The organism is Zobellella iuensis, assembly GCF_016746085.1.
GTDB classification, from domain to species: Bacteria; Pseudomonadota; Gammaproteobacteria; order Enterobacterales; family Aeromonadaceae; genus Oceanimonas; species Oceanimonas iuensis.
In genome coordinates this window covers 227,083-341,733 of the sequence record NZ_JAERTZ010000025.1, presented here as the reverse complement: position 1 = coordinate 341,733, position 114,651 = coordinate 227,083, and the positions used below count along the sequence as shown (strand labels likewise).

The window sequence follows — 114,651 nt, the reverse complement described above, 5'->3', positions numbered from 1 at the left end:
GTGGAACGCGCTCAAGGACGCCGGCGTGCGCCCCTGCGGCCTGGGTGCCCGGGATACCCTGCGCCTGGAAGCGGGCATGAACCTCTACGGCCAGGACATGGATGAAACCATTTCCCCCCTGGCCGCCAATATGGCCTGGACCCTCGCCTGGGAACCCGCCGAGCGCGATTTTATCGGCCGCCAGGCGCTGGAGGCCCAGCGCGCGGCCGGCGACCAGCCCAAGCTGGTGGGCCTGGTGATGAAGGAAAAAGGCGTGCTGCGCGCCGGTACCCCGGTGCGCTTTGTCGATGAGCAAGGTAATGAACAACAAGGCATTATCACTTCCGGCACCTTCTCGCCTACACTGGGTTTCAGCATTGCCCTGGCGCGGGTTCCGCGCTCCATAGGCGCCAATGCCGAAGTGGAACTGCGTAAAAAATGGATGCCGGTGTCCGTGGTGAAGCCGACTTTCGTACGTTTCGGCCAAGCGGTTGCCGAGTTTTAAGAATCAAGAGGAACAACTGATGAGCAATATCCCCAGTGAATTGAAGTATGCCCGCTCTCACGAATGGGTACGGCTGGAAGGAAACGGTGAAGCCGTGGTCGGTATTACCGAGCATGCGCAGGATCTGTTGGGTGATATGGTGTTTGTTGAGCTGCCCGAGGTGGGCCGCACCGTGGACGTGGGCGAAGACTGCGCCGTGGCCGAGTCGGTCAAGGCCGCGTCAGACATCTATGCCCCGGTCAGCGGTGAAATCATCGCCGTGAACGAGGATCTGGAAGACAGCCCCGAGCTGGTCAACTCCGACCCCTACGGCGATGGCTGGTTGTTCCGTATCAAGCTGGCCGACGAGTCCGATCTGGACGAGCTGCTGGATGCCGAAGGCTACGAGAACAGCATCGAGGAAGAGTGATCCCAAGCCCCCTTTTTGGGGGCTTATTGTATCGACAAAGTCTGAACTTTCGCTGCAGGTCGGCCAAAGGGCCAGCTCCGCCGACACGCTGTGAATACCTCCCTGTACGCTCGCACCTGCCATCCCTGGCAGGTGACGGTCGGCGGAGCCGTTCCCTTTGTCCTCCTCTGAACTGCCGCATTGCCGGTCCGGCAGCCCCTCTGCTGCCGGCCTATTAAGGAAGTGAAAGAAAATGACCCAGTCTTTGTTAGAACTTGAGCAGAAAAACGCATTCATCGGCCGCCATATCGGGCCTTCCGAGCAGGAAGTGGCCGAGATGCTGGCGGTGGTGGGCGCCGAGTCCCTGGACGATCTCATCCGCCAGACCGTACCCGCCAGCATACTGAACGACCAGCCGCTGGGCATCGGTGCAAGCCGGACCGAGGTGGAGGCCCTGGCCTACCTGAAGTCACTGGCCCAGCAGAACAAGGTATATAAGAGCTATATCGGCATGGGCTACCACGATACCCATGTGCCCCTGGTGATCCAGCGCAACGTGCTGGAAAACCCGGGCTGGTATACCGCCTATACCCCCTACCAGCCGGAGATCGCCCAGGGCCGGCTGGAGGCGCTGCTCAACTTCCAGCAAATGACCCAGGATCTCACCGGCCTGCCCCTGGCCAGCGCCTCGCTGCTGGACGAGGCCACCGCCGCCGCCGAGGCCATGGCCCTGGCCAAGCGGGTGAGCAAGAACAAGAAGGCCAACACCTTCTTTATCGCCGATGACGTCCATCCCCAGACCATAGACGTGGTGCGCGAGCGGGCCGAGCATTACGGCTTCGACATTGTCGTGGCCCCCGCCGAGGCGGTGGTGGAGCACGAGCTGTTCGGCGCCCTGTTCCAGTACCCGTCCACCACCGGCCAGATCCGCGATATCCAGGCGCTGATCGCCAAGGTGCAAAGCCAGAAGGGCATCGCCTGCGTCGCCGCCGACATCCTGTCGCTGGTGCTGCTCAAGGCGCCGGGCCAGCTGGGTGCCGACGTGGTGCTGGGCAACGCCCAGCGCTTCGGCGTGCCCATGGGCTACGGCGGCCCCCACGCCGCCTTCTTCGCCACCCGCGACGAGCACAAGCGCTCCCTGCCGGGCCGTATCATCGGCGTGTCCAGGGATAGCCGCGGCAAGCCGGCCCTGCGCATGGCGATGCAGACCCGCGAGCAGCACATCCGCCGGGAAAAGGCCAACTCCAACATCTGTACCGCCCAGGTGCTGCTGGCCAACATGTCCAGCTTCTTCGCCGTCTACCACGGCCCGGAGGGCCTCAAGCGCATCGCCGAGCGGACCCACCGCCTGACCGACATCCTGGCCCTGGGCCTCAAGTCCAAGGGCGTGCAATTGAAGCATGACAGCTGGTTCGACACCCTGACCATAGTCACCGCTGACAAGGACGCCATCGTCGCCCGCGCCCTGGCCGCCGGCGTCAACCTGCGCACCGATCTGGACGGCGCCCTGGGCGTGTCCCTGTCCGAAACCACCACCCGCGCCGATGTGGCCCAGCTGTTCGACCTCTTCCTGGGGGCAGGCCACGGCCTGGAGGTGGAGGCGCTGGACGCCGTCGCCGCCAAGGGTACCGGCTCCATTCCCGCCGCCCTGCTGCGCGACGAGCCCATCCTCAGCCACGAGGTGTTCAACCAGTACCACTCCGAAAGCGAGATGCTGCGCTACATCCACAAGCTGGAAATGAAGGATCTGGCGCTCAACTACGGCATGATCTCGCTCGGTTCCTGCACCATGAAGCTCAACGCCACCGCCGAAATGGTGCCGGTGAGCTGGCCCGAGTTCGCCCAGATCCACCCCTTCGCGCCCCTGGATCAGACCCAAGGCTACCAGCAGATGATCGGCGAGCTGGAAGACTGGCTGGTGAAGGTCACCGGTTACGACGCCATCTGCATCCAGCCCAACTCCGGCGCCCAGGGCGAATACGCCGGCCTGCTGGCCATCAAGAAGTATCACGAGTCCCGCAATGAGGGGCACCGCGACATCTGCCTGATCCCGAGCTCGGCCCACGGCACCAACCCGGCGTCGGCCCAGATGGTCAACATGAAGGTCATAGTGGTGGCCTGCGACAAGAAGGGCAACGTGGACATGGCCGACCTCAAGGCCAAGGCCGCCGAGGCGGGCGAGAACCTGGCCTGCATCATGGCCACCTATCCCTCCACCCACGGGGTGTACGAGGAAAGCATCCGCGAGATCTGTGACATCATCCACAGCTACGGCGGCCAGGTGTACATGGACGGCGCCAACATGAACGCCCAGGTGGGCATCACCTCGCCCGGCTTTATCGGCTCCGACGTGTCGCACCTCAACCTGCACAAGACCTTCGCCATTCCCCACGGCGGCGGCGGCCCCGGCATGGGCCCCATCGGCGTCAAGGCGCACCTGGCGCCCTTCGTGGCCGGCCATGCCGTGGTCAAGACCGGCAAGGACAGCCGCGACAACGGCGCCGTGTCTGCGGCGCCCTTCGGCTCCGCCAGCATACTGCCGATCAGCTGGATGTACGTCGCCATGCTGGGCGACGAAGGCCTCAAGCGCTCCACCCAGGTGGCCATCCTCAACGCCAACTACCTGATGAAGAGCCTGGCCGAGGACTTCCCCATCCTCTACAGCGGCCGCAACGACCGGGTGGCCCACGAGTGCATCGTGGATCTGCGCCCGCTGAAGGAAGAGTGCGGCATCAGCGAGATGGACGTGGCCAAGCGCCTGATGGACTACGGCTTCCATGCGCCGACCATGAGCTTCCCGGTGGCCGGCACCCTGATGATCGAGCCGACCGAGTCCGAGTCCAAGGTGGAAATCGATCGCTTTATCCATGCCATGAAGCAGATCCGCGAGGAGATGCGCCAGGTGCAGAGCGGCCAGTGGACCCTGGAGGACAACCCCCTGGTCAATGCCCCGCACACCCAGGACGACGTGATGGATGCCGAGTGGAACCGTGCTTACAGCCGCGAGCAGGCGGTATTCCCCTCGGTCGAGGTGCGCCGCTCCAAGTTCTGGCCGACCGTCAACCGCATCGACGACGTCTACGGCGACCGCAACCTGTTCTGCAGCTGCCTGCCCACCGAGGCCTACGGCGAGTAAGAGTACCAGGTTCTGGATAACGACAAGGGCGCCCGCGAGGCGCCCTTGTTGATCGACACAACATAGTCACAACAAAAAAGCGCCGGTTGGCGCTTTTTTGATTAAGGGCTGTGGTCCGTTCAGGCCAGGGTGGTCTTGCCCGAAGCCATCAGCCGGCGCACGACCTTTTTCAACAGCGGAGCGAACAGGGAGAGGGACGCCAGGATCAGCAGCCACATGGAAATGGGCTTGTCGACGAAGGTCATCCAGTCGCCACCGGAGATCTGCAGGGCGCGACGCATCGACTCTTCCATGATGGCGCCCAGGATCAGCGCCAGGATCAGCGGTGCGGTGGGGAAACCGAACAGCTTCATCGCCAGGCCGATCAGGCCGAAGGCGAGCAGCAGTAGCAGGTCGAACACGTTGAAGCTGAGGCCGTAGACGCCGATCATGCAGAAAATCAGGATCATCGCCAGCAGCAGGGGCTTGGGCATGTCCAGGATACGGGCGATATAGGGGATCAGCGGCAGGTTCAGCACCAGCAGGAAGATGTTGCCCACGTACATACTGGCTATCACACCCCAGAATACGTCCGGACGCTGTTCCAGCATCATGGGGCCCGGAGTGACACCCATCACCAGCAGGGCGCCGAGCAGCACGGCAGTGGAGCCGGAGCCGGGTACGCCCAGGGTCAGCAGGGGCACGAAGGAGCCGCCGCAGGCGGCGTTGTTGGCGGCTTCGGGGCCGGCCACGCCTTTGATGTTGCCCTTGCCGAAGGTGCTGCCGTCCTTGGCCAGGCGTTTTTCCAGGCTGTAGCCGAGGAAGGAGGCCACGGTGGCGCCGGCGCCGGGCAGCACCCCGATAAAGAAGCCGAGCACCGAGCTGCGGCTGACGGGGCCGGCAATTTCCTTCACTTCAGTCTTGCTGAGCTTGAGCGAGCCGATGTTATTGCGCGGCTGCTCCTTGCCGCCACCGCCCTTGAGCAGCATGTAGAAGACTTCCGCCAGGGCGAAGACGCCCAGTGCCACCACCAGGAAGTCGATACCGTCGAGCAGCTCCAGGCTGCCGAAGGTGTAGCGTTCGGTACCGCTTTGCAGGTCGATGCCGACGATGGAGATCATCATGCCCACCACGGCGGCGATCAGGCCCTTGACCAGGGACTTGTCCGACAGGCTGACCACCGCGGTCAGGCCCAGCAGCATGAGGGCGAAGTATTCGGCGGGGCCGAAGCTGACCGCCACCTTGGACAGCAGCGGGGCTATCAGCATCAGGCCGATCACCGACACGGTACCGCCGATAAAGGAAGCATAGGCGGCGATGGCCAGGGCCTTGCCGGCCATGCCCTTCTTGGCCATGGGGTAGCCGTCGAAGGAGGTGGCCACGGTGCCGGCCACGCCGGGTGCGTTCAGCAGAATGGAGGAGGTGGAGCCACCGAAGATGGCGCCATAATAGACCCCGGACATCAGGATCAGGCCCGAGGCGGGATCCATGCTGAAGGTAATGGGGATCATCAGTGCCAGGGCACTGATGGGGCCTAACCCGGGTAACATGCCGATAATGGTGCCGGCAAAGACGCCGACAAACACGTACATGATATTCATCGGGTCCAGGGCGATGCCGAAGCCGTACACCAGACTGTTGAATGCATCCATCATAATGGTAAACCTTTGATTTTTCCTGATTAAAGGTACGTCAACGCGACGGCACGCTTAGAAGGGCAATATCCCCGTGGGGAGATAGACATCCATCACGTAGCTCATCATGAAATACAGCGCCAGTACGACACCGCTCGATGCCAGCACATTGGCCTTGTGATTGCGATAGCCGTAGTAGCAGGCCAATCCGCAGCAGAGCAGGATGGAAGTCACGACAAAGCCTATCGGCTGCAGGGCGAAGGCGTAGGCGACAATGGCGGCGGAGGTGACCACCACCCGCATCCGGGGGCTGGTCCAGAAACCGCCGCTTTCCTCTATGATGTCGTCCTGCGCTTCGTCGTCCTGCACCTTATGCTTGGGCTTTTCAAAGAACAGCAGTATGGCCAGCAGCAGCAGGGCGCTGCCCAGTGCCTTGGGGAAGGCGTCCGAGTCGACGGGGCGGGGCAGCGAGAACTCGGGGATCTGGAACGCCATCCACAGATAGCCCAGGGCGAGCAGGGCCAGGATGATGCCCATTTTCTGGTTGATGTTGATTCTGTTCATAACAATACCTGTACATGACGCGGTGACGGGGAAACCCCGTCACCGCTATCCGTTAGCGCCGCAGCAGGCCCAGATCGCCCAGTATGGTACTAAACTGGTCGAGCTGGCCATCCAGGAAGACACCGAATTCCTCGCCGGTCTGGAAGGCATCGATCCAACCCAACTGCTCGCTGGCCTGCTTCCAGGCATCGGTTTTCACCATGCGGGCGAACAGGTCTTCGTAGTAGGCCCGGGCTTCGGGTGACATGTTCTTCGGCCCCATGACGCCACGCCAGATATCGAAGGTGTAGTCGAGGCCCTGCTCCTTGAAGGTGGGTACGCCGGCCAGGGCGCCGCCCAGGCGCTCGGGGGAAGACACCGCCAGGGCGCGCAGGTTGCCGCCTTCCAGCTGGCCCGCGGCCTCGCCGGCGCCGGTGATCACCGCTTCTACATGGTTGCCCATCAGGCTGATCATGGCTTCACCGCCGCCGGAGAAGGCGATGTAGTTGACACCGCGGGCCTCCAGACCGGCCTCGGCGGCGGCACCGGCGATGGCGATATGATCCATGGATCCGGCCGCCGAGCCGCCGCCCACGCTCAGGCTGGGGTTGGCCTTCATCGCCTCGAACAGATCGTTGATGGTCTCATAGGGGGAGTCATCGCGTACCAGCACGATGGAGTAATCGGTGTTCAGGCGGGCGACCGGGGTAAAGTCCTTGTGGCTGAAGCGCGAGGTGCCGGCCAGGGGCACCAGGATAATGGGCGGGCTGGTGGCGAACAGCTTGTGATCGTTCTTGGCGTCGCGCGCTATCTGGGCCCAGGCCACGGCACCGCCGCCGCCGGGGATGTTGATGGCGGCAAAGTTTTGCGGTGCCAGCTTTTCGCTTTGGATCACCAGGCCGGAAGTCCGTACCAGCGTATCCCAGCCGCCACCCGGGTTGGCCGGCGCGATGAATTCCACGGGGCGAGTCGGTTGCCAGCCCTGGGCCTGAGCGGCGGGCATCTGGGCACCGAGGGCCAGCAGCGGCAGCGCGGCCAGGCCTAAACGTTTGAAGGGTTTGCGTAGGGCGTTGAACATGCAGTTCTCCTTGGTTCGTCCTTGTTAACATCTGGTGTAAAAATAGATGCGTTAGTGTTAAGCAACAAGCTTTGGGGCATAAGTTGAAAAAACAGCATTAAGGCGATTTTGTTTATTTTGTTCACGGCGGGCCGAGAAGTGACGGCAGGGGCGGGGGCTGCTATTGCTTAAGGGTGTCGAAAGCGGCCGCCGGTGCGGCCATAGCCCTGAACATGGAGTGCTTATGTCCGATCATGTGTACAAGCTGATAGAAGTGGCCGGCTCTTCCACCACCGGTTACGACGATGCCATCAGGAAAGCGGTGGCCAAGGCGGCCGAGAGCCTGGATCATCTGGACTGGTTCGAGGTAAAGGAAATGCGCGGCCATATCACCGACGGCCGGATAGCGCATTTCCAGGTGGTGCTTAAAATCGGTTTCCGGCTGGATTGATCAGGGGTTGAGCCGGTAGCGCCGCTCCGGCCGGCCGACTTCGCCATAGGCCTGCTCGGCGCAGGCCTTGCCCTGGGCCACCAGGTATTCCAGGTAACGGCGGGCGGTGGAGCGGCTGGCGCCGATGGCCTTGGCCAGGTCCACCGCGGTTTGCGGCTCCCGGGCCTGGGCCATGGTGCCGAGCACCGTATCCAGGGTCAGCCGGTCTATGCCCTTAGGCAGGCTGCCACTGGCGGCGGGAGGTGGTTCCGCCACCGCCGGATGGCGGTTGAGCGCCCGATCCAGCTCTTCCTGGCTCATTTCCTGTTTCTGCTCGAGCAGCGCCCGCTCCTTGAGGAAGCGGTCCAGCATATGGGCCATGCGCTCGCTCTGGGTGGGTTTTATCAGGTAGTCGAACACGCCGCCGCGCAGGGCTTCCTGGATAGTGTCCACCTCCTTGGCGGCGGTGACCATGACGATGTCGATATGCCGGTAGTGCCTGCGGATCTCCCACAGCAGCTCCAGCCCGGTGGCGTCGGGAATATAGGCGTCCAGCAGCACCAGGTTGATCTGCCCGGCATGCTCCGCCAGAAAGGCCAGGGCCTCGGCCCGGGTTTTGGCTTCATGCAGTACCTTGAAGCCGGCGGTTTGCTCTACAAATTGGCGGTTGATTTCGGCGATGCGAAAGTCATCCTCGATAATCAGTACGCCGTGGGTCTTGTTCATCCCGCTTTTTCCTCTTGCCTTGCCACCCGATTCTTGGCCAGGGTGACGATAAAACAGGCCCCGCCCAGGTCGCCGTCCTCCAGGCTGACGTCCCCATCGTGTTCCAGGCAGAGCCGGCGCACCAGCGCCAGTCCTATCCCCCTGTGCTTGCCCTGCTTGGTGGTGAAGCCATCCTGAAAAATCTGGGCCAACAGGCCGGGATCCACTCCCGGGCCGTTGTCTTCCACCTCGAACAGCAGCTGCGCACCGAGATCGGTGAAGAACAACCGCACCCGGGGGACGGAATCCGTTCCCTGCAGGGCGGCGTCCACCGCGTTGTTGAGCAGGTTGCCGAGCACCGACAACAGCACCTCCTGACCGCTTGGGCTGAGTGGAGTATGCAGGGCGCTGTGTTCGACGATGTCGAGCTGCACGCCTTTTTCCGCCGCGTCCGCCAGCTTGCCGAGCAGGATGCCGCCCACCAGGGGATCGGCCACCTGCTCCAGCACCGTCGCCAACTGAGCCTGTTCGCGGGCGGTTTCCTGGTTGATCAGGGCCAGCGCCTGCTGGGGCTTGTCGAGCTGCAGCAGGCCGGAAATGGTATACAGCTTGTTGGAGAATTCGTGGGCCTGGACCCGCAGGGCATCCATGTCCCTGTTCACCGCGTTCAGCGCCAGGGACAGATCCCGGATTTCCTGGCGGCTGCGGAAGGTGGCCACGGCGCCTTCCACCCGGCCTTCGTGGATGATGGGCACCCGGTTGACCACCACCGGATGCTCGCCTATCCACATCTCCTGATCGAACTGGCGCTCGCCGCTGGACAGCACTTCCCGCAGCCGGGAATTGGGCACCAGCTCCTGCACCGGCAGCCCCAGGGCGTCGCCGTCCGGCGGCAGGTCGAGAAAGCGCCGGGCCGCCTGGTTGAGCAGGGTGATGCGTCCTTCCCGGTTGATGGCCACTATGCCCTCGTGGATGGACTGCAGTATGGCATCCTTTTCCATCACCAGGCGGGCGATCTCATGGGGTTCCAGCCCCAGGATCACCCGTTTCAGGTGCTGGGCCAGCCAGGCGGCGCCCGCCAGCCCCAGCAGTACCATGAGTCCGACCAGTATCCAGCCCAGGGCCAGGTAGTTGTCGATATCGTAGTCGACCTTCTCCAGCATAAACCCCACCGAGACGAGGCCGACGATGTCGCCGGCGGCGTTGAAGATGGGGGCCTTGCCGCGAATGGCTTCGCCCAGCGACCCTTCCGCCTCCGAAATGTAGGCTTCACCGCCGAGCAGCGCCCGCTCGTTGTCGCCGCCGACCATGGGCAGCCCCAGTCGCTCCGGCAGCGGGTGGGAGTAGCGGATGCCGGCGCTGTTGCCCACCACCACGTAGCGGGCGCCGGTTTCGATACGGATCTGCTCGGCCAGGGGCTGGATGATGGCGGCCGGCTCGGGTGTGTCGAAGGCCTCGACGATGGCGGGGATCTGGGCCACGGTCTGGGCCACGTTCATGGCGCGCAGGCCTATCTGTTCGGTGATGATCTGGCCCTGGCGGTGGTGCAGGTAGGTGCCCTGCACCAGCAGGGTGGCGGCCACCAGGGTGCCGACCAGCAGCAGTACCTGGGTGCGAAAGCGGAGCGGTGGGTAAGAGCGGTTAATGTTCACGAATACCTGAAATCCGACCGAAAAAAAGGGGCCTGTCCCAGTTTACCCGCATCCGGTGGCGAACCAAGCCCTGGGCCGCAATTATGTGGCCTGCGTCCGGTGGACATCGTCGGCGCCGGCCTGGCTCCGGCGTCAACTGCGGTAATCACCGATATCGGGCCGGCGGCTGGGACCGAGCAGGGCCAGGTCGACCGGATGGAAGGCCTTGATGGCCTCGAAGCAGAAATCGCCCACCGCCCGGTGCAGGGCCTGGGGATCGTGATTGGTGATGATGATCACGCTCTTGGACAGGTTGCGCCGGCGGCGCAGCAAATGGCCGAGAAAGCTGGACTGGCTTTCCGCCAGGCGGCTGCGGTTGGCGGCGACCTCGTCCAGCACCAGCAGGTCCACTTCTTCCAGGGCCCGGCGATACTGGTTGCGGCTTTCCTGATCTTCGATCACGCCGAAAAACAGCCGATCCACCACCGAGGCCCACTGCTGGAAGATCACCGACTTCTGGTGCTGGCGGATCAGCTCATGGGCGATGGCGCCGGCCAGGGTGGACTTGCCGGTGCCGAAGTCACCGTAGATCAGGATGGCGGCCCCGCCTTTTTGCTCCCAGTGGTCGAAGGCATTGATAAAATGATGGGCGGTATCGATATGATGACCGAGCACAGGATCGTTGCTGTCCATATTGGCGAAGGTCCAGTCCGGATTGAGATCCGCCTGGGCCAGCAGGCGCTCGGTGCGCTTCTGGCGGGCCTCCTGCTGGGCCAGACGCACCTCGGCGTTGGCCTGCTGCTCGTACTGTCGCTTGAGGCTGGCATAGTCGTACTGGGGCAGGTTGCCACTGGCACGCAGTCGTTTGATGCGGCTCAGCAGCCCCTGCACCTGGCCGGTGCCCGCGTCGGCGGACAGGTTCTTGTCCGGTCGCTGGCGTCGCCGCCGGGCAATGTCGGCCAGGTCGGCGGCAATCTCTTCAGGTGTCTTTTTCATTGCGATCTCCCTGGACATGGGGGCCGAGGCGGCGGGCTTCTTCCATCATTTCACGGGCGCGCTTGCTGGGGCCGGTGTCGACTTTGGCCGGGGCCTGCTGGTAGCCGTTGCTGTCCTGCGGTGCCGGTGTGCGCCTGACGCTGCGCTGGTTCTTGAGCTTGCGCACGAACTTCAGCATCCATTGATGCTGGTTTTCAAATACTTCGGGGCGGCCCAGCCAGTAGGCGATAAACTCGCCCAGCTCGGTCTCATCGAAATGGCTGTCCAGCAGGCCGCACAGCCTGGCCAGGCCGTCAAACTGGTCGTCCGGGCGCCACTCGGGGTGCATGGCAAACTGGCGGGAGGGCAAGGGTGCCAGCCCCTGCAGCCGCTTCAGCGGCAGTAAAAACACGGCGCCATGGTAGTGTTGCGGATTGGGCTTTGCCAGCGGGCCCAGCAGGCCGGCCTCCAGCAGTTCGTCCACCAGCGCGGTCAGCTCCACCGGGGTGACCCGATAACGATATTCGCCCTCACCCTGTACCGCCAATGCCTTGCCCAGGCTCGGATAGTCGAGGGCCTGGGTATGATCGCCCCGGGCACTGTGCCGGAGGTAAAACTGGTATAAGCTGCGGGCCGGATGGGACAGTCGGGGAGAGGTCAGCGCCTGATATTCTGCCGGAGTCATAATGCCACTGTTGCTGCATGGGGCAGCCATTATCCAACAAAGTGCCGACAGAATACAGCCGGCAGGGTGATGTCGCTGTCACTGTGACTAAAATCGGCTAGGCTCAGTGTATACATTCTCATTACCCTGCCACATTGAACTATGTTTGATTTTTGCCCGTTGATTTTACTGATAGAAGACGACCCGGTATTCCGTCGACTGATGGTAGCCTACCTTGAGCTGTGGGGGGCCAGGGTGCTCGAAGCGGACAGCGGGGAAGAAGGGCTGTTGCTGGCCGAGCTGAACGGTCCCGACCTGGTGCTGAGCGATTTGCTGCTGCCGGCGCCGGCGGGGTTGGAGGTGATTGCCTGTCTGAAGCGACGGTATCCTGCCCTGCCGGTGATTGCCATTTCCGGCCAGCAGAAAATGGCGGACGTGGCGCGGGCCCTGCGCGCCGGTGCCGAAGACTATCTGATCAAGCCCATCCGCAGCTGGAACCTGGTGGCGGAAGTCATCGCCGGTATCCTCAGGCCCGATCCCGGCAAACTATTGGACGAACTGAACGAGCACCTGGCCTATTACCGCCGGGAAGACATCGCCGCCAGCCGGTTGCTGCAGAGCTGGCGGCAGCAGCCGGAACGGACCCTGGGAGACTGGCGGCTGAGTTGCCGGCAAAGCTCGCCCTGGGTGCTGACCGAATACATCAGGCTGGATCAGGATCTGCTGCTGCTGCTGGCGGAGTTCGATCCGCTCAATATGGATACGCCTGTGGTCATGACGCTGGTCACTTTCGTGCTCAATGAACCCCTGCGCCGCTACGGTAGCGAGCCCGGCAGCGTGCTGAACAGCCCGGCCCGTACCCTGGAATATATCAACCAGCTTATTCTGGATGTGGGGCTGGGTACCAGGGTCAATCTGGCTTTGTTTCGACTGTATGCGGATGCAGGCCGGGTAGAGGTGGCCAACGGCGGCATGGTCGGCAGCAATTGGCTGGAGCACTGCGATGCGGGTCCCCTGGGATTGAAGGAACTGACCGCCAACCAGTTCAGTTATCGCTGTTCCTTTCCCCTGGATCTGACCCTCAAGGGCAGTTTTGGCGGCGAGATCCGGCTCACCGCCAGCCGCGAACTCACCTGAGACTGAGCTGCTGCAGATAACGGGCGAAGTCGGCCCCCAGTTCCCGATGGCGGAGGCCATATTCAATATTGGCCATCAAAAAGCCGAGCTTGCTGCCGCAGTCGTGACTTTTCCCCTGGATATGATGGGCTTCTACCGGCTCCTTCTCCATCAGCATGGCGATGGTATCGGTCAGCTGTATTTCATCGCCCTTGCCGAGCGGCGTTTTTTCCAGTACCGGCCAGATATTGGCGGACAGGACATAGCGCCCCACCACCGCCAGGTTGGAGGGGGCATCGATCTGCCGGGGTTTTTCGACGATGGCACAGAGCGGTGAGGAGGTTCCCTGGCTCAGGGCATTGCCGTTGATATCGACGATACCGAACTGATCCACCAGCTCATGGGCGACCGGCTCCACCAGGATCTGACTGTGGCCGTTGTTTTCAAAGGCGCGGATCATGGCGGCCAGGTTGTCTTGCCGCAGATCGCAGGCGGCCTCGTCGATCAGCACATCGGGCAACAAGATGGCGAAGGGAGCGTCACCGACCAGCGGATGGGCGCAGAGGATGGCGTGGCCCAGTCCCTTGGCCTCGCCCTGGCGGACGTGCATGATGGTGACATCGGGCGGGCAGATATTCTGCACTTCGCTGAGCAACTGCCGCTTGACCCGTTTTTCCAGGGTGGCTTCCAGCTCGAAGCTGGTATCGAAGTGGTTTTCGATGGAGTTTTTGCTGGCATGGGTGACCAGCACGATTTCCTTGATCCCGGCCTGGACCGCTTCGTTGACCACGTACTGGATCAGGGGCTTGTCGACCACCGGTAGCATTTCTTTGGGAATGGCCTTGGTGGCGGGCAGCATGCGGGTGCCCAATCCTGCGACCGGAATCACTGCTTTGCGAATCAATGGCTGTGAAGGCATGGTTCTGACACCAAAAAAACAACGGGCTCGTATCATAACCAATAGCAGCCCTCCCGGCCATGCCCGGGAGGGCCGAAGGTCAGTTACTCAGCAGGTGCCGGTTTTTTTCTACCGTGGCGGGGCCAATACCGCTGACTTTGGCCAGATCGTCGATCGAGGCGAAGGGGCCGTTGTTTTGCCGGTATTCCACTATGGCTGCCGCCTTGGCCGGACCTATGCCGGTGAGCAGGGCGAGCTGATCCTGAGTGGCGGTATTGATGTCGATACTGGTGATCACGGTTTCCTGGGCCGGCTCGCTGGCCAGGGCCGGGGTGCCGAGAGCCAGTGTCGCTGCCAGCAGAGTGGATAACAGAGCCTTGTACATACCCGTCTCTCCTTGTTGTTGGGATGATGTTGTCCATTGGACCTATCAAGCCTTGGTCAGGGAGGGGCCTTTGGGCAATGCCGAAGAGTAAAATCCCCCAAATGGGTGAAGACGCTATCCGGGCAACCATAAAAAAACCGGCCTGGGCCGGTTTGGACGTTCAGGGCAGGACTTTCCTGAAGGGCTTGACGATGACGGAGGCGTAGACGCCGGCGGCCAGGTAGGGATCGGCGTCGGCCCAGGCCTGGGCGGCGTCCAGCGAGTCGAACTCGGCGATCACCGTGCTGCCGGTAAAGCCGGCCGCTCCCGGGTCTTCGGCGTCGATGGCCGGGTTGGGGCCGGCCACCAGCAGGCGGCCTTCCTCTGTCAGGGCCTGCAGCCGGGCCAGGTGGGCCGGGCGGGCGGCTAAGCGTTTTTCCAGACTATTGGGGGCGTCTTGGGCAAAGATGACGTACCACATGATTTATCCTTCCTGTTTGTTTTTTTCCTGGGCGGGTTGATGCCGGTACAGATAGAAAACGGTAGCGATGGTAAACAATAGCGTCAGGCCCAGCAGGCCGAATACCTTGAAGTTGACCCACAGCTCCTGTGACAGATAGAAGGCCACATAGATATTGAGCAGGCCGCAAAACAGAAAGAAACCAACCCAGCCCAGGTTGGCCTTATCCCATATTGCATCGGGCAGGGTCAGCTCTTTACCCAGCATTTGTTTGAGCAGGTTTTTGCCGAAGCCATAGCGGCCGACCAGCAGACCCAGTGCGAACAGGACGTTGACCGCGGTGACCTTCCATTTGATAAAGGCATCGTCCTGGAAGAACATGGTGAGACCGCCGAAGAACAGCACCAGCACCAGGGTGATAAGGTGCATCTTTTCCAGCTTTTTATGCCGGACCCACTGCACCAGCATCTGCACGCAGGTGGCGGCCATCAGGGCGCCGGTGGCGGCATAAATATCGACCGTTTTGTACACCACGAAGAAGATGATGAGCGGGATGAATTCGACAAATTGCTTCATTTAGGGTCAACCTGTACTGCGAATGAGCGCCCAGTTTACCCCCATGACCGGCCACAGGCAAAGTCGCCCGCCATTTATTCAATACCAAAGGGCCCCGGTTCGATGTGGAACCGGGGCCCTTTGTTTATGGGGAGACGTGAAGGGCGGAGGCTTAGCCCCGTACGCCCTCGGCGATAAAGTCCATGCTGGCCTGCACCGCCGGCAGCGGCTGGTCCAGTTCGCACACTTCCCTGGCGAAAGGCTCGAAGGAGAAGTAGCCCTGGTAGCCGGCCTGCAGCAGGGTGCGGATCTGGCCGATATTGTCCAGCCGGTCCGCGGGGCCGACCAGCACCCGGTGGGCGTCCAGCATCTGCTCGTAGCCGATGGCGGTATCTTCCACCCCGGAGATATGCACCAGGCCGGTGAACTCGGGGAAGAACTCGGTTTCGCCCGCCACCCTGTGGTGGAAGGTGTCATGCACCAGGGCGAAGCGGCCCTCGCCGCCCACCGCCTGGATGGCGGCCACGGCGTTTTTCTTCAGCCGCAGGGAGGAGACGGGGAAGCCCAGCGGCTCCACGAAACCCTTGAGGCCGTGTTGTTCCAGTATCGGCTGGAGGCCGCGCAGGGCCTGCTCCAGGCTGGCGGGGTCCGAGCCCTGGAAGCTGCCGTCGTTGAGCGGGCACAGCACCAGGCCGGTGGCGCCGCAGGCGGCGGCCAGTTCGGCCAGCCTTTCGGCCTGGGCGGCGCGCTCCGGGTTCCAGACGTTGAACGGATAGAGGGCGTTGATGCTCAGGATCTCGATGCCGAGCTCACGGGCCCGGGCGCCGATGGCGCGGGCGTGGTCCAGCTCGCTGATGCTGTTGTCGGCCACATCGTTGCGCAGCTCCACCGCCTGCAGGCCCAGGGCCTTGGCGGTGTCGAGCAGTTCGAAGGCGCTCAGCTTGGGCGCCGTCATATGGTTCAGGGAAAAGGTAGGGGTCAGTTGAGACATCTTGATTCGGCTCCGTACATCACTTGTTGTAGAAGGTGGGGCGCTCGGCCATCACCACGGGTTCAATCTGGCCACTTTCCTGGGCCAACACGCAGGCGTCGGCGGCCACGGCGGCGGCATAACCGTCCCAGGCGGTGGGGCCGGACAGCTGCTGCTGTTCAATGCCCTTGATAAAGTCCTGCAGCTCGATGTCGTAGGCTTCGATAAAGCGCTGTTTCCAGTCGGTGAGGATGTTGGTGGCCAGCTTGGCGTCGGTGCGCAGCAGCAGGCTCTGGGGCTCGGGCAGGTTGGCGACGCCGGTCTCGCCCACCACAGAGCACTGGATGTCGTAGCCGTACTGGCAGTTGACGAAGATTTCCAGATCGATGCGCACGCCCTTCTGGGTTTCGATCAGCACTATCTGCGGATCGGCCAGGTGCTCGAAGCGGTGGCGGGTACGCTTGGGATACACCACCTGCACCGTCTTGTAGTCGTCGTCCAGCAGCCAGCGCAGCACGTCCAGCTCGTGGATGGCGGTGTCGACGATGGCCATGCTGGTGACATAGCCGTCGGGCACGGTCGGGTTGCGGTGGGCGCAGTGCACCATCAGCGGCTCGCCGATCTGGCCGGCGTCGATGGCTTGTTTCAGCAGCTGGTAGCCCTTGTCGTAGGGGCGCATAAAGCCGACCTGCACCAGGCGCTTGCCGGCGGCCACTTCGGCCTCGACGATATTGAGGCAGCCCCGGGCGGTGGTGGCCAGGGGTTTCTCGCAGAACACGTACTTGCCGGCTGCGATGGCGGACAACACGAATTCTTCGTGGGTGGGACCCCAGGAGGTGACCAGCACGGCGTCCACATCCTCGGCCTTGATCAGGTCGTGGCCGTTGTCGTAGACCTTGGCGTCCAGCCCCAGTCGTGCCACCACCGCCTCGGCCTGGGCGCGGTTGACGTCGTTCACCGCCACCACCTGGCCGCCGGACAGGGTCTGGGTAATGCGGCGGGCGTGGTCTGCGCCGATGGCGCCGGTACCGATAACACCAATTCTGATTGTCATGTTTTTCCTCCAGATCAAGGTCGTCTCGTCGGCCTGGCGCCGACGCTCAGTGGTCTTCTTCCCGTAGGCCGGTATTTTTTGATGTTACCGGCTTGTTGGAACTTATGTTTCATAACCATCACTATAAGCAGTGGTGGGGCAAAAACGCCAAGGTCGCGATGATGGAAAGCCATCATTACGGCTATACTGGAACTCCTTTCCGGGAGTTGGAGTGAAAAACATGAAGAAGATCACGCTGACCGAAGTCGCCAAACGGGCGGGGGTGGGGGAAGCCACCGTCGATCGGGTGCTGAACGAACGGGGCAATGTATCGCCGGCCACCGCCGAGCGGGTGATCCGGGTGGCCCGGGAGCTGGGAATGAAACGGATGCTGCCGGACGAATGGCACCGGCTGCGCCATATAGAGGTGTTCCTGAGCGACAGCGATACCTATTTCTTCAAGCAACTGAGCCAGAGCTTTATGGAGGCGGCGGATACCCTGGGCAAACGGCGCCTGGTACTGCATCGCACCCTGGTGGGCGAGCGGGAGCCTTCGCTGCTGGCGAAGAAACTGAACCAGGCCGCCGCCGGGCGGGACGGCATCATACTGTTCGGCTCGGATCACCCGGCGGTGGTGGCGGCGGTGAACGCCGCCACCGACCAGGGGGTGCCGGTGATCAGCCTGGTCACCGAGTTGCCGGGCACGGCGCCCCTTGCCCATGTGGGCATAGATCAATATGCCGCCGGGCGCACCGCCGGCTGGTTGCTGGAACAATGGTGCCGGGAGCCCGGCGAAGTGCTGGTGGTATGCGGCCCGCAGGAGGTGCTGGTGCACCGGGAGCGGGTGCGCGGCTGCCGGGAGCGGCTGGCGGAGTCCGGCTCCCGGCTGCTGCCCCTGGTGCTGGAGGGCCGGGAGCAGAACGAACTTATCGAATCCCTGGTGCGGGAACGGCTGGCCGCGGGCCGGGTGGTGGCGGTGTACAACACCGGGCCCGGCAACGCCATTATTGCCCGCCTGCTGGAGCGGCAGGGCCTGGCCGGCCGCTGCATTTTTATCGGCCACGAGCGCCATGCCACCTCCGAAGCCCTGCTGCGCCAGGGAAAAATGCACCTGACCCTGGATCAGAACCCCAGGCTGCACGCCTTTCGCGCCCTGGAGCTGCTGCTCTGCCAACTGGAGCAGGGAACGCCGCCGGCCGCCGGGGGACATATCGACTTTTCCCTGATCACCCGGGAGAACCTGGGCCGCTGAGCGGTTGCGCACCGCTTTTGAAATTTACATTTCATCTCTTTCCTGCCTTTTCCGGGGCGTTCCGGAGCCGGGAAAGGTTTTTTCCGCAGCTGCCCTTTCGATTTTGTTGATGGTATTCAAGATTTTGATTTTAAAGGAATTTTGATTTTTACTCCGCCGCTGTCCCGTTACCGTCCGACACCATAACAAGATCCATGTCAAAGAATTGTTATTTTTTTGAGGATTGATGGTGATAGCGCCTTGCGAAAAATCATAAATTCCAACATTATTAATTTTGAAATAAACGTTCAATTGATGGTTCGCCATCACCGATAGCGATTTCATCGGGCTGTTGAGTGGTTGAATGGCCCGGTCAAGGAATGAAACACCCGGTTTCTCACAAGGAGTAAGACCATGAAATTCAAAAAGCTGATAGTTGCCTCCGCCCTGGCCGCCGCCCTGCCGTTCGGCGCTTATGCCGACGATATCAAGCTCGGCGTGTCCATGGCGTTGTTCGACGACAACTTCCTGACCCTGGTGCGTCAGGCCATGCAGGAGAAAGTCGCGGAGCTGGATGACGTCAGTGCCCAGTTCGAAGACGCCAAGAATGACGTGGGCCAGCAGTTGCAGCAGGTGGAAAGCTTTATCAACCAGAAGCTGGACGCCATCGTGATCAACCCGGTGGATACCCAGGCGGTCGCCCCCATCATCCGTCGCGCCGAGGCGGCCGGCATTCCGCTGATCTTCGTCAATCGTCGTCCCGAGGCGACCCTGCCCGAGGGCATGGCCTTCGTCGGCTCCGACTCCAAGGTGGCCGGCCGACTGCAGATGGAATATATCGCCGAGAAGCTGGGCGGCAAGGGCAATGTCGCCATCCTGATGGGTGAGCTGTCCAGCGAAGCCACCCGTGACCGTACCAGCGGGGTGGAGGAAATCGCTGCCCAGTATCCGGACATCAAGATCATCACCAAGGAAACCGCCAAGTTTTCCCGCAAGGAAGGTATCGACGTGACCAATAACTGGCTGCTGTCCGGTTACGAGATCGATGCCATCGCCTCCAATAACGATGAAATGGCCATCGGCGCCATCATGGCCCTGGGCCCCAACCGCCTGAAGGGCGTGATCGTGGGCGGCGTGGACGCGACCCCCGATGCCCTGGCTTTTCTGGACAAGGGCATGCTGGACGTGACCGTGTTCCAGGACGCCAAGGGCCAAGGCAAGGCGTCCATCGAAACGGCGGTGAAAATGGCGAAAGGGGAGGCCGTGGATAAAAACGTGATGATTCCCTACGAGCTGGTTTCTCCGGAAAACTACAAAGAGTTCATTGGACGTAACTAAGTCATCAACAGGGGCCCGCCGGTCGGGCCCCTTGATACGTCTTGGAGGTAATCAGATGTACCCATATGTGCTCGAAGCCGAAGGCATCAGCAAAGGCTTCCCCGGTGTCAAGGCGCTGGACAACGTAACCCTGAAGATACGGCCGGGAAGTGTACATGCCCTGATGGGGGAGAATGGCGCCGGCAAGTCCACCCTGATGAAGTGCCTGATCGGCATCTACACCCCCGATACCGGCACCATCAAGGTCAAGGGCAAGGAAATGAATTTCCGCGATACCATGGACGCCCTGCACTCCGGCATTTCCATGATCCACCAGGAACTGAACCTGGTGCCCTACATGACGGTGGCGGAGAATATCTGGCTGGGCCGCGAGCCCATGAAAGGGCCCTTCGTCGACCACGATACCCTCTACCGGGAAACCGACAAGCTGCTCAAGCAGCTCAGCATCAAGGTCAAACCCGATGAGCTGGTGGGCGATCTCAGCATCGGCACCCAGCAGATGATCGAAATCGCCAAGGCGGTATCCTACGACGCCGACGTGGTGATCATGGACGAGCCCACCTCGGCCCTGACCGAAGGTGAGGTGTTCCACCTGTTCCGCATCATCAACGACCTTAAGGAGCAGGGCAAGTCCATCGTCTACATCAGCCACAAGATGGACGAAATATTCGAAATCACCGATGAAATCAGCATCTTCCGGGACGGCACCTACGTCGGCTCGGACAAGACCGACCACTTCGACCGCCAGAGCCTGATCACCAAGATGGTGGGCCGCGAACTGACCCAGATGTTCCCCAAGTTCAACGACAATATCGGAGAAGAGGTGCTGGCGGTGAACAACCTCTGCCGCGCCGGCAAGTTCCACGATGTCAGCTTTTCGCTCAAGCGGGGCGAGATCCTGGGCGTGGCCGGCCTGGTCGGCGCCGGGCGCAGCGAGGTGATGGAAAGCCTGTTCGGGGTGCACCCGGCCGACAGCGGCAGCATAGTGCTGGAAGGGCAGGAAGTGCAGATAGGCTCCCCCGCCCAGGCCATCGATCTGGGGCTGGCGTTCCTCACCGAGGACCGCAAGAAGTCCGGCCTGTTCCTGGTGCTGTCGGTGCTGGAAAACATGAGCATCGTCAAGATGCCGAAATATATCGACGGCAAGGGCTTCGTCAAGCATTCGGACATGGTCAAGGACTGCATGGAGCAGATCCAGAAGCTCAATATCAAGACCCCCACCATGGATCAGATCATCAACAACCTGAGCGGCGGCAACCAGCAGAAGGTGCTGATTGCCCGCTGGCTGCTGGCCCAGCCCAAGCTGCTGATCCTGGACGAGCCCACCCGGGGCATCGACGTGGGCGCCAAGGCGGAAATCTACAAGCTGATCAGCGAACTGGCCAACCGGGGCGTGGCCATCATCATGGTGTCGTCGGAGCTGCCGGAAATCCTGGGCATGAGCGACCGGGTGATGGTGATGCACGAGGGGCATATCACCGGCATTCTCGACCGGGAGGACGCCACTCAGGAAAAAATCCTCGAGTTGGCCTCGGAATAAGCGGCTATAAAGGAATATGACAATGGAAAATGTAAAGGCAACTAAAGCGATGGCGGCAACACAGAACAACGGCACCGCCTGGGACAATATCAAGCGGAAAATGCCCAAGGACATGGGCATCTTCCTGGTGATGATCGGCATCGCCCTGGTGTTCGAGGTGTTGGGCTGGATCTTCCGTGGCCAGTCCTTCCTGATGAACCCGGGCCGGCTGGTGCTGATTGTGCTGCAGGTGGCGATCATCGGCATCATCGCCGTGGGGGTGACCCAGGTCATCATCACCACCGGCATCGATCTTTCTTCCGGCTCCCTGGTGGCGCTGACCGCGGTGGTGGCGGCCAGCCTGGCGCAAACCGCCGACAGCATCTCGCCCATGTATCCGGGGCTGGTGGATCTGCCGGCCATAGTGCCGATAGTGGCGGGCATAGGGGTGGGGCTGTTGTGCGGCGTGGTCAACGGCTGGCTTATCACCAAAACCGGCATTCCGCCCTTTATCGCCACCCTCGGCATGATGGTATCGGCCCGCGGCCTGGCCCAGTTCTATACCCAGGGCAACCCCATCAGCTTCCTCTCCGACGGCTTTACCTCCATCGGCCAGGGCTCGGTGCCGGTGGTGATCTTCCTGGTGGTGGCGGTGGTGTTCCATATCGCACTCAAGCACACCCGCTACGGCAAATACGTGTACGCCATCGGCGGCAACATGACCTCGGCCCGGGTGTCCGGCATCAACGTCGACAAGTACCTGATCATCGTGTACTCCATCGCCGGGGCTCTGTCCGGCCTGGCGGGCATCGTGATGGCGGCGCGGGTGAGCAGCGGCCAGTCCAGCATGGGCATGGCCTACGAGCTGGACGCCATCGCCGCGGCGGTGATCGGCGGCACCAGCCTGATGGGCGGGGTGGGGCGCATCACCGGCTGCGTGATCGGGGCCATCATCCTCGGCCTGATGAAGAGCGGCTTCACCTTTATCGGGGTGGACAGCTACGTGCAGGACATCATCAAGGGCGCCATCATCGTCGGTGCCGTGGTGATCGACATGCGCCGCAACAAGGCCAAACGCTGATTCAATACTTCAATATCCTGGTGCGATTTGCCCTTTTTCAGGCAGGCGGCTTCGGCTCCCTGCCTGTTTTTTTATGCGTGCTAGCGGGCGGAAAATGAAATAAAGCACGCGTATCGGGCCCGGGTGTTTCATCCTCCGATGGCTCCCGGAAGGGAAAAGTGGGAGCCGTATCAAACAAAAATTTACAAATCAGCCACAAATCGCGATCCAGATCATGGAATTTTTGTTTCAAAATTGATTTAAATGGATTGTTCGTTTAGCTTTATGTTCGAGATAAATCAATAACAACAACGTTACCTTGTTTTTACGCAGGCCCTATGGCCAGGCAGCTATTCAAACGGAGGCATCATGACGCCGCAAGGAAGATACAACATCAAGTACGTACTGCTGATCTGCGCAGTATCCGCATTGGGAGGCTTGCTGTTCGGCTACGACACGGCGGTGATTTCCGGCGCCATCGGCCCCATCAAGAGCTATTTCGGGCTGGATGCCTTCGGCGTGGGCTGGGCGGTGTCCAACGTGGCCATCGGCTGCATCGTCGGCGCCTTTGCCGCCGGTACCATCGCCGGCCGGCTCGGTCGCAAGAAGGCGCTGCTGCTGGCGGCCCTGCTGTTTACCGTTTCCGCCATCGGCTCCGCCCTGGTGGATACCTTCTTCTGGTTTATCGTCTACCGCCTGATCGGCGGGGTGGCGGTGGGCCTGGCCTCGGCGGTGTCGCCCATGTACATGTCGGAAGTCTCGCCCAAGGACATCCGTGGCCGGGCGCTGAGCATGCAGAACTTCGCCATCGTGTTTGGCCAGGTGGTGATCTTCTCCATCAACTACCTGATCGCCAAGGGCGCGACCGAAGCCTGGATGGTGGACATGGGTTGGCGGGTGATGCTGGGATCGGAAGTGATCCCCTGCCTGCTGTTCTGCCTGGTGGTGATGTTCATCCCTGAGTCGCCCCGCTGGAACGTGATGCAGGGCAACGACGCCGCGGCGCTTGCCACCCTGCGCAAGATCTACAACGGCCCCTATCCGGAAAAGGTACTCCAGGAGATCAAGGACTCGCTCAAACAACGCCAACTGGAGCAGCAGCAAAAGCGCAAGATCGACTACCGCAACGACAGGGCCTTCTGGTTTATCGTGATCGTAGGCTGCATGATCGCCATCTTCCAGCAGGCCTCCGGCGTCAACGTGATGATGTATTTTGCCCCCGTGGTGCTGGAGCAGGCCACCGGCAACAATGAAGTAGCGCTGTTTATGACCATCTGGGTCGGGGTGATGCAGCTGGTGGGTACCCTTGTTGGCGCCCTGCTGATGGACAGGGTAGGGCGGGTGCCGCTGCTGCGCATCGGTGCCATCGGCTCGACCCTGGGCTTGCTGGTCACTTCCTACTTCCTGTATCAGTCGGCGGGGCTTGCCGGGGCCGAGGCGGTGCGCAACGGCTACTTCATCCTCTCGGGCATGCTGCTGTTTATGCTGTTCTTTTCCTTCTCTTGGAGCGTAGGTGCCTGGGTGGTGGTGTCCGAAATATTCCCCAACCGGATGCGCTCCGAGGGTATGTCGCTGGCGATAGCCGCCCTGTGGGTGAGCAACTTCTGCATCGGCCTCGGCTTCCCGCTGATGAACGACAACGCCTTCCTGCTCGAGCATTTCAACGGTGCCTTCCCCATGTGGCTGTTCGCCGGCTGTTGTGTGCTGGCCTACTTCTTCGTCAGCCGTTTCCTGCCCGAAACCAAGGGCGTGTCGCTGGAACGGATGGAAGAAACCATGCTGGCCAGGACCAAACTGGAGGCCAAGGAAGTACCGGCCGAGATGGCGCGGGCCAACGGCTGATTTTACCCAGGTATTTTCCTTCGTTACGGCTGTTTTACCATCGTCATCTCCGCGAAGGCGGAGATCCAGGGCAAGGCGCACTGGACTCCCGCCTTCGCGGGAGTGACTACAGATAACTGCGAAGCTTTGTCAGCAGTCTGAAACCGGCCCCTGGGCCGGTTTTTTTGAGGGGCATGATGATCACCGATCCTTATTTCTACCTGGTCGCCGTGCCTGCCGTGCTGATCTACGGCATCGGCAAGGGCGGCCTGGGCGGGGCCCTGGGGGTGGTGGCGGTGCCCCTCATCAGCCTTACCACCCATCCCTCCACCGCCGCCGCCGTGCTGCTGCCGCTGCTGTGCCTGATGGACCTGTTCGCCGTGGCCTGGCACCACCGCCATGTGTGCTGGCGCCAAATTCGCCAGATCATCCCCGGCGCCCTGCTGGGGGTGGCGCTGGCGGGGCTGCTGATGGCCCGGGCACCGGGCTGGCTGCTCACCGGCTTTATCGGTATTGCCTCCATCCTGTTCTGCCTGCACCACTGGTTCAGCCCGCCGGTGCCGGCCAGGGCGGGCGGCCTGGGCCAGGGCACCCTGTGGGGCACCCTCACCGGCCTGTTCAGCACCACCATCCACGCCGGCGGGGCGCCGGCCAGCATGTACCTGTTGCCCCAGCAACTGGAGAAACGGCTGCTGATCGGCACCATGGCGGTGCTGTTCGCGCTGATCAACCTGATGAAGCTGGTGCCCTACGCCCTGCTTGGCCAGCTCAACCCCGGCAACCTGCAAACCTCCCTGATGCTGGTGCCCCTGGTGCCGGTCGGGGTCTGGCTCGGGGGCTGGCTGGTCAGCACCGCCAGCCAGCGGCTGATCTACCGGCTGTGCTACGGGCTCTTGTTCCTCTCCGGCCTGCACTTCCTGCAACTGAGCCTCCGGACCTGGTGGTGATCAGCCCGCCTCTGCAGCCCTCGTGTCCTCGCCTGGTCACCGCGTAGCCGCAGCCAGCGTTGCGGCATAGAGCACTGCACACCACACTTGGTACAGGTTCTCTTCAGTCCTGCCACTCTGCCCCATGCACTGGGATGCACACCGACATTCGATCAGGAAGAACAGCCGGTGGCAGGCGTCAGGGGGCGGGCCTGGCTGGTGTGACACCCTATTTGTCAGAAGGTACCTAAAAGGAATCATGATGAACACGATCAAACTCACCATGGCGCAAGCGCTGGTCAAATACCTGATGGCGCAGAAAACCCTGATTGACGGCAAGGTCGAGCCTTTGTTTCCGGGAGTGTTCGGTATCTTTGGGCACGGCAATGTCACCTGTTTGGCGGAGGCGCTGGAAGCCGTGCGCCAAGACTTCCCCACTTGGCGCGGGCAAAACGAGCAGTCGATGGCATTGGCGGGCATCGCTTATAGCAAGGCAAAAAAGCGGCGCCAGATCATGGCGGTTACCACCTCAATTGGACCGGGAGCGACCAATGTGGTCACCGCCGCCGGGGTGGCTCACGCCAATCGGCTGCCGCTTCTGATCATGTCGGGGGACACCTTTGTCAGTCGGGTTCCCGACCCTGTGCTTCAACAGGTGGAGCACTTCCATGCACCAGCGACCACTGTCAATGATGCGTTCAAGGCGGTCAGTCGTTACTGGGACAGGATTTACACCCCGGAGCAACTGATTTCCTCCCTGCCGCAGGCGGTTGCCACCATGCTGGATCCCGCGGATTGCGGCCCGGCCTTTATCGGCCTGCCGCAGGATGTGCAGGCCATGGCCTACGACTACCCACTGGCGTTTTTCGAAGAAACCCGGCACCAGGCGCCTCGGCCCAGGCCTGATCTCGCCCAGTTGGAAAGCGCCTGTACCCGGCTGAAACAGGCTGTCCGCCCCCTGATCATCACCGGCGGTGGCGTACTGTACTCCGAAGCCGGTGAGGTGTTGCAGAACTTTGCTGCCCGTCATCGTATCCCGGTTTGCGAGACCGTCGCCGGTCGAGCGACCCTGGCGCATGATGATCCGGTCAATATCGGCCCCGTTGGTATCATCGGCTCTTCTTCCGCCAACCTGATGGCGTCCCAGGCGGACGTGGTGCTGGCGGTGGGAACCCGGCTGCAGGATTTTACCACCGGCTCCTGGAGCCTGTTTGCGCACGACTGCCAGCTGATCGCGATCAACGCGGCCCGGTTCGATGCCCACAAGCACAGGGCGATTTCGGTGGTGGGGGATGCCAGAGTCAGCCTGGAAGAGCTGGATAACCTACTGGCGGACTGGGCCGCGCCAGCCGACTGGCTGGCGCAGGGATGCCAGGAATACCGGCGCTGGAACGAGGTGGTGGATGCCCGTACCGCCGCGGGTGGCGAAGGATTGCCGAGCTATGCCCAGGTCATTGGGGCCATCAACCGTCATTGTGCCCCTGAAGACAGGGTGATCAGCGCCGCCGGCGGTCTTCCCGGTGAAATCACCAAGCTCTGGCGCACCAAGCTTCCCGGTACCTTCGACTGTGAGTTCGGCTTTTCCTGCATGGGCTACGAGATCGCCGGTGGCTGGGGCTCGGCCATGGCCAACCGGGGGCGGGGCGACACCATAGTGTTCGCCGGCGACGGCTCCTACATGATGATGAACTCCGATATCTACAGCACCGTGCTCGATGGCAACAAGATGATAGTGGTGGTGTGCAACAACGGCGGCTATGCGGTGATCAACCGGCTGCAGAACGGCAAGGGAGGGGCGTCCTACAATAACCTGTTGCAGGACTGCAACATCAAGCAACTGGTTCCGGTGGACTTCGTGCAGCATGCCCGCAGCATGGGGGCGCTGGCGGAAAAGGCCTCGTCCATTGCCGAATTGGAGCAAGCCTTTATCAGGGCCAAGGCCGCGGATCGCACCTACGTGATCCAGATTGATACGGATCCGTTCGACTGGTCGCCGGGCGATGCCTGGTGGGATGTAGGGGTGCCCGAGGTCAGCCAGCGTGAGCAGGTACGCCAGGTCAAGATCGAGCACGAAAAGATGCGTCGTCACCAGCGGATTGGGGTATGAGCCATAACGATTCAAATCGCTATTGCTCCCATCGCTTGGTCCAATGACGAGTGACTCTCCGGCCGCAAGATAAACGCCACCGCCGCCAACAACGACGAAATGGCGGGTAAGTAAGTGGCAAAAGGGTATTAACCCGGCCGTTGACGTTCACCGGGTCAATACCTGCCGATACCCCTTCGGTATCGGCACGGCCGGAGGCCGTTAAATATACAGACATCGATGTCTGCAAGAGCCGTGAGTTTACTGCATGGTCGGCATGACGAAATCCGCGCCGGCGCGGATGCCGGTGGGCCAGCGCGAGGTGATGGTTTTCAGCCTGGTATAGAAACGAATGCCTTCCGGGCCATGCATATGATGATCGCCGAACAGCGAGGCTTTCCAGCCCCCGAAGGAGTGGAACGCCATGGGTACCGGGATCGGTACGTTGATGCCAACCATGCCGACCTGTATCTGGTGGGCGAACTCGCGGGCCGCATCGCCGTCACGGGTAAAGATCGCCGTGCCATTACCGAACTCGTGCTCGTTGATCCAGCGAGCGGCGGTTTCGTAGGAATCCGCGCGTGCCACGGCGAGCACAGGTCCGAAGATCTCTTCCCTGTAGATCTTCATCTCGGTGGTGACATGGTCGAACAGGGTGCCGCCAATGAAATAGCCGTTTTCGTGCCCCGCTACCTGCAGGTCGCGACCGTCGACGATCAGTTTCGCACCCTCTTCGACGCCGGATGCGATGTAGCCGCGTACCCGCTCGAGGTGTTCGCGGGTGACCAGCGGGCCCATTTCCGAGGCGGCGTCGGTCCCCGGCCCGACCTTGAGCTCCCGTACCTTGGCTTCGAGTTTGGCGACCAGGGCGTTGGCCGTCTCCTCGCCAACGGGCACCGCGACGGAGATCGCCATGCAGCGCTCGCCGGCAGAGCCGTAGGCCGCCCCCATCAGGGCATCGACCGCCTGGTCGAGATCAGCATCCGGCATGATGATCATGTGGTTTTTGGCGCCGCCCAGTGCCTGGCAGCGCTTGCCGGTGCGCGCGGCGGTTTCGTAGATGTAACGGGCGATCGGCGTCGAGCCGACAAAGCTCACCGCGGCGATGTCCGGATCCGTCAGCAGGGCGTCCACCGACTCCTTGTCGCCCTGGACCACATTGAAAACGCCATCGGGCAGCCCCGCTTCCTTGAGCCACTTGGCGATCAGCAAGGATGCCGACGGATCGCGCTCCGAAGGCTTCAGGATGAAGCAGTTGCCGCAGGCCAGCGCCACGGGAAACATCCACATCGGCACCATCACCGGGAAGTTGAACGGGGTGATGCCGGCAACGATGCCAAGCGGCTGCCGCAGCGCATGGCTGTCGACCCGGGTGCCGACGTTTTCGGTAACCTCGCCCTTGAGCAATTGCGGTGCGCCCACGGCGAACTCGACGACTTCCATGCCGCGCTGAATTTCGCCTTTGGCGTCGGAGAGGACCTTACCGTGCTCGGCGGTGATCACGGCCGCCAGCTCGTCCGTGCGCTCCTCCAGGATACGCAGGAAGCGGTTGAGAATGCGGGAGCGCCGCAACGGCGTGGTGCCGGACCAGAGGGGGTAGGCTTTTTTCGCCACCGCCACCACCTCACGCACTTCTTCTGTGGTAGCCAGTGGCAGGGTACCGCTCTGTTGGCCGGTCGCGGGATTGAAAACCTGGCTGGTGCGCGTACCGCGACCCGCCACTTCTTGTCCGTTGATGAAATGGTTGATTGTGCGTGGCATATTCAGTACCTCGGTCAAAGTGTCTGTCAATTTAGGGTGATACCGCTGCAATACGCTGCCTTACCGGCAGAGGTATTCGATGTGAGCACAATCAGGCTCTCGACCATCACGGCTTTTCGAAAACGCTGTTCGGCGGTACCTGCCCTTGAGTATGGTTGACCCGGAGCCAGATCAACGCCAGGAGAGGCCCAACGCTGCCCCAGTCGACCGGGCCCTGGCTCCGGCGAACAGTCCGGTTTTTGAGGGCCGGTGGCGCTTGACTGTCCTCCGCCACTCTTGCAGCGAGACGGCAGCAGCGTGCCGGCCGCGGATCATCGTCGATGGCGGCGCGGCTGCTCAGCCCGCCATGTTGAAGGGGGTGACCACCAGCACCCGGGAAAAGTCTGGCAGGGTAGCAGTGGCCGGCAGGAAGCCATGGAAGCGCAGCAGTTGCATAAAGGCCCGGCGGGCGTCCTGCTGCAGGTCGTGGTCGATGAGGGCGGCGATGCGCCCCTCCGCCAGCAACTGACGGTTTTCCCGGTCCAGATCGTGCCCGATCAACACCCCTAGCGGACGGCCCCGGGCGGCAAAGGCATCGACGATGGCCCTGTTGCCGCCGCCCACGCTGTAGACGGCGGTCAGATCGGGGTGGCGGTCCAGGCAGTCGGTCATCAGCCCCAGGGTTTTGTCGTATATCCCCAGGCCGCCGCTCAGCTCCACCACCCCGAGGTGCGGCGCCTGCTCCCGCAGCCACTGGCGAAAACCGCTCTCCCGCTCTTCCTCGCCGCGAAAGCCCTGGCTGCTCAGGACCACCGCCACCCGGGCGGGGGTGGACGGCAGCCAGCGGCGCATCAGGTAGGCGGCGGTGCGCCCGGCGCTGCGGTTGTCCATGCCGATGTAGCCGATGCGCCGGCTGGCGGGCAGATCGGTGACCAGGGTGACCACCGGGATGCCCGCCTCGAACAGCCGGTTGACCGCCTCGTTGACGGGCGGCTCGTCCGGCGCCTTCAGGATTACCCCTTGGCTGCCTTGCTCGAGGCTGCGTTGCAGCAGCCCGGCGAGTTCACTCACCGCTATGTCCTCGAACAGATGGAAGCGGGGGCTTATCCGGTAGGGGGCCAGGCTGCCCACCTGGCCGGTCATGGCCTCCGCCACCGCCCCACTGAACCGCTCCGGCGCCTGCATGATGACGTCGAAATACAGGGTACGGCCGGCGGCCAGTGCCGCCCGTTGCTGGCTGTCCAGCTCGAGGATGGCCTGCTCCACCCGTTTTAGGGTCTGGTAGTGCACCTGGCCGCGCCGGTGCAGCACCCGGTCCACCGTGGCCTTGCTGACTCCGGCCTGGGCCGCAATCTGCTTGATGGAGAATTTCTTGTGGTCGAGCTCGTTCATGAGGTGTTTCTGAGGCGTTGCCGAGGTCTTGTTGCCAGAGTGTAAATGCTACTATCGATTTGAAATCAACAAAAACGAAATATTTGTTTTACTTGAACATCACCGGAGGGACAGATGAGCCAGAGTGACAAGCGAGACTTCGAGGGACGCTATTTCGTGGTAACCGGCAGCACCCAGGGGCTGGGAGCGGCGGTGGCCGAGTTGCTGGCGGCACGGGGGGCGGCGGGCCTGGTGCTGTGCGGGCGCAGCCGGGACAAGGGGCAGGCCCAGGCCGACCGGCTGACCAACATGGGCTGCCCGTCCTGGTTCGTGCCGGCGGATCTGGAGCGGGCGGAGGACTGCCAGGCCATTATCGACGAGGCCGAGCGGCGCTTCGGCACCCTGCACGGCCTGGCCAACTGCGCCGGCATGTCGGATCGGGGCGGCATCCTCGACACCAGCCCCGAGCTGTTCGACCGCATCTTCGCGGTCAACGTGCGGGCGCCCTTCTTCCTGATGCAGGCGGCCATCAAGCTGATGATCCGCAACCAAGTAGAAGGCTGCATCGTCAACATCATCACCATGACTTCCCACGGCGGCCAGTCCTTCCTCACCCCTTACGCTTCCTCCAAGGGCGCCCTGACCACCCTCACCAAGAACGTGGCCTACAGCGGCATGCGCAACCGGATCCGGGTCAACGGCCTCAATATCGGCTGGATGGACTCGCCCCACGAGCACGAGATCCAGCGCCAGTACCACGGTGCCGACGACGACTGGCTGGCCCGGGTGGAGCAGGCGCAGCCCTTCGGCCGCCTGCTCAAGCCGGAGGAGGTGGCGCGGGTGCTGGCCTTTATGCTGTCCGACGAGTCGGGCATGATGACCGGCGCCATCATCGACTTCGACCAGGGGGTGATCGGCTGTGGCGACGAAGGCACCCCCAAACCGCCGGCGGCCCTGGCCCTGCCGGAAGGAGGCGCGGCATGACGGCGCTCTATCTGCAACCAGAACGGCTCGATCTGGCCGGGTTCACCGCCCTGTGCGAGCAGTCTCCGACCTTGGCCGACTACCCCCTGGCGGCCGGCATCGAACGCCGGGTGCTGGTCTATCGGGCGCCAACCCTGAACGCCGCCGTCCAACGAGATCGCACCGAGGTGCTGGCCGAGCTGCACCGGGCCCTGGCGCAGGGACCGGGGGTGCTGGTGATCAAGGGCGGCTATGCCGACCAAGGGGTTATTGAGCGCAACACGGCGGTGTTCGGGCGCATCTTCGCGGAGGAGGCGGAGCGCGGGGCGGCGGCGGATCACTTCGCCCAGGCCGGCCACAACGGCCGCATCTGGAACTCGCTGCAGAAGGTGGCGGAGCGGGACGCCGAGGCCTTTATCGACTACTACGCCAACCCCCTGCTGGCGCTGGTGTGCGAGGCCTGGCTGGGGCCCTGGTACCAGATGACCGCCCAGGTCAATGTGGTGCGCCCGGGCGGCCAGGCCCAGCAGCCACACCGGGACTACCACCTCGGCTTCCAGTCGGCGGCCGACGCGAGCCGCTTTCCGCTGCCGGTGCAGCAATTGTCCCAGTACCTGACCCTGCAGGGGGCCGTGGCCCACTCGGACATGCCCCTGGCCTCGGGGCCCACCCTGCTGCTGCCCTTTTCCCAGCGGTATGAGGGCGGCTACCTGGCCTGGCGGCGGCCGGACTTTATCGACTACTTCGAGCGCCACGCGGTGCAGCTGCCGCTGGAGCGGGGGGACATGCTGTTCTTCAGCCCGGCCCTGTTCCACGCCGCCGGCAGCAACAGCACCGAGGATGTGGTGCGCACCGCCAACCTGCTGCAGGTGTCTTCCGCCTTCGGCAAGCCGATGGAAACGGTGAGCCGGGAGCGGATATTGCGGCATCTCTATCCGGCGCTGTTGGCCCGCTATCGTCAGGGCCAACTGGCGGAGCCCGAGCTGTCGGCGCTGATCGCGGCCGCCGCCGATGGGTACTCCTTTCCCACCAACCTGGACCGGGATCCGCCCCTTGGTGGCCTGGCGCCGCAGACCCAGCAGCAACTGCTGCGCCAGGCGCTGGAAGAAGGCTGGACGGAAGCGGATTTCGGCCGGCAGCTGAGCCTGAGCCAGCAAAAGCGGCAGGCGTGAGTGAAGGGGGGCGACATAATACGCGGTGGTGCTTCCCGGCAGGGGAGCGTCTGAGGCGGGGAATTCAGTCTGTTCATAGTGAACAGTGGGAATATGCCGCCCACAGATGCTCGGCTGACCTGGCCGGCATCTGCGGGCTTGTGAGGCTTATACAGATTTATGCTTGCTGAATATCAGAGCTTGAGACCTTCCCGGATCGATTTCAGGGTCAGTTCGTTGGACCATTCGGGGCGGTCGGGATAGGCGAACACCGCATTGGTGACGATGCCGTCGAACTTGATCTCCCTGAGCTTGCGGTACAGGGCGTCGAAGTCCACCTCGCCCTCGCCCGGGTTGAGGTGCTGGTGAATGGTCACGTCCGCGTCCGGCGGGTTGATGATATAGCGCAGCCCGAAGCCAGCCTTGTGGTTGAAGGTGTCGGCGATCAGCACATGGGCCAGCAGATCACCGGCTTCCTCGATGTGCTTGACCACATCGCCGATGCCGTTGTCGTAATAGAAGGCGTGGGGCACCGAATAGACCAGCTTGATCCAGTCCTTGTCCAGGGCGCGGATCATGCGCACCGCTTCGATGTTCTGCTCGATAAAGTCGTGGGGATGGGACTGCAGGTTGAGCTTGATGCTCTCGCGCTCGAACAGCGGCATCAACTCTTCCATCGAGCGGACGAAGGCGTCCTCGCTGGCCTGGGGCTTGCGCTTGTTGCCGCTGAACTCGGAGTTCATCAGGTCCACCCCCAGTTCGGCGGTGATCTCGATGCAGCGCTTCCAGTTGCGTACCGCCGCCTGGCGCTCTTCCTCCACCGGGGAGGACCACTGCTGCACCGGCAGCACCGAAGAGATCTTGACGCCGGCGTCGGCACAATACTTCTTCAGACTCTTGATCAGCTGCCGATCGACCTTGGGATACTCGCAAAACCAGATGAAATCCTTGCGCGGAGACAACTCCACCCATTCGTATCCCAGCCGGGCCACGGTGTCGATGGTCTCCTTCAGGCCGGTGTTGTCACGATAGTGCGACGGATCGTATACCAAACGCATGTTGATACTCCCTTTGACTTGGACCAGATGATAAAGCCAGTTTCCGCCGGGTTAGCGGGCTTTGCGGTATGTCTCCGGCTATAGAGCCTGCTCATGATGCATATAAGCCGGATTTATTGAAATCATTATTTCAACAAACCCGAAATATTGAAATTTTTATTTCAATAAGAAGCAGCAGTTGTGACAGGCATCAAATTTCATCCTACGGGATTTTGATGGTCCCGGATAAGAAATTCGATCGCTGGTAGGCAAAGGGCGTTAACCCAGCGCGGCCCTATCTCTCTAATATGGAAAGATCTTTGAAGCAAGAAAGTGAAGTTTGATTTCCACTGTTATTGATTTTTTTACATGAAGGCCCTGTAGGTCGGCATTTTGCCAGTGGTGTAATGTAAAGGAAAAGCAAGAAAACAAATATTCTGCGAGCCCCGCTCTGCTCTAATAACAGTACATTAACAACGGCGTAAAGCCCTATCCGAGGTGCCATCATGACCATGCATATCACCAGTGCCCCCTGCTGCTGGGGCGTGGACGACGTCAACAATCCCCACCTGCCGCCTTGGCAAAGGGTGCTGAGCGAGGCGGCCCAGGCCGGCTACCGGGGCATTGAGCTCGGCCCCTACGGCTACTTGCCGCTGGATATCGACCTGGTCGGTACCGCGCTCGGGGCCAACGGCCTGAGCGTGGTGGCGGGCACCATCTTCGACGATCTGGTGGACCCGGCCAACCTCGACAACCTGCTCCGCCAGACCCGCGATATCTGCGACCTGCTCACCCGCTTGCCCCGGTGCCCAAGGCGCCGGGCCAGCGCTTCGCCGCCCCCTATCTGGTGCTGATCGACCATGTGCACGCCGAGCGCAGCCTGGTGGCCGGCCACCCGGAGCGCGCGGCCCGGCTCTCGCCCGAGCGCTGGCGGCAGACCATGGCGCACATCGAGGCCATTGCCACCCTGGCCCGGGACAGGTACGGGGTGCGGGCGGTGATCCATCCCCACGCGGGCGGCTATATCGAATTCGAGGACGAAATCGAGCAACTGGTCGCGGACATCCCCGCCGAGGTGGCCGGCCTGTGCCTGGACACCGGCCATCTCTACTACTCGAAGATGGATCCGCTGACCTGGCTGCGGCGTTATGCCGAGCGCATCGACTACCTGCACTTCAAGGACATAGACCCCGAGGTCTACGCCGAGGTGATGGCGGAGCCGGTGGACTTTTTCGCCGCCTGCGCCCGGGGCGTGATGTGCCCCATCGGCCGGGGCGTGCTGGACTACGACGCCATCCACGCCCTGCTCAAGGAGCTGGACTACCAGGGCTATATCACGGTGGAGCAGGAGCGGGATCCGCGCAACGCCGACGGAAGCCTGCAGGATGTGACCGCCAGCCTGGCCTTTTTGCAAAGCAAGGGGTTTTAGGGCAGCCAATACCAATGTCAAAGGGGCGGGCAAAGGGAGCTGCTCCGCCGACCGTCACATGCCAGGGATGGCATGTGCGAGCGTACAGGGATGTATTTACAGCGGGTCGGCGGAGTAGTCCCTTTGGCCGGACTCGGGATATCTACAGACGACTGGAACAAGGAGAAACCGCAATGATTTATGGAGAACGCAAGGTCAAGGCACCCATCCGCTGGGCCATGGTGGGTGGCGGCAAGGGCAGCCAGATTGGCTATATCCACCGCTCGGCGGCGCTGCGCGACCACAGCTTCCAACTGGTGGCCGGCGCCTTCGACCTCGACCCCGAACGGGGCCGGGAATTCGGCGCCGGCCTGCAGGTGGAGCCCGAGCGCTGCTATGCCGACTACCAGACCCTGTTCGCCGCAGAGGCCAAACGGGAAGACGGCATCCAGGCGGTGTCCATCGCCACCCCCAACGGCACCCACTTCGCCATCAGCAAGGCGGCGCTGGAAGCCGGCCTGCACGTGGTGTGCGAAAAACCCCTGTGCTTTACCCTGGCCGAGGCCGAGGAGCTGCGCGCCCTGGCCGAGCGCCGGCAGCGCATGCTGTGCGTGACCTACGGCTATGCCGGCCACCAGTTGATCACCCAGGCCAGGGCCATGATCGCCAACGGCGAGCTGGGCGAGATCCGCATGGTGCACATGCAGTTCGCCCACGGCTTCCACAGCGAGGCGGTGGAGCAGGGGAACCCCAGCACCCAGTGGCGGGTGGATCCCCGTTATGCCGGGCCCAGCTATGTGCTGGGGGATCTGGCCACCCATCCGCTCTATCTGTCCGAAGTGATGCTGCCACAGCTCAAGATTGAGAAGCTGCTGTGCGCCCGCCAGAGCTTCGTGCGGAGCCGGGCACCACTCGAAGACAACGCCTATGTGCTGATGCAGTACAGCGGCGGGGTGATGGGGCATGTTTGGGCCAGCGCGGTCAACGCCGGCTCCATGCACGGCCAGAAGATCCGGGTGATCGGTTCCCGGGCCAGCCTGGAGTGGTGGGACGAGCAGCCCAACCAGCTGCGTTTTGAAATCCAGGGCGAGCCGGCGCGCATCCTGGAGCGGGGCATGGGCTACCTCTACCCTGAGGCGCTGGAGGACGATCGCATCGGTGGCGGTCATCCAGAGGGCTTGTTCGAATCCTGGTCCAACCTCTACTACCGTTTCGCCCTGGCGATGGAAGCCTGCGACGCGGGCGAGCACGACCGGGTGAAGACCCTGCATATCCCCGGCATCGAGGCCGGGGTGGCAGGGGTGCGTTGGGTGGAAAACTGCGTGCGCTCGGCGGATCTGGGCGCGGTGTGGGTGGATTACCGCTGAGGGCCGGGCTTGCGCCGCGCGCTCCCCGGGGACAAGATAAGCGGGTGTGCCCACCAGGAGAGACGGCGTGATACAGCATTTTGTCAGCGGCAAACGCCGGGGCCGGCTGGAGCTGGAGCAGCCGGCCGAGCTGATGTACCTGTGCCTGGCCGACGCCGGCGACACCCGGCTGCCCCGGGCCATGCACCGGCACGACGACCGGGTGGAGATCGTCTTTATCCGCGAGGGTAGCGGCACCCATATCATCGACGGCCGCGCCTACAGTACCGGGCGGGGCGATCTGCTGATCTACAACGGCGGCGTGCTGCACGACGAGTCCGCCAACCCCAATGAGGGCATGAGCGTCTATTGCTGCGCCTTCACCAACCTCAAGCTCCGGGGCCTGCCCAAAAACACCCTGAGCCGCGGCCGGGTGCGGATCCCCACCGGCGAGCGCCATGGGGAATTCGACAGCCTGTTCGGGCTCTTGCATGCCCAGATCCGTTCCGAGCACAAGCTCAGCCTGGCCTGCTGCGATCACCTGCTGCAGGCGCTGCTGCTGATGGTGTCCAGCCTGATCGACGAGCAGGACGCGGAGGAGGAGGCGGCCCGCTATGAGCTGGGCGAAAGCGTCAAGCGCTATATCGACCGGCACTACCAGGTCGAGCTGGATCTGGGCCGGCTGTCCGAGGCGCTCCACATCAGCCCCTATTACCTCGCCCACCGCTTCAGGCAGAGCGTGGGCTGCTCGCCCATCCAGTACCTGATCCGCCGGCGCATCGGCGAGGCCCAGACTTTGCTGATCAACACCGGGCTCAGCGTCACCGACATCGCGCTGATGGTGGGCTACGACAACCCCAACTACTTCAACACCGCCTTCCGGAAGGTGGTGGGCATCCCCCCCGGCCGGTACCGCCGGCAATACCTGGAATAGCCCTGCCGCGCGCCGGCCCCGTGCCAGCCTGCACCAAACCGGCCCGTTCCGGCCGACTAGGTTAACGAATTGTGTCGCCAGTCACAGTTCCGCCAAAGAGCGTTTGGATTTTTAAATTCACAATTTCACCAAACGAAATAAATGTTTTATCATCACTTTCAACAGAATCAGTCATTCACCAACCAGGGGGAGCGGATGTCCAAGTTATTATCCAAGCGCCAGCAAGCGGACAGCCAGGGCGCCATCCAGCGCATCACGCCGGAATCGGCCGGCTGGGGCTATGTGGGCTTCGAGGTGTATGAGCTGGAGGCCGGCCAGAGCCTGAGCCAGGACACCCTGGACCGGGAAGTCTGCCTGGTGCTGGTGGCGGGCAAGGCCAGCGTGCGCACCCGCGAACTCAGCCTCGATGCCATCGGAGAGCGGATGAGCCCCTTCGAGCGCAAGAAGCCCTACGCCGTCTATGTGCCCAACGACGATCATTTCACCGTCACCGCCGACACTAAAGTAGAGCTGGCGGTATGCAAGGCGCCGGGGTTCGGCAACTACCCGGCGCGGCTGATCGGCCCCGACAGCATCGATGCCGAGCATCGCGGCAAGGGCCATAACCAACGCTATGTGCACAACATCCTGCCCGACACCGCCGAGGCGGACAGCCTGCTGGTGGTGGAGGTGTTCACCGACGAAGGCTGCACCAGCTCCTACCCGTCCCACAAGCACGACCGGGACGCCGAGCCGGGCGAAACCTACCTGGAAGAGACCTATTACCACCGCTTCGATCCGCCCCAGGGCTTTGCCCTGCAGCGGGTCTACACCGACGATTTCGAGTTGGACGAGTGCATGGCGCCCTACAACCAGGACGTGGTGCAGGTGCCGAAAGGCTACCACCCGGTGGCCACCATCGCCGGCTACGACAACTATTACCTGAACGTGATGGCCGGGCCCACCCGCAAGTGGCGCTTTACCTGGGAGGCCGATCACGCCTGGGTGAATTCCGATAACTATCCCAAAAACAAGTAACCCAAGAACAAGCAAGCCGACACAAGCACAAGGAGAGGGTTAATGATTAATGTGGCATTGATTGGCGCCGGCCGCATCGGCCAGGTGCATTCGGCGAATATAGTGGCGCACCCCGAGAGCCGGCTGGTGGCCATAGTTGATGCGTTCCCCGAGGCGGCCCTGAGCCTGTCCGAGAAGACCGGCGCGCCGGTGAAGACCCTGGAAGAGGTGATGGCCGACCCGGGCATCGACGCCGTGGTCATCGGCTCGGCCACCGACACCCATGCCGACTTTATCGAGCAGGCGGCGCGCAGCGGCAAGGCCATCTTCTGCGAGAAGCCGGTGGATTTGAGCCTTGCGCGGGTGCAGGCCTGCCTCAAGGTGGTGGAGGAGTGCCAGGTGCCGCTGCTGGTGGGCTTCAACCGCCGCTTCGATCCCAACTTTGCCGCCGTGCGCAACCGCTACCAGCAAGGCCAGATCGGCAAGGCCGAGTCGGTCCTTATCGTATCCCGGGATCCGTCGCCGCCCCCGGTGTCCTACATCCAGCGCTCCGGCGGCCTGTTCCGCGACATGACCATCCACGACTTCGACATGGCCTGCTACCTGGTGGACGAGCCGGTGGTGGCGGTGACCGCCCGCGGCAGCTGCGTGGTGGACCCGGCCATCGGTGAGGCCGGCGATATCGACACCGCCGTGGTTACCCTGGAATTCGCCTCCGGCGCCCTGGGCACCATAGTCAACACCCGTCGCTCCGGCTTCGGCTACGACCAGCGCATCGAGCTGCTGGGCGCCGAGGGCATGCTCAGGGCCGAGAACCAGCTGGAAAATACCGTCCAACTGGCCAACGAGCAGGGCACCGCGGTGGCCAATCCCCAGTACTTCTTCCTGGAGCGCTACAGCGCTGCCTACAAGGCCGAGTGGGCCCACTTCGTGGACGTGGCCCTGGGCCGGGCCCAATGCCTGAGCGGCGGCAAGGAAGGCGAGCAGGCACTGCGCCTGGCCGACGCGGCGGTGGAGTCCTGGACCACCGGCAAGACGGTCCGCCTGTAAGGCCAGGGGCCGCGCCATGCCACCGCTGTGCCGGCCCTGTCCGTAGGCTCAATGTCAGTCGACCAAAAAACGGCGGCGGGGTTGGGTTACCCATCTGTAGGGGTCGACTTCAGTCGACCAAAATACGGCGCCGGGACCTGGGCTGGTCCCATGCAGGGGCGACTTCAGCCGACCAAACCATGGTTCCGGGCTTGGGGTGGCCCACTGAAGTGGGCCTGCCATGGTCTTGGCGCGGGTTGCGCCGCTGAGGTGGGACCTTATCAAGTCTGTTTTTGTTTCTCGATGGGTTTCAGATCTTTTGGGTCTGAGTTTTGCGCCTGCTCCTTGAGCAGGCGCTTTTTTTTTATATCCCCTGTTGCCACTGCTGCTCGCCGGTGGCGAGGGCCTGGGCAAGGGTGTCGATGCTGGCGTCGGGCAGGGTCTCGGGCAGCAGGTCGGCGCCGGTGCTGACGAAGAGCTGGGCATAGGCGTTGCGCAGATCGGCATAGGCCAGGTCGCGCCGCAGCTTGGCCTGCAGGTTGTTCAGCTCGCCCTGGATCAGTTCCAGCTCGCCGATGGCCTGGGCCCGGTGGCGGTTGCGCAATTGCACCGCAATCTGCTCGTCGAGTTCGGCCAGTTCCTGGCTGGTGGCGAATTGGCGACGGGCTTCGTTGAAGTTGGCGTTGGCGACATAAAGCTGGGCCAGCACGGCCATCGACATGGCCTGGCGCCTGGCGGTGGCCACCTGCTCGCCGGCTTTGGCTGCGTCGATGGCGGCCGGGCCCGAGAGCACATTGAACAGGTTCCAGGTGATCTTTACGCCATAATCGGCCCAGCTGTTGTTGGTGAGAAAGTCGTTGCTGTCGTAGTGACCGCCGGCGGAGAACTCCAGCCCCGGCATCAACCGAAGCATGGCTTTGCGGGTTTCGGTGGCACTGATACGGCTCTGATAATCCTGCTCACGCAGTTCCGGTCGGTTGGCCAGGGCCTCCTGCTCCAGTTGTTGCAGCGGTGCCGTGACTTCCGGCATCTCATAGTGGCCGGTGTCGGCCAGGGTAAAGTCGCTGTCGAGGGGCAGGTTGATGAGGGCCGCGAGCCGGGTGTTGGCCAGCGACAAGGCCCGGCGTTGCTCTTCCAGCCGGCGGGTGGCTTCAATCAGGGAGCGTTGGTAGCTCAGGTTCTGCACCATATCACCCAGTTTCTGCTGCTGCAGCCGGCCACTGTCTTGCCGGGCCTGATCCACCCGGGCGAGCAGGTCGTCTATCTGCTGTAGCAGGCGCCCGGCGGCCACCGCCTGCCAGTAAGCGGAGCGTACGTCCTGGGTGATGGTGTGTAGCACCTTGCGCCGACGTTCCTGCATGATCAGTCGCTGATCGGCCTGCTGTTTGGCACTGAGGTAGCCCACCCCAAAGTCGAGTACGTTCCAGACCATGTTCAGGTCGGCTACCTGGCGGTGCTGCTCCTGCGAAGTGGAGGGCTCGAGCGACTGGGTGCCGGTTTCGATACTTTCACTGCTGGAGGCGCTGACGTTGCTGCGGCCCACATAGCCGGCCTGGGCGGTGATGCGCGGCAGCAGGTCGAGGTTGGCCAGGTCGAGCTGGCGCTCGGCCATGGCTTCTTCCATCAGTTTGAGGCGGGCTTCCAGGTTGTATTTGACTGCCCGCGCCATGGCCTGGTGCAGGGTGAGCGGGCCCTGCAGCGGCTCCTGGTTCTTGAACATGAGCACCATATCCTGCTCGGCCCGTTGCAGGCTGGCCTGGCGATCGATGGGCTGGCTGGTAACGGCGCAGCCGCTGATGAACAGGGCGAGGAGGCTGATGCTGAGCGGTTTTTTGTAGGCCATGGGTGTGACGGCTCCCTTGTTTTTGCGCGTAATTGATTGGTTTTCCCTAAAATATTGCAATGGTTCAGGCATGTTGCTGCTCCGCCAGTTGGGCGAGTGCCCAGGCCAGTTTTTGTTGTTGTCGTTGTTCCTGTTCGTTCCATTGTTGCAGCTGTGCGTTCAGGCTGGGCACGGCGCTGTCCAGGCCGCCGTCCAGGCTGTCGCCCAGACCGGAGCCGAATGCATCACCAAAGCCACCACCCGGCACGCCACTCAAACCACCTCCCTGTCCGCCACTCAGGCCATAGCCTCCGCCGAAGCCGTCGCTGAACAAGCTGCCGATGGTCGAGCTATTGCCGGGAACGTCGCCGCTCACCAGGGTTGAACCGCTGAACACCTGGCTGAGGTAGCTGGGAGCCGAGTTGTTGGCGGAAAGGAAAATATTGCCCAGGGGCGTGATGCCGCTGCTACCCGCTTCGCCGAACAGGGAGGTGCCCACCGCCAGCGGGGGAGGCGGCGCTGTGGGCGAGGTTTGCCCTGTTGAGCCGGTATTGCTTTGCGGGGTGTTGGCGCCCTGTTCCACCCTGAATTCGGGGTCTCCTCCCAGTGCCAGCCGGGTATAGGCTTGCGGTATGTTGCTGCCCGCCAGGGGATTGCCGGCGTTGTCCACCAGCCGGTTATTGGCGGCGAACTGCAGGGTGAGGCTGCCTTCACCGTTGATATTGCCGATGATGACACGGTACTGGCTGCCACCCAGGTGATCGACCCGGGTTATGTCTCCGGTTAGGCTGCCGGTGGTCACCAGGGCGAACTGATCGGCTCCCGGGTTGGCCATGTTTTCGCTGAACTCGACCAGGTAGCTCAGTGTGTTGCCTGCCGCTCTTTCTGCGCCTTCACGGGTAATGGTAGCGGTGGGCAACTCCGTATCGATCGCATAGAGGTTGGAGTCGGTGGTGCCGGCGCCGCTGTTGCCCGCCGCATCCACCACCCCGGTGTTGTCCAGGGTGATGAGGTTGCTGGCGGCGGTGATATTGGCGGTGGGCGTCAGGGTGGCGGTCCAGGTAACACCGCCATCGCTGCTGCTCAAGCCACTCAACACCCCATTGGCCACGGTAAAGTCGGCGGTGGTCAGGCCACTGACCGCCTCGCTGAAGGTGATGGTAACGGCAGCGGTTTCCCCGGCCGCCAGGGCGGTGTCACTCACCACTATGGTGGCGGTGGGCAAGACGGAGTCTATGCGCACCATGGCCGTATCGCCCACGGCATTGAGCGTGATGTTGGCATCGTTGCCAATAGCATCGCGCAGGGTGCCGCCATTGGCGTCGATGCTGCTGCCCAGCACTATGCCATCGCTGTCCAGGTTGCCGCTCTGCACCGTATAGCGGAACAGCAGCGCGCTGCTGCCGGAGCCGGACACATAGCCGGCATAGACAGTGCCGCCGGTATCCAGGGTGATGGCGATACGCGGGGTGCCGCCGGCGCTGTCAACCAGCACCGCCTCGTCGAAGTTGAGGGTGAAGTCCAGGCTCTGCCCGGCCACATAGCTGCCGTTGGCCGGCACGCCGACGCTGGCGACGGTCGGCGCATCGCGGTCGATGCTGTAGCTTTCGCCGGCCAGGCCAGCGCTCAGCGTGTTGCCGGCCGCGTCGGCGATGCCGGTGCCGCTGCCGTTCAGGCTCAGGCCGATGCTGCCGGTGCCGCTGAGGCCAGTGACCACGACGCTGTAGGTCTGTCCATCCACCTGGGTAACCGAGGCGATGCTGCCGGTCGCGGTGCCGCTGGTGATCAGGCTGAAGTCGGCCGCGTCCACCCCGCTGACGTGCTCGGAGAAGGTGACGGTATAGCTGACCGAGCCGGCATTGGTCGGGGTGGCGTCGATGCGCAGGATACCGCTGGCGGTGGGCGCCGTGGTATCCACCAGCACGTCGGCGGTGGCGCCGAGCGCATTGAGGCTCAGGTTCAGGTCGTTGCCCGCCGCATCGCGGGTGGTGCCGCCGTTCAGCTCCAGGCTGTCGGCCACGGCGATGCCGTCGGCGTCGGTGTCGCCGGCCTGCACGCTGTACTGGAACAGCAGCGCGCTGCTGCCGGAGCCGGACACATACTCGGCGTAGCGGGTGGTGCCGCCAATATCCAGGGCCAGGCGCGGGGTGCCGCCGGCGGTGTCAACCAGCACCGCTTCGCTAACGTTGACGGTGAAGCTGAGTACTTCACCCTCGTTGTACGAACCGTTGGCCGGCACGGAGACCGAGGCCACGGTCGGGACCACCGCATCCACCAGCACGCCGCTGGTGGCGCCGACATTGTTCAGCGTGATGAGCGCATCGTTACCCACCGCATCGCGCAGGGTGCCGCCATTGGCGTCGATGCTGCTGCCCAGCGCTATGCCGTTACTGTCCAGGTTGCCGCTCTGCACCGTATAGCGGAACAGCAGCGCGCTGCTGCCTGAGCCGGACACATAGCCGGCATAGACGGTGCCGCCGCTGTCCAGGGTAATGGCGATACGCGGGGTGCCGCCGGCGGTGTCGACCAGCACCGCCTCGTCGAAGTTGATGGTGAAGTCCAGGCTCTGCCCGGCCACATAGCTGCCGTTGACCGGCACGCCGACACTGGCGACGGTCGGCGCATCGCGGTCGATGCTGTAGCTTTCGCCGGCCAGCCCGCCGCTCAGCGTGTTGCCGGCCGCGTCGGCGATGCCGGTGCCGCTGCCGTTCAGGCTCAGGCCGATGCTGCCGGTGCCGCTGATGCCAGTGACCAGCACGGTATAGGTTTGCGCATCGATCTGGGTGACGCTGGCGATACTGCCATTGGCCGAGCCGCCGAGCACCAGAGAGAAGTCGGACGCATCCACGCCCGAGACGCTTTCATTGAAGGTCACGCTAAAGCTGAACGAGCCGGCATTGGTCGGGGTGGCGTCGATGCGCAGGATGCCGCTGGCGGCGGGCGCCGTGGTATCCACCAGCACGCCGGCGGTGGCGCCGAGCGCATTGAGGCTCAGGTTCAGGTCGTTGCCGGCCGCATCGCGGGTGGTGCCGCCGTTCAGCTCCAGGCTGTCGGCCACGGCGATGCCGTCGGCGTCGGTGTCGCCGGCCTGCACGCTGTACTGGAACAGCAGCGCGCTGCTGCCGGAGCCGGACACATACTCGGCGTAGCGGGTGGTGCCGCCAATATCCAGGGCCAGGCGCGGGGTGCCGCCGGCGGTGTCAACCAGCACCGCCTCGCTAACGTTGACGGTGAAGCTGAGCACCTCACCCTCGTTGTACGAACCATTGGCCGGCACGGAGACCGAGGCCACGGTCGGGACCACCGCATCCACCAGCACACCGCTGGTGGCGCCGACATTGTCCAGCGTGATGAGCGCATCGTTACCCACCGCATCGCGCAGGGTGCCGCCATTGGCGTCGATGCTGCTGCCCAGCGCTATGCCGTCGCTGTCCAGGTTGCCGCTCTGCACCGTATAGCGGAACAGCAGCGCGCTGCTGCCGGAGCCGGACACATAGCCGGCATAGACGGTGCCGCCGGTATCCAGGGTAATGGCGATACGCGGGGTGCCGCCGGCGCTGTCAACCAGCACCGCCTCGTCGAAGTTGAGGGTGAAGTCCAGGCTCTGCCCGGCCACATAGCTGCCGTTGGCCGGCACGCCGACGCTGGCGACCATAGGCGCATCGCGGTCGATGCTGTAGCTTTCGCCGGCCAGGCCAGCGCTCAGCGTGTTGCCGGCCGTGTCGGCGATGCCGGTGCCGCTGCCGTTCAGGCTCAGGCCGATGCTGCCGGTGCCGCTGATGCCGTCGACGACGACGGTGTAGGTCTGCCCATCCACTTGGGTAACCGAGGCGATGCTGCCGGTCGCGGTGCCGCTGGTGATCAGGCTGAAGTCGGCCGCGTCCACCCCGCTGACGTGCTCGGAGAAGGTGACGGTATAGCTGACCGAGCCGGCATTGGTCGGGGTGGCGTCGATGCGCAGGATACCGCTGGCGGCGGGCGCCGTGGTATCCACCAGCACGCCGGCGGTGGCACCGACCGCATTGAGGCTCAGATTAAGGTCGTTACCGGCCGCATCGCGGGTGGTGCCGCCGTTCAGCTCCAGGCTGCCGGCCACGGCGATGCCGTCGGCGTCGGTATCGCCGGCCTGCACGCTGTACTGGAACAGCAGCGCGCTGCTGCCGGAGCCGGAGACATAGTCGGCGTAGCGGGTTACCCCGCCGATATCCAGCGCCAGGCGCGGGGTGCCGCCGGCGGTGTCAACCAGCACCGCCTCGCTAACGTTGACGGTGAAGCTGAGCACCTCACCCTCGTTGTACGAACCATCGGCCGGCACGGAGACCGAGGCCACGGTCGGGACCACCGCATCCACCAGCACGCCGGCGGTGGCGCCCACGCCGTTGAGGGTGACGACGGCCGCGTTGCCCACGCCATCGCGCAGGGTGCCGCCATTGGCGTCGATGCCGGCACCGACGGTGATGCCGTTACTGTCCAGGTTGCCGCTCTGCACCGTGTAGCGGAACAGCAGCGCGCTGCTGCCTGAGCCGGACACATAGCCGGCATAGACGGTGCCGCCGCTGTCCAGGGTAATGGCGATACGCGGGGTGCCGCCGGCGGTGTCAACCAGCACCGCCTCGTTGAAGTTGACGGTGAAGTCCAGATTCTCTCCGGCGACATAGGTGCCGTTGGCCGGGACGCTGACCGATCCCACCGTGGGTGCCACGCCGTCGATAAGGATATCGTGCTGGCCGGCGATGGAGTCGGCGCCGCCGAGGGCCGGCAGGGTGAGAATTGCATCGTCGCTGGTGGCGCTGCGGATGGTGGCGCCGTTCAGTGTCAGCGCGCCGGTGGAGTGATAGTCGAGATCGGCGCTGAGATCGCCGGCTTGTACCGTGTAGCTGAAGCTCAGGGTGTTGCTGCCGGAGCCGGAGACATAGCTGGCCTCACGGTCGATGGTGCCGGTCTCCAGCAGCAGCGTGGGGGTGCCGCCGGCGGTGTTGACGGTTACCACCTGGTCGAAGGCGACCGTCACGGTGATGACGTCACCGACCTTGTAGCCACCGTCCGGGTTGGTCACCTGCACGCCGGTGACCTTGGGATTCAGGCTGTTGACGGTGATGGCGATGGTGTCGTCGTCGCTCAGGCTGCCGCCAGAACCGCTATTGCCCAGATCGTTGCTGACGATCTGCAAGGACGCCGGGCCGTTGTAGCCTCCGGTCGGGGAGAAGGCCAGGCCGTTCAGCGCCAGGTTGATATCGGCCAGCGAGCCCTCGAAGGTCATGGTCGCGTCGGCGGTGCCGCTACCATTGATAAAGGACAGGCCCGTGGTGCCGCCCAGGGTAAGCAGGCCATTGCTGGCGGTAAGGGTGACGCGCACGCTGCCGCCGCCCGCGTCCACGTCGCTGACGGAGATCGGGTTGCCGTTGCCGCTGGAAAACACCAGCACACTGTCCTGATCGACCGACTGTGCGCCCGGCACGCTGTTCACCGGCGCATCGTTGACCGCCGTGACCACCAGGGTGACCGTGGTGCTGTCGCTCTGGGCACCGCCGCTGCCGGTGTTGCCGCCGTCGTCGATCTCCACCGTGAGCACCACGTTGCTGGTGGCGTTCAGCGCAGTCAGGAAGTTGACCTGGTTGGCGGCGATAAAGGCATTGAGGTCGGTGAGACTGCCGGTGAGGGTCAGGCTGCCGCTGCCCGAGCCGGCCACCGTCACCCCCGCGCCGCTGCTGGCCGACAGGGTGCCGCTGCCCACGCTCAGGGTCACGGTCACCGCGCTGCTGCCGGCGTCCACATCACTGAAGCTGATTCCGGTCAGGGCGGCGCTGACATCCTCGTCGACGTTGATGGAGACCGGTGCGCTGATCTCCGGCGCATCGTTGACCGCTGCCACTTGCAGCGTGACCGTGCCGCTGTCGGTCTGCGCCCCGCCGCTGCCGGTGTTGCCGCCGTCATCGATGCCAACGGTCAGGGTCACGTCCGTCGTGGCGTTGGCCGCGGTGGTGAAGCTGACACTGCTGCCGGCGATAAAGGTATTGATATCGGCAATGCTGCCGCTCAGGGTTAGCGCGCTGCTGGTCCCCCCCACTGTCACACCGCCTCCGCTGGTGGCGGCCAGGCTGCCGCTGGGCACCGAGAGCGTCACGGTTACCGAGCTGCCGCCGGCATCGGCGTCGCTGAAGCTGATACCGGTCAGGGCGCTGGCCACATCTTCGGTCACGCCGATAGAGGCGGGCGCCGTCACGATCGGCGCATCGTTGACCGCGGTGACGCTGACCTGCTTGGTCGCCGCATCGCTGTCGGCATCGCCATCATTGACCACGAAGCTGATGGTGCGATTGGCGGTGTTGGGCGCATCCGAGCTGTTGCTGTAGGTAATGCTGCGCAGCGCGGCCTGCCACTCGGCCAGGGTGGCGCTGGCGCCGGCCGAGGTCAGGCTCAGCACGCCGCTGGCGGCGTTGTAGCTGGCAGCGATATTGCCCATGGTGCTGCCGTCGTTGGTGAACGCGAGCAGGTCCTGGCCGCTGGCAAAGTTGCCGGTAATGGCGACAGTGGCACTGGCGAAGGTGATGTTGTCCACATCGCTCAGCGTCAGGCCGGCGTCGATCACCGTGGCGCTGCCGTTTTCCGTGAAGGCGTTGCTGCCGCCGGACGTGGTGACCACGGGCGCGTCGTTCACCGGGGTGACGGTGACGCTGATGGCGCCATCGGCCGGGCCGGTACCGGCGGCGTCGCGAATGCGGGTAGTGATGGTGAAGTTCTGGTCGTTGTCGGCCGAGGGGGTCAGGGCGACGGCGGCCAGCGCGGCGTTGACGTCGGCCACCGAGCCGGTGACCGTCCACACGCCGGTGCCGGCGTTGTAGGTGGAGGTGGCCGAGCCGAAGGTGCCGGTGGAAAGTGTGCCGGCCGCCGGATCGGAGAGGGTCAGCGTGGCGGTGATGGTGTCTCCGGTATCCGGGTCGGTCACCACGATATCGTCCAGCGCCACCGCGGCGCCGCCTTCGGTGGCGGCCTTGCTCTGGGTGAGGTTGGTCGCGGTCGGGGCATCGTTGACGCCGGTGACGGTGACGCTGATGGTGCCATCGGCCGGGCCGGTGTTGGCAGCATCGCGAATGCGCGTGGTGATGGTGAAGTTCTGGTCGTTATCGGCCGACGGGGTCAACGCCACGGCGGCCAGGGCGGCGTTCACGTCAGCCACCGAGCCGGTGACCGTCCACACGCCGGTGCCGGCGTTGTAGGTGGAGGTGGCCGAACCGAAGGTGCCGGTGGAGAGCGAGCCGGCCGCGGGATCGGACAGGGTGAGTGTGGCGGTGATGGTATCGCCGGTATCCACGTCGGTCACCACGATATCGTCTAGCGCCACTGCGCTGCCGCCCTCGGTTGCGGCCTTGCTCTGGGTCAGGTTGGTCGCGGTCGGCGCATCGTTGACGCCGGTGACGGTGACGCTGATGGCGCCATCGGCCGGGCCGGTACCGGCGACGTCGCGAATGCGGGTGGTGATGGTGAAGTTCTGGTCGTTGTCGGCCGAGGGGGTCAGGGCGACGGCGGCCAGCGCGGCGTTGACGTCGGCCACCGAGCCGGTGACCGTCCACACCCCGGTGCCGGCGTTGTAGGTGGAGGTGGCCGAGCCGAAGGTGCCGGTGGAGAGCGTACCGGCCGCCGGATCGGAGAGGGTCAGCGTGGCGGTGATGGTGTCTCCGGTATCCGGGTCGGTCACCACGATATCGTCCAGCGCCACCGCGCCGCCGCCTTCGGTGGCGGCCTTGCTCTGGGTGAGGTTGGTCGCGGTCGGGGCATCGTTCACCGGCGTGACATCCAGGGTGATGGTGCCATCGGCAGGGCCGGTATTGGCTGCGTCGCGAACACGGGTGGTGATGGTGACGTCCTGATCCCAGTTCGCCGTCGGGTTGAACGCGACTGCAGCCAGCGCAGCATTCACATCACTTACCGAACCGGTGACAGTCCATACACCAGTACCACCATTGTAGGTGGAGGTCGCAGAGCCAAAGGTGCCGGTGGTCAATGCACCCGCCGCCGGATTGCTCAAAGACAAGGTGGCGGTGATGCTGTCGCTCCCATCGGGATCCGTGACCACAATGTCGCCAAGTGCCACGCTGCCGCCCGGGTCTTCGGTATAAGCGACTGTCTGGGTCAGGTTGGTGGCCGTGGGTACGGTGTTGGGCGAATAGTTGGTGTCGAGGTTGATGACGTCGGTGCCGCCACTGCCGTCGCCATCGTTGCGAATTGTGTTGGCCGATTCGCCCTGTGTGAACGTACCATCATATCCGCCGGTGTCTGATCCGCGCTCGCCGGCCGCGCCGGCGTTGCCGGTCAGTGCGCCGAAGGTGGTGCTGTCCATGCGCAGGGTGCCGCCCATGTTGAAGAGGGCCCCCACGCCGATACCGCCACGTCCGGCTGCCGGCCCCAGATAGTTACCGCCACCGGAACCACCGCCGCCAGCACCGCCGCTATTGGTGACCGACGAAGAAACCAGGGTCAGGGTACCTGTATTGAAGATGCCACCGACGGCATCTCCGCCCCGTCCGGCGACACCGCCACCCGAGTAATGAGCCCCACCGCCGCCACCGATACCGAGCGCGGTTCCTCCCGCGCCGCCGCCGAAGCCGAAATATGCATATCCAGAGTGACTGCGACCACCACCAGCGGTACTACCGCCGCGGCCGCTGTAATGGCCATCGTTTTGCGCCGAGTAGTCAAAGCCCTCGGCTCCTCGCCCACCGATACCGCCGCCGCCCAGGGTGCGTCCCTGAGGTGAGCCGCCGACGACCAATGCAGTACCGCCATCACCGCCACCGACACCGCTGTAGCCGCCGCCGCCGCCGCCGCCATGGCCGTAGGAGTAGCCGCCGACACTACTGCCGTTATTGTCCGCAGTGAAGCTGGCACCGCCGCCACCTGCGGCCCGGTTAGCGGTTACTATAACGCCATTTAAGGTCAAGTCGCCTGCATTGCGAATGCCGCCGCCCAGCGCGTCGCCACCATTGACGGCACCTGCAGAAGCGCCACTGCCTCCGCTGCCGAACACCAACCCTTCACGAATGGTGAGGTTGCTGACGCTGACCGTACCGGCACGCACCTCCATAACCCGACCGTAGTAATTGGCATCCAGGGTATAACCGCCGCCGACGATTTCCAGAGCCTGACCGTCGGTAATATTGATATCGACAAAGGTGCGCTGCCCATCGGTGATGCTGCTCAGCATATCGCCGGTGCCGGTCGCGCTGATATTGCTGAGGAAGGTGATGGTGTCCGCTTGGCCATTGCTCGCCGAGGTGGAGAGCGCCGTGCGCAGCTCGCCAATGGTGCTGACCGAGAAGGTGGCGAGCTGGTAGCCGTAGTCATGCAGTTCGTAGGTGTTCAGCGCATGGCTGGTGGCGATCTGGCCGGTACTGATTTCCAGCTCCCAGTTGCCGCCGCCCAGGGTGCCGCCGGTGCTGTCGGTGGACGCCGCCACGTCGGCGCCGGTCAGGCCGGCCAGGCCATTAAGGAAGGTCAGGCCCTTGTCGCCGGCGCCGACATCGCAGCCGTACAGCAGAATATCGCCGTCAGCCGTCAAGGCCGAACCGATGGCCGCCAACTGGCCGGCGTAGGCGTCGAGGTTGCCGCCGTGCAGCGGTGCGTTGCCCAGCAACAGCACGCCCTGGTCGCCATGGGAGAGGATATGGATGGCATCGATGCCGGAGCGTCCGGCCAGCGTATCGGCGATCTGCTGCACGCCGTCGTGCCGGCTGTCGAGCAGTATCACTTCGGCGGCGGGGTCGACCGAGCGCAGCAGCTCCTGGTAGTCCGGCAAGCGGGTGTCGACAAAGACCACTTCCTTGCGCGGGCCGTCGCCGACGGCCTGGGGAGCCGGGCGGGTGTCTGGCTGGGAGGCTTCCTGGCTATCGCCGGCTGGCGCCTTGTCCTGGGGCACAGTGTCGACCGTATCGGCCACCGTAGCGGCCACCGCGCCGTCGAACAGCATCCGCGGCTCCAGCGCGCGCATCAGCGAAGCTTGCCCCTGTGCCGCAGCCTCGCCGCGGGTCTTGCCGGTCGTTTCCGTGCGGGAAGTTCCGCCCTTGATCCACCACATCGTCGTTCTCCTTGCCACGTTCGCGCAATTGCATCGGCATTGCCGGCCATCACACCGGCATACTGGTTTGGGTTCCATTGGGTTGAGGCGATCCCGCCTCTTTGGCCCTGATCACATTGGCGGCGCTGTGCCGGGCACTGCGCCAGAAATCGAGGTTGGCGTACTGCTCGAACAGATCCGGCGGCAAAATGGTCGTCCGCGGCTCCAGGGCGACCCGGGGCCTGACCTTGTGCAGTCCGGCCAGGCCCAGTGCCTGATCGAAGGCGGGGGCATCGTAATGCAGGTGCTCTACATCATGTTCGAAGTAGGGCTCGCCGATAAAATCATAGATAAGCCGCAACACTTTCTCCGGGGCCTGGGCCAGCAGGTCGTACTCCACCAGCAGCAGCGATTTGGCATGTTCGCCGTAATAGGCTTCCTTGAGTGCCGCCCAGGCGAACCCCACCAAACGATTGCGCTGGGCCAGGGTATCGACCCGGCTGTATACGGTGTTGCGTTCGGTTTCATCGCTGAACAGCTTGGTGTTTTCGAACGGATTGGCCCGGTAGCGACGTTCGATACTGTCCATCACCCAGGCCACATTGCGCACACAGGCGATCACCCTGGCGTCGGGAAACAGCTCCATCAGCGCCGGCAGCTTGCTGCACCAGAGACGGTTGGTATCGAAAATCACCGGCGAGCCGCACTGCTCGGCGTAGTAGTTGTAAAACAGCCCCTGCAGCAGCCGTTTACGCTGCGCCTGGGTAATGACGGGGCCGAACTCGCTGCCGGCGCCGAACTGGTTAAGCATGGAGGAAAACAGGCTGCCCACCGGACTGGTCATGCCCGCGTGGAAACGCGGATTCTGCTGCAGCAGGGCGGCCAGCAGGGTGGAGCCCGAGCGGGGCAGGCCGGAAATAAAATGAAAGGCGGGGTGGGAGTTCAAGCCGTTTTTCCTCCTTGAATAAACCATGGCATGGCCGGACAGGCCGACCATGCGCAATCACCTCAGGCGCGGGTGGGGTAGATCCCCTGCAGCGCAATGATGTAGTTCGAGCCCAGGTAAGGGTTGCGTATATTCACCGGCTGGCTGCTTCCGGCCGTACCCACCTGCTCGGGGGACATGGCGACGGGATTGCTCAGGCTGTTGGACCAGATGGTGGCGCTGCCCTGACCCCCGCCCGATGCACCCAGCACGTTATTGGCCGGCGTGGGGGCATTCACGGGTTCCGATACGCTGCCGGCGACGGAGATGGTATGGCTATGCGCCGGCATCTGGGCGTTGGTCAGGGTCACGGTTTCCTGTCCCGATTTTTGCCCCAGATTGACCGGGTTCAGGCCGGTGCCGGTGCCCATGCCGACCGGGCTGCGTCCGCGCAGATCGGGCAGGGCAAAGGTGCTCCTGCCGTCACCGCCGTAGATGGTGCCGAGCAGGGAGAATAGCGCCTCATTCTGGGCGATGGGCAGCAGCCGGCCATCGCAAAAGGCCCATCCTCGTGGTTCAAAATTGAATCCGACCAGTTTAATTTCACCAATAAAAGGGTCCATTTGATTGCTCCTTGCTGTGAATGAAGGGTGATGGAACATCGGATCAAGCCTGCCATATGAAGATGACGGCTTGGTCACAGGGATGTCAGGTGCGGCTCTCCTGCCGTGCCAGGGCCCGGTACAGCAGGCCGGCGGGAGGGCTTGCCGGTGGCGAGGACGGCAAGCGGCACATGGCGTGATAGTGCCCCTGGCTGCCGGTGATGCCGAAACCCAGTCTTTGGTACCAATGGAACACTGTATCGTCGCGGTTGGCATGGAGCCGGATGGGCAAACCTTGCCGATCGGCCGTGGCCAGCAATTCCGTAAGCAGGAGCCGGCCTAGGCCCCGCCCGCGGTAGGCCGGCAGCAGGCTGATGTCTATCAGGTGGAAATGCTCGGGGGTATGCCGCAGATAGAAGCGTCCCACGGGGTTCTCCTGGCAATGCACCAGCCAGAAATGCGCCTGCGGAAATCGGGTTTGGTAATGCTGATGCTGCCGTTGGAACTGCTGCTCGAGGAAGGCCCCGGCAACGGCCGGCAGCAGGCCGGCCGCCGCGACCTCATCGGCGCGGGTGCCGGCGTACAGCTGCTGGAGAAAGGGGAGATCCCCGCGAGTGATCGAAACGAGCTCGATCGTGCTGTCCTTGAACATGGTGTGTTGCATCCGTGCATTGGCCAATGTTACGCATTTGGCTCCGATTTATTATTCGCCTACCTTAATCCATTCCCCTAAGGTTGTCACCTGCGACAAAAATATTCGCTATGGATAAGGGCGGATAAAACAGGGCAATGAGCCTCGGCGATCAGAACCCGCTTTCGCGCACCCCGATGGCGGCAACACGCCGCCACACGGAGCTCGCCCAGGACTCGCTCCGGCCATCGATCACCACCACCCCGCGCTGAGGCTGCCACAGGGGGGGGAGGGTATCGTCCGGGCGCAGGCGCACGGCATAGTGGGCCCCCTGGGGTTCGGCCCGGCCCTGGCGGTTGCGGTGCACGGCGATGGGGCCGCCCCGGTCGGAGGCCAGCGCTTCCTGCTGCAGGAAGTTGGCGCCCACGGTATCTATCTGCTCCAGGGTCACCGCCAGCGCCGGGCGGGACGGATCCTCGGCGATAAAGCGTCCCTGCATGCCGGCTTCCAGCCGCCACAGCCGGGTTTCCGCGAGATAACCGCGCAGGCGGGCGCCGGGCGTCACCAGGGTACCGAGACGCAGCCCGGAAGCCAGCCAGCGCCCGGGTTCGAGATCGGGCGGCATATCATGCAGGGTCCCGTCCAGGGGCGCGCGCAGCTGCAGCCGTTGCCGCTGGGCCTGCAGGCCGCGATATTCCGCCAGCGCCTGGGCCAGTTGCTGCTCCAGCACACTGCTGTCGGCGGCGGTGTCGGCCAGGGCGGAACGGCGCTGCAACTGGCGCTGCAGCAGGTCGATTTCCCGGCGGGCCAGTTGCAGCTGGTAGTCGAGGTCCGGCGAGCTCAGCTCCAGCAGCAGATCGCCGGCCTTGACCTGCTGGCCGTTGTGCGCCAGTACCGCCTTTACCCGGGCCGGAAAGGGCGCGTGCAGGGCGCTGCTGGCGGCGGCTTCCAGCATGGCCGGCATGCTGACCTGACTGCGCCAGGGATACAGCAGCAGGGCCAGCCCGGCCAGCAGAAGGCCCGCCACCAGCAGGCCGCGCACCGGCCGGGCCTGCTGCCGTCGGCGCCACCATTCCCCCAGCTCGCGCAGTACCGGCAGGGCGATAAACCAGGCCAGCTCCACCACCATCAGTATGATGCCCAACAGCTTGAAGAACAGGTGGTATACCGCCAGCGCGATGCCGAGAAACAGCAGCGCGCGCCACAACCAGGCGGCATAGCCCCACCCCAGCATGCGCTTCTGCAGCCGGGGGGGCAGGGGTTCGGGTGCTGCCTCGCCATAACCGAACAGGGCCTCGCGCAGGCGCCAGCGGCACAGGGCGAAGGCCCGTTGCTGCAGGTTGTCCACGCCCCACAGGTCGCTCAGCAGGAAATAACCGTCGAAGCGCAGGAAGGGGTTGAGGTTGACCACCAGGGTGGTGATCCAGGTGGCACTGGCCAGCAGGAAGGCGGCGGTGCGCAGCGGGCCGTCGGGCAACAGCGACCAGGCCAGCAGGGCCAGGGCGGCCAGCAACAGCTCGGCCAGCATGCCGCCGGCACCGATCAGCAGCCGGCTGCCCTTGTGGTTGACCCGCCAGGCGTCGCTGACGTCGGTGTAGAACAACGGAAACAGCACCATGAACGCCAGCCCCATGCTCTGCACCCGGCAACCGGCGCGCTTGGCCATATAGGCATGGCCCAGTTCATGGCAGAACTTGGCGAACACCAGCGCCACCGCGAAGGCGGCCATGCCGCCCAGGCTGAACAGGTGCGGAAAGGTGGACACGAAGCGGGACCAGTCCCGGCTGACCAGAAAGATGCCGAGCAGCAGCACCAGCGGCAGCCCCAGGCGCAGCAGCCAGCCGCCATGGCGGGCCAGCCAGGGCCAGGTACGGTTGAGGAAGGGATCGGGGCGCCACAGCGGAATGCGAAAAAACAGGTACTGGTGCAGTACCCGGCTCCACAGGCTGCGCCGCTGGGCCGCCGCCTTGGCCGTATAGCTGCCGCGCTGTTCCGGATCGGTGGCGGCCACCAGATCGTGGCTGCGCAGAAAATACAGCAGTTGCTCCAGATCGCCGCCCTGCAGTGGCAGGCCCGGCTCGCGATTGGCGGCGGCCAGCACCAGCTCGGCCCGGCCCAGGGACCAGTGGCGCAGCAGACGCATGGCGCCGGCACCCAGGTGAAAATAGCGGCCGCGTACCGGATCGGCCAGGGTCCAGCGTGGCGAGCCGTCATGCTCGGGGCTGGCCGCCGACAACTGCAAATCGGGGCGCAGGGAGGGCAATATCATAGGCCCACCGCCTGGCGCAGCGCCGCCAGCGGCCGGCGCAGCAGATAGAGCCCCAGCGGTACCCGCTCGCCATAGAGCTTGGCGGTGCCGCGCACGCCCAGGCGCGGCGGCTGGCCGGCAAAGCGGGCATCCAGCCGGTAGGCGAGCTGGCCGGCGTCGGTCAGTTGCGCCTCGTAGGCGGAATGGGCCAGCACCGCCGGATGGCGGTTGAGCGGATCGCTGTCGGGAAAGAGTACGACCTCGGCCCGGGCAGGCAAATCGATGGCGTCGCCCACCGCCAGATCCACCCGCAGCCTCGCCTGGGCAGGATCGGCAATGACCATCAGGTGTTCGCCGGTGCTGATCGGCTTGCCCAGCCAGCGCTCCGGATCGGCAAACACGGCGATGCCGTCGCGCTGGGCACGGACCTGGCTGCGGGCCAGCAGATCCCGGGCGTATTCGAGTTCCACCTGTTTTTGCTCGGCGCGGGCCGCCAGCAGCTCCAGCCTGGATCCCGACTCTGCATCGGCAAAGGCGCGCTGGGCGTTGGCCCGGTATTCGGCCCGGGCCACCGCCAGGGTGCGTTCGGCCACGTCGACCCGGGCCTGCAGGCTGGTATCGTCGAAGGTGAACAACAGATCGCCGGCGGCCACCGGCTGGTTGGGCTGCACCAGGAACTCGGTGATCACGCCGTCCAGCGGAGCGGCCACCACCTGGCCATTGAGCGGTATCACCTCCGCCGGCGCCAGCACCGACTGGCGTACCGGGATAACCATGGCCGCCAGCACGGCGGCCGCGGCCACCAGCAGCCAGGGCCGCCGGCGGCGGCGATGGCGGGCCCTGGGTTGCAGCGCCAGCCAGGCATGGGCGTAGCAATGGCCGAGTTGTTGCAACAGCGTCTGCTCGGCCGGTGTCCAGGGCTGCTCGCGGGCCAGCCAGAGCCCGCCGAATGACCGTTGCTGCGAGTCGAGCAGGGGCAGCCAGAAGGCATGGGGTGCCGACAACTGCTGCCAGTCGGCCCGGCTCTGCTCGTTGAGCCGGGCCGGATCCACCACCTGGGGCCGGTTATCCCGTGCCGTTTTCTGCAACTGGGCCAGGGCCTGCTCTACAAAGGCCACGAAGGGGGCATGGGGATCGACCACGCTGATGCCGGTGACGGCCCGGGCCTTGCCGTTGAGCAGCAGGGCGGCATGGCGAAAGCCGAACAGGGCCTGGCCATCGTTGACCAGGCTGTAGGCCAGCTGTTCGGTATCCCCGGCGTCGCGGGCCTGCTGCTCCAGGGTCAGGAAACGGGCGAAGACCTGCTCGGCCTGGATGCCGACAGCGGCGTTCATGGCTGATCCGCGAAACGGGCGGTGCCGCTCATGCCGGCGAGCAGGCCGTCGGGGGCATCGCTGATGGCGCCGATCAACAGCAGGGTCTGGCTGCCTTCATCGATGCGGGCACCCAGGCGGCTGATGCGGGCCTCGAGGGGGCTGCCGGTTTCATCCGGTATAAAAGTGAAGGGCTGGCCCGGTGCCAGTTGGTTCAGGCGGCGGGAAGGCACCAGTATGTGCAGCTCCAGGGCCTTGTTGTCCACGATGTCCAGCAAGGGGGTACCGGCGGTCACGCTTTCAAAAGGCTGCACCTTGCGGGATACCACCTGGCCGCTGAAGGGGGCCTTGAGCTGGCAGCGCTCCACATGCACCTGGAAGACCCGGGCTTCGGCTTGGGCCTGGGCGAGCCTGGCCTGGGCCAGGGATACGGCATAACGGCCCACGGAATTGAGTTCGGCCAACTGGCGATTGTGGTTGAGTTCTTCGGTGGCGGCCCGGGCGGCGGCATTGGCCGCATCCAGCTGGGCGCGGTAGGCGCCGCAGTCGAAACGCACCAGCACCTCGCCCTGCTCGAAGGCCTCGCCTTCGGCATGGCCGATGTCGGTAATGCGGCCGGCCTGCTCTGCCGAGAGCACCGCCTGATGTGCCGAGCGGATCACCCCCCGGGCCTCGTTTCCGGTGGAAACGGGAGAGAGGGGCAGCAACTCGTCCTGGGCGTGCAGCAGGCCGGGCAGCAAAAGTAGAAACAGGAATGGTATCTTCACCTGGGGGCATCCTTGCTGTGACTGGGGTGGCTGCGTTTGAGTTCGATTGTAGCGGTTGAAGTCCTCGGCTGAAAGCGTTTAGCGCTGTTACCCCGGTCCGGTGTCTCTACGATGTCATTCCCGGTTTGAGCCTGCGCTTTTTTTGTTTTTGTTGCCGTCGGTCCAGCATGCTTTTCACCGCCATCGCCAGCAGCACCATGGCGCCGCCCAGCAGGCCCTGATCGCTGGGGCGCTCGCTCAAAAACAGCCACACCAGCAGGGTGCCGAAGACGGTTTCCAGCAACAGTAGCAGGCTCACTTCCGCCGAGGGCAGGTACAAGGGCCCCTGCTGGATCAGGGTGAAGCCCGCCGGCATCAACACCAGGCAAAGCAACAGCAGCCAGCCCAGATTGGCGGCGTCGGGCAGCATCACCTCGCCGCTCCAGGCCAGGGCCAGCAGGGCGGTACCCAGGCCGCCCAGGGTCAGCATTGGGCTCATGTCCACCCCGGGCCGGCTGCGCGCCAGGGTCAGGTTGCCGGCCAGCCCCACCGCCGCCATCAGTGCCAGGGCGTTGCCGAGCAGGGAGCCCTCGCCGGCATCGTCGAGCACGATCAGCGAAATCCCCGCCAGGCAGGCGCCGATGGCCAGCCAGGTGCGCAGGGGTAGGCGTTCGCGCAGGAACAGGCGGCTGAGCAGGGCGGCGATCAGCGGCGCCGAGGCCAGGATCACCAGCACGTTGCCGGCACTGGTGAAGTGGTTGCCGAGCACAAAGCCGATGGTGCTCATGCTGAACAGCAGGGTGCAGCCCAGTCCCGCCCGGCCGCAGGCCAGGTAGGCACGAAACCAGTGGCGGCGGTAGCGGGCCACCACGATAAGCCAGAACCCCAGCACGTTGAGCAGCCCGCGCCACAACACCAGCTGATCGGCGGGAATGCTGATGATGCGCAGCAACAGGGCGTCGGGGGAGATGATCAGCACCCCCAGGGCGGTGAGCAGCAGTCCTTTCTGGTGGTGGTCCATAACCTGGAGTCATTAGTGGCCGGCGAAGCAGCGATGCTACCCAAGCCGGCGGGGAATGGCCAGCGCCGCGCTGCTCTCCCGCACCACCAGCTCCGGGGCCAGGGTCAGTACCCGGCGCGGGCTGTCCGGCGCCCGGATGCGGGCCAGCAGGGTGTCCACCGCCAGGGCGCCCAGGCCGGCCTTGGGCTGCTCTATGCTGGTGAGCGCCGGCACCAGGTAGCGGGCCAGCTCGATATTGTCGTAGCCCACCAGGGACATGTCTTGTGGCACTTTCAGCCCGGCATCGGCCAGGGCGCGCAGGGCGCCCACCGCCATCATGTCGTTGCCCACGAACACCGCCGTGGGCCGCTCGGATTTTTCCAGCAGCCGGGCCATGGCCGCCTTGCCACCGGCCAGCTCGAAGTCGCCCTCGGCAATCCACTCGGGGCGTATCGCCAGGCCCGCCTGTGCCATGGCATCCCGAAAGCCCGCCAGCCGTTCCTCCGCCGCCCGCTTGCCCATGGGGCCGGTGATGCAGCCGATATGGCGGTGGCCGAGGCTTATCAGGTGTTCGGTGGCGAGCCGCCCGCCCTGCTGGCCCGAGTCCTGGATCAGATCCGCCTCCAGATCCATGGGGCCCCAGTCCGCCAGCACCAGGGGCACGCTGGGGTAGCGGTCGAATACATTTTCCCCCAGGTGGGCCTGGGTACACATCAGGATGACGCCGTCCACCCGCTTTTGCAGCAGCATCTCCATGCTGGCGTTGAGCCGGGCCTTGTCGCCCTGGGTGTTGCACAGCACCAGGCTGTAGCCGAGCTCGAAGCAGCGCTGCTCCACCCCCTGCACCACCTCGGCGAAGAAGGGGTTGGCGCTGGTGGTGACCAGCATGCCCAGGGTGCGGGTCTGGTTGACCTTGAGGCTGCGGGCCAGCGCCGAGGGGGCGTAGTGGAGCGCTTCTATGGCCCCTTCCACCCGCTCGGTGATCTCCGGGCTGACGAAGCGGGTCTTGTTCAGCACATGGCTGACGGTGGAGGTGGATACCCTGGCGAGCTTCGCCACGTCCTTGATGGTGGCCATCAATGCTGCTCCAGCAGGGCCTCGATCTCGGCCCTGAAGGGTACCGAGGTCTGGGCGCCGGGGCGGGTCACGGAAATGGCCGCCGCCGCCTGGGCGAAGTGCACCGCCTGGGCCAGCGGCAGCCCTTGTTGCAGGGCGGCGACCAGGGCGCCGTTGAAGGTGTCGCCCGCCGCCGTGGTGTCCACCGCCTGCACGGAAAAGCCCGGCACCCGCCGGCCCTGGCCCCGCTCGCTCAGCCAGACGCCGCGTGCGCCCAGGGTGATGATAACGGTGTCGATGCCCTTGGCGTGCAGCACTTCGGCCGCGGCGGCCGCGCCGGCGTCGTCGTTCACTGCCACCCCGGCGAGCTGCTCGGCTTCGGTCTCGTTGGGGGTGATGAGGTCCACCAGGGCCAGCAGCTCGTCCGGCAGGGGCCGGGCGGGGGCGGGGTTGAGCACCACCCGGGCGCCCTGGGTCTTGGCGGCGCGGGCGGCGGCCAGGTTGGTGTCGAGCGGGATCTCCAGCTGCAGCAGCAGCTGTTCGCAATTCAGGGCGGCGGCGTGCCGCTCCAGCCGGGCCGGGGTCAGCTCGCCGTTGGCGCCGGCGGCCAGCGCTATGGTGTTTTCGCCGTTGTCGTTCACCTGGATCAGCGCCACGCCGGTGTTGACGCCCGCGACGGTGTCGATGGCGGCGGTGTCGATGCCGTCGGCGGCAAAACCGGCCACCAGGCTGCCGGCCAGGGCATCCTCGCCCACGCAGGCGACCAAGCGGGTGGTTGCGCCGGCGCGGGCGGCGGCCACCGCCTGGTTGGCGCCCTTGCCGCCCGGCACGATGCGGTAGTCGCGGCCGGTGAGGGTTTCACCGGGGCGGGGAAACTGGGGCAGTCGGATCACATGATCGATATTGATGCTGCCTGCTACGGTCAGGGTCATGGTTGTTACCTTCTGTGCCTTGGCTAAGGCGGGTTTGGTTATTCCGGATACTGTCGGCCGTATTCATGGTCATGCCCGCGCAGGCGGGCATCCAAGGGGCGGTTGCAGCGTGCCAAGGAGGCCCCATGGACCCCCGCCTGCGCGGGGGTGACGAAGGGACGCCGGTTATCTTACTGGCTGATCACCTGCAGCGGAACCGGGATATGGTCGGCCACGGTCTCGCCCTTGAGCACCTTGTCGGCGATTTCCACCGCGATGGCGCCGATGGCGTCGGGCTGCTGGGCGATGGTCGCCGCCAGGCGGCCGCCTTGCACCGCCTTGATGCCGTCCTCGGTGCCGTCGAAGCCGACGATCAGTACCTCCTTCTTGTTGGCCGCCTGCAGGGCGCGCTGGGCGCCCAGGGCCATTTCGTCGTTCTGGGCGAACACCGCCTGCACGCCCGGGTTGCCGGTGAGCAGGTTTTCCATCACGTTCAGGCCCTTGGTGCGGTCGAAGTCGGCGGGCTGGCTGGCCATCAGGCTGAAGCCGTGCTCGGCCACCGCCTGGGCGAAGCCCTGGCCGCGCTCGCGGGCGGCGCTGGTGCCGGCGATGCCTTCCAGCTGGATGACGTTGGCGTCATGGCCCAGTTGTTCGGCGATAAAGTCGCCGGCCATCTTGCCGCCGGCCACGTTGTCGGAGGCGATATGGGACACCACCTCGCCCCGGCCGGCGGCGCGGTCCAGGGTCAGCACCGGCAGGCCGGCCCGGTTGGCCAGGCGGATGGCGTTGGCCACGGCGTCGGAGTCGGTGGGGTTGATCAGCAGCACCTTGGCACCGCGCACGTTCAGATCCTCCACGTTGGCCAGCTCCTTGGCGGGATCGTTCTGGGAGTCGAGCACGATGAGGTTATAACCCAGTTCGGCCGCCTTCTGCTCGGCCCCTTCCTTCATGGTGACGAAGAAGGGGTTGTTGAGGGTGGAGATCACCAGCGCCAGGGTGTCCTGGGCGTAGGCGCCGGCGGTCAGGGTGGTGCCGACGAGCGCGGTGGCAAGCAGGGTGGTCAGTTTTTTCATGGTTCGGCTTCCTTTTTTTGTGTTGTGTAGGGTTACTTGTTCTTGTTATCCACCAGCACTGCCAGCAGGATCACCGCAGCCTTGGCGATCATCTGGTAATAGGAGGACACGTCCAGCAGGTTGAGGGCGTTGTTGAGAAAACCGATGATAAGCGCCCCTATCAGGGTGCCCATGATGGCGCCCTTGCCGCCGGCCAGGCTGGTGCCGCCCAGCACCACGGCGGCGATGGCGTCCAGCTCGTAGCTGGTGCCGGCGGTGGGCTGGGCCGACGACAGCCGGCTGGTGACGATGATGGCCGCCAGCGCCGACAGCATGCCGCAGAGGGCGTAGACCCCCATCTTGACCCGGGCCACGTTGATGCCGGAGAGCCGCGCCGCCGCCTCGTTGCCGCCCACCGCGTAGATATAGCGGCCGAAGCGGGTGTGGTTGAGCAGGTACCAGGCACCGAGGAAGGTCACGGCCATCAGCCATACCGGCACCGGAATGCCGAATACATAGCCGGTACCGAACCAGGCGAACAGATCCGCCTGGTCGGAAAAGCCGGTGGAGATGGGCCGGCCGTCGGTATAGACCATGGTCACGCCGCGCAGCAGGGTCATGGTGACCAGGGTGGCGATAAAGGCCTGCACCCGGCCCTTGGCGACGATCAGGCCGCTTACCCCGCCCAGGGCAAAACCGGCCAGCAGCACGGCCGGCAGGGTGATGAAGATGGACAGCTCCATTGACACCATGCTGGCGGCGAAGGCGCCGCACAGGGCCAGTACCGAGCCCACGCTGAGATCGATGCCGGCGGTGAGGATCACCAGGGTCATGCCCACGGCGATAATGGCGTTCACCGAGGTCTGGCGCAGTATGTTGAGCAGGTTGTCCAGGGTGAAGAAGTTGGGACTCAGCATGGAGACCACCGCGATCAGCACCAGCAGGGCGATCAGCGATTTCTGAGCGATCAGCCATTCCTTGCTGAACCAGCGGCGACCGGAGTTGAGGGCAGGGGCGTTCATGCAGTTACCTCTTGTTGAGTCTGGCCGACGGCGGCGGCCAGCAGTTGTTCCTGGGTGGCCGTGGCGGCCTTGAATTCACCGGTGATGCGACCTTCGTGCATCACCAGGATACGGTCGCTGATCCCCAGCACTTCCGGCATGTCGGACGACAGCAGCAGTATCGCCATGCCCTCCTGCTTGAAACGGTTGATCAACTGATAGATTTCCTTCCTGGCGCCGACATCCACCCCGCGGGTGGGCTCGTCCAGGATCAGCACCTTGGGGCGGGTCATCAGCCCCTTGGCGATGGCCACTTTCTGCTGGTTGCCGCCGGAGAGATTGCCGATCAGTTGCTCCCGGCCCGGGGTCTTGATGTTGAACAGCTGGATGAAGTCGTCCACCGCGGTGCGCTCGGCGCCGTGATCGAGCTGCGGCCCCCGGCTGAGCTCGGCCAGGGCCGACAGACTCATGTTGGCCTTGACCGACAGTCCCAGCACCAGGCCATCGCCCTTGCGGTCTTCCGAGATATAGGCGATGCCGGCCGCCAGCCCCTGCTGGGGGGTCTTGGCGTGATAGGGCTTGCCCGCCAGCAGCAGGGTACCTGCGGTGCGGGGCAGGGCGCCGTAGAGGATCTTGGCCAGTTCGGTGCGGCCGGCGCCCATCAGTCCGGAAAAGCCGAGGATCTCGCCCTGGCGCAGGGCAAAGCTCACTGCCTTCACGCCGGGGCCACCGAGGCCGTCGACCCGCAGCACTTCCGGCCCCGGCGGTACGGCCAGGCGCGGGTACTGCTCGTCCAGCCGGCGGCCCACCATCATCTCGATAAGGCGGTCTTCGTCGATGTCCGCCACCGCCTCCTCGCCGATCCAGTTGCCGTCGCGCAGTACCGTGACCCGGTCGCAGATCTCGAAGATCTCCTTGAGGCGGTGGGAGATATAGACGATGCCGCAGCCGGCCTGGCGCAGCTCTTCAATCACCCGGAACAGGGCCCGGGTTTCGGTATCGGTGAGGGCATCGGTGGGCTCGTCCATGATGATGACGGCCGCCTCGAACGACAGCGCCTTGGCGATCTCCACCATCTGCTGGGCGCCGATGCTCAAGTCGCCGACCCGGGTTTTGGGGGAGTGGCGGATCTGCAGCCGGTCCAGCAGGCTCTGGGCCTCGGCGTAGAGCCGGCGCCAGTCGATCTTGCCAAAGGCGCCGATCGGTTCGCGGCCGAGGAAGATGTTCTCGGCGATGGTCAGCTCCGGCAGCAGGTTCAGTTCCTGGTGGATGATGCCGATGCCCGCCTGCTGGGATTCGCGCGGCCCCCCGAAGCGGCAGGGCCGGCCCCGGTAGCGGATCTCGCCCGCGTCCGCCTGGTAGATGCCGGTGAGTACCTTCATCAGGGTGGACTTGCCGGCGCCGTTTTCGCCCATCAGCGCCATCACCTGGCCCGGATAAACCTTGAGCCCGGCCTGATCCAGCGCCTTGACCCCGGGAAAGGCCTTGTCGATGCCGGCAAGAGACAATATGGGTTCCATGGTCACCTCAGAAGGGCACGCCGGCGCGCAGGATGAGATTGGCGTAGGGGGTGCATTCACCGGTGCGCACCACCGCCCGGCTGTGGCCGTTTTGCCGCTTGAACTGCTCGTGGGCCACATAACCGACCGCGATGTCCCGGCCCTGGGCCGCGGCCGCCCCGGCCAGCTGGTCCAGCAGCCGCTGGTGCAGCTCCGGGCTGGCGTTCTTGATCTCTTCCGCCAGCACCACGGCTTCCAGCTGCAACTCGGTGAGCAGGGCCGCCAGGGTGTCTTCCAGCCCGGGCAGGCCGGGGCGCACCGCCAGATCGATGCGCTCGACCCCGGCGGGAACGGGCAGGCCGGCGTCGGCCAGGGTGATCTCGTCGGTGTGGCCCAGGCGGGCCACCAGGGCGGATAAATGGCTGTTCAGCAGAGGGGTTTTCTTCACGGTACCGCCTTGTTTCAGGGGCCGGAGAGCCCCGAGAGTTAACCTTTAATTGCGAGCGAAACGGTTACGCAATCGATTCGATGGAGGGATTGTAGGGGAAATTTCCGGATTGGTTAGCAAAAAGTGACGGAACTGCGAGGCGGATCAAAAAAGTGGAACCCGGGGTCAGGGGGCGACTTCCCCCGCCACCTTGTTCCTTTCCCGCTTGGCCCGGTAGAGGCAGGCGTCGGCGCGGCGCAGCACCTGCTGGATGGTATCGCCCGGGCGGCAGACCGCCACCCCGAAACTGGCGGTCAGGTGGATGTCCCGGCAGAAGCGGGCCTCGGCCAGGGTATGGCGCAGGCGCTCGCTCAGGTGCATGGCGGCCGGGCCGCTGGTGTCGGGCAGCCAGAGGATAAATTCCTCGCCGCCCCAGCGGGCCAGCAGATCCTGGTGGCGAAGATGGGGGCGCAGCAGTTCGGGAATGGTCTGCAACACCAGGTCGCCTATCTGGTGGCCGTGGCGGTCGTTGACCTCCTTGAAGTAGTCCAGATCCAGCAAGACGATGGCCGATACCTGCCGGGCGGCTTGCTGCCACTGTTCGTTCAGCACCTGGTCGAAATGGCGGCGGTTGAACAGGCCGGTGAGGTAGTCGGTGCGCGCCTGCTCGCGGGTAAGGGCAAGTTGCTGGACCAGGGCGGTATTGGCTTCGGCCAGCTCCCGGGTGCGTTCCTGTACCTTCCGCTCCAGTTCCCGATTCAATTGTTCCAGATAGGCCTGATGCTGCCGTTGTTCTTCCTCCGCCTGCACCTGGTGATGAATGTCCTGGTGGGCACCCAGCATGCGGACAGGCTCGCCGTGCTCGTCGAACTCCACGAACCTGGCCTGATCCTGCAGCCAGATATAGTCGCCGTCCGCTTTTTTAAAGCGGTAGCGGGCGCTGAACAGGGGGGCCTCGCCGTCGAGGTAACGCTGCATGGCCGCCATGGTGGCGGGATAGTCGTCGGGGTGGATAAGCTCAAGCCAGGTATTCACCGTTTCCGGCAGGCTGAATGGCTCATAACCCAGCATCTGGTACCAGCGGGCATTGCGCTTTACGATGCCGGTAAGCCGGTGCCAGTCCCAGATGCCGTCGCTGACGATGTCCAGCGCCAGCAGCAGGGTTTTTTCCAGGGAGCGCAGCCGTTCCAGCTCCTGCTCGCCGTTGTCCTCAGCCATGGGCGTCTCCTGTCAATGGAAGCCACCCGGTTCGACGGCCGCATTTTGAGGCTGCCGTCGAAGACTCGACTTGATAAAATACCGCAATCAGTAACATCACCACTGCCGTCCTGCACGGGTAATTATTATTTTGGAACTCATTCCCTTGAATACAGAGTGTAGCCAGTTATTGGCTCCCATCCATGGTTTTTTGCATTGTGCCACACCCGACGAGTGGCTGGCCGAGGCGCGCAAGCCCGAGCACCTGGCCGCCCTGCTGGTGGATCACGCCAACTGCGAGATGAAGGCGGCCATGAGCGCCCACAGCCTGGTGCGCCGCTACTGCCTGCCGAAGGACAAGCGCAAGCTGCTGCCCAACCTCGACTTCTACAAGTCGCTCGACGCCCTGCCGGAAAAGGGGGAGGTGCTGGGCAAGCAGGCCCTGATCGGGGACAACAAGCGGGTATTCGACGAGCTGGCCAAGAACGATCTGCTGGTGAAGATGGTGCGCTTGATCCAGGAGGAGCTGCACCATTTCGAGCAGGTGCTGGAGATCATGGCGGCCCGCGGCATCCCTTACGCTACCCTGTCCGCCTCCCGCTACGCCAGCGGGCTGCTCGCCCATGTGCGCACCCATGAACCGGCGGCCATCGTCGATCGGTTGATCGTCGGTGCCTACATAGAGGCGCGCTCCTGCGAGCGCTTCGCCCGGCTGGCGCCCTTTCTGGACGAGGAGCTGGCCCGGTTCTACGTGTCGCTGCTGCGCTCCGAGGCGCGCCACTACCAGGACTACCTGACGCTGGCGCGAGAGCATGCCGGGCAGAGCATCGACGATCGGGTGGTCTTCTTCGGTGAAAAGGAAGCGGAGCTTATCGCCTTGCCCGACCCCCAGTTCCGGTTCCATAGCGGGGTGCCGGCGGCCGCCTGAAGCCCGCGTGCCGGCTCAGCCCCGGTGCCAGCGGTATTCGTTGTTGTAGCTCTGCAGCAGGCGCAGGCCCTGCTCGCTCTGGGGGTTGGTCAGTACCCTGGCGGTGGGGCCGGCTTCCACCACATGGCCTTCGTGCATCAGTATCACCTGATCGCTGATATGGCGTACCACGCCGAGATCGTTGGCCACCATGATGTAGGACAGCCCCAGGGTACTCTGCAGGCTGAGCAGCAGGTTGATGATCTGGGAGCGCACCGACAAATCCAGGGTGGAAATGGTTTCGTCGGCGACGATGATCCTGGGCGAGAGGATCAGGGCCCGGGCCAGGGCCACCCGCTGTTTTTGGCCGGTGGAGATCATGCCCGGGTAGAAATGGTAATGATCCGGCAGCAGCCCCACCATGCGCAGGGTGTCCAGCGCCAGGGCCTGCCGCTGTTCGGCGTCCAGATCCGTGTTGAGGCTGAGCGGCGCCTCCAGGATCTGGCCGATGCGGCTGCGCGGGTTGAGCGAGGTGTTGGGATCCTGGAAGATCATGCGCAGCAGCTTGCAGCGCTTCTTGTCATCCCCCGCCTCAATCTTGTCACCGTCGATATAGACGCTGCCCTGGGTGGGCGGCATCACCCCCGCCAGCACCTTGGCCAGGGTGCTCTTGCCGGAACCGGCTTCGCCCATCAGCGCCAGGGTCTGGCCCCGCTCCAGGGTAAACGACAAGGGGTAAAAGGCGGTCTTGCGCACCTTGCGGAACAGGCCGCTCTGATTGACGAACACCTTGCTGAGATTGTCGACCTTGAGCAGAGGCACCTGGCTCATCTGGGCTTACCTTTTTGCATGTTGAGCGGGAAATGGCAGTAGTAGATCTGGCCCTTGACCTTGGCCAGGGGAGGGGTGATCACGCACTGTTTCTGGGCATTGGGGCAACGGGGGCCCAGGCGGCAGCCGATGGGCAGGCTCTGCAGCGGCGGTATCACGCCGGCCAGGGTGTTGAGCCGGGACTTGTGGGGCAGGCTGCCGTCCAGATCCGGCATCATCTGCAGCAGGGCGGCGGTGTAGGGATGATGGGGGCGGGTCAGGATCTGCTCCCGGGTACCGGACTCCACCGTCTGGCCGCAATACATCACGGTGATATTGTGGGTGAGTCGGGCGAAGGCGGTCATGTCGGTGCTGATCAGCAGTATGGTGGTGCCCGAGAGCTTGTTCACCCGTTCCAGCAGCCGCAAAATCTGGGCCTGGTTGGTGGCTTCCATGGCGTTGGTGGGTTCATCCGCCACCAGCAGCTTGGGCTGGTTGGCGATGGCCATGGCGATCATTACCTTCTGGCACACCCCTTCCGACAGCTGGTAGGGGTAGGCGTTCATCACCATCCGGTGATCCTTGATGCCTACCCGGTGCAGCAGGGCCACCGCCTGCTGCCTGCGCCAGTGCCAGCGCTGCCACCATTTGCCCTGGAAGCTGCGGGCGGGAATGGCTTCCTCAAGCTGGGCCCCGATTTTTTCGGAGGGGTCGAAACAACTGGAAGGCTCCTGGAATACCATGGCGATATCCCGCCCCATGATGCGCCGTCGCTCCTTGGGCGACAGGCTCTGCAGGTCGATGTTGTCGAGATACATGCGATCGGCGGTCACCCGCCAGGTGTCCTTTTCGATGCCGACTATGGTCTGGGCCACCAGGCTTTTGCCCGAGCCGGACTCGCCCACCAGGCCGCGGATCTCGCCGTCGGCCAGGGTCAGGCTGAACTTGTCCACCGCCTTGACCATGCCCTGGGGCGTGTCGATTTCGATGGTCAGGTTGCGAATATCCAGTAGCGGCATCAGTTCATTACCTCGTTGATGGCCTGGCGCAGGCCTTCTCCCACCATGTTTACCACCAGCACCGAGAGCAGTATCGCCAGCCCCGGCAGTATCGCTATCCAGGGCGCCAGGTAGACCAGCTCCATGGCGTCGGAGAGCATGGCGCCCCACTCGGGGAGGGGCGGCTGGGCGCCCAGGCCGAGAAAGCCCACGGCGGTGATGTCCAGGATGGCGGACGACAGGCCGCGGGTGGTCTGGCTGACGATGGTATCGCTCAGGTTGGGCAAGACCCCAAACCTGAGTATACGCCAGTGGTTGGCGCCATCGAGGCGCAGGGCGGTGATGTATTCTTTCTGCATCTCGTCGGACACGGCATTGTAGGTGGCGCGGATAAACTGGGGCGTCAGCGCCAGGGTGATGGCCAGCAGGGTGTTGAACAGTCCCGGCCCCAGAATGGCCACGAAGATGATGGCCAGCAGCAACGAGGGAATGGACAACAGGGTGTCGAGCAGGTGGTTGAGGATGCTCGCCTTGAGCCCCTTGCTCATGCCGCCGAGGATGCCGATGCAGCCGCCCACCAGCAGCGCCACCAGCACCACCAGCACCCCGTTGCCGAAGGTGAGCCGGGCGCCGATGATCAAGCGGGACAGCATGTCCCGGCCCAGGTCGTCGGTGCCGAGGAAGAAGTCGATATTGCCATCAATGGCCCAGGACGGCGGCAGCAGCAGCACCTGCCCGAACTGTTCAAAGGGCGGGTAGGGCGCCAGCCAGGGACCGAACAGGGTCAGCAGCGAGAGCAGTCCCAACCCCCAGAGCCCGATCATCGCCAGGGTATTCTTGCGAAACAGATCCCAGGCCTGCTCCAGCGGCGAGCGTACCTTGAGCTCGGGATAGATATTAGCCCTGCTTGGCATAAAGGGCTTTCCTCCTGGTGGGATAAATCAGGGTAGAAACGATATCAATCGCCACGTTGGCCACTATGGTGAAGGTGGCGATGGCCAGGGTGCCGCCCTTGATGGCGGCATAATCCTGCAGCGCGATACTGGTCACCAGCCAGCGGCCCAGCCCCGGCCAGTCGAATACGATTTCGGTCATCATCGCCGAGGTCAGCACAGTGCCCAGCTGTAACCCCAGGGTGGGAATGGCGACGGGAAAGGCGTTGCGCAGGCCATGGCGCAGTATCACATGGGTTTCGCTCAGGCCCTTGGTCAGGGCTGCCCGGATATAGTTCTGCTTCAGCACCTCCAGCAGGGCGCTGCGGATCTGGCGGATCACCTCGGTGGTGGGCACTATGGCCAGCACCAGGGAGGGCAGTATCAGGTGCCTGAGCGCATCCACGAAGGCGTACCAGCGGTAGGAATGGTCGGTCAGCAGCGAGTCGATGGTCATGATGCCGGTCACCGGACTGATGTCATACAGCAGGCTGAGCTGGCCCGACACCGGCAGCCAACCGAGGTTGAGCGAGAAGAACATCACCAGCAGCAGGCCCAGCCAGAACACGGGTATCGAATACCCCACCAGGGTGCCGGTAAGGATCAGGGTGTCCTGCCAGCGGCCCTGGCGCAGGGCGGCCAGGGTGCCGATGGGCACGCCCACCAGCATGGAGATCACAAAGGCCGCCAGGCACAGTTCCAGGGTGGCGGGAAAATACTGGCCCAGCGCGCCCAGTACCGGCATGCCGGTGGCGCTGGAGATGCCGAAATCCCCGGCCAGCAACTGGTGGATAAAGGCCAGGTAGCCGGCCCAAAAATTGCCGGGTGCCTCGCTGAGCAGATGATATTCCAGCCCATAGGCGATCAGCGTCAGCATCAGCAGGGTGGTCAGCAGCAGGTTGACCCGCCGTAACAGATAGACCAGCATGGCTACTCCTTGTAAGCCTGGTGGAAGGCCACGCCGCCGTAGGGCTGCAGCCGCAGCCCCTTCACCTGGGTGCGATGGGCCTGCAGCTTGAGGCTGTGCACCAGGGGGATCAGGGCCATATCCTGATAGGCCAGCTCCTGGGCCAGCTGATAATGGCGGATACGGCTGGACAGTTGCGGTTCGGTCAGGGCCTGATCCAGTTGTCGTTCGAACAGCGGATGGCACCAGCGGCTGGCATTGGTGCCGGCGGCAATGGCCTGGCAACTGAGCAGGTTGCGCAGCATGTTGTCGGGGTCCGGGCTATCGGCCGACCAGCCGGTGAGTACCGCATCCTGATCGCCGATGATCAATTCCCGTCGCAAAATCTGTTCTTCCAGGCTCAGCAAGCGCACCCGGATGCCCAGCTCGGCCAAGCGGCGCTGGATCAACTGGCCGGTCTTGAGCCCGTCCGGGTTGAAGGTCCGGGCGCCGGCGGGGACCAACAGGGTCATGTCAAAGCCCTGCTCCCGGCCGGCCTGCTCCAGCAGCAGCCGTGCCCGCGCCATGTCCGGCAGCGGCATCAGCAGGTTGGGGTGATAGCCCCAGGACACCGGCGGCAGCAACGACTCGGCCAGGGAGCCGATATCGAAATACACCGCGTGCAGTATGTCTTCCCGGCTCAGCGCCAGGCTCAGCGCCTTGCGTACCCGGATATCGTTGAAAGGGGGCTTTTCGGTATTGAGCGCCAGCACCGCCACATTCATGCCGGTGGCCTGGCTCAGCGCCAGATCGGAATGCCGGCGGATCACCGACAGCTGGCTGGTGCCGGGGTGGGCCATGACATCGCACTCGCCGGTCAGCAGCTTGGCCAGCCGTTTGGACGACTTGGGGGTAATGTCGAACACCAGCTGGTTCAGGCGGGCACTGCCGCGCCAGTAGCTGGGGTGGCGATGGTAACGGATAAATTCATCGGTACGATACTGGCTGAGCAGAAAGGGCCCGGTGCCCACCGGCTGCTGGTCAAGCAGTTGCGGCGTGCCCGCGGCCAGCAGCTGGCCGGCGTATTCCGCCGACAGTATCACCGCATAGTCGGTGGCCAGGTTGGACAAAAAAGAGGCATCCGGCCGGGTGAGCACAAACTCCACTTCGCTGTCGCCCAGTGCGCGAACCTCGCGGATGAGTTCGCGCCAGCCGATGCTGTCGAAGAAGGGATAGCGGCCGCCGCTGACCCCGTGGTAGGGGTGTTGCTCATCCATCAGCCGGGCAAAGGTAAAGACCACGTCTTCCGCCGTCAGCGGACGACCGGGGCTGAACCAGGCGGTATGGTGGAAGGTCACGCCGGGCCTCAGGGTAAAACGATAGCGCAGGCTGTCTTCGCTGCGGGTCCAGCTCATGGCCAGGGCCGGTACCGGCTGCTGATTGTTGGGATCGATATCCAGCAACCGATCGTACAGCTGGTGGGCGGTGGCATCCAGGGTTTCGGTGGAGGTGACCAGTTGCGGGTTGAAGGTGAGCGGGGCCCCCTCGATGCAATACAGCAGGCTTTCCGCCGCCAGTTGTCGGTTGCCGTTGTCGCACCCTGCCAGCAGCAGGGCGAGCAGGCCGCTGAGCCATAAACGCATGCTTAATCCTTGTGTTCAGCTTTCTCGCCCGCCGGCAAGAGGGAAGCATATTTACGCAGCAGCCCGCGCAACTGGTGATAACTCAACCCCAGCAACTCGGCGGCCTGGCGCTGATTATAACGGGCCCGGACCAGGGCGGCTCGGATAAGCTGCCTTTCCGCCCCGGCCAGGTGGGCCCGCAGGTCGAGCGGCAAGGCTGCCGCCTGGTCCGGCGGTGCCACCGTGGATCCTTCCGGGCGCCAGGGCGAGGCGAAGGGGTCCAGATACAGCTCGGCCAGGGGGGTTTCCGGCTGGCCCTGGCGGTACAGGCTGCGCTCGATCACGTTTTTCAGCTCCCGCACGTTGCCCGGCCAGGGGTGGGCCAGCAACTGGCCGCGGATCTCGGGGCTGAAGCCGGCAAACAGCGGCCAGCCCAGCTCCATGCACAGATTGACCGCAAAGTGTTCGGCCAGCCGCAGTATATCGTCACCCCGGGCACGCAGGGGCGGCAATGTAACCACATCGAAGGCCAGTCTATCAAGCAGATCGGCCCTAAATTCACCTGTTTGCGCCAGGGCGGGCAGATCCCGGTTGGTGGCGCACACCAGGCGTACATTGACCGACACCGCCTGGCTGCCGCCGACCCGCTCGAATTCGCCGTATTCGATGACCCGCAACAGCTTCTCCTGCACCCGCGGGCTGGTGGTGGCTAGCTCGTCGAGGAAGAGGGTGCCGCCGTCGGCGCGTTCGAAGCGACCCAGGTGACGCGTCCGGGCGCCGGTAAAGGAGCCGGCTTCATGGCCGAACAACTCGGACTCCAGCAGGGTTTCGGCCAGGGTGGCGCAATTGAGGGAAATAAAGGGCTGCTGCCAGCGCGAGGAAAGATAATGCAGCCGGTGGGCCACCAGCTCCTTGCCGGTGCCCCGCTCGCCCACGACCAGCACCGGCTTGTTCAGCGGTGCCAGCAGGGACACCTGTTCCAGCACGGCCAGCAGGTGGTTGGACTGACCGATCAACTCATTGTCCGTCATGGCATATCAACTTGGCGAAATTTGCTAAATGGTAGCCTTATTCGCCGCTGCTGACTAATGCTGTGGCCGGTGATTTTTATTTTTCATTTATTTTTCAACTAATTATCGTCTTTTGTCGAGTTGGCATATAACTTGTTACGTGTAGGGTAAGCGGGCCAGGTAGCTTTACGCCGTGGCCCAATCACCCTGACGTCCTTGGAGGCTCAACCATGAGTATTTTTTCCCGACTGGCGGACATCATCAACGCCAACCTCAATTCCCTGCTGGATAAGGCCGAAGATCCGGCCAAGATGGTGCGGCTGATCATCCAGGAAATGGAAGACGAGCTGGTGCGCGAACGTTCCAACCTGGCCCGCTTCCTGGCCGAGAAGAAAGACCTGCTGCGCCAGATCGAACGCCACCGGGAGCGGGTGGCGGAATGGCAGGACAAAGCCGAGCTGGCGCTGACCAAAGGGCGCGAGGATCTGGCCCGGGCCGCCCTGATCGAGAAGAACAAGCAGGCCGAACTGCTCAAGGCCCTGGAGCGGGAGTGCGAGGCGGTGGAGGAGGGCATGAACAAGCTGTCCGAGGCCATCAACGCGCTGGAAGCCAAGCTGGCCGACGCCCGCGCCCGCCAGCAGGCGATGCAGCTGCGTGAGCGCAGCGCCCAGAGCCGGATCAAGGTGCAGGAGCGGGTGCGCTACAGCGAAACCTCGTCCGCGGTGGACAAATTCGACCGCATGGAGCGTAAGATAGATGAGCTGGAAGCCAAGGCGGACTTGTACAGCCAGAGCAAGGGGCTGGATCAGGCCTTTGCCGAGCTGGAGGTGGACGACGCCATCAGCCGGGAGCTGGACAAGCTCAAAGCCAAAATGAACAAGAGCGAGGATAACTGATGTCCGAACTGGCCTGGGCCCTGGTGGCCCCCCTGAATATTTTCCTGTTCCTGGTGGTCCCCATCTGGCTGGTGCTGCACTACCGCAGCAAGCGCCGCCTGGATGAGGGGCTGGGCGAGTCGGCCCGCCAGCGGCTGGAACAGGCCTTGCACCAGGCGGAACAGCTGGCCGAGCGGGTGGAAACCCTGGAGCGGCTACTGGATCAGGAGGTTCCCGGATGGCGTCGACCCTGATGAACCTGTATCGCGACAAGCGCAACGGCAAGCTCGGCGGTGTCTGCGCCGGCATCGCCCGCCAGGCCGGGGTCGAACCCTGGCTGGTACGGGTGCTGGCGGTGACCGGCCTGGTGTTTGCCAGCTTCCTGACTTTCGTGCTCTATATCGCGGCCTGGCTGTTGCTGGAGGACAGGCCCGAACCACCGGCGTCCGGGGCGGACCATGTGAAAACCACCGGCTGGCAGTCGGGTTTGTCGCCGCAGGAAGCGTTGGAAAAGCTGGAAGGCAAGCTCAAACGGCTTAACGGCCGGGTGGCCGAGATGGAACAACTGATGACCTCCCGGGAATTCCGCCTGCGCCGGGCCTTCAACGAACTGCGCGAGGATAAATGAGCAAGACCGCACTGGAGCAGTGGCGCCACAAGGCCGGCGCCTGGGTGCAACGGGGCTTGGATCAACGGCTGAGGCTGGCGGTCACCGGCTTAAGCCGCAGCGGCAAAACCGCCTTTATCACCAGCCTGGTCAACCAGCTGGAGCACGCCGGGCTGGATGCCCGGCTGCCCCATTGGCCGGTGGCGGCGGAAGGCCGCCTGCTCGGTATCAAGCGGGTGCCGAGCCGTCACCACCATGTACCGGCCTTCGGCTACGAGGCCGCCCTCGGCCAGCTATCGGCCCGGCCGCCGGTGTGGCCCGAGCCCACCCGGGGCATCAGCGAGATTACCCTGGCCATCAAGTACCGCCCCGGAAACCGGCTCAAGCGCCGGCTCCAGGACAGTGCCACCCTTTATCTGGAAATCGTCGATTACCCCGGTGAATGGCTGCTGGATCTGCCCTTGCTGGCGATGAGCTATGCCGACTGGAGCGGGCAGCAGCGCGCTCTGCTGCAAACCCCCGCGCTGGCGGCGCTGGCCGCGCCCTGGCTGCAGGCGGGGGCCTCGCTTGCGGCCGACAGCCCCGTCGATGATGCCCGGCTGGCTGCACTGGCGGCGGCTTATACCCAGTGGCTGCTGGATATCAAGCGCGAGTGCGGGGCCTACCTGGTACAGCCCGGACGTTTTATCCTGCCCGGTGAATACCGGGGCGCACCCATGCTGCAGTTCGTGCCCTGGGTGTGGGGCGAGGTGCCCGCCGGGCTCAACGACAGTCACCACCATGGCATGATGGAGGCGCGCTTCGAACACTATAAAAAGCACCTGGTACAGGGCTTTTATCGCGATTTCTTCGCCGGTTTCGATCGGCAGATCGTGCTGGTGGACTGCCTGACCCCGCTCAACCAGGGACCGGGCAGCTTTGCCGATCTGGGCCGGGCGCTCGAGGCCATACTGCAGAGCTTCGAATACGGCAAGAGCGGCTGGTGGCAGCGGCTGTTCGCTCCGCGTATCGACAAGCTGCTGTTTGCCGCCACCAAGGCCGATCACCTGACCCCGGAGCAGCACGGCCGCCTGACCCGGTTGCTGACCAGCCTGGTTCGTGGCGGCCACCGCCACGCCCGGCTGTCCGGCATCGACATCCATACCCTGGCGCTGGCGTCGATCAAGGCGACCCACAGCGGCCGGGCCCGGCACCAGGGCGAGGAGATCCCCGCCCTGCAGGGACGCCGGCTGGGAGACGTTGAACCGGTCACCCTCTACCCGGGCGAGGTGCCCGAGGCCCTGCCCGGAGCCGACTTCTGGCAGCGGCAGGGCTTCGACTTCACCGAGTTCGCCCCGCCCCTGTGGCAACCCGAGGCGCCGCTGCCCCATCTGCGCCTGGATCAGGCGCTGGCCTTCCTGCTGGGAGACAAATTATCGTGACATTGAAAAGCAAGGTGATACTGGACAGCCCGCTGCCAGGGCCCGAGGAGGCGCCGTTGCACCCGGGACGGCAACTGGAGCAGGGCGACTTTATCGCGCTGGACGACGCGCCGGAGCCGCCCCTGGCCGAGAGCCTGCGGCCCCACCGCCGGCACTGGCTGTGGTGGAGCGGCGGCCTGTTGCTGTTGTTGCTGCTGCTGGCGCATTCCGCCGTCAATCTGTGGCAGACTTGGCAAGACAGCCTGCTGCTGGGCGCGGCCTGGAGCATGGCGCTGGGGCTGCTGGCGCTGGCGGCGTTGGGCCGCCTGTGGCGGGAGCTGCGCCTGCTGCGCACCCTGGAGCGGGTGTCGAGCCAGCGGGAGCGGGCCGAGCAGCTGTTGGCGGCCCAGGGCAGCGGCCAGGCCCGGACTTTCTGCGAGCAACTGGCCCGGCAAAGCGGCCTGGTGCAGTCGGATGCCTACCAGACATGGCTGCAGAGCCTGTCGGAACAGGAGCAGGACGCCGAGGTGCTGGCCCTCTACAGCCGGCAGGTGCTGAGTGTGCAGGACCGGCAGGCCCGGGCCCGGGTGCTGAAATGGTCCGGCGAGGCGGCGGTGATGGTGGCGGCCAGCCCCCTGGCGACGGTGGACATGCTGCTGGTGCTGTGGCGCAACCTCAAGATGATCGAAGATATCAGCGCCTGTTACGGCATCCGTCTGGGGGCGCTCAGCCGCTGGCGGCTGATCCGCCGCCTGCTGCGGCACCTGCTCTATGTGGGCGCCTCGGAGGCGGCCCTCGACATGGGGATGGACCTGCTCGGGCTGGAGCTGGCCGGGCGCTTGTCGGCCCGGGCCGGCCAGGGAGTGGGCGCCGGCCTGCTCACCGCCCGCCTGGGGTTGCAGGCCATGGATCTGTGCCGTCCTGTGCCCTGGCAGGGGGATGAAAGGAAACAGCTGGGCGGCATCCGCCGGGCGCTTGTCGACAAGGTGGCTAAACTGATGACCAGGAGCCAGTAAGGAGGCATTCATGAAAGTAGACAAACTGATCGGCCAGTTCCTGGGCAACAACCCCGGCTTCGGCAAGGGCGCCGCCACCGGCGGCATTCTCGGGCTGCTGCTCGGCAGCAAGAAGGGCCGCAAGATGACCGGCGGCACCCTCAAGTATGCGGGGCTGGCCGCCGCCGGCGTCATGGCCTGGAAGGCCTACCAGAACTGGCAGCAGGGCACGTCGCCGGCCCAGGCCGACGGCGCCAGCGGCGCCGATCTGCAACGGCTGGATCCGCGCTTTTCGCCCGACGCCCCCGCCGCCAACGGCGAATCCTTCCAGCTCTCGCTGATGCGGGCCATGATAGGGGCGGCCAAGGCCGACGGCCACGTGGACGGCGCCGAGCAGCAACGGATCTTCGAACAGGTGGAGCAGATGGGGCTGGCGGCGGATGAAAAGGCGCTGGTGTTCGACATGTTGTCGGCCCCGGTGGCGCTGACGGATATCGTGGCCTCGGCCAGGGGACCCGAGCAGGCGGCGGAGCTGTATCTGGCCTCGCGGCTGGTGATAGCGCCGGATCAGGCGGCGGAGCGGGCCTATTTGCAGGCGCTGGCACACAGGCTCAATCTGCCCGAGGAGCTGGTGGCTCATCTGGAAAAACAGGTGGAGCAGGGAATAGGGGAATAAGAGCTGGGGTGACCGACGGGGCTCGAACCCGCGACAACCGGAATCACAATCCGGGACTCTACCAACTGAGCTACGGTCACCACAAATGGCGCGCCCTGCAGGACTCGAACCTGCGACCATCCGCTTAGAAGGCGGATGCTCTATCCAGCTGAGCTAAGGGCGCTTTTTGCATTTACCCAGCGGCCAGGCCACTGCGTAACGGGGCGGCATAATACCTATTTGCTCCTGTGGGGTCAACGGCTTTATCCGGGCCATGGGGCCGGATAAAGCCGTGGGTGCTCGCTTATCAAAGCCCTGAAAAAATGCGACAATCGCCGCAGGTTTATAAAGGTGAGAATCAACGCAGATGTCAGCTCAAATAATCGATGGAAAAGCGATTGCACAGGCGGTACGCAACCAGGTGGCCGAACGGGTAGCCGAACGCAAAAGCGCGGGCAAGCGTGCACCCGGCCTGGCGGTGATACTGGTGGGCGCCAATCCCGCTTCCCAGGTGTACGTCGGCAGCAAGCGCCGGGCCTGCGAGGAGGTAGGCTTTATCTCCAAATCCTACGATTTGCCCCAGGAAACCACAGAGCAACAACTGCTGGACCTGATCGACGAGCTGAACCGGGACGCCACCATAGACGGTATCCTGGTGCAACTGCCGCTGCCGGGCCATATCGACAGCACCCTGGTGGTCGAGCGCATCCACCCCCACAAGGATGTGGATGGCTTCCATCCCTACAACGTGGGGCGCCTGGCCCAGCGCATCCCGGCCCTGCGGCCCTGCACCCCCAAGGGCATCATGACCCTGATCGAGCGCAGCCATATCAAGACCCACGGCCTCAACGCCGTGGTGGTGGGCGCCTCCAATATCGTGGGCCGGCCCATGACCCTGGAGCTGCTGCTGGCCGGCTGTACCACTACCACCTGCCATCGCTTCACCGAAGATCTCAAGGGCAAGGTGGAAGGCGCCGACCTGCTGGTGGTGGCGGTGGGCAAGCCCAACTTCATTCCCGGCGACTGGATCAAACCCGGTGCCGTGGTGATCGATGTGGGTATCAACCGCCTGGACGACGGCCGGCTGGTGGGCGACGTGGAGTATGCGGTGGCCGCCGAACGCGCCGCCTACATCACCCCGGTGCCCGGTGGCGTGGGCCCCATGACGGTGGCGACCCTGATCGAGAATACCCTGATCGCCTGCGAACGCTATCACGACAACTGATCCGCCTGAACCGGGGGCCGGGTGTCTTCCCGGTTTCCCCTCGCAGCGGGAAAGGCGATACATTGGCTGAACCAGGATGTGATCTAGAAGGAAATTTTCGGCACCGAGACGGGCTCGGTACGGCGGGGCGCGTGGGGTTTTAGAGTTATCCGCGGCTTTGTCGACAGCCTGGGCTGAGGGGAGCCAAGGCTCCCCTGTGGCTTACTGGTTGCTTTCTTCCATCAATTCATTCAACCGCTCCTCGGCTTCGGCGGCGGCGTCATCCATGGCCTGCTCCACTTCCTCGGCCTGTTCGCCGGCGGCGTCCATGGCGCTGTCGGCGGCGGCATCCAGGTTTTCACCCAGCTCTTCCATACCCAGCGCTTCCGCGGCGTCATCGGCCATCTGTTCGCCCTGCTCCTGTACCCTCTCGATGGCTTCATCGACATTTTCACCGGCTTGTTCGGCGGGGCCCTTGTTATCGCAGGCGGCAAGACCAAAAGCCGTGACAGAGGTAAACAGCAGAACATTAAGCAATGACTTCTTCATATCGGTTCCTCGCTAGATTGCATGGCGGCCAGGCCGCTTTTGTGTTTTTGCTCTATTAGTAATAGCTCAACTTTGATCCGAATAACAGTAGCAGCATAAGGAGGGGAGTCGGTTGCTTTTATAAAAAAACAATATTTATCAATGAGTAATAAAAAGCAGCGAGCGAAGTTGACGTAACCGGATAGGTAAAGCCCGGTGCCGGTATGACGAAGTTTGTCATCCTGTCGCCGTTATTACCGCATGGGGAAGGCGGTGTGATGACACCGCCTTTCTTTGTCGAACCGGGTTATTCCTGGTTCAGGGTTCTGTCCATGATTTCGTTCAGGCGATCTTCCGCTTCTCTGGATGCTTCTTCTATGGCTTGCTGAAATTCTTCCTTCTGCTGCTCCAGCATTTCCGGTTTCGGCTCGGTAGCGAGATCGGCCGCTTCATCCTGATAGGCTTCGGGCTGGGATGCCGCTTGCTGCATCACCTCGTCGATCTTGTCACCGACATCGGCAGTCGGGCCTGGCTCATCACAGCCACTCAGGGCGAACAGGGTGGCCAGCAAGGCGGCCGGAATTACTTTTTTCATCTCGGGGCTCCTTTAAAAACCTGGTTAGGGGCTCGCTAAAAAACGGGGCACCTATTATGGTGCCCATGACAAAATTTGCAATATCGGCGGCCGTGGCGGTTATTTTCGGCGCCAGCGGGTGCCTTCGGGGCCGTCTTCCAGCACTATGCCCATCTCGGTCAGCCGGTTCCGGGCGGCATCGGCGGCGGCCCAGTCCTTGGCCTGGCGGGCATCGAGCCGGGCCTGGATCAGCCGTTCGATCTCGGCCACTTCATCGTCGGCGCCGGCATCGCCGCGCAAAAAGGTCTCGGGATCCTGCCCCAGCAGGCCCAGTACCCCGGCCAGTTCGCGCAGGCGGGCGGCCAGGCCGGCGGCGGTAGTGTCGTCCTGGCCCTTCTGCCGGTTGATTTCCCGCGCCAGATCGAACAGCACAGAGTAGGCTTCGGGGGTGTTGAAGTCGTCATTCATGGCCGCCTTGAACCGGGTCACGAATTCCTCGCCGCCCTCCGCCGCCACTACCGGCAGATCGCGCAGGGCGGTATAAAAGCGTTCCAGCGCCGCCCGGGCCTTGTTCAGGTTGTCGTCCGAGTAATTGAGCTGGCTGCGGTAATGGCCGGACAGCAGGAAGTAGCGGATGGTCTCGCCGTCGTAGTGCTCCAGCACGTCACGGATGGTGAAGAAGTTGCCGAGCGACTTGGACATCTTCTCCTGATCCACCATCACCATGCCCGAATGCATCCAGGTGTTGACGTAGGGGCTGTGGTTGGCGCAGCAGCTCTGGGCGATTTCGTTCTCGTGGTGGGGAAACTGCAGGTCGGAGCCGCCGCCGTGGATGTCGAAATGCTTGCCCAGGTGCTTGCCGTTCATGGCCGAGCACTCGATGTGCCAGCCGGGGCGACCCGGGCCCCAGGGCGAATCCCAGCTCGGCTCGCCGGGCTTGGACTGTTTCCACAGCACGAAATCGAGCGGGTTGCGCTTGGCCTGCTCCACTTCCACCCGGGCGCCGGCCTGCAATTGCTCCAGATTCTGGCCGGAAAGCTTGCCGTAGTCCTTGAAGCTGCTCACCTCGAACAGCACGTCGCCGTTGTCGGCCACATAGGCATGACCGTCCCCGATCAGGCTTTCGACCATGGCGATGATCTCGGGAATATGCTGGGTGGCCTTGGGCTCGATATCGGGACGGGCGATATGGAGGGCGTCGAAATCCTTGTACATCTCCAGGGTGAGCCGTTCGGTCAGGGCATCGCAGCTTTCCCCGTTCTCGGCGGCACGCTTGATGATTTTGTCGTCGATATCGGTGATGTTACGCACAAAAGTCAGGTCGTAACCCAGGTAGCGCAGGTAGCGGGTGACCACGTCGAAGGCGACGAAGGTACGGCCGTGGCCGATATGACAGAGATCGTAAATGGTGACACCACAGACGTACATGCCGACCTTGCCGGGCACCAGGGGAGTGAATTGTTCTTTTTGTCGGGTAAGGGAATTGTAGATTTTCAGCATGATTCCGGGTCTTGGTGATGAATGTTGGTCTGTGCGTATTGAACCTTTAATGGCCATTCGGTGCAAGTCCAAAGCCCCACCGGCGCTGGCGGTAACAGCCCTCAACCGGCAGTGGCGGAGGAAATGTTTCCCAAAAGCGTTGGTCAATTCGCCGCCCACCGTCCACCCGACTATTATGGCGGCAAACTTAAGGCTACATTAAGCACTTCGTCGATGTTTTAATGACCCCGTTCTACCAAAGACAATGGTTCATAGAATCATTGCTGCACCGATCCAGGACGAGGAGAGTGAATGCGCATACTGGTGGTGGAAGACAACCCGGATATCCTGGTCAACATCGTCGACTTCCTGATCCTTAAAGGATGTACCGTCGATGCCCTCTACAACGGGGCCGCGGCCCTGGCACAGCTGGGCCGGCAGGAATACGATCTGCTGGTGCTCGATCTGAACCTGCCGGGGCTCGATGGCCTGGCGCTGTGCCGCTGGCTGCGCGCCGAGCTCAATCCGCTGCCGGTGCTGATGCTGACCGCGCGCGAGACCCTGGATGACAAACTGGCCGGGTTCGAGGTGGGTGCCGACGATTATCTGGTCAAACCCTTCGCGCTGCCCGAGCTGTGGTCACGCATCCAGGCGGTGCTCAAGCGCAGCCAGAAACAACTGGCGCGGTGTTTGACGGTGGCCGACCTGACCCTGGATCTGGACACCCGCAAGGTTCGCCGTCAGGGCAGGGACATCAGCCTCAACCCCAAATGCCTCAAGTTGCTGGAAATACTGATGAAAAATGCGCCTCACGTCGTCAGCCGGGCTAGCCTGGCCAGCCAGCTGTGGGCCGACGAGCCGCCCGACAGCGACGGGCTCAAGTCCCATATCTACCTGCTGCGCAGCGCCATCGACAAACCCTTCGCCAGCGCCCTGATCCACACGGTACACGGCCAGGGTTACCGCCTGGCCGCCGACGACCATGCGCCTGACCATTAACGCCCGCCTGCAGTGGGTGCTCAACCTGCTGATCGTCACCCTGAGCCTGTTGGCGGCCGGGGCCATAGTGCTGCTGGTGTTTTGGTTTGAACGCGGCCTGTTCTATAACCACCTGCAGAGCGATTTGCTGGATCAGGTACAGGCCCACCTGTCGTTCGAGCAGCCCCTGGTGCTGGCGATGGCCGATTCCACCTATTACAAGTTGCATCCCGACCAGCTCGAACTCCTGCCGGAGCCGTTCCGGGACTATCCGGAAGGCGGCCATGAGGTGCTGCTGACAGAGGGAGCCTATCACCTCTTTGTGCATTACGAGGACGGCTGGCTGCATGTGCTGGTACAGGATCAGAGCGAGTTCGAACGCTATGAGCTGGGGGTATTCGGCAGCCTGGTGTTCGGAGTGCTGGCGGTGTGGGCGTTGGGGTTCTGGCTGTCCCGCCGGCTCAGCCGCCAGATCCTGCAGCCGGTCACCAATCTGGCAGAGGAGGTGACACGCCTGCGTCACCAATCCGGTGCCCGGCTGCAGGGGCGCTATCCGGACGATGAAACCGGCCAGCTGGCGCAGACCTTCGAGGAATATGCCCGGCAGGTCCATGACTTGCTGCAGCGGGAGCAGCAGTTTTCCGCCAATGCCAGCCACGAATTGCGCACACCCATGATGGTGATCCGCGGCGCGATCGACATGCTGCGGGAAACCGGTTCGGGATCGGAGCCGGAGCGGTGCCAGCTCGACCGGATAGAAACGGCGCTCGACGAGATGCAGCAGCAGGTCAACCTGTTTCTGCAGTTATCCCGCTCCCCCGAGCAGGCGGCACGGCATGACACGCCGGCGCCGCTCGCCGAAGTGGCTACCCGGCTGTGGGAGTACTGGCTGCCCCTGGCCCGCCGGCGTGGCCTCGGCCTTAGCCTGAAGATAGCGCCAGAGGCCGAATCGAGTGGCTCGCCGATGGTGCCGGCCACCCTGATGGGCGCCGTTATCAACAACCTGCTGCGCAATGCCGTCAACCACACGACCGAGGGCGGTGTCGAGCTTTACCTGGGGCCTGGCTGGCTGGAAGTGAGCGATACGGGACCGGGCATAGCGCCGGACGCCCTGACCCGGGTGCGCGAGCGGGGCGTCACCGGCGGGGACGGCTTTGGCCTGGGGCTCTCCATCGTCGAACGGGTGTGCCAGCATCAGCACTGGACCTTGACCCTGGATGCCAACCAGCCCTCGGGAACCCGGGTCCGTATCGGCCTGTAACCGGGATTTCGACCTTTTTTTCACCATGACCCCGCTAGGCTGGGAACCGCCCGCTACACAAGCGTGGGCCAAGCCCCGGCAGTAGGCCGGATATCCTGTTTTCCTGGTTTTTATGGTGATACACGTGTTTGCCCAACGTCCTAGTATTTCTTCCCGCTGGTTGGTGTTCCTGCTGGCGCTGTATTTCTTTTTTGTGCTTAACCTGCCGCTTATCGCCAGGCTGATCGACATCCTGGGCCGGCTGGAGGCAGTCAGGTTTGGCTTTGTGCTGTCCATTCCCGTGTTCTTCGTGGCCTGTCTGAATATCCTGCTCACCCTACTGGCGGTGAAATACCTGGAAAAAGGCCTGTTCATCCTGCTGCTGTTGCTGTCCTCGGCGGTGAGCTATGCCATGTTCAACTACGGGGTCGTGCTCGATCGGGACATGATGGTCAACATCATGCAGACCCATGCGGGGGAGGCCAAATCCTATTTCAATGGCAGTTCCCTGCTCTGGTTTCTGCTTGCCGGCGCACTGCCCGCGCTGCTGGTCGCCCGGGTGCGGATCCGTCACGATGGCCTGCTGAGGGACCTGTGCTGGAAAGCGCTGTCGGTGCTGGGCTCCCTTGCGGTGATAGGTGTCATCGCGCTGTGCTATTACCAGGATTATGCCTCGGTCGGGCGTAATAACAGTCATTTGCGGCAACTCATCATTCCCACCTACTATCTGTCCAGCGCCAGCGGTTATGTGTACAACACCTATCTCAAAGAGGAACTGCCCTACCAGACCCTGGGCGAGGATGCACAGCTGGCGCCATCCCGGCCCGAGCGCAAGCCCACTTTGCTGGTGCTGATGGTCGGAGAAACGGCTCGGAGCATGAATTTTGAGCATAACGGCTATCCGCGTGGCACCAATGCATTCACCAGGGAGCAGGCGGTTGTTTCGTTCCGTTCGGTCACCTCCTGCGCAACGACCACGGCGGTGTCGGTTCCCTGCATGTTTTCCCGGCTGTCCCGCACGGACTACGACGCCGAACAGGCAGCGCGCCAGGACAACCTGCTGGACGTACTCCAGCGTGCCGGCGTCAATGTGCGCTGGTTTGAGAACGATGGCGGTTGCAAGGGCGTCTGTGCCCGGGTCGAGACCGTCGAGTTTCGCCCCGAGGACGGCGGTCCCCTGTGCGATGGCGACTACTGCAAGGACGGCGTGCTGCTGGAGGCCGTGCAACGGGCCATGGCCGCTGCCGAGCGGCAGGATACCGTGCTGGTGCTGCACATGGTGGGCAGCCACGGTCCCACCTACTATCGGCGTTACCCGGCCGAGTTTGCCCACTTTCAGCCCGACTGCCGGCGCAGTGATATCCAGAACTGCAGCACCCATGAGCTGGTGAACAGCTACGACAATACCCTCTACTACAGCGACTATATCATCAGCCAGGTGGTCAAGTTGCTGGATGAGCGCCGGCCGGACTGGAACACGGGCCTGCTGTACCTGTCCGATCACGGCGAGTCACTGGGGGAAAAAGGCCTTTACCTGCACGGCATGCCCTATGCGCTGGCCCCGGAGCAGCAGACCCAGGTTCCGCTGATGCTCTGGCTGTCTTCCGGGCTGAGTCGGGAGGCCCGGCTTGATCGGCAGTGTCTGCAGCACCAGGCCAGCCAGGGCCACTACTCCCACGACAACCTGTTTGACTCCGTGCTCGGGTTGATGGGCGTGAAGAGCAAGGTGTACCGGCCGGCGCTGGATATGCTGGCGGAGTGCCGTACCGGCTGAGCCCGGTTTTCCCCGACGGTGCCGGAGCTTTTCACCTTTTTTTCACCTCCGGCTCGCTAGCATGGCCGCCATGAATGATGTGGTCCATGCATAAAGGGGATCCTGAGGTGAGCATGTCCTGGGTGAAGAGAGGTTCCGGGCCGTTATGGCCCTTTTTCTGTTTTTTCTGGCTGAACCTGGCACTGCTGGGTGCCAGCCGACTGGGGCTTTCCGCCTGGCAGGCCGGGCGGGTGAACGAGGCTCAGGGCTGGGTCCACCTGCTGTTGCAGGGGCTGAGGATCGATCTGTCGACCCTGTGCTGGCTGTTTGGTGTGCCGGCGGTGTTGACGGCGTTGCTCGCCGGCCCCGGGGCCCTGGGGCGCGCCTGGCTGTGTCTGATGCGGCTGTGGCTGGCCGCCGGCACCGGTTTGCTGCTGTTGCTCGAGCTGGCCACCCCCGCCTTTATCGATACCTATGATCTGCGCCCCAACCGGCTCTTCGTGGAATACCTGATTTATCCGAGGGAAGTGTTCGGCATGCTCTGGCAGGGACACAGGATAGCCCTGCTGCTGGCCGCCGTCCTGGTGCCGGCGGCGCTATGGGCAGGCTGGCGCTGGTCGGGGCGCTTGTGCCGCGATGTGAGGATACCCGCCTGGTACTGGCGACCCGTGCTGGCCGTGTTGATCCTGGTACTGGGACTGGCGGGAGCCCGTTCCAGCCTGGGCCACCGGGGCCTTAATCCCGCCCTGGTGGCCTTTTCCACCGATCCCCTGGTCAACACCCTGGTGCTGAATTCCGCCTATTCGGTCGGCTTTGCCATCAAGCAACTGGGCAAGGAAGAGGACGCGGCCTCCCTTTATGGCCACATGGACCGAGCCGAACTGTTGCGTACCCTGCGCCGGGCCCAGGGGCGGCCCGACGGCGATTATGTATCGCAGGAACTGCCCACGCTGACCCGCAACGTCGCCAGTTACCGGGGGCGGTCAAAGAACCTGGTGATCATCCTGGAGGAAAGCCTGGGCGCCCAGTTTGTCGGTACCCTGGGCGGCCTGCCCCTGACTCCCGAGTTCGACCGGCTTGCCGAGCAGGGCTGGCTGTTCGAGCAACTGTATGCCACCGGGACCCGCTCGGTGCGCGGCATAGAAGCGGTGGTCACCGGTTTTACGCCCACGCCGGCGCAGGCCGTGGTCAAACTGGACAGAAGCCAGACCGGCTTTTTTACCCTGGCGCAATTGCTGAGGGAGCAAGGCTACCGAACCGGGTTTATTTACGGTGGCGAAAGCCACTTCGATAACATGGCCAGCTTCTTCCTGGGCAACGGCTTTGAACACATAGTGGACCAGCGTGACTTCACGGATGCCGTGTTTCAGGGCTCCTGGGGGGTGAGCGACGAGGATCTGTTCGCCCGGGCACACCAGGAATTCGAACGGCTGCAGTGGGACGACCAGCCCTTCTTCAGCCTGGTGTTCAGCTCCAGCAACCATGATCCCTTCGAATTTCCGGATGGACGCATTGCGCTGTACGAACAGCCGAAGCCGACGCGCAACAATGCCGCCAAATATGCCGATTACGCCCTGGGACAGTTCTTTGCCAAGGCCCGGCAGGCGGACTACTGGCAGGACACCCTGTTCCTGGTGGTGGCCGATCACGACTCTCGTACCTATGGCCCCGAGCTGGTGCCGGTGCCGCATTTTCGGGTGCCCGCCCTGCTGCTGGGCGAGGGCATAGCGGCCCGCCGTGACGAGCGTCTGGTGAGCCAGATCGACCTGCCGCCGACCCTGCTGTCGCTGATTGGCATCGACAGCGACAATCCCATGCTGGGGCGGGATCTGACCCGGTTCTCGCCCAACCGTGCCCTGATGCAGTTCGACAAGAATTTCGCGCTGCTCAAGGGCGACGAGATGGCGGTACTGCAGCCTGAACGGGAGGGATTGGGGTTTCGTTACGACGCGCTCAGCCAGCGTCTGACGTCGGCGCCCCTTGACCCTAGCCTGCTGGACGAGGCCCGCGCCTATGCCCTGTGGGGCAGCCTGGCCTATCAACAGGGCTGGTATCGCCTGCCGGCGCCGGCGCTGGCCCGTTTGCCTACCGGAGAGTCGAACGATGAAACCCGCTGATACCGGCTTTATCCGGCTGATCCGTGCCCTTGGCTACTCCCGCCAGGGCCTGGCAAGCGCCTGGCGCTTCGAGGCCGCCTTTCGCCAGGAATGCGCCCTGGCCCTGATACTGGTGCCGGTGGCGTTGTTTTGGCACCCGGGGCTGGTGCCCACCCTGCTGCTGATCGCCAGCCTGCTGCTGGTCATGATAGTGGAGTTGCTGAACTCGGCCATCGAAGCAGTGGTGGATCGTATCGGCCCCGAGCACCATGAACTGGCCGGCCGGGCCAAGGATATCGGCTCGGCGGCGGTGTTGCTTGCGCTGGTGCTGGCGGCGCTCGTCTGGCTTGGAATACTGGGCGCACAGATATGGCATGAGTGAAACTTGCCGGTTTAATGGCCATTCGGTGCCGGTCGTGTGGGCGGCAGGGGTTCGCTAAAGCGTCGGCTTGCGTTAAAATCGATTTCTGAACCTACTATCTGGATACGCAATTATGGTCACACTGCACACTACTTACGGCGACATCACCCTGAACCTGTTTGCCGACAAGGCCCCGGACACCGTCGCCAACTTCCTGCAATACTGCCGCGATGGCCACTACGACAACACCCTGTTCCACCGGGTGATCGACGGTTTCATGATCCAGGGCGGCGGTTACGGCCCCGGCTTCGAAGAAAAGGCCACCCGTGCCCCCGTCAAGAACGAAGCCGGCAACGGCCTGGCCAACAAGGTCGGCACCGTCGCCATGGCCCGCACCATGGAGCCGCACTCCGCCACCGCCCAGTTCTTTATCAACGTCAACGACAATGACTTCCTGAACTTCAAGTCCGCCACCAGCCAGGGCTTCGGCTACTGTGTATTTGGCGAAGTGGTCGAAGGCATGGACGTGGTCAACAAGATCAAGGGCGTGGCCACCGGCACCCGTGGTTATATGCACCAGGACGTTCCGGTGGACGACGTGCTGATCACCGGCGTGACCGTCGGCGAATAAGGCCTCCCGGCTGTTGGAAGCAATGCCCGCCCCGGCGGGCATTGTTGTCTTTGTATTCAGGAACCGCCATTCATGCCTTGTACCCTCTTTATCGCCGATCTGCACCTGAGCAGCGGGCGTCCCGACATCACCGCCGCCTTCCTGCGCTTTATGCGTGAGGACGCGGTGCATGCCGATGCGCTTTATGTGCTGGGCGATCTGTTTGAATTCTCGATTGGTGATGACGAGCCGAGCGAGTTGAACCGGCAAGTGGCGTCGGCTTTCCATGCCTGCAGCGAGCGGGGCACTCCCGTTTATTTCATCCATGGCAACCGGGACTTCATGGTGGGGCGCCGCTTCGCCCGGCAAGCGGGCATGACCCTGTTGCCCGAACAGCGGGTCGTCGATCTCTATGGCAGGCCTGCGCTTATCATGCATGGCGACACCCTGTGCATCGACGACGCCGGCTACCAGCGTTACCGTCGCATTACCCGCTGGCCCTGGCTGCAGTGGTTGTTCCTGCGGCTGCCGCTGCGCTTCCGGCTTAACATCGCCGACGGCATCCGCGGCAAGAGCGCCCGCTCCAAGCAGGACAAGATGATGCAGGTGATGGACGTGAACCAGGCCGAGGTGGCGCGGCAACTTCGGCTGAACGAGGTAGACTTGCTGATCCACGGCCATACTCACAGGCCCGGCATCCATGACCTCAGCATCGACGGCCGGCCGGCCCGGCGCATCGTGCTCGGCGACTGGTACACCCAGGGCAGCGTACTGTCGGTCAGCCCCCAGGGGGTGGAGTTGCAGAGCAGGGCTTTCAAGGAGCAACCATGAAACCTGGCAAGACAGGACTGACCCGTATTATTTCCGCCGGCGGCTATTCGCTGCAAGGCCTCAAAAGCGCTTATCGGAACGAGGCGGCCTTTCGCCAGGAGTGCTGGCTGGCGGCGGTATTGCTGCCCCTGGCCTGCTGGTGGGATGTAGGGCTGGTGGCCAGGGTGCTGCTGATCGGCAGCCTGGTGCTGGTGCTGGTGGTCGAACTGCTCAACTCGGCGGTGGAGGCGGTGGTGGATCGCATCGGTCCCGAGCACCACGAGCTGGCGGGGCGGGCCAAAGACATGGGCTCGGCCGCCGTGCTGCTGGCCCTGTTGCTGGCGGCCCTGACCTGGGTGCTGGTATTTATCGATTACGCCTTCTGAATAACCGTTCCCGGGGCTCTAAAATCGGGCCCCATGCAATCCGATAGCGTTTCGCCCGCAGGATACCGCAATTAACAGCGCGGTTGCGCTGTACCCGCCCGTGGTCTTGATTGATCTATTATTCGGCACCGCTATTTAATGCCATCTTTGGAATGGTTTCCCAGGCGGCGTTTATATCGCTTCTACTATTTTTGTGCCTGAAATAGAATTGTGCTGGCTTGCTCGGCAATACCCTATCCACATCATATTTGTGTTTATTTTTTATACGAAAGAGACGGTGATAATGAAAAAAACAACATTAGTGTGTGCCACCCTGCTGTCCGCCACCCTGGTCAGCGGTTGTGCGACCGAGTCTTCCCGCTCGCTGGCGGTAGAAAAAGTCAATTCCTATGGCAGCCAGTACCAGGGGGTTCGCAGTCCCATTTCCGTTGGGAAATTTGAAAACCGCTCCAGTTTTCAGCGCGGTATTTTTTCGGACGGGGTCGACCGGCTGGGCAATCAGGCCACCACCATACTGGTCACCCACCTGCAGCAGAGCAACCGTTTCAATGTGCTGGACAGGACCAATATGCAGGAGATAAAAGCCGAGGCCGGAATTAAAGGGCAGGCGCAGGCGTTGAAGGGGGCGGACTATGTCGTCACCGGCGATGTAACGGAGTTTGGCCGCAAGGCGGTCGGTGATCACCAGCTGTTCGGCATCCTGGGGCGCGGCAAGTCACAGATTGCCTATGCCAAGGTCAACCTGAACGTGGTGAACGTACAAACTTCAGAAGTGGTCTTTTCCTCCCAGGGGGCCGGCGAGTACAGCCTGTCCAACCGTGAAATCGTCGGCTTTGGCGGTACCGCCGGCTATGACTCGACCCTGAATGGCAAGGTGCTGGACCTGGCCATCCGTGAGGCGGTGAATAATCTGGTGGCCGGCGTCGAGCAGGGTGCCTGGAATCCGGTGCGATAACGGGCGGGAAGAGAACATGCACAATAAACGCTATACCTGTTCGCTGCTTATGGCCGCCGTTTTGCTTGCCGGCTGTGCCGGGCCGGGCACGCTGTATCAGTGGGATGCTTATCAGCCGTCGGTCTATCAGTATTACCAGGTAGATAACAACAATCTGGATGAGCAGGTCGCCCAGCTGGAAGAAAGTATCGAGAAAGCAAGGGCGAAAGATCGCCGGGTTGCCCCCGGTTTGCATGCCCACCTGGGATTGCTTTATGCCAATAGCGGGAGGGAGCAGCAGGCGCTTGAACAATTTGCGACAGAGAAACGTTTGTTTCCCGAGTCGGCGGTGTTTATGGACTTTTTGCTGAAACAGAACAAGGACACCCTGTGATGAAACGGACACTGTATCCACTCCTGTTGCTCGTGACGGCGATATTGGCGGGCTGTGCCGCGCCCGAGGCCTACGACTATGCCGCTTTTAAAGCAGCCAAGCCCAAGTCGATATTGGTGTTGCCACCGGCAAATCAGTCGCCCGACGTCAAGGCCAGTTACAGCCTGTTATCCCAGGTGACCTATCCGTTGGCGGAGTCCGGTTATTACGTTTTCCCCGTCGCGGTGGTGGATGAAACCTTCCGGCAGAACGGCCTGGTCAACCCGGAAGACATTCATAAGGTCCCGCTGGACAAACTGCACCAGATTTTCGGTGCCGATGCCGTGCTTTATATCGAGGTCGAGGAATACGGCACCAGCTATATGATCATCAGCAGCGATACCCGGGTCACCGCCAGCGCCCGCCTGGTCGACCTCAGAACGGGGCAGCAGCTCTGGGCCGGCAAGGCCACCGCCTCCAGCAGCGAGCAGAGCTCCAGCTCCGGCAGCCTGGTCGGGATGATGGTGCAGGCGGTGATCGAGCAGATTGCCAGCACCCTGACCGACAAAGGGCACCAGATCTCGGGGATCACCAGTGCCCGCCTGCTGTCGGCGGGCATGCCCAACGGCATTCTCTACGGCCCCCGTTCTCCGCATTTTGCCCAGTAAATCGGTGGTATATCACGGCCGTACCCGATACGGCCGATTTGTTGACAACGTCTCCCATCCTATTTCTAGATAGACATTTTTCCCTCAACGCAGCTGTTTAACCGTGGTCATCTCCGCGAAGGCGGAGATCCATGACAGTTTGCACTGGACTCCCGCCTTCGCGGGAGTGACAACAGAGTAACTCGAAGGTTTGTCAGCATGTTGGCCGTACCCGGCACCGGGTACGGCTTTTTTCTTTGTCTTCCCCAAGACAACCATGTGCCGGCAATGCCTTCTTGCGGCGGTTATCGTCTTCGTCACGGCGCAACCATCCGCTTTATCGTCACTTCTGCCGGCTGTGCTTGCCGATGCCGTAATCCTTGAGCTTGTTGGCGATGGCGGTGTGGGAGATATTGAGCCGCTTGGCCAGCTGGCGGGTGGAGGGGTATTCCGGGTAGAGCCGCTCCAGCAGTATCCGCTCGAAACCTTTCACCGCCTCTTCCAGCGAGCCTTCGCACAGGGCGTCCAGCCCCTGCAGGCCGTTCTGCTCCGGCAACGACAGCTGGGCCAGATCCAGTTCGTCTCCCTCCAGCAGGCTGATGGCCCGGTACAGGCTGTGCCTGAGCTGGCGCACGTTGCCCGGCCAGGCGTAATGCTGCAGATAGTCGGCCAGGGCGCGGGACAGCCGGGGCAGGGGGCGCTCCAGCTCGGCGGCGAAGCGGGTGCAGAAGTGCTGGGCCAGGGGCAGTATGTCCTTCTGCCGTTCGCGCAGGGGCGGAAGATGCAGGTTGAGCACGTTGAGCCGGTAGAACAGATCCCGGCGGAACTGGCCGCCCTGCACCAGGCCGGCCAGATCCTGCTGGGTGGTGCAGATAAAGCGGATATCCACCCGCACCTCCTGCTCGTCGCCCAGGCGGCGGAAGACGCCGTCCTGCAGCACCCGCAGCAGCTTGAGCTGCAGCAGCGGCGACATTTCGCCGATCTCGTCCAGCACCAGGGTGCCGCCATTGGCCTGATCCAGCACGCCGCGCTTGCCCTGGGCATTGTTGCCGAAGGCGCCGGGGGCATAGCCGAACAGCTCGTTTTCCGCCGCCTCGTCGGGAATGGCGGCGCAGTTGAGCAGGATGAAGGGCCCTTCGCCGCGCAGGCTGGCGTTGTGGCAGGCCCGGGCCAGCAGCTCCTTGCCGGTGCCGGTTTCGCCCTGGATCAGCAGGGGCGCGTCCAGGGTGGCCAGGCGGCGCGCCTCCCGGATCAGCTCGCTCATGGCCGGGCTCTGGGCCTGGAAACCGTCGAAATGGCCGCTTTCCCGGCTGCGCATCACCTTGAAGTGCTGGCCCACCCGGTAGGCGGACTTGAACACCACCACGGCGCCGGCCAGGCTCTGTTCGCCGGACTCTTCCGTTACCCAGATGGGCAGGAAGTCGGCCAGGTAGGGCTCGCCGCCGAGCGAGACTTTTTCGCTGAGCGGCTGCGGCTCGGCCTGTTCCAGCCAGCGGCTCACATAAACGCCCCTGAGCAGGGGACCCAGGGGTTGTTGCAGCAGCTGCGACTGGGGCTGGGCCAGCAGGGCGCAGGCGGCGTCGTTGGCCAGGCTGATGCGGCCCTTGGTGTCCACCGCCACCACGGCGTCGGGCAGCGCCTTGAGCAGCGCCATGATGGCGTTGTGCTCCCGCTCCGAGGGCATGCAGGGGATGGTTTTGACGTCATGGACCCCGGGAATGCGGCGGATGGCCGGCATCAGGTGCTGCAGGGCGGAGAAATCCAGGGTGGGGAAGTTCAGGTAGATGATGCCGCTGATGTCGATCTCGATGCCGCGCAGATCGATCCGGTGCTCCACCAGTATGTCCAGCAGCTCCCGGGTCAGGCCCAGGCGGTCTTCACAGGTAACTTTTAAGCGCATGGTGCTGTCTTGAGCCGTATCGGGCTGTAAATAATACCTTACAGCGATGGGCGATACGAGCCCCGCCCGGGCGGGCAGGGGGGCAAGTGTAAAAAAATCGGCTTTTTCGGCCGCAAACGGTTTACGCCGGCGGCCGGCTCGGACATCCTTAAGCGCCTTTCCCGCTGCGCGGGAAGGCGGAGTCTCCGGCATCAAGAACAAATCAGGTGAAGCAATGAACGAAGCGGGTTTCAGAACGGTTGAGTCGTCCCAGGTTATCCTCAAAGAGTTGATGGTCCCTTCCTACGCCAATTTCGGCGGCAAGGTGCATGGTGGGGTGATTTTGTCGCTGATGGACAAAATCGCCTATACCTGCGCCGCTACCCACGCCAAGGGCTACTGCGTGACCGCCTCGGTGGACTCGGTAGACTTCGTCAATCCGGTGGAGGTGGGCGAGCTGCTCACCCTGTACGCCTCGGTCAACTACGTGGGCAAGAGCTCGATGGAGGTGGGCATCAAGGTGGTGTCGGAAGATTTCCGCCAGGGCATCGTCAAGCACACCAACACCTCCTACTTCACCATGGTGGCGCTGGACGAGGAAACCCGCAAACCCATCGCCGTGCCCGGCCTTATCCTCGAGAGCGAGGAGGAGATCCGCCGCTTCGTGATGGGCAAGCTGCGCAAGAAGCTGCGCCGTGCCCACCAGCAGGAGCTTGCCGACATCCGCCAGGCCCTGAACCTGGGCCAGGAAATGGCCGAGCTGAAGGGGGAGAACTGCCAGCTGGCGCGCGGCTGAGTGACCAAGTACGAGCAACTGGCCCGGCAGCTGCAAGGCCAGATTGCGGCCGGCGCCTGGCAGCCGGGAGACCGGCTGCCTTCCCTGCGGGAAAGCGCGCGCCGGGCGGATCTCAGCCTGATGACGGTGCTCAGCGCCTATCAGCTGCTCGAAAGCGAGGGCTGGATCCGCTCCCGGCCCCAGTCCGGCTATTTCGTGGCCGAGCCGCCGGCAAGCACCATTGAGCACTCGCCGCCCTCGCTGCAACCGGCGGAAAACGTCGATATCAACGCCTTTATCTTCAAGCTGCTGCAGGCCGGGGACGATCCGTCCTGCGTGGCCCTGGGCTCCGCCTTTCCCGACCCGTCGCTCTTTCCCCGCCAGCAACTGGCCCGCTCCCTCGGCCGGGTGGCCCGGCAACTGCACCGCCAGGGCACCGGCGTGAGCCTGCCCCCCGGCCGCATCGAGCTCAGGCGCGCCATCGCCCGCCGCTATGCGGCCCGGGGCATGAGGGTGTCGCCCGATGAAATCGTCATCACCTCGGGGGCGCTGGAAGCGCTCAACCTCGGCCTGCAGTCGCTGACCGCGCCCGGCGACTGGGTGGTGGTGGAGTCGCCCGCCTTCTATGGCGCCCTGCAGGCGCTGGAGCGGCACCGGCTGAAGGCGGTGGCGGTGGCCACGGATCCCGTGCTTGGCATGGATCCGGATGCCCTGGCCGAGGCTCTGGAGCGCTACCCGGTCAAGGCCTGCTGGCTGATGAGCCACTGCCAGAATCCTTTGGGCGGCACCCTGCCGGCGGCCCGCAAGCCGCGGCTGCTGGCGCTGTTGGCCAGGCACGACGTGGCCCTGATCGAAGACGATGTCTACGGCGAGCTGTATGCCGGGGACGAGCCGCCCCTGCCGATCAAGGCCTGGGACGGGGAGGGGCGGGTGCTGCACTGCGCCTCCTTCTCCAAGACCCTGGGCAGCGGCATGCGCATCGGCTGGGTGGCGGCGGGGCGGCAGGCCGAGGCCGTGCAGCGGCTGCAGCTGATGAGCACCCTGTCCGCCAGCGCGCCCATGCAACTGGCCCTGGCCGATTACCTTGCCGGCCACCACTACGACAAGCACCTGCATACCCTGAGGCGCACCCTGGCGCAGCGCAAGCAGCGCTTCTGCCGGGCGGTGCAGCGGGCCTTTCCGCCCTCGGCCCGGCTGCATGGCGCCGAAGGCGGTTATTTCCTGTGGGTCGAGCTGCCGGCGCCGGTCTGCACCACCCGGCTGTACTGGCGGGCCCTGGCGGAGGGCATCACCATAGCCCCCGGGCGCATGTTCGCCACCGATGACCGCTACCGGCACTGCCTGCGGCTCAATACCTCCCTGCCCTGGAACTCCCGCAGCGACGCCGCCATCCGCCGGCTGGCGGAGCTGATCGGCGAACAGCTGGCCTAGCCCGGCTGTTCTGTAAACCGGCTCACAGACCGCAACTGTTATGGTCGATTTGCGGCCAACTGTTTATGTTGCGCCGTCTGCTCCCATGCTCTACTGCCCCGGTCGTGGCGGGCGTTCGACCCGCCTGTTCCAACCGAGCAATGTGAGCCTTATGGATACTTCTTCCCGGATTGACGTCAAGACCTGTACCACGCCCGTACGGCCCATCGACCAGGGCCATGTCTATGTGCGCGCCCAGCAAGGACGCTGGCAGCGCTGGCGTCAACGCCTGGGCTGGGCGCTGATGCTGCTGTTCCTGGCCGGCCCCTGGCTGCGCTGGAACGGCCGGCAGGCGATCTGGCTGGATCTGGAGCAACAGCGTTTTTACCTGTTCGGCGCCACCATCTGGCCCCAGGATCTGACCCTGCTGGCGCTGCTGCTGATGGTGGCGGCTTTCGCCCTGTTCTTCGTCACCGCCTTGCTGGGGCGAGTCTGGTGCGGTTACCTCTGCCCGCAGACGGTATGGACCTTCTGGTTTATCTGGGTGGAGGAACGGTTCGAGGGCAGCGCCAACCAGCGCCGCCGGTTGGACCAGGCCGCCTGGAGCCCGGCCAAGCTGGCCCGCAAGGGCGGCAAGCACCTGGCCTGGCTGCTGATCGCCCTGCTGAGCGGCGTGACCTTTGTCGCCTATTTCGTGCCGGCGACCGAGCTGGCCAGCGGCCTGCTGGCGTTCTCCGCCGGCCCCTGGGCCAGCTTCTGGGTGTTGTTCTTCACCCTGTGCACCTACCTCAACGCGGGCTGGATGCGCACCATAATGTGCACCCATATGTGTCCCTATTCCCGCTTCCAGTCGGCCATGTTCGACCGGGATACCCTGACCGTAACCTACGACGCCAAGCGGGGCGAAAGCCGGGGGCCGCGCGCCCGCAAGGCCGACCCGAAACAGTTGGGGCTGGGGGACTGCATCGACTGCCAGCTCTGCGTGCAGGTCTGCCCCACCGGTATCGACATCCGTGACGGCCTGCAGTACGAGTGCATCAACTGCGGTGCCTGTGCGGATGCCTGCGACCAGACCATGAGCGGCATGGGCTATGCCCCCGGGCTTATCCGCTACGCCAGCGAACGGGAGCTGGCCGGGGGCCAGAGCTGGCTGCGGCGGCCCCGGCTGCTGGGCTACGGCCTGATGATGGGCCTCGCGCTGGGGCTGCTGGCCTACGCCGTATTGAGCCGCCCGCCACTGGCGCTGGACGTGTTGCGGGATCGCAACCAGCTGTACCGGGAAACGGCCGAAGGGCGGGTGGAGAACAGCTATACCCTCAAGCTGGCCAACAAGACCCAGCAGCATCGGCACTACCAATTGCGGGTGGAAGGCGCGGACGGCCTGGACTGGATGGGCGAGCAGGAGATAGCGGTGGCGCCCGGCGAAAGCCTGAGCCTGCCGGTCAGCCTGGCCGCCGACCCTTACCTGCTGCCCGGCCATATGCAGGCGGTGACCTTCGTGGCCGGCGACGGCCAGGCCGAGGTGCGCACCGAAAGCCGGTTCTTTAGCGGGGGCAGGTGAGGGGAGGCAACAAAAGGGCCCAGCGGGCCTTCAGCTTGATGGCAAAGTCCATCAGCTGATTTTTCGCCAGATATTTCCCTTTATCAATGCGGTTAAACTGCCGTCATCTCCGCGAAGGCGGAGATCCATGAAATATTGCACGGGACTCCCGCCTGCGCGGGAGTGACGTTTACTCCGTCTTGCCCGCGCAGGCGGGCATCCAGGGCAGGGTGCACCGGTCCGGGCCACGGTGCCGGGTCTGCAGACCCGCATGGACTCCCGACTTGGCGGCTCAGCGTAGCAGGCTGTCCTTGCTGGCGCGGCGGTTGATGCCGTCACCACCCTGACGTGATTTTTCCTGACCGGCCTGGCAGTCGATGCACAGACGCACTCCCGGCACCGCCCGGCGCCGGGCCTCGGGAATGGGGGCGTCGCATTCCTCGCAGTGGCTCAGGCTGTCGCCGGCAGCGAGCCGACGTCGGGCATTTTGCACCGCCTCTTCCACACTGGCGTCTATCTGCTCCTGCACGGCACCGTCCCGTGCCCATCCTCCGGCCATGGTGTTTCCCCCCGTTCTTGCTGGACTCTGCGCCATCTTGGCACCGGCTACCCGGCGGTGCTGTGCGCCGGGTAGCAAAAACGTCAGTCCAGCACCCGGGACGGTTTGCCCGCCCGCTGGCGGCGTTGCCACTCTTGGTCCATGCCCACCTCGGCGGTGGAGGGAGCCAGTGGCGCCTTGCCCCGGATCAGATCCGCGGCCCGCTCCGCCGCCATGATGGTGGGGGCGTTGAGGTTGCCGTTGGGAATGGTGGGGAAGATGGAGGAGTCCACCACCCGCAGGCCCTTGATGCCGCGCACTTTGGCTTCCGGGTCCACCACCGCCAGCGGGTCTGTACCCATGCGGCAGGAGCAGGAGGGATGGTAGGCGCTTTCCACCGACTGGCGCACGAAGGCGTCGATCTCCTCGTCCGTCCTGACCTGCTCGCCGGGCTGGATTTCCGCGTCCCGGTAGGGATCCATCGCCGGCTGGTTGATGATCTCCCGGGTCAGGCGCACGCAGGCGCGAAAGCCCTCGCGGTCTTCCTCGTGCTCCAGGTAGTTGAAGCGGATGCGCGGCGCGGCCTTGGGGTCGGCGCTGGCCACCTTCACGAAACCCCTGCTCTTCGGCTTGTTGTGGCCGATATGCACCTGGAAGCCGTGGCCGTCGAAGGCTTCCTTGCCGTCGTAGCGCATGGCGGCGGGCAGGAAGTGGTACTGCAGATCGGGCCACTCCACCCCGGCCTTGGAGCGGATAAAGCCGCAGGACTCGAAGTGGTTGGTGGCACCCAGGCCGTCCTTCTTCAGCAGCCAGCGGCTGCCGATCAGGAACTTGTTCCACAGGTCCAGCTTGCCGTTGAGCGAAATGGGCTGCTTGCAGCGGAACTGGAAGTAGAACTCCAGGTGGTCCTGCAGGTTTTCGCCCACCCCGGGCAGCTCGTGCCTGAGCTCGATGCCGGCCGCGGCCAGGGTCTCTTTGGCGCCGATGCCGGAGAGCTGCAGCAGGTGCGGCGAGCCGATGGGGCCGGCGCTGAGGATGACCTCCTTGCTCACCCGCACCTCCTGCACCTGGCCGTTGCGCTCATAGCGCACGCCCACCGCCCGCTTGCCGTCCAGCAGCACCCTGTGCACCAGGGCGTGGGTGACCACGGTCAGGTTGGGGCGGCTCATGGCCGGGCGCAGGTAGGCGTTGGCGGTGGACCAGCGCACGCCGTTCTTTACCGTCATGTGCATGGGGCCGAAGCCCTCCTGCTGGCGGCCGTTGTAGTCGGCGGTGTGGAAGTAGCCGGCTTCCACCCCGGCGTCCACAAAGGCCTGGTACAGGGGGTTTTGCATCCGGTTGCCGTTGTTGACCCCGAGCGGCCCCTGGTCGCCGCGGTAGTCGTCGCCGCCGAAGGCCCAGCTTTCGGCCTTCTTGAAATAGGGCAGGCAGTGGGCGTAGTCCCAGCCCTCGGCGCCGTGCTGTTGCCATTCGTCGAAGTCGCGGGCGTGGCCGCGCACATAGACCATGCCGTTGATGGAGGAAGAGCCGCCCAGCACCTTGCCGCGCGGGCAGTGCATGCGACGGTTATCCAGGAAGGGCTCGGGCTCGGTCTCGAACTGCCAGGCGTACTTCTTGGTGTTCATGGGGATGGACAGGGCGGTGGGCATCTGGATGAAGATGCTCTTGTCGCTGCCGCCGGTTTCCAGCAGCAGCACCTTGTGCTGGCCGTCCTCGGTGAGGCGGTTGGCCAGCACGCAGCCGGCGGAGCCCGCGCCCACGATGATATAGTCGAATACGTTATCCATTGCGTTACCTCGCGGCCCTTAAAACGGGCTTTCCAGCTTGTTCATGCCCACGTACACCGCTTTCAGCTGGGTGTAGTGATTCAGGGTGGCCAGGCCGTTTTCCCGGCCGATGCCGGACAGCTTGTAGCCGCCCACCGGCATCTCGGCGGGGGAGGCACCGTAGGCGTTGATCCAGCAGATGCCCGCCTGCAGCCGGTGGATGACCCGGTGCGCCCGGCGGATGTCCTTGGTGAAGACGCCGGCGGCCAGGCCGGTATCGGTGTCGTTGGCGCGTGCCACCACGTCGTCCTCGTCCTCGAAGGTCAGCACCGACATCACCGGGCCGAAGATCTCCTCCCGGCAGATGGTCATCTCGTCGCGGCAATCGGTGAAGATGGTGGGCGCCACAAAGTAGCCGTTGGGGGCCGAGGCCGGACGCAGGGCTTCGCCGCCGTGGGCGAGGGTGGCGCCTTCTTCCACGCCCTTCTGGATATAGCCCAGCACCTTGTCGTAGTGGGCCTTGGAGATCAGGGCGCCGAAGTTGGTGGCCGGATCCAGCGGGTCGCCGGCCACAATGTTGTTGCGGGTACGCGCCAGCAGCCGCTCCATAAAGGCCGGGTAGATGTCGTTATGCACGAACACCCGGGTGCCGTTGGTGCAGATCTCGCCCTGGGTGTAGAAGTTGCCGAGCATGGCGGCGGAAACGGCGTCGTCCAGATCCGCGTCGTCGAAGATGATCAGCGGCGACTTGCCGCCCAGCTCCATGGTCACTTCCTTCAGCGTACCGGCGGCGGCGGCCATCACCTTCTTGCCGGTGCCCACCTCGCCGGTGAAGGACACCTTGGCGATGTCCGGGTGCTGGGTCAGCCAGGCACCCACGGCGCCGTCGCCCTGCACCACGTTGAACACCCCGGCGGGCACCCCGGCCTCGATAAAGATTTCGGCCAACTTGAGCGCCCCCAGGGGGGTCTCTTCCGAGGGCTTGAAGATCATGGCGTTGCCGCAGGCCAGCGCCGGGGCGGCCTTCCAGCAGGCAATCTGCAGCGGATAGTTCCAGGCGCCGATACCGGCACAGATGCCGAGCGGCTCCCGGCGGGTGTAGTAGAAATCGCCGCCCAGGCTCTGCTGGTTGCCCTCGATGGCCGGGGCCAGCCCGGCGAAGAACTCGATGCTGTCGGCGCCGGTGACTACGTCCACCACCGAGGCTTCCTGCCAGGGTTTGCCGGTGTCCAGCACCTCGATGCGGGCCAGTTCGTCGTTGCGCTCGCGCAGCAGGGCCACGGCCCTTTGCAGGATGCGGGCCCGCTCCATGCCGGTCATGGCAGACCACAGCGCGAAGCCGCGCCGGGCGGAGGCGATGGCCTGCTCCTTGATCAGTTCGTCGGCCACTTCCACTTCATAGATGACCTCGCCGGTGGCGGGGTTGACCACCGCGAAGGTGTCGCCGGACTCGTTGGCCACATAGCGGCCGTCGATAAAATTCTGGTATATCGTCAATGACATGCGTTCACTCCATGTTGCCGTAGCAGATCCGTGATGAATTTCTTGCACAGCTGTTCGCCTTCCCGGAAGTCCCGGTCCGGCTCGGTGCTGAGCGCGCTGCGCAGCCAGAAGCCGTCGATCAGGGCGGCGGTCTGGCGGGCGGCAATCTTTGCCTGCTCCGGCCCCAGCAGGGGGCGGAAGGAATAGCGCAGGTTGCTGATCAGCCGCTGGCTGTTCACCTGTTGCAGCCGGGCCAGGCGCGGGTCGTGCATGGCCTGGGCCCAGAAGCTCAGCCACGACTTGGTGGCCGGGCGCGAGCGCTGGAACTCGGTGAAGTTGGCTTCCACTATCCGCAGCAGCCGCTGCTGCGGGGCGATGTCGGCGCAGGCGCGGCTGAGCAGCGCCTGCTTCAGCTCCTCCAGCAACTGCCGGACGGTCGCCTCAATCAGCTCCTGCTTGCCGCCGAAGTAGTGGCTGATGATGCCCGACGACATCCCCGCCAGCCGGCTGATGCTGTTGATGGTGGTGTTCTGCAGGCCGTACTCGGCCACCGAGGCCAGGGTGGCGTCGATCAGCTGTTTCCTGCGGGTATCCTTGATTCCGGTAATAGGCATAATTTTTTATTAATTGAACGTTCAATAAAAATAAGCCTAGGGACAGTTTGCGAAATGATCAAGCGAAATCTGCCGACGAAGTGAGCAGACCAGTCACCCGGGGCGCCTGTTTTCCCGGTGTCGCGCCGCGATAATAGGCTTTCTTAATGCAGCCATTAATTAATACAATTTTAACATTATGCCATTCAGCCCTAGTCTGGCGGTGGGAGCCGGCCGGAGCAAGGACCGGGGTTACCATGCTGTTAACGACCTTGATGTCTTGTTTTGATAAGTGGGTGTCTTAATCAGCAATGTTGCAAAAGGGTTTCGGAAGTCTACTGGGAGCCTGCCGGAGGAGGGGATATGACTTCCCGGCTCGCCACGTTCCGGCCCGGCGCCGGGGCGTCAAACCCGTCAAGCAAGAAGGATGCTGAACATGTGTGCGATACACGGTAACAGGGGTGTGGTTTACACCGGTCCCGGCAAGGTCGAGGTCCAGTCCATCGCCTTCCCCGAGCTGTCTCTGGGCAACAGGGCCTGCCACCACGGGGTGATCCTCAAGGTGGTGTCCACCAACATCTGCGGCAGCGACCAGCACATGGTGCGCGGCCGTACCACGGCGCCCTCCGGCCTGGTGCTGGGCCACGAGATCACCGGCCAGATCATCGAATGCGGCCGCGACGTGGAATTCCTCAAGGTGGGCGACATCGTCTCGGTGCCCTTCAACATCGCCTGCGGCCGTTGCCGCAACTGCAAGGAAGGCAAGACCGGCATCTGCCTGAACGTGAACCCGGCCCGCCCCGGCGCCGCCTACGGCTACGTGGACATGGGCGGCTGGGTCGGCGGCCAGTCCGAATACGTGATGGTGCCCTACGCCGACTTCAACCTGCTGAAGTTCCCGGATCCCAACCAGGCCCTGGAGAAAATCCGCGATCTCACCCTGCTGTCGGACATCTTCCCCACCGGTTTCCACGGCTGCGTCACCGCCGGCGTCGGCCCGGGCTCCACCGTCTACATCGCCGGTGCCGGCCCCGTGGGCCTGGCCGCGGCCGCGTCCGCCCAGTTGCTGGGCGCCGCCTGCGTGATCGTCGGCGACATGAACCCGGATCGCCTGGCCCAGGCCCGCAGCTTCGGCTGCGAGACCATCGACCTGCGCGAAGACGGCTCCATGGAAGACAAGCTGGAAGCCATCCTCGGCGAGCGGGAAGTGGACGCCTTCGTCGACTGTGTCGGCTTCGAGGCCCATGCCTGCGGCTGCAACCATGGCAAGGAGGCACCGGCCACCGTGCTCAACTCGGCCATGCAGCTGACCCGGGCTGGCGGCCAGATCGGCATTCCCGGCCTGTACGTCACCGAGGATCCGGGTGCGGCGGACGAGGCGGCCCGGGAGGGTGCGCTCAGCATGCGCTTCGGGCTGGGTTGGGCCAAGTCCCACTCCTTCCACACCGGCCAGTGCCCGGTGATGAAGTATCACCGCCCCCTGATGCAGGCCATACTGTTCGATAAGGTCCAGATCGCCAAGGCGGTGAACGTGCAGGTGATTACCCTGGATCAGGCGGTACAGGGCTACGCCGACTTCGACGGCGGCGTGGCGAAGAAATTCGTGATCGATCCCCACGGCATGGTCGCGGCCTGAGCCATAGGGTCCGTTTCAACGGGCCGCCCCGGCATCGGTGCCGGGGTTGGTTCGATGTAGGGTCCGTTTCAACGGACCGGCCAGTCGCCGGCGCCATGGTTGGTCCGATGTCGGGTCCACTTCAGTTGGACCATTGTGCAGCCGGCGCCGTGGTTTGGCCGACTGACGTCGACCCTACAAGGTCCGCCGCCGGGCCTGTTTCAAGGGACCATCCAATACCGCGGAGCGGGCCCTCCGCCCGACGTTTACTCGATATAGCAGGTTGATACTATGGAAGATAAGCAAACAGCAATGGACCATACCCTAGAGCAGCTGGTCGGCTCCCTCAAACACAAACCCGGCGCCCTGTTGCCTATCTTGCACAGTATCCAGGACCATTTCGGCTATATTCCCGAGGCCGCCACCCCCATCATCGTCCGCGAGCTGCGCATCACCGCTGCCGACGTACACGGGGTGGTGAGCTTCTACCATTACTTCCGCACCGAACAGCCGGGCCGGCACGTGGTGGAAATCTGCCGCGCCGAGGCCTGTCAGGCCCGCGGCGCCCGCGAGCTGGAGCGCCACGCCAAGGCCAGCCTGGGCATCGACTACCACCAGACCACTCCCGGCCGCGACATCACCCTGAAGGCGGTGTACTGCCTCGGCAACTGCGCCTGCGGCCCCTCGGTGCGGGTGGGCAAGCAGATCAAGGCGCGCATGACCCCGGCGAGATTCGACGCCCTGGTGAACGAGCTCACCACCTACAAACTGGAGCTGAACTGATGAGCCTGCGTATCTTTGTTCCCTACGAGACCACGGCCCTGTCGCTCGGTGCCGAGGAGGTGGCGACCCTTGTCCGGCGCGAGGCCGCTGCCCGCGGCCTCGACATCGAGCTGGTCCGCAACGGTTCCCGCGGCCTGTGCTGGCTGGAGCCCCTGGTGGAGGTGGACGACGGCCGCGGCCGCCGCGCCTTCGGCCCGGTGGCGCTGGAGGAGGTGGCCTCGCTGTTCGAGAGCGGCTTCGGTGACGACCATCCCCTGGCCCTGGGGCCGACCGAGGAAATCCCCTACCTCAAACGCCAGCAGCGGGTCACCTTCGCCCGCATCGGCGTCACCGATCCGGTGTCGCTGGCGGACTACCGGGAACTGGGCGGCTTCGACGGCCTGGCCAAGGCGGTGACCTGCACGCCCCAGCAACTGGTGGACATGGTCAAGGCCTCGGGCCTGCGCGGCCGGGGCGGGGCGGCCTTTCCCACCGGCATCAAGTGGCAGACGGTGCTGGACGCCAAAGGCGCGCAGAAATACATCGTCTGCAACGCCGACGAGGGCGACTCCGGCACCTTCGCCGACCGGCTGGTGATGGAGTCCGATCCCTACATGCTGATCGAGGGCATGATCATCGCGGGGCTCGCCGTGGGCGCCACCCAGGGCTATATCTACCTGCGCGAGGAATACCCCCTGGCCCATGAGCTGTTGAACACCGCCATCGAGCGGGCCCGGGCGGCCGGTTACCTGGGTGAGGACATCCTGGGCAGTGGCCGCGCCTTCGAGCTGGAAGTGCGGCTCGGCGCCGGCGCCTACATCTGCGGCGAGGAAACCTCCCTGCTCGAGAGCCTGGAAGGCAAGCGCGGCATGGTACGCGCCAAGCCACCGCTGCCGGCCATCGTCGGCCTGTTCGGCCAGCCCACGGTGGTGAACAACGTGCTGAGCTTCGCCGCTGTGCCCTCCATCCTGAGCGAGGGACCCGAGCATTACGCCAGTTTCGGCTATGAGCGCTCCAAGGGCACCCTGCCGTTCCAGTTGGCCGGCAACCTCAAACACGGCGGCCTGGTGGAGCTGGCCTTCGGCCATCGCCTGCGCGAACTGATAGAAGACTTCGGCGGCGGCACCGAGAGTGGCCGGCCGGTACGGGCGGTGCAGGTGGGCGGGCCGCTCGGCGCCTACCTGGCCCCCGAACAGTTCGACACCCTGCTCGACTACGAGGCCTTTGCCGCCATCGGCGCCGTGCTCGGCCACGGCGGGGTGGTGGTGTTCGACGAGTCGGTGAATATGGCCGAGCAGGCCCGTTTTTCCATGGAATTCTGCGTCGAGGAGTCCTGCGGCAAATGCACCCCCTGCCGCATCGGCGCCGTACGCGGAGTGGAGGTGATCGACCGCATCGTCGCCAACGACCGGCGCGAGGCCAACCTGGCCCTGCTGGAGGATCTGTGCGACACCATGATGCAGGGCTCGCTCTGCGCCATGGGCGGCATGACGCCCTTCCCGGTCAAGAGTGCATTGCAGTATTTTCCCGAAGATTTCCACCGCCAGGGAGGCGAAAGCTGATGGTTGAGCATTTTTATCCCGAAAAAGACCTGGGTACCCCGGCCGTCGAGTCGGCCACCCTGGTCACCCTGAACATCGACGGCGTCGAGGTGGCGGTGCCCGAAGGCACCTCGGTGATGCGCGCCGCGGCCCTGGTGGACATCAACATCCCCAAACTGTGCGCCAGTGACAACCTGGAAGCCTTCGGCTCCTGCCGGCTGTGCACGGTCGAGATCGAAGGACGGCGCGGCTATCACGCCTCCTGCACCACGCCGGTAACCGAGGGCATGGTGGTGCGCAGCCAGACCCGGGCCCTGGCCAAGCTGCGCCGCAATATCATGGAGCTCTATATCTCCGATCACCCGCTCGACTGCCTGACCTGCCCGGCCAACGGCGACTGCGAACTGCAGGACATGGCGGGCGACGTGGGCCTGCGCGAGGTGCGTTACGGCTTTGCCGGCGAGAACCACCTGTCGTTGGGCAAAGATGAGTCCAATCCTTATTTCACCTTCGACGCCAGCAAGTGCATCCTCTGCTCCCGCTGCGTGCGTGCCTGCGGCGAGGTGCAGGGCACCTTCGCCCTCACCATCCAGGGCCGGGGCTTCGACTCCCAGGTGTCCACCGGCAAGGGCACCGACTTCCTCGGCTCCGACTGTGTGTCCTGCGGCGCCTGCGTGCAAGCCTGCCCCACCGCCACCCTCACCGAGAAGTCGGTGATCGAGCAGGGCCAGCCCGAGCACAGCGTGGTGACCACCTGCGCCTACTGCGGCGTGGGCTGCTCCTTCAAGGCGGAGATGAAGGGCGACCAGTTGGTGCGCATGACTCCCTGGAAGGGCGGCCAGGCCAACCACGGCCACTCCTGCGTCAAGGGCCGCTTCGCCTTCGGCTACGCCACCCACAAGGACCGGCTGACCACGCCGATGATCCGCGACCATATCGACCAGCCCTGGCGGGAGGTGAGCTGGGACGAAGCCATCGGCTTCGCCGCCCGGCGCCTGCGCGAAGTTCAGGCCCAGCACGGTCGCCACAGCGTGGGCGGCATCACCTCTTCCCGCTGCACCAACGAGGAAACCTACCTGGTGCAGAAACTGGTGCGGGCGGCGCTCGGCAACAACAACACCGACACCTGCGCCCGGGTGTGCCACAGCCCCACCGGTTACGGCCTCAAGATGACCCTGGGCGAGTCGGCGGGCACCCAGGATTTCGATTCGGTGCTCAAGGCCGACTGCATCCTGGTGATCGGCGCCAACCCCACCGACGCCCACCCGGTGTTCGGTTCCCTGCTGCGCAAGCGGCTGCGCCAGGGCGCCCGGCTGATTGTGGCGGATCCGCGCTATATCGACCTGCTCGACAGCCCCCATACCGGAGCGGCCATCCACCTGCCGATCCGCCCGGGCACCAACGTGGCGCTGGTTAATGCCCTGGCCCATGTGATCGTGAGCGAGGGGCTGGAAGATCACGACTTTATCGTCGGCCGTTGCGCCCCCGAGGAATACCAGGCCTGGCGCGACTTCATCCTGGAGCCGCGCCACGCCCCCGAGGCGGTGGCGGACATCATCGGCGTGCCCGCCCGGCGTATCCGCGAAGCGGCGCTGCTCTACGGCGGGGCCGGTAACGGCGCCATCTACTACGGCCTGGGTGTCACCGAGCACAGCCAGGGCTCCACCACCGTCATGGGCATCGCCAACCTGGCCCTGGCCACCGGCAACATCGGCCGGCCCGGGGTGGGGGTGAACCCGCTGCGCGGCCAGAACAACGTGCAGGGCTCCTGCGACATGGGCTCCTTCCCGCACGAGTTGCCCGGCTACCAGCCGGTGAACGACGCCGCGGTGCGCGGACGCTTCGAGTCCGCCTGGGGCGCGACCCTGGATCCCGAGCCGGGCCTGCGCATTCCGCGCATGTTCGACGCCGCCATCGAAGGCAGCTTCAAGGCCATGTATGTGCAGGGGGAGGACATCGCCCAGTCGGATCCCAACACCCAGCACGTGGAGGCGGCGCTGCGCTCGCTGGAACTGCTGATCGTGCAGGATATTTTCCTCAACGAAACCGCCAAGTTCGCCCATGTGATCCTGCCCGGCGCCACCTTCCTCGAGAAGAACGGCACCTTCACCAACGCCGAGCGGCGCATCAACCGGGTGCGCAAGGTGATGACCCCCCTGGCGGGCAAGGAGGACTGGGAAGTGACCATGGACCTGTCCAACGCCCTGGGCTACCCCATGCACTACGATCACCCCTCCGAGATCATGGACGAGATCGCCGCCCTGACACCGTCCTTCACCGGCGTCAGCTACGACAAGCTGGAACGGCTCGGCAGCATCCAGTGGCCCTGCAACGCCGAGCATCCCGAGGGCATGCCGGTGATGCACGAAGAGCAGTTCCCCATCGGCCAGGCGCGAATGGTGGTGACCGAGTTCATTCCCACCACCGAGAAGGTGAGCGAGCGCTATCCGCTGCTGCTGACCACGGGGCGGATCCTCAGCCACTACAACGTGGGCGCCCAGACCCGGCGCACCGACAACAACGTCTGGCATGGCGAGGACGTGCTGGAAATACACCCCCACGACGCCGCCGCCCGTGGCATCGAGGACGGCCAGCCGGTGAGCATCGACAGCCGCACCGGGCGTACCGTGCTGAGTGCGCGGCACAGCACCCGCATGCAGCCGGGGGTGGTGTATACCACCTTCCACTTCCCGCACAGCGGGGCCAACGTGATCACCACCGACAACTCGGACTGGGCCACCAACTGCCCGGAATACAAGGTGACGGCGGTGCAGGTGACGGCCGAGGCGCCCCAGGCGCTGTCGGACTGGCAGCAACGCTTCTACGACTTCAATCGGGAGCAGCTGGCCCATGCCGGGCAGGGAGACTGAGGAGGACGAGCCCATGGCACAAGGTAAACCAAAAGCCTCGGCTCCCGAACCCGGCCTGGTGGAAGCCAGGGTAGGCCGCCTCAGCGGCGGCCAGGGCCATGACTGGGTGGCGGAAGAGGTGCCGGTGGCCCTGGTGTACAACGGCATCTCCCACGCGGTGATGATGGCAAGCCCCTTGGATCTGGAAGACTTTGCCCTGGGGTTCAGCCTGACCGAGGGCATCGTCGAGCGGCCTGGGCAGATCTACGGGGTGGAGGTCAACGCCGACCCCAAGGGCCTGCGGCTGGAGATAGAGCTGGCCGCCGAGCGCTTCTTCCGGCTCAAGGCCCGGCGGCGCAGCCTGAGTGGCCGTACCGGCTGCGGCCTGTGCGGCACCGAATCCCTGGCCGAGGCGGTGGCGCCGGTGTGCCCGGTCGGCCCGGGTCCGGTGCCGGCGCGGGCGATCATCGACCGCGCCTTTGCCGAGCTCCGTCACCAGCAGCCGCTCCATTACCAGAGCGGCGCCACCCACGCGGCGGCCGGGTTCGACGGGGAGGGGAAGCTGCTGGCGGCGCGGGAAGACGTGGGCCGGCACAACGCCCTCGACAAACTGGTGGGCGCCCTGGCGCGCCTCCAGGTCACACCGGCTTTCGTCATCGTCACCAGCCGGGCCAGCTATGAAATGGTGCACAAGTGCGCCGTGCTCGGCGCCGCCACCCTGGTGGCGGTATCGGCCCCCACCTCGCTCGCCATCGAGCAGGCCCGCGCCGCCGGGCTCAACCTTATCGGCTTCGCCCGCCAGGGCGACGGCGTTATCTATACCTGACCGGGACATGCCGATATCGCCCGGCATGTCTCGTAGGGTCGATTTCAATCGACCAACATCAGCATCGGCGCCGGGTTTTGGTCGAATAAATTCGACCCTACGACGGACGCCGGGTTGGCCGTAGGGTCCGTTTCAACGGACCAATCCCGCCACCGGCGCCGTGGTTCGGTCGAATAAATTCGACCCTACGGCGGACGCCGGGTTGGCCGTAGGGTCCGTTTCAACGGACCAATCCCGCCGCCGGCGCCGGGTTTTGGTCGAATAAATTCGACCCTACAGACGCCTCCATCCGTAGGGTCGAACTGCCTGTGAAGGTGGCTTACTGTTGGTGGATATCGTCCGGTTTAACGATAATCCAGTTCTTGTCCGCGTCGGCCGGCAGCCCCAGTCTGGCCTGGGTGGTGGCGGCGTCCTTCGCCCAGTCGGTGATGTGCTGGGTGTACTTGCTCTTGCGGTCCACCCACAGCCGGATGCCGCCCTTGTCCACGTCGGTGGCGTTCAGCAGCATGTAGCCGTCGGAGCCGGAGGTGTCGCCGGCCACCAGCACCGGTTTGCGCCACTGATCGATCCAGCCGATGATGCTGCCGAGCTTGCCTTCGTACCAGGTCATGGGGTTCATCAGGTAGGGGGTCAGCTCGAGCGGCAGGTTGGCCTCGGGGTCGTATTCCCCGGCCTTGATCTGCAGACGGGAAGTGGTCAGTTCGCCGGTCTCCCTGTTTTTCAGCAGCATGTTCACCCCGATAACGTTCTCCGGCTTGACGTTGTAGCCGTATTGGGGATCGCTCGCGATCATGCGCACGATTTCCTCGCTGGCCGCCGTCATCACGTACACCTCGATGCCGTTTTCCTGCAGCCGGTTATAGAGCTGCTGCATGCCGGCGAAGATCTTCGGCGGTCTGACATGGCCCTCGACCACCTGGTCGCCATCGTAATACTGGATGGGGATGGGCTCGCCATGGGCCATGACCTCGTCCACAAAGCCCTTGAGCTCGGCCAGGGTAAAACCGGAGAAGATCTGGGCCACCCAGGGGTAGCACACCAGATCGTCGATCTCGCACAGGCGGTAGTAGTAACTGTTCAGGCTTTCCTGGTGCTCCGCCGTGTCCTTGAAGGGGATGAGCTTGAGGGACGCGTCCATGGTCTCCCGGGTCAGCAGGCCTTTCATCTCCAGGTAGGGCAGCAAAGATTCTTCGATATCAAACTGATAGCTGGTGTTGTCCATGTCGAACACCGCATAGGCCCCCTGGTTGGCGTTGGCGGCGATCATGGCGTTTAGCTGGTGGGCAGCGTCCTGGGGCCAGTGGCTCAGGGCGGTTTCGGCCTGGGCGAAGAGGCTGGCGCTTGCCAGTAATGCTCCATAAATACAACGACTTATCCTTATCATCGGGTTCTCCTTCGGGTGGGTTGGCCGGGCTCGCTGGTCCGGACAAAACAGCCTAGGAGCGAAAATAGAACAGAATTTATCTCCAAACGACTCCTATTTATCTGATTATGACAAGCCTCTTTCGAACCCCGTTTTGGCTAGGGGACGAAGTTTTTTTGGCGCCATGTCGCATCCAGGTATTTTGGGGTCGCACTCATGGTGCAATGATGGAAGCATCGGCTTACATTTAGGGTTGATTGAACGTTCAATAAAAAGTCACCGGCAACAGGTGAACGACAAGCCTCCCCAGAGGGGCGACAACCATAACAAGGAATGGTGGATGGTCATGGTGCTAACGCACAACACGTTACGAGTGATGGAACCAATACAAGAGGAATGTATCCATGGAGATGGTGTTATCTGCTGCCATAATGCTGACGCTGGCAGCGTCGGTCTTTATTCTGCTGCGTTTCGGCAAGTTGCGCTGCAAGGGTGAAATGCCCACTTCGCTGTTCACCTTTATCGCTATTCTGTTTACCTCGGGCCTGGACGTGGGCCTAGTGATGTTCCCCCTGACCGAATTCCCGGTGTATGCCAGCGAGCCCGAATACGGCTTCGCCAATCCGCTCGCCATCGAGTTCGGCTTCTGGGGCTTTCTGGTGTGGATGTTCTACTTCCTGACCACCTTCTACTTCGTGCTGATCGAGCCCAGGCTCAAGTTGTTCGAAATCCCTTTCGTCAAACTTATCAATAACCTGGTGATTATCGGCACCTGTGCCTTCACCGGCTTCCTGTTCCTGAGCTACCTGCCCGACTATGTGGAAGGCATCACGCCCGCGGTGCGCTATGGCCTGGTGGCCCTGGTGGTGCTGTGCGCGGTCTGGTCCAGCTCGGACGTGCGCTACGTCAAGTTCCTGAGCGTGGCCTCCACCTGGCTGTTCCTGGCGTTGATCGGCACCATGTGGTGGAATTCGGGCGCCAGCCCGGCGGGCCTGGGCGGCACCATGGCCGGCATCGGCGAGTATTTCACCAACATCCATGAGTTTGTCACCCCGATCACCGATTACCACGCCTTCTACCTGTTCTGGTGGTTCTCCTGGAGCATTATGATCGGCCAGTTTGTAGCCCGCTTCGCCGGCGGCCTGCCGGCCTGGCAGCTGTGCATCGCCATGCTGGTGGTGCCTTCCATTCCCATCGCCATCTGGTTCTCGGTGCTCTACCTGCACTTCAGCGAGGCGATCGCCATCGGCGGCACCCTCAAGCTGGCGATGGTGGTGGTGGGGGTTATCTTCGTGATCAACTCCCTCGACTCCCTGATCCGCCTCTACACCAGCAACCTGAACCTGGAGCCGGGCCGGATCGGACTGCCGGCCTATGTGGCGGGCAACTGGGTGCTGATGTTCGGCCTGGTGCTGCTGTTCCAGTTCACCCCGCTCAAGATTGAGTGGGTGGGCACAGTGGTTATCTTCCTCTACGCCCTGATCGCCGGCCTGCTGTGGCAGCGGCGGGAACAGTGCAGCGGCCTGGGGCAAGGGGTAAAGGTGCCCGCCAAGGCCGGTTGAGGATTGGAAGGGTGTTACCAAAGGGTCGCTGCGGCGGCCCTTTTTGTATTTGGGGTAGCGAGGATGATCCGTTCGATTTGCTGAGTCTTATGGACTCCCGCCTGCGCGGGAGTGACGAAAGAGGCGCAGGAGTCGCGAAAGGGACGTGGAAGTCGCGAAAGAGGCGCGGGAGTAACACCAACACCGTCATGCCCGCGAAGGCGGGCATCCAGGGCAGGGAGCACCGGCCGGGACCACGGCGCCGGGCCGCAGACATGCATGGACTCCCGCCTGCGCGGGAGTGACGATAAGGGGCGCGGGAGTGACGATAAGGGGCGCGGGAGTGACGATAAGGGGCACGGGAGTGATGAAAAAGAGCGCGGGAGTAACACCAACACCGTCATGCCCGCGAAGGCGGGCATCCAGGGCGAGGGACACAGGCCGGGACCACGAATATTACCCAACGCAAAAAAGCCTGAGCCCTATTATTCGGCTCAGGCAAAGTGGATGGACCTAGTAAGATCCCCTCGACCAAGTAATCCGTTAACTCAAAACGCGACCTCCACGTCTCCGCTGGGCACGCTGCAGCAGCTCAGCACATAGCCGTCGGCGATGTCGTCGTCGGTGATGCCGCCGTTGTGCTCCATGGCCACCTCGCCCTTGGTCACCTTCACCTTGCAGGTGCCGCAGATGCCCATGCCGCAGGCCTTGGGAATATGCAGGCCCACCTGGGCGGCGGCGCTGTGCAGGGTTTCGCCGGGCAGTATGTCCACCTGCAGGTCGCTCTCCAGGAAGGAGACGGTCAGCCGCTCGGTGTGCTCCAGTTCTTCGGCCAGCTCCGAGGCCTCCTGGGCCATATGCTCCACGTCCTCGATAACATCCGCCGGGGTGGCGCCGAAGCTTTCCTCGTGGTAGCGGTCCATGTCGAAGCCGGCGTGCTGCAGCAGGTTGCGCACCGCCTTCATGTAGGGGCCCGGGCCGCAGCAGAACACTTCCCGCTCCATAAAGTCGGGGGCGATCAGGCTCAGCATGGCGCTGTTCAGGTAGCCCTTGTAGCCGCTCCAGGTTTCACCGATGTCGGTACGTTCGCAAATCAGGCTCAGGTGGATATTGTTCAGCCGCGAGTCCATGTGCTGCAACTCCCGGTAGTACACCAGATCCTTGGGCGTGCGGGCGCTGTGCACGAAATGGATGTCCACCTCGGCATTGGTGTCGAACCACCAGCGCGCCATCGACATCACCGGGGTGATGCCCACGCCGCCGGAGAGCAGCAACACCTTCTCGTTGGGAAAGTCGATGCAGTTGAAGTTGCCCACCGGGCCGTGCACCGCCAGGGCGTCGCCTTCCTTCAGGTTGTCGTGCAGCCAGTTGGACACCACACCGCCGGGCACCCGCTTGACGGTAATGGAAAAGCTGTAGGGCACCGACGGCGAGGAGGCGATGGTGTAGCTGCGCATCACCATCTGCTCATCGATTTCCAGCTCCAGGGTCACGAACTGACCGGGCTTGAAGAAAAACAGCAGCGGGCTTTCCGCGGTAAAGCAGAAGGTGCGTACGTCCCAGGTTTCCTGGATCACGCGTACGCAGCGCACCGGGTGGCGACCATTGCTCCAGGTCTGGGTATTGATGGGTGAAATAAAGTCCTGATTCATCGCTGTCCTCCGGTGGGGCCTGGGGAAGGGTCCCCGCTTTGTCCTTATGCTCGCATTCTTGAGCAGTTTGGCCCCGGGCGGTTGCTTAAAAACGACATGGAAATGTCCGCCAGCCCCGCTTCTGCTCAAGGGATAGGCGGCGCCGGGGCAGGGCGGGGGCGGGCAGGTCGGAAAACCCCCTCGGGCGAGTCGTTTTCAGATAATCTACCTCGGATAACCTTGAAGAGAATAAGGCCAATGGTGAAGTCCAGCAACAAGGCCGGGACACACCACTCCCTCAACACAGCAAAGGAAGCAATACAGATGGAGCAGACCAACACCACCGTCATCGGCACCAGCCCCAAACTGGCGGAAACCGTACAACTGTTGCAGCAACGTCGTCCCGGCTACTCCCTTCCCCAGGCCTGCTACAACAGTGCCGAGGTGTTTGCCGCCGACATGGAGCAGATCTTCTGCAAGGAATGGCTGTACGTGGGCCTGACCTGCGAGATCCCTCAACTGGGCAACTTCATCACCCTGGAAGTGGGCAACAACCCCATCACCATAGTGCGCAACAAGCAAGGGGTGCAGGCCTTCCATAACGTCTGCCGTCACCGGGGCTCGCGCCTGTGCACCTCGAAAAAGGGCAAGGTGGCCAAGCTGGTGTGCCCCTACCACCAGTGGACCTATGAGCTGGACGGCCAGCTGCTCTACGCCGGCAACGAAATGGGTGACCAGTTCGACAAGGCCGACTTCCCGCTCAAGCAGGTGCACACCAAAACCGCCGGCGGCTACATCTTTATCAGCCTGGCGGAGAACCCGCCGGAAATCGACGGCTTCCTGGCCGAGCTGGAACGCTACCTGGAGCCCTACGACCTGGAAAACGCCAAGGTGGCGGTGCAGTCCGAGATCATCGAGCAGGCCAACTGGAAGCTGGTGCTCGAGAACAACCGGGAATGCTACCACTGCGCCGGCTCCCACCCGGAGCTGCTCAACACCCTGCTGGAGTGGGACGACACCAACGACCCCCGCGCCAGCGACGCCTTCAAGGCCCATGTGGCGCGCAAGGCGGCCGAGTGGGAGGCCGACAACATCCCCCACGAGCACATCTCCTTCGGCCTGCGCAACCGCATGGTGCGCATGCCCCTGGCCGAGGGCAAGGTGGCCATGACCATAGACGGCAGCCCCGCCTGCCAGAAGCTGCTGGGCCGGGTCAAGGAACGGGATCTGGGATCCTTGCGCATACTGCACCTGCCCAACTCCTGGAACCACGGCCAGGGCGACCACCTGATCACCTTCCAGGTGATCCCGGTCGGTCCCCAGCAGACCAAGGTGATCACCAAGTGGGTGGTGCACAAGGACGCGGTGGAAGGGGTGGACTACGACGTGGAGAAACTGCGCCGGGTGTGGG

Annotated in this window: 97 protein-coding genes and 2 tRNA genes (2 of these 99 cut by a window edge); 49 read left to right on the top strand and 50 right to left on the bottom strand. The window is 63.9% G+C overall.

What is annotated here, in order from left to right:
• From gcvT to gcvP, 3 genes are all read left to right on the top strand, one after another.
• A protein-coding gene (gcvT, locus tag JKV55_RS12405; protein ID WP_202085847.1) for a glycine cleavage system aminomethyltransferase GcvT crosses the window boundary here: on the top strand, positions 1-484 show its final stretch. 620 nt of this gene lie to the left of the window's left edge; only the last 484 of its 1,104 coding nucleotides appear in the window; its start codon lies off the left edge, out of view; the stop codon is at positions 482-484.
• A 19-nt stretch (positions 485-503) separates the two neighbouring features.
• Complete coding sequence (gene gcvH, locus JKV55_RS12400) at positions 504-893, top strand: glycine cleavage system protein GcvH (RefSeq protein ID WP_094037887.1); 390 nt, start codon at positions 504-506, stop codon at positions 891-893.
• 232 nt (positions 894-1,125) lie between these two features.
• Positions 1,126-4,008 (top strand): aminomethyl-transferring glycine dehydrogenase, encoded by a 2,883-nt coding sequence (gene gcvP / locus JKV55_RS12395; protein ID WP_202085846.1) that lies wholly within the window; start codon positions 1,126-1,128, stop codon positions 4,006-4,008.
• Positions 4,009-4,127: 119 nt separating this feature from the next.
• On the opposite strand, the gene JKV55_RS12390 is transcribed toward gcvP, so the two are convergent.
• The 3 genes from JKV55_RS12390 to JKV55_RS12380 are packed head-to-tail and all read right to left on the bottom strand — an operon-like array spanning position 4,128 to position 7,242.
• A complete protein-coding gene (locus JKV55_RS12390; RefSeq protein ID WP_202085844.1) occupies positions 4,128-5,642 on the bottom strand; it encodes a tripartite tricarboxylate transporter permease in 1,515 nt (504 codons plus the stop codon).
• A gap of 54 nt (positions 5,643-5,696) precedes the next feature.
• On the bottom strand, positions 5,697-6,185 hold the full coding sequence (locus JKV55_RS12385) for a tripartite tricarboxylate transporter TctB family protein (protein ID WP_202085842.1): 489 nt from the start codon (positions 6,183-6,185) through the stop codon (positions 5,697-5,699).
• Positions 6,186-6,237: 52 nt separating this feature from the next.
• Positions 6,238-7,242 (bottom strand): tripartite tricarboxylate transporter substrate binding protein, encoded by a 1,005-nt coding sequence (locus JKV55_RS12380; RefSeq protein ID WP_202085840.1) that lies wholly within the window; start codon positions 7,240-7,242, stop codon positions 6,238-6,240.
• A gap of 223 nt (positions 7,243-7,465) precedes the next feature.
• Here JKV55_RS12380 and JKV55_RS12375 point away from each other — a divergent pair, with 223 nt between their 5' ends.
• On the top strand, positions 7,466-7,672 hold the full coding sequence (locus JKV55_RS12375; protein WP_202085839.1) for a dodecin: 207 nt from the start codon (positions 7,466-7,468) through the stop codon (positions 7,670-7,672).
• On the opposite strand, the gene JKV55_RS12370 is transcribed toward JKV55_RS12375, so the two are convergent.
• The 4 genes from JKV55_RS12370 to JKV55_RS12355 all read right to left on the bottom strand — a co-directional run bounded on the left by JKV55_RS12370 (position 7,673) and on the right by JKV55_RS12355 (position 11,647).
• Positions 7,673-8,377, bottom strand: a complete 705-nt coding sequence (locus JKV55_RS12370) for a response regulator (RefSeq protein WP_202085837.1) — start codon at positions 8,375-8,377, stop codon at positions 7,673-7,675.
• A complete protein-coding gene (locus JKV55_RS12365; protein ID WP_202085835.1) occupies positions 8,374-10,008 on the bottom strand; it encodes an ATP-binding protein in 1,635 nt (544 codons plus the stop codon). The genes JKV55_RS12370 and JKV55_RS12365 overlap by 4 nt, the downstream gene beginning before the upstream one ends.
• Positions 10,009-10,140: 132 nt before the next feature.
• Positions 10,141-10,983: a DnaA ATPase domain-containing protein gene (locus JKV55_RS12360; protein ID WP_202085833.1), complete on the bottom strand. Its 843-nt coding sequence runs from the start codon at positions 10,981-10,983 to the stop codon at positions 10,141-10,143.
• Complete coding sequence (locus tag JKV55_RS12355; protein ID WP_202085831.1) at positions 10,967-11,647, bottom strand: DnaT-like ssDNA-binding domain-containing protein; 681 nt, start codon at positions 11,645-11,647, stop codon at positions 10,967-10,969. The genes JKV55_RS12360 and JKV55_RS12355 overlap by 17 nt, the downstream gene beginning before the upstream one ends.
• Positions 11,648-11,788: 141 nt before the next feature.
• On the opposite strand from JKV55_RS12355, the gene JKV55_RS12350 reads away from it, so the two are divergent.
• Positions 11,789-12,763 (top strand): response regulator, encoded by a 975-nt coding sequence (locus tag JKV55_RS12350; protein ID WP_202085829.1) that lies wholly within the window; start codon positions 11,789-11,791, stop codon positions 12,761-12,763.
• Here JKV55_RS12350 and galU read toward each other — a convergent pair.
• The 6 genes from galU to iolG (JKV55_RS12320) all read right to left on the bottom strand — a co-directional run bounded on the left by galU (position 12,756) and on the right by iolG (JKV55_RS12320) (position 17,043).
• Positions 12,756-13,661 carry a UTP--glucose-1-phosphate uridylyltransferase GalU gene (galU, locus tag JKV55_RS12345; RefSeq protein ID WP_202085827.1) on the bottom strand — a complete coding sequence of 302 codons (906 nt, stop codon included), beginning with the start codon at positions 13,659-13,661 and terminating at the stop codon, positions 12,756-12,758. The two genes, JKV55_RS12350 and galU, sit on opposite strands and share 8 nt — an antisense overlap.
• 79 nt (positions 13,662-13,740) lie before the next feature.
• Entirely contained in the window at positions 13,741-14,025 is a 285-nt protein-coding gene (locus tag JKV55_RS12340; protein ID WP_202085826.1) for a ComEA family DNA-binding protein, read from the bottom strand.
• Positions 14,026-14,185: 160 nt separating this feature from the next.
• Entirely contained in the window at positions 14,186-14,485 is a 300-nt protein-coding gene (locus JKV55_RS12335) for a YciI family protein (RefSeq protein WP_202085824.1), read from the bottom strand.
• Between the two features lie 3 nt (positions 14,486-14,488).
• The gene (locus tag JKV55_RS12330; protein WP_202085822.1) at positions 14,489-15,040 is read right to left on the bottom strand and encodes a septation protein A; all 552 of its coding nucleotides are present in this window, start codon (positions 15,038-15,040) and stop codon (positions 14,489-14,491) included.
• Positions 15,041-15,191: 151 nt separating this feature from the next.
• On the bottom strand, positions 15,192-16,010 hold the full coding sequence (locus JKV55_RS12325) for a TIM barrel protein (protein WP_202085821.1): 819 nt from the start codon (positions 16,008-16,010) through the stop codon (positions 15,192-15,194).
• A 19-nt stretch (positions 16,011-16,029) separates the two neighbouring features.
• Complete coding sequence (gene iolG / locus JKV55_RS12320; protein ID WP_202085819.1) at positions 16,030-17,043, bottom strand: bifunctional inositol 2-dehydrogenase/D-chiro-inositol 1-dehydrogenase; 1,014 nt, start codon at positions 17,041-17,043, stop codon at positions 16,030-16,032.
• 220 nt (positions 17,044-17,263) lie between these two features.
• Between iolG (JKV55_RS12320) and JKV55_RS12315 the strand changes: the two genes are divergently transcribed.
• The 7 genes from JKV55_RS12315 (at position 17,264) to iolD (ending at position 27,024) form a co-directional block, all read left to right on the top strand.
• The gene (locus tag JKV55_RS12315) at positions 17,264-18,274 is read left to right on the top strand and encodes a LacI family DNA-binding transcriptional regulator (RefSeq protein ID WP_202085817.1); all 1,011 of its coding nucleotides are present in this window, start codon (positions 17,264-17,266) and stop codon (positions 18,272-18,274) included.
• 393 nt (positions 18,275-18,667) lie between these two features.
• Positions 18,668-19,591 carry a sugar ABC transporter substrate-binding protein gene (locus JKV55_RS12310; RefSeq protein WP_202085815.1) on the top strand — a complete coding sequence of 308 codons (924 nt, stop codon included), beginning with the start codon at positions 18,668-18,670 and terminating at the stop codon, positions 19,589-19,591.
• A 55-nt stretch (positions 19,592-19,646) separates the two neighbouring features.
• On the top strand, positions 19,647-21,131 hold the full coding sequence (locus tag JKV55_RS12305; RefSeq protein ID WP_202085813.1) for a sugar ABC transporter ATP-binding protein: 1,485 nt from the start codon (positions 19,647-19,649) through the stop codon (positions 21,129-21,131).
• 22 nt (positions 21,132-21,153) lie between these two features.
• A complete protein-coding gene (locus JKV55_RS12300; protein WP_202085811.1) occupies positions 21,154-22,191 on the top strand; it encodes an ABC transporter permease in 1,038 nt (345 codons plus the stop codon).
• Positions 22,192-22,539: 348 nt separating this feature from the next.
• Positions 22,540-24,012 carry a sugar porter family MFS transporter gene (locus JKV55_RS12295; RefSeq protein ID WP_202085810.1) on the top strand — a complete coding sequence of 491 codons (1,473 nt, stop codon included), beginning with the start codon at positions 22,540-22,542 and terminating at the stop codon, positions 24,010-24,012.
• A gap of 173 nt (positions 24,013-24,185) precedes the next feature.
• Positions 24,186-24,938 carry a sulfite exporter TauE/SafE family protein gene (locus JKV55_RS12290; RefSeq protein WP_202085808.1) on the top strand — a complete coding sequence of 251 codons (753 nt, stop codon included), beginning with the start codon at positions 24,186-24,188 and terminating at the stop codon, positions 24,936-24,938.
• 241 nt (positions 24,939-25,179) lie between these two features.
• The gene (iolD, locus tag JKV55_RS12285; RefSeq protein ID WP_202085806.1) at positions 25,180-27,024 is read left to right on the top strand and encodes a 3D-(3,5/4)-trihydroxycyclohexane-1,2-dione acylhydrolase (decyclizing); all 1,845 of its coding nucleotides are present in this window, start codon (positions 25,180-25,182) and stop codon (positions 27,022-27,024) included.
• 240 nt (positions 27,025-27,264) lie between these two features.
• Here iolD and JKV55_RS12280 read toward each other — a convergent pair whose 3' ends face one another.
• Both JKV55_RS12280 and JKV55_RS12275 read right to left on the bottom strand, forming a co-directional pair.
• Positions 27,265-28,764: a CoA-acylating methylmalonate-semialdehyde dehydrogenase gene (locus tag JKV55_RS12280; RefSeq protein WP_202085804.1), complete on the bottom strand. Its 1,500-nt coding sequence runs from the start codon at positions 28,762-28,764 to the stop codon at positions 27,265-27,267.
• A gap of 336 nt (positions 28,765-29,100) precedes the next feature.
• Positions 29,101-30,135, bottom strand: a complete 1,035-nt coding sequence (locus tag JKV55_RS12275; protein ID WP_202085802.1) for a LacI family DNA-binding transcriptional regulator — start codon at positions 30,133-30,135, stop codon at positions 29,101-29,103.
• Between the two features lie 114 nt (positions 30,136-30,249).
• On the opposite strand from JKV55_RS12275, the gene JKV55_RS12270 reads away from it, so the two are divergent.
• Positions 30,250-31,098: an SDR family oxidoreductase gene (locus JKV55_RS12270; RefSeq protein WP_202085800.1), complete on the top strand. Its 849-nt coding sequence runs from the start codon at positions 30,250-30,252 to the stop codon at positions 31,096-31,098.
• Positions 31,095-32,249 carry a phytanoyl-CoA dioxygenase family protein gene (locus JKV55_RS12265; RefSeq protein ID WP_202085798.1) on the top strand — a complete coding sequence of 385 codons (1,155 nt, stop codon included), beginning with the start codon at positions 31,095-31,097 and terminating at the stop codon, positions 32,247-32,249. The genes JKV55_RS12270 and JKV55_RS12265 overlap by 4 nt, the downstream gene beginning before the upstream one ends.
• Positions 32,250-32,422: 173 nt before the next feature.
• Here JKV55_RS12265 and JKV55_RS12260 read toward each other — a convergent pair whose 3' ends face one another.
• Positions 32,423-33,286 (bottom strand): sugar phosphate isomerase/epimerase family protein, encoded by an 864-nt coding sequence (locus tag JKV55_RS12260; protein ID WP_202085796.1) that lies wholly within the window; start codon positions 33,284-33,286, stop codon positions 32,423-32,425.
• A 485-nt stretch (positions 33,287-33,771) separates the two neighbouring features.
• On the opposite strand from JKV55_RS12260, the gene JKV55_RS12255 reads away from it, so the two are divergent.
• The 6 genes from JKV55_RS12255 (at position 33,772) to iolG (JKV55_RS12230) (ending at position 38,999) form a co-directional block, all read left to right on the top strand.
• A complete protein-coding gene (locus JKV55_RS12255; RefSeq protein ID WP_202085795.1) occupies positions 33,772-34,119 on the top strand; it encodes a hypothetical protein in 348 nt (115 codons plus the stop codon).
• Positions 34,071-34,694 (top strand): TIM barrel protein, encoded by a 624-nt coding sequence (locus JKV55_RS12250; protein ID WP_202085793.1) that lies wholly within the window; start codon positions 34,071-34,073, stop codon positions 34,692-34,694. Before JKV55_RS12255 ends, JKV55_RS12250 begins: the two co-directional genes overlap by 49 nt.
• Before the next feature lie 173 nt (positions 34,695-34,867).
• Complete coding sequence (locus tag JKV55_RS12245) at positions 34,868-36,040, top strand: Gfo/Idh/MocA family protein (RefSeq protein WP_202085792.1); 1,173 nt, start codon at positions 34,868-34,870, stop codon at positions 36,038-36,040.
• A 67-nt stretch (positions 36,041-36,107) separates the two neighbouring features.
• Positions 36,108-36,953 (top strand): helix-turn-helix transcriptional regulator, encoded by an 846-nt coding sequence (locus JKV55_RS12240; RefSeq protein WP_202085790.1) that lies wholly within the window; start codon positions 36,108-36,110, stop codon positions 36,951-36,953.
• Between the two features lie 195 nt (positions 36,954-37,148).
• Entirely contained in the window at positions 37,149-37,970 is an 822-nt protein-coding gene (iolB, locus tag JKV55_RS12235) for a 5-deoxy-glucuronate isomerase (protein WP_202085788.1), read from the top strand.
• Between the two features lie 42 nt (positions 37,971-38,012).
• Positions 38,013-38,999: an inositol 2-dehydrogenase gene (iolG, locus tag JKV55_RS12230; RefSeq protein ID WP_202085786.1), complete on the top strand. Its 987-nt coding sequence runs from the start codon at positions 38,013-38,015 to the stop codon at positions 38,997-38,999.
• 343 nt (positions 39,000-39,342) lie between these two features.
• Here iolG (JKV55_RS12230) and JKV55_RS12225 read toward each other — a convergent pair whose 3' ends face one another.
• The 16 genes from JKV55_RS12225 to JKV55_RS12150 form a co-directional block, all read right to left on the bottom strand.
• Positions 39,343-40,821: a TolC family protein gene (locus JKV55_RS12225; protein WP_202085784.1), complete on the bottom strand. Its 1,479-nt coding sequence runs from the start codon at positions 40,819-40,821 to the stop codon at positions 39,343-39,345.
• A gap of 64 nt (positions 40,822-40,885) precedes the next feature.
• Complete coding sequence (locus JKV55_RS12220) at positions 40,886-50,872, bottom strand: DUF4347 domain-containing protein (protein ID WP_202085782.1); 9,987 nt, start codon at positions 50,870-50,872, stop codon at positions 40,886-40,888.
• 49 nt (positions 50,873-50,921) lie between these two features.
• Positions 50,922-51,797, bottom strand: coding sequence for a sulfotransferase family protein (locus JKV55_RS12215; protein ID WP_202085780.1), 876 nt, complete (start codon positions 51,795-51,797; stop codon positions 50,922-50,924).
• A 62-nt stretch (positions 51,798-51,859) separates the two neighbouring features.
• A complete protein-coding gene (locus tag JKV55_RS12210) occupies positions 51,860-52,399 on the bottom strand; it encodes a phage tail protein (RefSeq protein ID WP_202085779.1) in 540 nt (179 codons plus the stop codon).
• Between the two features lie 85 nt (positions 52,400-52,484).
• Positions 52,485-53,030, bottom strand: coding sequence for a GNAT family N-acetyltransferase (locus JKV55_RS12205; protein ID WP_202085778.1), 546 nt, complete (start codon positions 53,028-53,030; stop codon positions 52,485-52,487).
• A gap of 151 nt (positions 53,031-53,181) precedes the next feature.
• A complete protein-coding gene (locus JKV55_RS12200) occupies positions 53,182-55,278 on the bottom strand; it encodes an efflux RND transporter periplasmic adaptor subunit (protein ID WP_202085777.1) in 2,097 nt (698 codons plus the stop codon).
• A complete protein-coding gene (locus JKV55_RS12195) occupies positions 55,275-56,591 on the bottom strand; it encodes an efflux RND transporter periplasmic adaptor subunit (protein ID WP_202085776.1) in 1,317 nt (438 codons plus the stop codon). Before JKV55_RS12195 ends, JKV55_RS12200 begins: the two co-directional genes overlap by 4 nt.
• Complete coding sequence (locus JKV55_RS12190) at positions 56,588-57,337, bottom strand: efflux RND transporter periplasmic adaptor subunit (protein ID WP_202085774.1); 750 nt, start codon at positions 57,335-57,337, stop codon at positions 56,588-56,590. The genes JKV55_RS12195 and JKV55_RS12190 overlap by 4 nt, the downstream gene beginning before the upstream one ends.
• A gap of 106 nt (positions 57,338-57,443) precedes the next feature.
• On the bottom strand, positions 57,444-58,337 hold the full coding sequence (locus tag JKV55_RS12185; protein WP_202085772.1) for a DMT family transporter: 894 nt from the start codon (positions 58,335-58,337) through the stop codon (positions 57,444-57,446).
• A gap of 36 nt (positions 58,338-58,373) precedes the next feature.
• Positions 58,374-59,393 carry a substrate-binding domain-containing protein gene (locus JKV55_RS12180; RefSeq protein ID WP_202085770.1) on the bottom strand — a complete coding sequence of 340 codons (1,020 nt, stop codon included), beginning with the start codon at positions 59,391-59,393 and terminating at the stop codon, positions 58,374-58,376.
• The gene (gene rbsK / locus JKV55_RS12175) at positions 59,393-60,304 is read right to left on the bottom strand and encodes a ribokinase (protein WP_202085768.1); all 912 of its coding nucleotides are present in this window, start codon (positions 60,302-60,304) and stop codon (positions 59,393-59,395) included. The genes JKV55_RS12180 and rbsK overlap by 1 nt, the downstream gene beginning before the upstream one ends.
• 170 nt (positions 60,305-60,474) lie before the next feature.
• Positions 60,475-61,356 carry a ribose ABC transporter substrate-binding protein RbsB gene (gene rbsB, locus JKV55_RS12170; RefSeq protein ID WP_202085766.1) on the bottom strand — a complete coding sequence of 294 codons (882 nt, stop codon included), beginning with the start codon at positions 61,354-61,356 and terminating at the stop codon, positions 60,475-60,477.
• 32 nt (positions 61,357-61,388) lie between these two features.
• Positions 61,389-62,357 (bottom strand): ribose ABC transporter permease, encoded by a 969-nt coding sequence (gene rbsC / locus JKV55_RS12165; RefSeq protein ID WP_202085764.1) that lies wholly within the window; start codon positions 62,355-62,357, stop codon positions 61,389-61,391.
• Positions 62,354-63,856 (bottom strand): ribose ABC transporter ATP-binding protein RbsA, encoded by a 1,503-nt coding sequence (gene rbsA / locus JKV55_RS12160; protein ID WP_202085762.1) that lies wholly within the window; start codon positions 63,854-63,856, stop codon positions 62,354-62,356. The genes rbsC and rbsA overlap by 4 nt, the downstream gene beginning before the upstream one ends.
• Before the next feature lie 7 nt (positions 63,857-63,863).
• A complete protein-coding gene (gene rbsD / locus JKV55_RS12155; protein WP_202085760.1) occupies positions 63,864-64,283 on the bottom strand; it encodes a D-ribose pyranase in 420 nt (139 codons plus the stop codon).
• Positions 64,284-64,448: 165 nt separating this feature from the next.
• Positions 64,449-65,480 carry a sensor domain-containing diguanylate cyclase gene (locus JKV55_RS12150; protein WP_202085755.1) on the bottom strand — a complete coding sequence of 344 codons (1,032 nt, stop codon included), beginning with the start codon at positions 65,478-65,480 and terminating at the stop codon, positions 64,449-64,451.
• Between the two features lie 145 nt (positions 65,481-65,625).
• On the opposite strand from JKV55_RS12150, the gene miaE reads away from it, so the two are divergent.
• Positions 65,626-66,387, top strand: a complete 762-nt coding sequence (miaE, locus tag JKV55_RS12145; protein WP_237332837.1) for a tRNA isopentenyl-2-thiomethyl-A-37 hydroxylase MiaE — start codon at positions 65,626-65,628, stop codon at positions 66,385-66,387.
• 15 nt (positions 66,388-66,402) lie between these two features.
• Here the strand turns inward: miaE and JKV55_RS12140 are convergent, their stop codons facing one another.
• Genes JKV55_RS12140 through pspF form a run of 6 tightly spaced genes read right to left on the bottom strand, consistent with a single transcriptional unit; the run spans position 66,403 to position 72,645 of the window.
• Complete coding sequence (locus tag JKV55_RS12140) at positions 66,403-67,197, bottom strand: peptide ABC transporter ATP-binding protein (protein ID WP_202085744.1); 795 nt, start codon at positions 67,195-67,197, stop codon at positions 66,403-66,405.
• On the bottom strand, positions 67,194-68,195 hold the full coding sequence (locus tag JKV55_RS12135) for a peptide ABC transporter ATP-binding protein (protein ID WP_202085735.1): 1,002 nt from the start codon (positions 68,193-68,195) through the stop codon (positions 67,194-67,196). The genes JKV55_RS12140 and JKV55_RS12135 overlap by 4 nt, the downstream gene beginning before the upstream one ends.
• Positions 68,195-69,088, bottom strand: coding sequence for an ABC transporter permease subunit (locus tag JKV55_RS12130; protein ID WP_202085728.1), 894 nt, complete (start codon positions 69,086-69,088; stop codon positions 68,195-68,197). Before JKV55_RS12130 ends, JKV55_RS12135 begins: the two co-directional genes overlap by 1 nt.
• Complete coding sequence (locus tag JKV55_RS12125; RefSeq protein ID WP_202085726.1) at positions 69,072-70,034, bottom strand: ABC transporter permease; 963 nt, start codon at positions 70,032-70,034, stop codon at positions 69,072-69,074. The genes JKV55_RS12130 and JKV55_RS12125 overlap by 17 nt, the downstream gene beginning before the upstream one ends.
• Positions 70,035-70,036: 2 nt before the next feature.
• Entirely contained in the window at positions 70,037-71,635 is a 1,599-nt protein-coding gene (locus tag JKV55_RS12120) for an ABC transporter substrate-binding protein (protein ID WP_202085724.1), read from the bottom strand.
• Positions 71,636-71,637: 2 nt separating this feature from the next.
• Complete coding sequence (gene pspF, locus JKV55_RS12115) at positions 71,638-72,645, bottom strand: phage shock protein operon transcriptional activator (RefSeq protein WP_202085715.1); 1,008 nt, start codon at positions 72,643-72,645, stop codon at positions 71,638-71,640.
• Positions 72,646-72,854: 209 nt separating this feature from the next.
• Here pspF and pspA point away from each other — a divergent pair, with 209 nt between their 5' ends.
• Genes pspA through JKV55_RS12085 form a run of 6 tightly spaced genes read left to right on the top strand, consistent with a single transcriptional unit; the run spans position 72,855 to position 77,177 of the window.
• On the top strand, positions 72,855-73,520 hold the full coding sequence (pspA, locus tag JKV55_RS12110) for a phage shock protein PspA (RefSeq protein WP_202085714.1): 666 nt from the start codon (positions 72,855-72,857) through the stop codon (positions 73,518-73,520).
• On the top strand, positions 73,520-73,753 hold the full coding sequence (pspB, locus tag JKV55_RS12105) for an envelope stress response membrane protein PspB (RefSeq protein WP_202085711.1): 234 nt from the start codon (positions 73,520-73,522) through the stop codon (positions 73,751-73,753). Before pspA ends, pspB begins: the two co-directional genes overlap by 1 nt.
• Positions 73,738-74,127, top strand: a complete 390-nt coding sequence (pspC, locus tag JKV55_RS12100; protein WP_202085703.1) for an envelope stress response membrane protein PspC — start codon at positions 73,738-73,740, stop codon at positions 74,125-74,127. Before pspB ends, pspC begins: the two co-directional genes overlap by 16 nt.
• Positions 74,124-75,527 carry a YcjX family GTP-binding protein gene (locus tag JKV55_RS12095; RefSeq protein ID WP_202085701.1) on the top strand — a complete coding sequence of 468 codons (1,404 nt, stop codon included), beginning with the start codon at positions 74,124-74,126 and terminating at the stop codon, positions 75,525-75,527. The genes pspC and JKV55_RS12095 overlap by 4 nt, the downstream gene beginning before the upstream one ends.
• On the top strand, positions 75,524-76,522 hold the full coding sequence (locus JKV55_RS12090; protein ID WP_202085699.1) for a TIGR01620 family protein: 999 nt from the start codon (positions 75,524-75,526) through the stop codon (positions 76,520-76,522). The genes JKV55_RS12095 and JKV55_RS12090 overlap by 4 nt, the downstream gene beginning before the upstream one ends.
• A 10-nt stretch (positions 76,523-76,532) precedes the next feature.
• A complete protein-coding gene (locus JKV55_RS12085; RefSeq protein WP_202085697.1) occupies positions 76,533-77,177 on the top strand; it encodes a tellurite resistance TerB family protein in 645 nt (214 codons plus the stop codon).
• Positions 77,178-77,181: 4 nt separating this feature from the next.
• Here JKV55_RS12085 and JKV55_RS12080 read toward each other — a convergent pair.
• Positions 77,182-77,257: transfer RNA gene (locus JKV55_RS12080), tRNA-His, on the bottom strand.
• 6 nt (positions 77,258-77,263) lie between these two features.
• A tRNA-Arg gene (locus JKV55_RS12075) sits at positions 77,264-77,340 on the bottom strand.
• Between the two features lie 183 nt (positions 77,341-77,523).
• On the opposite strand from JKV55_RS12075, the gene folD reads away from it, so the two are divergent.
• Positions 77,524-78,381, top strand: coding sequence for a bifunctional methylenetetrahydrofolate dehydrogenase/methenyltetrahydrofolate cyclohydrolase FolD (folD, locus tag JKV55_RS12070; RefSeq protein ID WP_202085695.1), 858 nt, complete (start codon positions 77,524-77,526; stop codon positions 78,379-78,381).
• A gap of 201 nt (positions 78,382-78,582) precedes the next feature.
• On the opposite strand, the gene JKV55_RS12065 is transcribed toward folD, so the two are convergent.
• From JKV55_RS12065 to cysS, 3 genes are all read right to left on the bottom strand, one after another.
• Positions 78,583-78,909 carry a hypothetical protein gene (locus tag JKV55_RS12065; protein WP_202085687.1) on the bottom strand — a complete coding sequence of 109 codons (327 nt, stop codon included), beginning with the start codon at positions 78,907-78,909 and terminating at the stop codon, positions 78,583-78,585.
• A 286-nt stretch (positions 78,910-79,195) separates the two neighbouring features.
• Positions 79,196-79,483 (bottom strand): hypothetical protein, encoded by a 288-nt coding sequence (locus tag JKV55_RS12060; RefSeq protein WP_202085685.1) that lies wholly within the window; start codon positions 79,481-79,483, stop codon positions 79,196-79,198.
• A gap of 99 nt (positions 79,484-79,582) precedes the next feature.
• Complete coding sequence (cysS, locus tag JKV55_RS12055) at positions 79,583-80,962, bottom strand: cysteine--tRNA ligase (RefSeq protein WP_202085683.1); 1,380 nt, start codon at positions 80,960-80,962, stop codon at positions 79,583-79,585.
• A 291-nt stretch (positions 80,963-81,253) separates the two neighbouring features.
• Here cysS and JKV55_RS12050 point away from each other — a divergent pair, with 291 nt between their 5' ends.
• The 11 genes from JKV55_RS12050 to JKV55_RS12000 all read left to right on the top strand — a co-directional run bounded on the left by JKV55_RS12050 (position 81,254) and on the right by JKV55_RS12000 (position 91,150).
• Positions 81,254-81,940, top strand: a complete 687-nt coding sequence (locus tag JKV55_RS12050) for a response regulator transcription factor (protein ID WP_202085682.1) — start codon at positions 81,254-81,256, stop codon at positions 81,938-81,940.
• Positions 81,924-83,180, top strand: a complete 1,257-nt coding sequence (locus tag JKV55_RS12045; protein WP_202085680.1) for a sensor histidine kinase — start codon at positions 81,924-81,926, stop codon at positions 83,178-83,180. Before JKV55_RS12050 ends, JKV55_RS12045 begins: the two co-directional genes overlap by 17 nt.
• Before the next feature lie 124 nt (positions 83,181-83,304).
• Positions 83,305-84,933, top strand: a complete 1,629-nt coding sequence (locus tag JKV55_RS12040) for a phosphoethanolamine transferase (RefSeq protein WP_369409645.1) — start codon at positions 83,305-83,307, stop codon at positions 84,931-84,933.
• 113 nt (positions 84,934-85,046) lie between these two features.
• Complete coding sequence (locus JKV55_RS12035) at positions 85,047-87,029, top strand: LTA synthase family protein (protein ID WP_202085676.1); 1,983 nt, start codon at positions 85,047-85,049, stop codon at positions 87,027-87,029.
• Positions 87,016-87,390, top strand: coding sequence for a diacylglycerol kinase (locus JKV55_RS12030; RefSeq protein ID WP_202085674.1), 375 nt, complete (start codon positions 87,016-87,018; stop codon positions 87,388-87,390). Before JKV55_RS12035 ends, JKV55_RS12030 begins: the two co-directional genes overlap by 14 nt.
• A 112-nt stretch (positions 87,391-87,502) precedes the next feature.
• The gene (locus JKV55_RS12025) at positions 87,503-88,000 is read left to right on the top strand and encodes a peptidylprolyl isomerase (RefSeq protein WP_202085672.1); all 498 of its coding nucleotides are present in this window, start codon (positions 87,503-87,505) and stop codon (positions 87,998-88,000) included.
• 72 nt (positions 88,001-88,072) lie between these two features.
• Complete coding sequence (gene lpxH / locus JKV55_RS12020; RefSeq protein WP_202085670.1) at positions 88,073-88,810, top strand: UDP-2,3-diacylglucosamine diphosphatase; 738 nt, start codon at positions 88,073-88,075, stop codon at positions 88,808-88,810.
• Positions 88,807-89,175 carry a diacylglycerol kinase gene (locus JKV55_RS12015; RefSeq protein ID WP_202085668.1) on the top strand — a complete coding sequence of 123 codons (369 nt, stop codon included), beginning with the start codon at positions 88,807-88,809 and terminating at the stop codon, positions 89,173-89,175. The genes lpxH and JKV55_RS12015 overlap by 4 nt, the downstream gene beginning before the upstream one ends.
• 283 nt (positions 89,176-89,458) lie before the next feature.
• Positions 89,459-90,130 (top strand): CsgG/HfaB family protein, encoded by a 672-nt coding sequence (locus JKV55_RS12010; protein ID WP_202085666.1) that lies wholly within the window; start codon positions 89,459-89,461, stop codon positions 90,128-90,130.
• A 16-nt stretch (positions 90,131-90,146) separates the two neighbouring features.
• Positions 90,147-90,503, top strand: coding sequence for a DUF4810 domain-containing protein (locus tag JKV55_RS12005; RefSeq protein ID WP_202085664.1), 357 nt, complete (start codon positions 90,147-90,149; stop codon positions 90,501-90,503).
• The gene (locus JKV55_RS12000; RefSeq protein WP_202085656.1) at positions 90,503-91,150 is read left to right on the top strand and encodes a DUF799 domain-containing protein; all 648 of its coding nucleotides are present in this window, start codon (positions 90,503-90,505) and stop codon (positions 91,148-91,150) included. Before JKV55_RS12005 ends, JKV55_RS12000 begins: the two co-directional genes overlap by 1 nt.
• 322 nt (positions 91,151-91,472) lie before the next feature.
• Here JKV55_RS12000 and tyrR read toward each other — a convergent pair whose 3' ends face one another.
• Positions 91,473-93,029: a transcriptional regulator TyrR gene (gene tyrR / locus JKV55_RS11995; RefSeq protein WP_202085654.1), complete on the bottom strand. Its 1,557-nt coding sequence runs from the start codon at positions 93,027-93,029 to the stop codon at positions 91,473-91,475.
• A gap of 214 nt (positions 93,030-93,243) precedes the next feature.
• On the opposite strand from tyrR, the gene JKV55_RS11990 reads away from it, so the two are divergent.
• The 3 genes from JKV55_RS11990 to ccoG all read left to right on the top strand — a co-directional run bounded on the left by JKV55_RS11990 (position 93,244) and on the right by ccoG (position 96,754).
• A complete protein-coding gene (locus JKV55_RS11990) occupies positions 93,244-93,804 on the top strand; it encodes an acyl-CoA thioesterase (protein WP_202085652.1) in 561 nt (186 codons plus the stop codon).
• Positions 93,805-95,214 (top strand): aminotransferase-like domain-containing protein, encoded by a 1,410-nt coding sequence (locus JKV55_RS11985; protein WP_202085650.1) that lies wholly within the window; start codon positions 93,805-93,807, stop codon positions 95,212-95,214.
• Between the two features lie 151 nt (positions 95,215-95,365).
• Positions 95,366-96,754, top strand: coding sequence for a cytochrome c oxidase accessory protein CcoG (gene ccoG, locus JKV55_RS11980; RefSeq protein ID WP_202085648.1), 1,389 nt, complete (start codon positions 95,366-95,368; stop codon positions 96,752-96,754).
• A gap of 271 nt (positions 96,755-97,025) precedes the next feature.
• On the opposite strand, the gene JKV55_RS11975 is transcribed toward ccoG, so the two are convergent.
• From JKV55_RS11975 to betI, 4 genes are all read right to left on the bottom strand, one after another.
• The gene (locus JKV55_RS11975; RefSeq protein ID WP_202085638.1) at positions 97,026-97,292 is read right to left on the bottom strand and encodes a DksA/TraR family C4-type zinc finger protein; all 267 of its coding nucleotides are present in this window, start codon (positions 97,290-97,292) and stop codon (positions 97,026-97,028) included.
• A gap of 83 nt (positions 97,293-97,375) precedes the next feature.
• Positions 97,376-99,058 (bottom strand): choline dehydrogenase, encoded by a 1,683-nt coding sequence (gene betA / locus JKV55_RS11970; protein ID WP_202085637.1) that lies wholly within the window; start codon positions 99,056-99,058, stop codon positions 97,376-97,378.
• Between the two features lie 18 nt (positions 99,059-99,076).
• Entirely contained in the window at positions 99,077-100,540 is a 1,464-nt protein-coding gene (gene betB / locus JKV55_RS11965; protein ID WP_202085632.1) for a betaine-aldehyde dehydrogenase, read from the bottom strand.
• Complete coding sequence (betI, locus tag JKV55_RS11960) at positions 100,531-101,133, bottom strand: transcriptional regulator BetI (RefSeq protein ID WP_202085630.1); 603 nt, start codon at positions 101,131-101,133, stop codon at positions 100,531-100,533. Before betI ends, betB begins: the two co-directional genes overlap by 10 nt.
• A 415-nt stretch (positions 101,134-101,548) precedes the next feature.
• Here betI and fdhA point away from each other — a divergent pair, with 415 nt between their 5' ends.
• From fdhA to fdhD, 5 genes are all read left to right on the top strand, one after another.
• Positions 101,549-102,748, top strand: coding sequence for a formaldehyde dehydrogenase, glutathione-independent (gene fdhA, locus JKV55_RS11955; protein WP_237332836.1), 1,200 nt, complete (start codon positions 101,549-101,551; stop codon positions 102,746-102,748).
• A gap of 270 nt (positions 102,749-103,018) precedes the next feature.
• On the top strand, positions 103,019-103,510 hold the full coding sequence (locus tag JKV55_RS11950; protein WP_202085628.1) for a formate dehydrogenase subunit gamma: 492 nt from the start codon (positions 103,019-103,021) through the stop codon (positions 103,508-103,510).
• Positions 103,510-105,051 carry a formate dehydrogenase beta subunit gene (locus tag JKV55_RS11945; RefSeq protein WP_202085611.1) on the top strand — a complete coding sequence of 514 codons (1,542 nt, stop codon included), beginning with the start codon at positions 103,510-103,512 and terminating at the stop codon, positions 105,049-105,051. Before JKV55_RS11950 ends, JKV55_RS11945 begins: the two co-directional genes overlap by 1 nt.
• Entirely contained in the window at positions 105,051-107,900 is a 2,850-nt protein-coding gene (gene fdhF, locus JKV55_RS11940; protein WP_202085609.1) for a formate dehydrogenase subunit alpha, read from the top strand. Before JKV55_RS11945 ends, fdhF begins: the two co-directional genes overlap by 1 nt.
• Positions 107,901-107,913: 13 nt before the next feature.
• Positions 107,914-108,705 (top strand): formate dehydrogenase accessory sulfurtransferase FdhD, encoded by a 792-nt coding sequence (gene fdhD, locus JKV55_RS11935; RefSeq protein ID WP_202085607.1) that lies wholly within the window; start codon positions 107,914-107,916, stop codon positions 108,703-108,705.
• Between the two features lie 319 nt (positions 108,706-109,024).
• Here the strand turns inward: fdhD and JKV55_RS11930 are convergent, their stop codons facing one another.
• Entirely contained in the window at positions 109,025-110,089 is a 1,065-nt protein-coding gene (locus JKV55_RS11930) for an HAD family hydrolase (RefSeq protein ID WP_237332834.1), read from the bottom strand.
• 383 nt (positions 110,090-110,472) lie between these two features.
• On the opposite strand from JKV55_RS11930, the gene JKV55_RS11925 reads away from it, so the two are divergent.
• Positions 110,473-111,630, top strand: a complete 1,158-nt coding sequence (locus JKV55_RS11925) for a BCCT family transporter (protein WP_202085599.1) — start codon at positions 110,473-110,475, stop codon at positions 111,628-111,630.
• A 527-nt stretch (positions 111,631-112,157) separates the two neighbouring features.
• On the opposite strand, the gene gbcB is transcribed toward JKV55_RS11925, so the two are convergent.
• Entirely contained in the window at positions 112,158-113,261 is a 1,104-nt protein-coding gene (gene gbcB / locus JKV55_RS11920) for a glycine betaine monooxygenase reductase subunit (RefSeq protein WP_202085597.1), read from the bottom strand.
• Between the two features lie 303 nt (positions 113,262-113,564).
• Between gbcB and gbca the strand changes: the two genes are divergently transcribed.
• A protein-coding gene (gene gbca, locus JKV55_RS11915; RefSeq protein ID WP_202085588.1) for a glycine betaine monooxygenase oxygenase subunit crosses the window boundary here: on the top strand, positions 113,565-114,651 show its 5' portion. 188 nt of this gene lie beyond the right edge of the window; 1,087 of the gene's 1,275 nt are visible here — the first part of the coding sequence; its start codon is at positions 113,565-113,567; its stop codon lies beyond the right edge, outside the window.

Excerpts from the sequence above, each read along its gene's own strand:
- gcvH (WP_094037887.1), top strand. The coding sequence starts at position 504 with ATGAGCAATATCCCCAGTGAATTGAAGTATGCCCGCTCTCACGAATGG.
- gcvP (WP_202085846.1), top strand. The coding sequence starts at position 1,126 with ATGACCCAGTCTTTGTTAGAACTTGAGCAGAAAAACGCATTCATCGGC.
- JKV55_RS12390 (WP_202085844.1), bottom strand. The coding sequence starts at position 5,642 with ATGATGGATGCATTCAACAGTCTGGTGTACGGCTTCGGCATCGCCCTG.
- JKV55_RS12385 (WP_202085842.1), bottom strand. The coding sequence starts at position 6,185 with ATGAACAGAATCAACATCAACCAGAAAATGGGCATCATCCTGGCCCTG.
- JKV55_RS12380 (WP_202085840.1), bottom strand. The coding sequence starts at position 7,242 with ATGTTCAACGCCCTACGCAAACCCTTCAAACGTTTAGGCCTGGCCGCG.
- JKV55_RS12375 (WP_202085839.1), top strand. The coding sequence starts at position 7,466 with ATGTCCGATCATGTGTACAAGCTGATAGAAGTGGCCGGCTCTTCCACC.
- JKV55_RS12370 (WP_202085837.1), bottom strand. The coding sequence starts at position 8,377 with ATGAACAAGACCCACGGCGTACTGATTATCGAGGATGACTTTCGCATC.
- JKV55_RS12360 (WP_202085833.1), bottom strand. The coding sequence starts at position 10,983 with ATGAAAAAGACACCTGAAGAGATTGCCGCCGACCTGGCCGACATTGCC.
- JKV55_RS12355 (WP_202085831.1), bottom strand. The coding sequence starts at position 11,647 with ATGACTCCGGCAGAATATCAGGCGCTGACCTCTCCCCGACTGTCCCAT.
- JKV55_RS12350 (WP_202085829.1), top strand. The coding sequence starts at position 11,789 with ATGTTTGATTTTTGCCCGTTGATTTTACTGATAGAAGACGACCCGGTA.
- galU (WP_202085827.1), bottom strand. The coding sequence starts at position 13,661 with ATGCCTTCACAGCCATTGATTCGCAAAGCAGTGATTCCGGTCGCAGGA.
- JKV55_RS12340 (WP_202085826.1), bottom strand. The coding sequence starts at position 14,025 with ATGTACAAGGCTCTGTTATCCACTCTGCTGGCAGCGACACTGGCTCTC.
- JKV55_RS12335 (WP_202085824.1), bottom strand. The coding sequence starts at position 14,485 with ATGTGGTACGTCATCTTTGCCCAAGACGCCCCCAATAGTCTGGAAAAA.
- JKV55_RS12330 (WP_202085822.1), bottom strand. The coding sequence starts at position 15,040 with ATGAAGCAATTTGTCGAATTCATCCCGCTCATCATCTTCTTCGTGGTG.
- JKV55_RS12325 (WP_202085821.1), bottom strand. The coding sequence starts at position 16,010 with ATGTCTCAACTGACCCCTACCTTTTCCCTGAACCATATGACGGCGCCC.
- iolG (WP_202085819.1), bottom strand. The coding sequence starts at position 17,043 with ATGACAATCAGAATTGGTGTTATCGGTACCGGCGCCATCGGCGCAGAC.
- JKV55_RS12315 (WP_202085817.1), top strand. The coding sequence starts at position 17,264 with ATGAAGAAGATCACGCTGACCGAAGTCGCCAAACGGGCGGGGGTGGGG.
- JKV55_RS12310 (WP_202085815.1), top strand. The coding sequence starts at position 18,668 with ATGAAATTCAAAAAGCTGATAGTTGCCTCCGCCCTGGCCGCCGCCCTG.
- JKV55_RS12305 (WP_202085813.1), top strand. The coding sequence starts at position 19,647 with ATGTACCCATATGTGCTCGAAGCCGAAGGCATCAGCAAAGGCTTCCCC.
- JKV55_RS12300 (WP_202085811.1), top strand. The coding sequence starts at position 21,154 with ATGGAAAATGTAAAGGCAACTAAAGCGATGGCGGCAACACAGAACAAC.
- JKV55_RS12295 (WP_202085810.1), top strand. The coding sequence starts at position 22,540 with ATGACGCCGCAAGGAAGATACAACATCAAGTACGTACTGCTGATCTGC.
- JKV55_RS12290 (WP_202085808.1), top strand. The coding sequence starts at position 24,186 with ATGATGATCACCGATCCTTATTTCTACCTGGTCGCCGTGCCTGCCGTG.
- iolD (WP_202085806.1), top strand. The coding sequence starts at position 25,180 with ATGAACACGATCAAACTCACCATGGCGCAAGCGCTGGTCAAATACCTG.
- JKV55_RS12280 (WP_202085804.1), bottom strand. The coding sequence starts at position 28,764 with ATGCCACGCACAATCAACCATTTCATCAACGGACAAGAAGTGGCGGGT.
- JKV55_RS12275 (WP_202085802.1), bottom strand. The coding sequence starts at position 30,135 with ATGAACGAGCTCGACCACAAGAAATTCTCCATCAAGCAGATTGCGGCC.
- JKV55_RS12270 (WP_202085800.1), top strand. The coding sequence starts at position 30,250 with ATGAGCCAGAGTGACAAGCGAGACTTCGAGGGACGCTATTTCGTGGTA.
- JKV55_RS12265 (WP_202085798.1), top strand. The coding sequence starts at position 31,095 with ATGACGGCGCTCTATCTGCAACCAGAACGGCTCGATCTGGCCGGGTTC.
- JKV55_RS12260 (WP_202085796.1), bottom strand. The coding sequence starts at position 33,286 with ATGCGTTTGGTATACGATCCGTCGCACTATCGTGACAACACCGGCCTG.
- JKV55_RS12255 (WP_202085795.1), top strand. The coding sequence starts at position 33,772 with ATGACCATGCATATCACCAGTGCCCCCTGCTGCTGGGGCGTGGACGAC.
- JKV55_RS12245 (WP_202085792.1), top strand. The coding sequence starts at position 34,868 with ATGATTTATGGAGAACGCAAGGTCAAGGCACCCATCCGCTGGGCCATG.
- iolB (WP_202085788.1), top strand. The coding sequence starts at position 37,149 with ATGTCCAAGTTATTATCCAAGCGCCAGCAAGCGGACAGCCAGGGCGCC.
- iolG (WP_202085786.1), top strand. The coding sequence starts at position 38,013 with ATGATTAATGTGGCATTGATTGGCGCCGGCCGCATCGGCCAGGTGCAT.
- JKV55_RS12225 (WP_202085784.1), bottom strand. The coding sequence starts at position 40,821 with ATGGCCTACAAAAAACCGCTCAGCATCAGCCTCCTCGCCCTGTTCATC.
- JKV55_RS12220 (WP_202085782.1), bottom strand. The coding sequence starts at position 50,872 with ATGTGGTGGATCAAGGGCGGAACTTCCCGCACGGAAACGACCGGCAAG.
- JKV55_RS12210 (WP_202085779.1), bottom strand. The coding sequence starts at position 52,399 with ATGGACCCTTTTATTGGTGAAATTAAACTGGTCGGATTCAATTTTGAA.
- JKV55_RS12205 (WP_202085778.1), bottom strand. The coding sequence starts at position 53,030 with ATGTTCAAGGACAGCACGATCGAGCTCGTTTCGATCACTCGCGGGGAT.
- JKV55_RS12200 (WP_202085777.1), bottom strand. The coding sequence starts at position 55,278 with ATGATATTGCCCTCCCTGCGCCCCGATTTGCAGTTGTCGGCGGCCAGC.
- JKV55_RS12195 (WP_202085776.1), bottom strand. The coding sequence starts at position 56,591 with ATGAACGCCGCTGTCGGCATCCAGGCCGAGCAGGTCTTCGCCCGTTTC.
- JKV55_RS12185 (WP_202085772.1), bottom strand. The coding sequence starts at position 58,337 with ATGGACCACCACCAGAAAGGACTGCTGCTCACCGCCCTGGGGGTGCTG.
- JKV55_RS12180 (WP_202085770.1), bottom strand. The coding sequence starts at position 59,393 with ATGGCCACCATCAAGGACGTGGCGAAGCTCGCCAGGGTATCCACCTCC.
- rbsK (WP_202085768.1), bottom strand. The coding sequence starts at position 60,304 with ATGACCCTGACCGTAGCAGGCAGCATCAATATCGATCATGTGATCCGA.
- rbsB (WP_202085766.1), bottom strand. The coding sequence starts at position 61,356 with ATGAAAAAACTGACCACCCTGCTTGCCACCGCGCTCGTCGGCACCACC.
- rbsC (WP_202085764.1), bottom strand. The coding sequence starts at position 62,357 with ATGAACGCCCCTGCCCTCAACTCCGGTCGCCGCTGGTTCAGCAAGGAA.
- rbsA (WP_202085762.1), bottom strand. The coding sequence starts at position 63,856 with ATGGAACCCATATTGTCTCTTGCCGGCATCGACAAGGCCTTTCCCGGG.
- JKV55_RS12150 (WP_202085755.1), bottom strand. The coding sequence starts at position 65,480 with ATGGCTGAGGACAACGGCGAGCAGGAGCTGGAACGGCTGCGCTCCCTG.
- JKV55_RS12140 (WP_202085744.1), bottom strand. The coding sequence starts at position 67,197 with ATGAGCCAGGTGCCTCTGCTCAAGGTCGACAATCTCAGCAAGGTGTTC.
- JKV55_RS12135 (WP_202085735.1), bottom strand. The coding sequence starts at position 68,195 with ATGCCGCTACTGGATATTCGCAACCTGACCATCGAAATCGACACGCCC.
- JKV55_RS12130 (WP_202085728.1), bottom strand. The coding sequence starts at position 69,088 with ATGCCAAGCAGGGCTAATATCTATCCCGAGCTCAAGGTACGCTCGCCG.
- JKV55_RS12125 (WP_202085726.1), bottom strand. The coding sequence starts at position 70,034 with ATGCTGGTCTATCTGTTACGGCGGGTCAACCTGCTGCTGACCACCCTG.
- JKV55_RS12120 (WP_202085724.1), bottom strand. The coding sequence starts at position 71,635 with ATGCGTTTATGGCTCAGCGGCCTGCTCGCCCTGCTGCTGGCAGGGTGC.
- pspF (WP_202085715.1), bottom strand. The coding sequence starts at position 72,645 with ATGACGGACAATGAGTTGATCGGTCAGTCCAACCACCTGCTGGCCGTG.
- pspA (WP_202085714.1), top strand. The coding sequence starts at position 72,855 with ATGAGTATTTTTTCCCGACTGGCGGACATCATCAACGCCAACCTCAAT.
- pspB (WP_202085711.1), top strand. The coding sequence starts at position 73,520 with ATGTCCGAACTGGCCTGGGCCCTGGTGGCCCCCCTGAATATTTTCCTG.
- pspC (WP_202085703.1), top strand. The coding sequence starts at position 73,738 with ATGGCGTCGACCCTGATGAACCTGTATCGCGACAAGCGCAACGGCAAG.
- JKV55_RS12095 (WP_202085701.1), top strand. The coding sequence starts at position 74,124 with ATGAGCAAGACCGCACTGGAGCAGTGGCGCCACAAGGCCGGCGCCTGG.
- JKV55_RS12085 (WP_202085697.1), top strand. The coding sequence starts at position 76,533 with ATGAAAGTAGACAAACTGATCGGCCAGTTCCTGGGCAACAACCCCGGC.
- folD (WP_202085695.1), top strand. The coding sequence starts at position 77,524 with ATGTCAGCTCAAATAATCGATGGAAAAGCGATTGCACAGGCGGTACGC.
- JKV55_RS12065 (WP_202085687.1), bottom strand. The coding sequence starts at position 78,909 with ATGAAGAAGTCATTGCTTAATGTTCTGCTGTTTACCTCTGTCACGGCT.
- JKV55_RS12060 (WP_202085685.1), bottom strand. The coding sequence starts at position 79,483 with ATGAAAAAAGTAATTCCGGCCGCCTTGCTGGCCACCCTGTTCGCCCTG.
- cysS (WP_202085683.1), bottom strand. The coding sequence starts at position 80,962 with ATGCTGAAAATCTACAATTCCCTTACCCGACAAAAAGAACAATTCACT.
- JKV55_RS12050 (WP_202085682.1), top strand. The coding sequence starts at position 81,254 with ATGCGCATACTGGTGGTGGAAGACAACCCGGATATCCTGGTCAACATC.
- JKV55_RS12045 (WP_202085680.1), top strand. The coding sequence starts at position 81,924 with ATGCGCCTGACCATTAACGCCCGCCTGCAGTGGGTGCTCAACCTGCTG.
- JKV55_RS12035 (WP_202085676.1), top strand. The coding sequence starts at position 85,047 with ATGTCCTGGGTGAAGAGAGGTTCCGGGCCGTTATGGCCCTTTTTCTGT.
- JKV55_RS12030 (WP_202085674.1), top strand. The coding sequence starts at position 87,016 with ATGAAACCCGCTGATACCGGCTTTATCCGGCTGATCCGTGCCCTTGGC.
- JKV55_RS12025 (WP_202085672.1), top strand. The coding sequence starts at position 87,503 with ATGGTCACACTGCACACTACTTACGGCGACATCACCCTGAACCTGTTT.
- lpxH (WP_202085670.1), top strand. The coding sequence starts at position 88,073 with ATGCCTTGTACCCTCTTTATCGCCGATCTGCACCTGAGCAGCGGGCGT.
- JKV55_RS12015 (WP_202085668.1), top strand. The coding sequence starts at position 88,807 with ATGAAACCTGGCAAGACAGGACTGACCCGTATTATTTCCGCCGGCGGC.
- JKV55_RS12010 (WP_202085666.1), top strand. The coding sequence starts at position 89,459 with ATGAAAAAAACAACATTAGTGTGTGCCACCCTGCTGTCCGCCACCCTG.
- JKV55_RS12005 (WP_202085664.1), top strand. The coding sequence starts at position 90,147 with ATGCACAATAAACGCTATACCTGTTCGCTGCTTATGGCCGCCGTTTTG.
- JKV55_RS12000 (WP_202085656.1), top strand. The coding sequence starts at position 90,503 with ATGAAACGGACACTGTATCCACTCCTGTTGCTCGTGACGGCGATATTG.
- tyrR (WP_202085654.1), bottom strand. The coding sequence starts at position 93,029 with ATGCGCTTAAAAGTTACCTGTGAAGACCGCCTGGGCCTGACCCGGGAG.
- JKV55_RS11990 (WP_202085652.1), top strand. The coding sequence starts at position 93,244 with ATGAACGAAGCGGGTTTCAGAACGGTTGAGTCGTCCCAGGTTATCCTC.
- ccoG (WP_202085648.1), top strand. The coding sequence starts at position 95,366 with ATGGATACTTCTTCCCGGATTGACGTCAAGACCTGTACCACGCCCGTA.
- JKV55_RS11975 (WP_202085638.1), bottom strand. The coding sequence starts at position 97,292 with ATGGCCGGAGGATGGGCACGGGACGGTGCCGTGCAGGAGCAGATAGAC.
- betA (WP_202085637.1), bottom strand. The coding sequence starts at position 99,058 with ATGGATAACGTATTCGACTATATCATCGTGGGCGCGGGCTCCGCCGGC.
- betB (WP_202085632.1), bottom strand. The coding sequence starts at position 100,540 with ATGTCATTGACGATATACCAGAATTTTATCGACGGCCGCTATGTGGCC.
- betI (WP_202085630.1), bottom strand. The coding sequence starts at position 101,133 with ATGCCTATTACCGGAATCAAGGATACCCGCAGGAAACAGCTGATCGAC.
- fdhA (WP_237332836.1), top strand. The coding sequence starts at position 101,549 with ATGTGTGCGATACACGGTAACAGGGGTGTGGTTTACACCGGTCCCGGC.
- JKV55_RS11950 (WP_202085628.1), top strand. The coding sequence starts at position 103,019 with ATGGAAGATAAGCAAACAGCAATGGACCATACCCTAGAGCAGCTGGTC.
- JKV55_RS11945 (WP_202085611.1), top strand. The coding sequence starts at position 103,510 with ATGAGCCTGCGTATCTTTGTTCCCTACGAGACCACGGCCCTGTCGCTC.
- fdhF (WP_202085609.1), top strand. The coding sequence starts at position 105,051 with ATGGTTGAGCATTTTTATCCCGAAAAAGACCTGGGTACCCCGGCCGTC.
- fdhD (WP_202085607.1), top strand. The coding sequence starts at position 107,914 with ATGGCACAAGGTAAACCAAAAGCCTCGGCTCCCGAACCCGGCCTGGTG.
- JKV55_RS11930 (WP_237332834.1), bottom strand. The coding sequence starts at position 110,089 with ATGATAAGGATAAGTCGTTGTATTTATGGAGCATTACTGGCAAGCGCC.
- JKV55_RS11925 (WP_202085599.1), top strand. The coding sequence starts at position 110,473 with ATGGAGATGGTGTTATCTGCTGCCATAATGCTGACGCTGGCAGCGTCG.
- gbcB (WP_202085597.1), bottom strand. The coding sequence starts at position 113,261 with ATGAATCAGGACTTTATTTCACCCATCAATACCCAGACCTGGAGCAAT.